This is a genomic window from Paraclostridium bifermentans, assembly GCF_964259345.1.
GTDB lineage: Bacteria > Bacillota > Clostridia > Peptostreptococcales > Peptostreptococcaceae > Paraclostridium > Paraclostridium bifermentans_B.
Map to the genome: position 1 here is coordinate 558,184 of NZ_CAXVJR010000001.1, position 115,343 is coordinate 673,526.

A 115,343-nucleotide genomic window follows, 5' to 3' on the forward strand; every position below is an offset into this window, starting at 1 on the left:
ATATTTATATTTATCATCAATACTATCTATATAATAATTTACTTCATCTAACAAATCACCATATACAATTTTAGCTCCCTCTAACAACAAATCTTCTAATGTTCCCTTTTTATAATTATTAGGAAAGAAGTATTTGTATAAATTGATACCTTCTCCTTTAACTTGAATATAACCATTTAAGAAATCTTTCTTTCTCACTATCATATCTTTCATATTACCTTTAAATTTATCTTCAAAGCTCTCTTTTGCACTCTTTTGATCTGCATCAAATATCGCACATATACTTTTAATTTGTTTTAGTTCAGATTTATTCATATTACTTATATATAAATCTATTTCTTTTATAAGCCTTCCCTCTCCATTTGTAGAAATTACTACAACCATTATATTTTCATTTTTGAAATAAGTTGGAATAGGTATGCACCTATCTATTCGATCTTTTACAAACGGATATGTTCTTGGTATTTTTCTTTTCCATATATTAGGTAATTTGTCTATATTTTTTATTTCTTTAAAATAGTTCATCTCTAAAATTTTAGCTATACAGTTAGCATCATGTATGCCTTCAACAAAAAATAATATATTTTTCATCATCTCACATCCTGACCTAGTATAGTTCTTATATCTTTTAACTTATTTCCTGAAAACCTCATTGTATGAACTTCTTCATCAAAAGATTCTATTCTGTAGCAAGCTAAATTTTCTAAATTATGTTCTATACCTTCAATCATAGCATCTATTGCCTCTAAACTATGTGTAGTACATATTAACTGTACTTTATACTCCATACAAGCTTTTACAAACCAACTAAAAACATCACTTATCATATCTTTATAAATTGCAGTTTCTATTTCATCTATAAGTAAAATACCATTTTTCGCACTAACTATGGCTGATGCTAGTGTTATTACTTTTTTTACTCCATCTCCAAAACTAGATAGTGGCATTAATTTATATTTTTTATGTTGAATATATATAGAATTTGTATTCATATAGTTGTTAGGTAAAACCTCAAATCCTATGATATTTTCATCAAACTTTTGAAGTAATTTAACAACTTTATCTTTATCTCCATCTTTTATAATTTCAACTGTTGAATTTAATAAACTTTCTCTAAAGTGATCATATGGCGTTACATATACTATTTTTATTATATTGTAACTTCCATTAAATCTAAGTTGATTATTTTCTTGAATACATATATCCTTATTTATTAACTCTTCTCCATCTTTTTTAAGACTTACGATTCCCTCAAATAACTTGCTATCAAAACTTCTATTATCTTCATTTAAATTCATTACATCAATTAAATCACCATGTATTTTTAATTCATTTGTACTTTTATTTATTATAGATTTTATATGTATGCTTTTAGATTCATTTTGATTTTTTGGAAACATCTCTAAAAACAATTCAAATTTAGATATATTCTCACTATCTCTTTTAGCTGCATTTATTAGCATATTTCGTATACTATCGGGGTTTTCTAACAGCGCAATTGCTTCTAATAAAGACGTTTTTCCACTGTTATTATCACCAACTATTATATTTATTTTAGATAAATCTTCTAATTTCAAGTCCTTAACTCCCCTAAATGTTACTATATCTAAATAGGTTAAATATCTCATATTATCACTTCTCTCTTTATGTAATTTAATAAATTATATAAAGAGAGAAGTGATAATATAACTTTAATATTTATACAGTTAATCTTTGACAAAGCAAAAAACTCTTAAGATAAAAATTTTTATCTTAAGAGTTTTTTATATTATATAAATAGGTTTAGCCCTGAATCTTCTGCAGCTCCTAAGTAAGCTGCTACTCCGCCTAAATCAACTCCATCTATTAATTCTTCTTTCTTTATTCCCATTAAATCCATACTCATAGAGCAAGCAACTAATTTAACTCCCATATTGATTGCATTGTCTATAAGTGTATCTAAATCATCAACATTATGCTTTTTCATTATTTCATTTATCATTTTAGGTCCCATTCCACCCATGTTCATCTTAGATAGAGGAAGTTTATTTGTATTGCTAGGTAACATCATATCAAACATTTTTTCCATAGTATCTTTTTGTACTTTAACTTTTTCTTTTTTCTTCAATATGTTAAGACCCCAGAATGTGAAAAACATTGTCACTTCTTTTCCCATAGATGCTGCTCCTGTTGCAATTATAAATGATGCTATAGCTTTGTCTAAATCTCCACTAAATACTACCATTGTAGCTCCATCTTTATTTGTATTTTCACCTAAAGAACATGTATCTTTTACATTTTTAGGATTATTACCTTTTTGTATATATGCAACATAAGCCTTTTTATTTTTATCAAAGTTAGCATCAACTAAAGAATTTCCTGTCGTTTCACACCAGGCTTTTATATCTTTGCTAAATGCAACATCACTAGCCTTTACTTCTAAAATTTCACCTTCATTCATTTTAGAAATCTCTTCAAATACCTTTCTTATTGGACCTGGACATTGAAGACCACAAGCATCTAATTCTACATTTGCTTTTATATTTTCTTTCATTATAGCTACCTCTTTATTTAAATTTTGATCAGTTTTAATATTATTTAAACTTTGATTATCTATAGCTTTTTTTGCTCTTTCAACAGACGCATAAGTTTTATATCCACCATCTATATTGAAACATTCAAACCCATGTTGAGTTAAAATTCTACAAGCAATATATCCTCTTAATCCAACTTGGCAAGTTACATATATTTTTTTATCTTTTGGTAACTCATTTAGTCTATTTCTTAAGCTTCCTAGTGGTATATTAATAGAACCTTCTATTTTTCCTGTTGCTAATTCATCAGCTTCTCTTACATCAATCACAATATCTTTCTTTAAAGCTTCTTCTACTTCATAATATTGTATAGTCTTAACATCTCCTTCAATTATGTTAGAAGCATAATATCCTAACATATTTACAGGATCTTTTGCTGAATTATAAGGTGGAGCATAGCAAGTTTCAACATCTTGTAAATCAAATACTGTTAAATTTCCTTTAATGGCTGTAGCTATTACATCAATACGTTTATCTACACCTTCAACTCCAACACCTTGTGCTCCATATATTTTTCCACTAATTTTGTCAAATATCATTTTTAATGCCATAGGGAATGCACCTGGGTAATAACCAGCACTTGAGTTTGGATGTATATGAACAACGCTATAATCTATACCTAATCTTTTTAAAGTTTTTTCATTATTTCCAGTTGTTGCAACTGTGTAATCAAATATCTTAGCTACTGATGAACCTAATGTTCCTCTATATTTAACATTTTTACCACAAATATTATCTGCTACTAATCTTCCTTGTCTATTTGCAGGCCATGCTAAAGGTATCATTGTAGGTTTTTTATTAACAAAATCCTCTATTTCTACTGCATCACCTAATGCATATATATCTTTGTCCGAAGTTTTCATGTACTCATCAACAACAATAGCTCCTCTTTCATTAAGTTTTAGTCCAGCTTCTTTTGCTATTGTCGTTTCAGGTCTAACTCCTATAGATAATATTATTAAATCTGTATCTATATTTTTTCCGCTATTTAATATAACTGACTTTCCATTATTATCAAACTCTTTTACTCCATCACTTAATATTAAATTTATACCTTTGTCTATTAAGTGTTCATGTACAGTGCTTACCATTTCTTCATCAAGTGGAGCCATAACTTGATTACTGGCTTCAACTAAAGTTACATTTACTCCTCTTTCTACTAAATTTTCAGCCATTTCTATTCCTATAAATCCGCCACCTATAACTACTGCATTTTTAGTGCTTTTTTTATCAACATAAGCTTTTATATTATCTGTATCTGGTATATTTCTTAATGTAAATAAGTTTTTACATTCTTGTATTCCTTTTATTGGTGGCTTTATTGGGCTAGCCCCTGGTGATAAAACTAAAATATCATAATTTTCTTCATAAGTTTCATTCGTTCTATGATTTTTAACAGTTACTTTCTTATTTTCTTTATCTATTTTAACTACTTCACTTAAGTTTCTTATATCCATATTAAATCTATTGCTCATAGACTCTACTGTTTGAACTAATAATTTTTCTCTATCATTTATAACTTCTCCTATATAGTATGGAAGTCCACAATTTGCAAAAGATATATATTCACCTTTCTCAAACATTACTATTTCAATATTTTCATCTAATCTTCTAAGTCTAGCTGCAGTTGAAGCTCCACCTGCAACTCCACCTACTATAATAACTTTTTTAGACATAGCCATATCTCCTTTTTAATTTATAATTATTAACTCTTTACCCTTTTAATTGTTAAGATAATAACTTGTTTTTATTCAATTTAATATTATAGTTTTATTATATAGTTCAGTTATATATTATTCTGTGACTTTATCACATAAATATAATTTCCTTAAAACAAAAAAACTTGGAAGATATCTCTTCCAAGTTTTTTATTTATATGTTTAAATTATTTATTTTCATTGTTATAAGATTTATTGTATCCTTGATTATTGTTATTATTAAAGTTTATAGGCTTTCCTGGTATTATAGTAGATACCGCATGCTTATATATAAGGTTTTGTTGTTTATTTTCACCTTCTAGTAATACTATGTAGCTATCAAACCCCTTAACATGACCCTTAACTTGAACTCCATTCATTAAAAATATTGTTACAGGTATTCTTTCTTTTCTTGCATTGTTTAAGAATAAGTCCTGTAAATTTAAAACTGTATTTTTCATTAGCTAATACCCTCCAAAAATGATTTATCATATTTATTATTTATTATATATATTATATTCTATATTACACAAGATTTACCTTTTTTTCAATATAAGTAATTACTTCATTTAAAAGTATTTTTTCATCCTTATATTCATCTAAGTTAAACCATTTTGCACCTTCATATCTTCTAAACCAAGTTAGCTGTCTTTTTGCATATCTTCTTGAATCTCTTTTTATAATTTCGATAGCTTCATCATAAGTATATTCACCATCTAAGTATTTAATTATTTCTTTATATCCTATTCCTTGCATAGAAACTAAATCTTTATTATATCCCATATCTAATAAATTTTTCACTTCATCCTCTAGGCCTTCATTAATCATTATATCTACACGCATATTGATTCTTTCATATAAATGGCTTCTTTCCCTATTTAAAACTACTATTATAGGTTCATATTTTTCATTTAATTTAAGATCATTGCTAAAATCATTCATTTTTTTACCACTTAAACAAACTTCAAGTGCTCTTATAACTCTTTTAGTATTATTTTTATGGATTCTAGCTGCCGCTTCTTCGTCTATTTCCTTTAATTTATTATGCATATAATCTATACCTTTTTCCTCTAACTCGATTCTTAAAGACTCTCTTAATTCATTATCTGCATCTGATTTTGCAAAATCCATATTATATATCAATGAGTTTAAATAAAGACCCGTTCCACCTGTTACTAAAGGAATTTTTCCATTTGTTACAATTTCATCTATATAATTATTAGCTCTTTGCTGAAATTCTGACACTGAAAAGCTAAAATCTGGATTTACTTCATCTATTAAGTAATGTTTTACACCTTGCATTTCTTCATTAGTGATTTTTGCACTACCTATATCCATATACTTATATATTTGCATTGAATCTGCTGAAACTATATCCATATTTAAATTTTTAGCAAGTTGTATTGATAAGTTTGTTTTTCCAACTGCTGTTGGTCCTGTTAATATAACTAAAGGTATTTTTTTCATATTCTCCCCTTCTTTCTTACATAATTCTTTTAAACATCTTTTCTATCTCTGTCTTTGATATTTCTACAAATATCGGTCTACCATGTGGTCATGTAAAAGGGTTTTTACACATCTCAATTTGTTTTAGTAAACTATTTATTTCTTCATCATATATAGTATCATTTGCTTTTATAGCTGACTTACAAGCCATTGATGCAAACTTTTCACCTTTTAATTCATAATTATTTTTTATATCATCTATATGGTCTATTACATCTAAAACAAATTTTTCAGACTCTGGAGTTCCAAATATAGTTGGCACACATCTTATCATTATATGATTTTTACCAAATATCTCTATTTCAAACCCAAATTTCATAAATAAATCTATATTATTCTCAACTTGTAACATATCTGTTGTTGGTAATTCTAATACTATTGGGTCAAGTAACATTTGCATATTTATATTTGCGTTGTAAAATTTATCCATATATTTTTCATATAACACTCTTTCATGTGCAGCATGTTGGTCTAATAAATACATATTAGTTCCTTTTTGTAAAATTATATATGTCTTAAATATAGTACCTATAACAATATAATCTTTTAAAGAAAATTTATGATTTTGATTATCTTCAAATTCAATTTGCTCTGCTTGTTTTTCATAAGATTCATAGCTCTCTTTTATCTTATTATTTGCTTCGGTTCTATCTTCTTTTTTTTCATCTTTATAGGATACTAATTTATCGTCATTATTTATTTCTTTTACTTCTACTTTCTTATCTAATTCTAATAAGTCAGTAAAACTATATACTTTGTTTAAATCTATAGGATCATCTAAAATGCTAACTTCTTCAATTTTATCTTCGACAGCTATGTTATTATCAGATTTACATTCAAATTGTTTTTCTAGTTTTTTTCGATCTTCTAATTCTTCAAATGTATATGTCTGATTCTTATATTCTTTTTCTAAATTTTTTAAAATTCCTTGATTTATACTATCATCTTTAAGCTTATTATTTTTAATTTCTATTGAATTATTAATTATAGGATTTTTATTAGATACTATATCTTTATTATCATATGTTTCATATTTTCCTATTAAGTTAGATCTAATCAATGATTTTCTTATAAAATCTTTAAGTTCTACATATATTTGTTGCTCATTTTCAAACTTTAATTCAAGTTTAGTTGGATGTATATTTACATCTATTTTAGCCGGGTCTATTTCCAAATCTAAAAAACAGACTGCATGTTTGTTTATAGGTATAAGTGATTTATATCCCTCACTTATTGCATCTAATATAATTTTACTTTTTACATATCTCTTATTTATATATATATGCTGTAAATTTTTATTAGCTCTATAAACATTATTGTTGCCTATATATCCATTTATCTTAAAAAATTGACTTTCATGATTTATTTCAATTAAATTTTCAGTTATATCTTTACCATAAATGCTTCTTATAGTATTTATCAGTTTTCCATCTCCCGGTGAGTTTAACATTGTTTTTTTGTTGTTTATATACTTAATACTAACATTTGGATTTCCGATTACTAATTTATTTATCAAGTCACTTATATTTATAGTTTCTGCATGTGTAGATTTTAAAAACTTTTGTCTAACAGGTGTATTAAAAAATAAATCTCTCACCATAATAGTTGTTCCATTATTTGTCCCTACAGGTTCTTTAGATTTAACTTTACCACCCTCAACTATAATTTTAGTTCCAACTGGTTCATCTTTTGGTCTTGTAACCATTTCTATTTTAGAAACAGAAGCTATAGATGCTAATGCTTCTCCTCTAAACCCTAAAGAATATAAATTATATAAATCATCTATTTGATGTATTTTACTAGTCGCATGTCTTAAGAAACTTTTTTCAACTTCACTAGATTCAATCCCGCTTCCATTGTCAGTTATTCTTATAAGCTTCTTTCCACCATCTTCAATCTCTACAATTATTTTTTTACTACCTGCATCTACTGAATTTTCTACTAACTCTTTTACTACAGACGATGGTCTTTCAACAACTTCTCCAGCTTGTAATTGATTTATAGTAACTTCATCTAATATATTAATTCTTGCCATTTTCTCACCTGCCTTAAAAAATATAATTTTAAAACCATAAGTAAAAACTAGGACTATAGTTACCTATAATCCTTAATTTTTTCTATTTAATTTTTTTTGCTTTACTTTGTAAGTTATATAAAGCATTCATAGCATCTAAAGGAGTCATATTTAAAATATCTAAACTTTTTATTTCTTCAGCTAAATCATCGTCATAAACTGAATCAAATGATATTTGAGTTATAGCAACTTCATCTTCTTTAGATCTTTCTTTAAGTTCTTTATTTTCCTTGTTTAATTTGTTTATTTCACTTTTTAATTTTCCAATATTTGTATTATAATCATCATCTTTTTTATATAAATCATTCTTTAATTTTTCATATTCTAGTTTTAAATTTTCATATTTTCTAGAATCTACTCTACTTGTGTACTGATGATTATTTAAATTGTCATCAAAATTATTCTTATTACAACTTGTTAAATCTTGTTGTATATGATTTTTTTCTAAGTCTTTTAATATTTCTTTTGATCTATTTATAACATCTTGTGGAAGCTTTGCTAGCTCAGCAACATATATACCGTAACTTTTATCTGCTCCACCTTCTATAATCTTTCTTAAAAATACAATTCCATCATTGTTTTCTTGAACTGCGACTGAATAATTCTTAACCTCACTGAATTCTTCTTCTAGTTCTACTAATTCATGATAGTGAGTTGCAAATAATGTTTTACATTTAATATGTTCTTGTATATATTCAACTATAGACCAAGCTAAACTAATTCCATCGTAAGTACTAGTTCCACGACCTATCTCGTCTAATATTACTAAACTTTTTTCAGTTGCATTTTTAAGTATCTGAGAAACCTCAGTCATCTCAACCATAAATGTTGATTGCCCTTGAGCTAAATCATCACTTGCTCCGACTCTTGTAAAAATTCTATCTAGTATTGGGATATTTGCATATTCTGCTGGAACGAATGAACCTATATGAGCCATTAGTGCTATTACTGCAGTTTGTCTCATATATGTAGATTTACCAGCCATATTTGGTCCTGTAATTATATTTATAATATTTTCACCTTGGTTTAAATAAGTATCATTAGGAACAAAATTTTCTTCTCCTACTATACTTTCAACAACTGGATGACGTCCATTTTTTATATCTAGTTTATTATCATCATTTATTATAGGCTTTACATAATTGTTTACATATGCAACCGTAGCTAAAGAAACAAATACATCTACATTAGCTATTATCTTTGCTACAGACTGTATTCTGTCTATGTTTTCATATATGTTATTTCTTATATTTACAAATATTTCATACTCTAAATTTTTAATCTTATCTTCTGCATTTAATATTTTATCTTCTATTTCTTTTAATTCACTCGTTATATATCTTTCAGCGTTACTTAGCGTTTGTTTTCTTATATAACTATCATCTATATTTGCAGTTGCTAAATTAGCTTTAGTAATTTCTATATAGTACCCAAAAACTTTATTAAATCCAACTTTTAATGACTTAACACCTGTTTTTTCTTTTTCTCTATTTTCAATTTCTTTTATCATAAATGCTCCATTTTTAGATATATCTCTTAAAGCATTTAATTCATCATTAAATTCAGATTTTATAATATTTCCATCTTTTATAGTTATAGATGGATCTTCTAAAATTGCACTATCTATTAAAGAATAAATATCATTTAAGTCATCCATATCGTCTATGTACTTTTTAAGTATATTTGCACTTGACGAATTTATAGTATCCTTTAGTATAGGTAGTTTTTCTATAGAATTTTTTAAATGTATCATTTCTTTTGGAGTTACTTTTTCAAATGCTATTTTTCCGCATATTCTCTCAATATCATATACATTCTTTAATATATCAATTAAATCTTCTCTTAACATAAAGTCTTCTTTTAATTCTTCTATTACGTTAAGTCTTCTTTCTATTCTGTTTTTATTTACCAAAGGCTCTTCCACATATTTTCTAAGCATTCTTCCACCCATTGCTGTAGATGTCTTGTCTAATACATGAAGTAGAGAACCTTTTTTAGCGTTACCTCTTATAGTTGACGTTAATTCTAGATTATTTCTAGTAAACATATCTAATATCATATACTCTTGAGAGTTGTATACATTTATATTGTTTATATTTGATGTTACTTGTTTTTGTGTATTATATATATAATTTAAAATTATACATAAACTTGAACTTATAAGCCCTTCTTCATCTAATTTTAAATTGTCTAAATAGTCTTTCGTAAAATACTTATTTAATATACTATTATCTAAATAACTTTCATCAAAATTTTCATTTATATAAATATTACTTAAACTAGCTATATTTCTTATTTTTTCTATAGTATTTATATCATTTGATATTATTTCTGTTGGATGTATTTTTGCAATTTCTTCTATTAACTTATCTTCATTTAAGTATGTAGAGCTAACCTCTCCTGTACTTATATCTGTATAAGAAATTCCTATTTTATTATTTTGTGTATACATAGCTAATAAGTAATTGTTTTTCTTATTCTCTAGTAAATTTCCTTCAAGTACAGTACCTGGTGTTATAACTCTTACAACATCTCTTTTTACTATACCTTTAGATGCATTTACATCTTCTACCTGTTCACATATTGCTACTTTGTATCCATTTTCAACTAACTTTGATATATAATTTTGTGATGAATGAAAAGGAATCCCACACATAGGTGCTCTTTCATCCATTCCACATTCTCTTCCTGTTAATGCAATTTCTAATGTTTTTGAAGCCACTATAGCATCTTCAAAGAACATTTCATAAAAATCTCCAAGCCTAAAAAACATTATACAATCTTTATATCTATCTTTAACTTCAAAGTATTGCCTCATCATAGGAGTTAATTTACTTTTATCTATATTCATCATTATTTACCTCCCTTACATTCTACATATTATATCATAATTGCTTCTTTATTTTTATAATACTATTTATTTTTTATTTTTTCCAATTCTATATCACAAATCTATATAATTTTTAATATAATTTATTAGTGACAAATTTAATACTTTAATTTGTTACTCAATACCAAACAATAGGAGAGATTTATATTATGGGATTTTCAAATAAAAATTACGATTATAAACATTTTAATGAATATGATAGAAAGTGTGACGGCTATAAAAAAGATAATTCATGTTGTAAGCCTCCAACTAACTCAGTTAATAAATATAAGCATTATGCAGATATAGATGGAGAAAAACACTGTATTGCTAATAAAAATTATTACGATAATTATTATACTAGATACAACCATTATTATATAACTGACTATAACTATGTAACTGACCATTATTTCGATTATAATATATATCATTACGATACTAAAACTATATATAATGAGTGTCAATATATGGGATGTGAAAATATAATTCATCATTGTAAGAATGACTGTTGTCACATGGATAAGCCTCATCATCCTCATCCTAACTATGGTCATGATTATGACAATATCCCTCCAATGAATAAACATCACGATAATTGTCATGAAAAATGTAATTGTGAAAGATGTTGTAAAAGAAACCTTTACTATTAATAATAGTGTTTATACTACTAAGGGTTAAACTACCCTTAGTAGTACTATTAACTTCTCATATTATATATCTAAAATAAAAACAAACCTACTGTAATAAATTATTACAGTAGGTTTGTTTTTATTTTTCACCTCCATTTATAAGCATAAAGAAGGTAGTTGCATTTTTAGTCGTACTAAATCCAGGATTATTTTTATACTTATCTATAAATTCATTTGCTAATCCAACAAAATCCACATTTCCATTTTCATACAAGTTTACATCAGTTGAACTTTCTTTTACTATTTTAGTATTAACCACTTCTAAGTTAACAACTTCTTTATCCCAATATGATTGGTTTTTATCCATAACATATACATCATCTAATTTCCATTTAGTAAGCGTAAATGGCCCATTATATAATGTAGACTCTTTAGTTGTTCCATATTTGTCAATTTGTTCAGTTACAAATTTTTCATTTTGTGGAAAGAATACTGGGAATGACATTAATCTATCAAAGTAATTAACAGGTCTTACTAATTTTACTTCTAATGTATGCTCATCTAATGCCTTAACCCCTACAGTTTCAGGATCTTTACTCTTACCTGTATTATAATCTTCCGCTCCAATTATATCATACATTATAAATCCATATTGAGATGCAGTTTTAGGGTTTAAAGTTCTTTTCCACGCATATTCAAAGTCATGCGCACTAACTTTGTCTCCATTACTCCACTTAGCATCTTCTCTTAATTCAAATGTCCATGTTTTCTTATCTTCTGAAGCTATCCATTCTTTAGCTATTCCTTCTACTACTTTACCATCGTTATCTACTCTAACAAGTCCTTCCATAACGTTGTTTGCTACACTAAAAGATAAAGAATCTGTAGCTTTACTCATATCTAATGATGGTATATCTGAACTACTTGTTAAGTTTAACTCTTTGTTATCTCCTGCACTAGCCCATTTATATGCATATTTAGCTCCATAAGGTATTATAGTTATTCCTTCAACATAATCTTTTTGTACATATGCACTACTGCTTTGGAATAAAGGCATTATAAAAGCATCTGATAATAATAATTCTTCAGCTTTTTTATAATGATTCCAACTTTCTTCTATAGTAGTCGAATTCTTCCCTTTTTCTATTAATTCATTATATTCTTTCCTATCATACCCACTATTCTTTCCAAATTTTCCATTATTAGTAAATGTTTCTAAAAACGTCAATGGATCTGGATAATCTGCAACCCAAGAACTATATACTAAATCATAATCTCCTTGTGATTCTAATTGTTGCTTTTGTTTAAAAGGAACTTGTTTTAAATCTACAGTTAACCCTTCTAAATTATTTTGTAGTTGATTTTGAAAGAATTCACCAACTCTTTTGCTACTTTCAGCATCCGATGTTAAAACCTCTATAGTTACTGTATCAAATTCCAATTCTTTTTTAGCTTTTTCCCAATAACTTTTTGCTTGTTCCAAATTATATTCATACCCCATATTCCCAGCTATTTCCCTATAGTCTTTTCCTTGTTCATTTATTGCCAATCCCTCTGGTGTATAATGATTAACCGGTAGTGATCCATTATTTAATATGACATTTGTTATTTCTTTTTTATCCACAGCCATTGTTATCGCAGTTCTTGCATTTGAATTTTGAAGAAGTTCTTTTGATTCTATATTGCTGTTTACTTCTTCATTACTACAACCTGTTAGAACAGGTATAGTTACAAAAGTACTCAAAGTTATCAAAGATACCCATTTTTTAATATACATATTCAATCCCTCCATTTTAATATATTTTATTACCAAATATATTTTTAGTTACATATTTTTAAATTGATATACAATTTTTAATAAAACTTACTAATATATTTAAACTTTGAGTATGCTTTATTGAATACTTTTAGAATTTAATTATTTTTATAATATACTATCTTCCCATCTATTATTGTATATAATGTTTGGGTAAATACTTCCATAGGGTTTCCTGTAAATATTGCTATATCCGCATCTTTGCCAACCTCGATACTGCCTAACCTATCATCAACTTTGCAGATTCTTGCTGCATTTATAGTTATAGCCTTTAATCCTTCTTCTACTCCTAACCCTTCTTTAGCTGCGAATCCTGCACATATAGGTAAATATTGTATTGGTATCACAGGATGATCTGTTGTTATCGCAACTTCTATTCCAGCTTGATTTAAAATACTAGCAGTTTTAAAGGTTCTATTTTTTAACTCCACTTTACTTCTACTTGTTAAACTAGGACCTACTATTGCACTAAATCCAGATTTTTTTATGTACTCTTGTATCAAATGACCTTCTGTACAGTGATCTAAGGTCATATCTAAATCAAATTCCTTGGCTATTCTTATAGCAGTTAAAATATCATCAGCTCTATGTGCATGTGCCTTTAATGGTATTTTTTTATTTAATACATCTATAAAGCACTCTTTTTTTAAATCTATATCAAAATATTCTCCTTTTTTAGAAGCTAATTCTTTTTTGTTTTTATAATTTAAGGCATCCATAAGTGCTTCTCTCAAAATTGCAGCAGTTGCCATCCTAGTTGATGGAGATATTTGTTTTGATGAATATACTCTTTTAGGATTTTCTCCAAGTGCAACCTTCATCGCAGCTTCTTTTTTAACAATCATATCATCTATACATTTACCACTAGTTTTCATGAATACAAATTTACCACCACATACATTAGCACTTCCTTGACCTGTCATAACAGATGTAACTCCTGAAGCTATAGCATCTTTAAAAGCTTCATCTAGTGGATTTATAGCATCTATAGCCCTTAAGTGTCCTGTTATAGGTTTAGTAGCTTCATTTATATCATCACCTTCAAATCTTATACCTTCTTCACATAACCCTATATGACAATGAGATTCTATTATGCCTGGTATAACCCACCCTCCATTTGCATCTATAACTTCCATATCCTCTGTCTCGTCTATATGTTCATCAACTCTAACTATTTTGTTTCCTTCTATTAAAACGCATCCTCTATTATAAGTTATATTATTCATAGTTATTACTTTTCCATTTTTTATTAAAATCATTTTATATTCTCCTTTAACTTTATCTTTTATCTATATACAGTCACATTTTAATTCAAAGAAAGCTTTTGGATGTGCACATACCGGGCATATTTCTAAAGCTTTTTTTCCTTGATGTATATGACCACAGTTCATACATCTCCATTTACTATCATCATCTTTTTTAAATATAGTATTTTCTTCTAAATTTTTAATTAACTCTACATATCTTTCTTCATGTTGTTTTTCAATTTTTCCAACAGATTTAAAAAGATAAGCTATATCATAAAATCCTTCTTCCTGAGCTTCTTTTGCAAAATTATAATACATATCAGTCCATTCATAATTTTCACCATCAGCTGATTCTATTAAATTATTTAAAGTAGGCTGTATACCATTATGTAATAGTTTAAACCAAACTTTAGCATGTGCTATTTCATTACTAGCAGTTTCTTCAAAAAACTCAGCTATCTTGTTGTAGCCTTCCTTCTTAGCTTGTTCTGCATAATAACTATACTTAACTGTAGCTTGTGATTCTCCTACAAATGCCGTCAATAAATTTTTTACAGTTTTACTATCTTTTAAATCCATACTTATCCTCCTTGATATAAATAATTACTTATTATCTTTAATATTATTTTTACAATAATATTATTACTAAAAAGAAATCATTTTCCTGTATATGTGATATAATTTATTTGACTTAAATAAATAGGGGGAATTTATATGAAAAATCCAATAGTTACTATAAAAATAAAAGATGGTAAAACCATAAAATTAGAATTATTTCCAAATGAAGCCCCAGAGTCTGTAAAAAACTTTATAAGCCTTATTAATAAAGGTTTTTATAATAATACAGCTTTTTGGAGAGTTGAAAATAAAAAATTAATACAAGGTGGCTGCCCTGAAAATAACGGAACTGGAGTTCTTGGATATAGTATAAAAAGCGAGTGCAAAGCTAATGGTATCAATAACAATCTAAAGTTTACTAGAGGTACCATAGGATATGGTCGATTTGAATATAATACTGAAAGTTGTCACTTTTTTATAGTTACACAAGAAACACCTCAACTTGATGATACATTTGCAGCATTTGGGAGAGTTATAAGTGGTATGGATGAAGTTGATAGAATAAGCAAAGTCAAAACTGAACTTGAAGTATTTTTCCATCGAGCTATCGATAAAGTTTTTATAGAGAGTATAACTGTAAACACTTTTGGAGTTATTTATGATGAGCCATCTAAGTTGCCTGGTTTATCTAAAGAAGAGACATTGGCTAAGTGGAATGCTACTATAGAAGAACGTAAAAAAACTGGATATAAAGTAATTTAAATTATAATTAACAAACTTAAATAGACTAGAGTAATATTAATTACTCTAGTCGCTTTTTATTTACTATTTATATCTTTATTTTTATAGGCTCTATAGCAGTTTAAAAAGTCTCTAGTGTTAAATATATACTTACCACTAATTTGAGTATAGTACGCTCCTGTAGAGTCATATATATCTTTTACTTTTTGTGTAAGATTCTTATGATAATATCTAAGTTCTTTAAATTCTTTTTTAAGTCTATCTGCTGTTAACCAGTTTTTATTTGAAGATATATCTGCAAGTCTTATATTTTCAAATGTTATATTATTTTTTTGCCCATGGACATATAGCTCTGCAATTATTTCCTGTAAATTTTCATTAGTAAGATCATGTTTAAGTTTTATATAACATATCGCTCCCATTCCATCTCTTCCTTTTTCATTTAATTTTTCTTGATGTATAAGAGCATGTAGTGGCTGCCTTTTTATATAAACATAGTTAGTTTCATCTAAAATATACTCTCCCCTTACATATTTTGCAGGCTTATATAATACAAGTATAGGAGTATATTCTCCTCCTATTTCCTCTGTATTATAATCTTTTATATCTTGTAAATCTAATAAGTTGTAATCTTTCGATATAGATCCATATCTTGATTTTTTTAGTAGTGTATACATTCTAGAATTATGACTTTTATATATTATCTCTTCTAGGTAAGATTGATCTAAAATACAATCTTCATTATAAGAATTAGTTGTATAGTGAATCTTTATATCTTCTTTTAGTGAATATATATCTTCTACCCTTACACCAAAATGAGCTGCTAATAATTTAAATTTTTCCTCTAAGTTGTTTATATCTATATCAATATACATTTTAAGCTTTTCTAAATTTTCTTCAGACTTTATAGTAAGTATTAAATTTCCTATTGAATTTATGCTTATACTACTTTTTTCATCAAATAAATATTTATTTATATATACTTTAAGCTTTTTTATATTATCATTTATTCTTATGTAATCATTTATTATAGACGGATTATCTTTTTGCTCTTCTATTAATTCTATTGGGATCTCCACATAATCATCTTCATTCTTGAAGCATAATCTAAATCGATCTTCATTTATTAGTTTCTCTATTGATTTAACATTGCTGTCTATAGTCATTTTTAATTCTCCTTACTATTTAACATACTAATTACTATTATACATAATTTTTTAACTTCGTACATGTTTTTAAAATTATCGCAATATAATTTGTTTATGTAAATATCTAATCATTTACTATTTCTTCTAAAAATGCATTTACTATTTCTGGATCAAATTGAGATCCTGAATATTTAATTAGTTCTTTAATCGCATCTTTTTTGCTAATTTTGTTTTTGTAGCTTCTGTCATTAGTCATAGCATCATATGCATCTACAACACATATAATTCTTGCTAGGTATGGTATCTGATTTTGCTTTAATCCTAGTGGGTATCCACTTCCATCATATCTTTCATGATGTGTTAGTATACCTTGAGCTACCTGTTCAATTTCAGGATTAGATAGTGCAATTCTATAACCTTTTTCTGAATGAGTTTTCATTATATTAAATTCATAATCGTTTAATTTCCCTGGTTTTAATAAAACATTATCAGGTATTCCTATTTTTCCTATATCATGTAACTTAGCTAACAGTATTAATTCACTTAGTTCTTCATTAGATAGACCTAATTTTTTACCTAACCTATTAGCATACTTAACAACCCTATCAGCATGTTCTTGTGTTTGAGGATGTTTTGAAATTAAAGTTTCTTGAAGAGAGTTCATTATAAATCTCCTTGTATCTCTTCCGTGAATTAATTTTTCTCTATATGCCTTGTCTTCCGCTTCCATTAATACCTCATTAATATCTTTAGTACTATCTACTTTAGTCGATGTTCCCAAAGATATGCTTAATGGAATATTTCCTGTTGAGTATTCTTTACAGTTATTTTTTATTCTATTACAAATATTTTGTGCTTCTTCTTTTGTTGTTTTAGGTAATATAATACAAATTTCATCTCCACCCCACCTAAACACAAAGTCTTCTTTTCTACACGAATTTTTAATTACCTTAGATATAGATACAAGTAACTCATCACCTTTTAAATGTCCTATTGTATCATTAACTATTTTAAGTCCATTTACATCTCCCATAATTAAGCTTAATGGTAAATCTTTATTATTAGCTAGTTCTTTTAACTTTTCATCAAAGTAAGCTCTATTATAAAGACCTGTTAGTTTATCCTTATAACTCATTTTCTTAAGTTTTTTTTCAAGTGCAACATTATCTGTAACATTTCTAGATATACCTACTATACTAGATACATCTCCCTTTTTATTAATTATAGGCACTTTTATACTTTCCATATACTTAGTTTTTTCATTGTATTTTATCTTCAGTTTACTACATTCTTTCTTTTTGTTTTTGATAACTTTGTTATCTAATTTTACAATTTCATCTACAATAGAGTTTTTATTTAATAAGTCATCTGCTTTTAACATACTTTTTAACTCTCTATCACTTTTTCCTATGATTTTTTTTCTATCCTGTTTGTAGTATTCATTTGAAAAAGCAACATTACAATCGAGGTACTTCCCATTTATATCTTTATGAAATATGCAATCTGGGATTGTATCTATTATAGTTTGTAATAGTTCTTTTTGTTTTGTAATTTCTTCTTCATATTTTTTTCGTTCAGTCTGGTCTTGTAAAATGCCTATAAAAAATTCTATATTTTCATCCACTTTTATAGGTGCTAAATAACATTCAAGAAAAATATCGTCTTGATATCCAGAAAATAATTTTGCTTTATTTTCTTGCAAAACTTCTTCATAGTTTGATTCATATTCAATCGCAAGGTCTTTTGGGTATAATTCTTGAAGTGTTTTTCCTATAACATCAGCTTTATCTAAATTTAATGAATCTGCATAATATTTATTAACAAATAGAAATCTACCATCTATGCTCCTTAACCACATAGAATATGGTACATTGTCTAATAAAATTTCTAATAACTTATTAATCATAAAGTTCCTCCGTATATATGTTCCTATCGATTATTATTTTACATATATTATTTATTCTTTACAAGATTTAAAGTTTATTATATACTTTTCATTTATTATAATATTATTATAGTTCACAAAAGAATAGAGGTAATTAATTATGATAAAAAATATCAAAAACACTTTAAAAAACTTTACTCCTTACATAAATGGCCATGAAACTATGAAAAAAGCTTCTGTCTTAATACCTATAGTAAGCATAAATAATGTAAATCATATATTGTTTGAAGTTAGGTCTGAAAAATTAAGATCTCAACCAAATGAAATATCATTTCCAGGTGGTGTAATAGAAAAGAATGAAACTCCAGTTGAAGCTTGTATTAGAGAAACTTGTGAAGAGTTAGGAACTAATCCTTCTAATATAGAATTAATAAATGAAATAGATTTATTTATAAGTCCAGCAAATATAATAATCCATCCATTTGTTGGTATTATAAAAGATATAAGTGATTTAAATATAAATTCAGATGAAGTTGATCATACTTTTTTAGTTCCTATATCTTATTTGATTGAAAATGAACCTATTTGTTATAAGAATAAAGTTCAAGTTGTTCCTAATAAAGATTTTCCTTATGATATTATACCTAATAAAAATAATTATAAGTTTAAACCTGGTATTTATGATTCTTTATTTTACATATACAATGATTATGTTATCTGGGGGATTACAGGAAAGATATTAGAAAATTTTCTAAATATCATATCAAAATAAAAAAAAAGGACTCATATGAGTCCTTTTTCTTTCTAAGCATTAGTAGCTTCTTTTTCTTTATTAACTAAATATTCATCTATAGCTTTAGCTGCTTTTCTACCAGCGCCCATTGCAGATATAACTGTTGCAGCACCTGTAACAGCATCTCCACCAGCAAAAACTCCATCTCTAGAAGTTACACCATCATCATCTGCTACTATACATTCCCATTTATTTATATCTAATCCATCTGTTGTAGATGTTATAAGTGGATTTGGAGATGTTCCAAGAGCCATTATAACTGTATCTACATTCATTACGAACTCAGAGTTTTCTATAACCTTAGGTCTTCTTCTTCCTGATTCATCAGCTTCTCCTAGTTCCATTTTTACACATACCATACCTTTAACTTCACCTTTTTCATCTGTTAAAACTTCTACTGGATTAGTTAAAGTATCAAATATTACACCTTCTTCTTTAGCATGGTGTACTTCTTCAAGTCTAGCAGGAAGTTCTGATTCACTTCTTCTATATACTATATGAGTTTCTGCTCCTAATCTAGCTGCTGTTCTAGCAGCATCCATAGCAACATTTCCTCCCCCTATAACAGCTACACTTTTACCAACTCTTACAGGAGTCATATAATCATCTTTATATGCCTTCATTAAGTTTACTCTTGTTAAGAATTCATTTGCTGAGCATACTCCATTTGCATTTTCTCCTGGTATACCCATAAATTTAGGAAGTCCAGCTCCTGATCCTATAAATACAGCTTCAAATCCTTCTTCATTTAATAATTCATCTATAGTTATAGTTCTTCCTATTATAACATTAGTTTCTATTTTAACGCCTAAATTTCTTATATTTTCTATTTCTGGTTTAACAACATCATCTTTTGGTAATCTAAACTCAGGTATTCCATAAGTTAAAACCCCACCTGGTTCATGCATAGCTTCAAATATAGTAACATCATATCCAAGCTTAGCTAAGTCACCTGCACAAGCAAGTCCAGCAGGACCACTACCTATAACAGCAACCTTTTTATTGTTAGGTTCTTCTGTTATAGCTAAATCGAAGTTATGTTCTCTAGCATAGTCTGCAACAAATTTTTCTAGCTTACCGATTGAAACTGCTTCAGATTTTATACCAAGAACACATACACCCTCACATTGACTCTCTTGAGGACAAACTCTACCACAAACTGCAGGAAGTGAACTGTCTTTAGCTATTTCTCTTGCAGCTCCTTCTATATCTCCAGTTTTTAATTTCCCTATAAATCCTGGTATATTTATACTTACAGGACACCCTGATACACATCTTGGTTTTTTACATTCTAAACATCTGCTTGCTTCTTTCATTGCTTCTTCTTTATTATATCCTAAACAAACTTCATCAAAGTTTTTAACTCTAACTTCAGCTTCTTGTTGTCTAACTGGTACTTTAACTTTGCTCATGATTAATTACCTCCACATCCGCATCCGCCGTGATGATGCGTATCCCCTTCTTCTTGTTTTAATGTAGCTCTACCTTCTTCTGTTTTATACATAGTTTGTCTTCTCATAGACTCATCAAAATTAACTAAATGTCCATCAAATTCAGGTCCATCTACACATGCAAATTTAATTTTTCCCCCAACATTAACTCTACATGCACCACACATCCCTGTTCCATCAACCATTATAGGGTTTAAACTTACAGTTGTAGGTATGTTTAACTCTTTTGTTAACATACACATAAACTTCATCATTATCATAGGTCCTATAACTACAGCATGGTCATATTTTTTACCTTGATTTTCAACTAAGTCCTTTAAACAGTCAGTAACTCTACCATTAAATCCATACGTACCATCATCTGTACATACATAAAGGTTTCCAGCAACTTCTCTCATTTCATCTTCTAGTATTAATAAATCTTTTGTTCTAGATCCTACTATTACATCTACATCTATACCTTGGCTTTTAAACCACTTAACTTGTGGATAAACTGGTGCAGCCCCTACTCCACCTGCCACAAATATTATTTTTTTATTTTTTAATTCATTTATATCTTCTTCTACAAACTCACTAGGCATACCTAATGGTCCAACAAAATCAGCTACACAATCACCTTCTTCAAAAGTTTCAAGTTGTTTAGTACTAGCCCCAACAGTTTGGAAAACTATACTTACAGTTCCTTTATCAGTGTCATAGTCAGCTATAGTAAGAGGTACTCTCTCACCTTTTTCATCATTTTTTACAATAACAAATTGACCTGGCTTAGAAGCTTTTGCTACTCTTGGAGCTTCTATGTCCATTAAATAAATGCTATCTGTCAGTTTTCTTTTTTTAACAATCTTACATCCCATAACTCTATCTCCATTCTGCCAAAAAATTTATATTTTAATTTTAAATACATCGTAATCAATAATTGATTCCCCAATTAAATACCAATTTTTATGAATACGATTTCATGTATGTAAAATTAATTAGCTTTTGTATTATTTACATTTATATTATACATAAAAAAACAGCCTTTGTGGCTGTTTTTTGAAAATATTTTCCTATTTTTCTAAAATTCCATTTAGAGAGAATGTTTTAGACTCTATTATCTTAACATTCACAATTTTGCCAATTATATCTTTATCATCAGATACAAAGTTTACTAGCTTGTTTTGTCTAGTTCTTCCAGTAAATTTACTATCATCAGTCTTACTTGTTCCCTCTACTAAAACTTCAACTGTTTTACCCTCATATGAGTGATTTATTTCTTCACATATTTTATTTACTTCTTCTAAAACTCTATTAAATCTTTCATGTTTTATTTCTTCTGGTATTTGGTCTTCCATTTTTGCAGCTGGAGTTCCTTGTCTTTTAGAATATATAAATGTAAATGCAGAATCGTATCTAACTTTTTTAACTACATCTATAGTTTCTAATAAGTCTTCTTCTGTTTCACCTGGGAATCCTATCATTAAATCTGTAGAAAATGCTATATCAGGAACTTCTTTTCTAGCTTTTTCAACTATTTCTAAATAGTATTCTTTAGTATAGTGTCTATTCATTTTCTTAAGTAGTGTTGAACTTCCACATTGTATAGGTAAATGTAAAAATTCGCAAACTTTATCACAATCTCTTATAGCATATATAACTTCATCTGATATATCCTTAGGATGAGATGTCATAAATCTTAATCTCTCTAATCCATCTATATCATTTACCATTCTAAGTAACTTATCAAATGTTATAGGGTTTTCTAATGTTTTTCCGTATGAATCAACATTTTGACCAAGTAGAGTTATCTCTTTAGTTCCATTTGCAACTAATTCTTTAACTTCATTTATTATATCTTCTGGTGTTCTACTTCTTTCTCTTCCTCTTGTATATGGGACTATACAGTAAGTACAGAAGTTATTACATCCATACATTATATTTACAAAAGCTTTCAGTTCAAACTTTCTATTACTTCTTAATCCTTCTACTACTTCTCCATCTACATCCCAAACATCTATTAATGTCTTTTCTGAATCCATAGATGTTGCTAATAGTTCTGGGAATTTATATAAGTTATGTGTACCAAATACTAAGTCAACATGTCTATATTTAGTCTTTATTTCATCAACTACATGACTTTGTTGCATCATACATCCACATACTGCTATTTTTAAGTCAGGATTTTTTCTTTTTAAATGCTTTAATTGTCCTAAGTTTCCATAAACTTTTAACTCTGCATTTTCTCTAACAGCACAAGTATTATATATAACTAAATCACATTCTGCTGCAGTTAAGCCTTGAGTATATCCCATATCATCAAGCATTGCACATAACTTTTCAGAGTCATGCTCGTTCATTTGACATCCAAATGTTTGTATCATGTATCTTGGTTTTCTTCCATGTATTGCATAATATCTATTAGTCGTTTCTGCTATAGCTTCTATAAATCTATCTTGTTCTTGTATTTTCTCTATAGGAACGTGTACTTGTTTTCTTTTAGCCACAGTTAGCCCTCCTTAAATTACTTACTTCATATTTTAATGTCGATTTTTTGAATTTAAAATTAATTATACCAAATTTACGGTCTATTTTAAAGATGCATTTACTGTTGATTGTATATATTTTTTTATAAATACAAATACTAATATATGTCTATTTTAGACTTAATAACAATAAATAATAAAGGATGGAAACTTATGATTGTAGTTTTAATTAGAAGTATAGTTCTTTATATAGCCGTTCTTATAAGTCTTAGGATTATGGGAAAAGGCGAAATAGCTGAAATGAATTCCTTTGATTTAGTTATTACACTTTTGATAGCTGAAGTTGCTGCTATCCCTATGCAAAATAACGAAATTCCTATAATTTATGGTATAGCATCTATTACTGGTTTAGTTTTTATGCAAATTACTATTTCATTTTTAACTTTAAAATTTAAAAGTATTAGATTTTTAGTAAATGGAAATCCTGCTATATTAATAAATAAAGGAAAACTAAATTATAGTGTTTTAAAAGAAGAAAGAATATCTATGGATGAACTCTTGGAGCAATTAAGAATTCAAGGTTATTTTAATTTAAGAGATGTTTATTATGCAATACTTGAAACTGATGGAAATCTAAGTATAGTTCCTACTCCTAGTTATGATAAAATCCCTAAAGAAAATTATAAACATCTTCCTATTCCTTTGATAATAGATGGCAAAATAATAAAACGTAATCTTAATTCAGTAAATCAAAATTCAGATTGGCTTTTATCAATACTAAAAAAACGTAATATAAATTCTATTTCAGAAACATTAATTTGTATCCTAGACGAAAAAGATGATTTCTTTATACAAAAAAAATAATCTTTAGGAGGTGAATATATTGAAGTCCATTGTATTCACTATAATTTGGACCATATCTTTAGTTGTTTTTGGGCTTTATATATCTTTCAAATCTGAAGATTTTGCTGTTAAATACGTAAATGAAGTAAATGAACTTGAAATGTATGTAAAAAGCGAAAATTGGAGTAAGTGTGAAGAATATAGTAAAAAAATAGAACATAATTTTAAAAAAGATTCAAAACAACTTTTTAAGTTTTTAAATCATTGTCATTTAGCTGATATAGAATTAGCATTTAATATATTATCAGATGGAATTTATTTAAAAGATATTTCAACATGCTTAGAACAAATAGATGTTATAAAAATTTCTCTCCATAGATTAATTGAATCCGAAAAAAATAATCTTGATCACATATTATAAAAATAAGAGATGTCTTAAATTTAAGACATCTCTTATTTTTACTATTTACTCATTTCTTTAGATTTTTCTATACAATTATCAATTGCTTTTATAACAGCATTTCTAAACCCTTCTGCTTCTAAAGTTTTAACCGCTTCTATAGTAGTTCCTCCAGGAGAACAAACCATATCTTTTAATTCACCTGGATGTTTTCCTGTTTCAAGTACCATTTTAGCAGAACCCATAACAGCTTGTGCTGCAAATGTATAAGCTTGATTTCTTGGCATTCCAGCAGAAACTGCTGCATCTGCCATAGCTTCTATAAACATAAATACATATGCTGGAGCTGAACCACTAGCTCCAATTACAGCATCTATTAAATATTCATTTACAACTTCTGCTTTTCCAAAAGAGCTAAATATTTCTTTTACCATAGCTAGTTCTTCGTCAGTTATATTTTTATTTTTGCAAAGTGCACTCATACCTTCATTTACAAGCGCAGGTGTGTTTGGCATAGTTCTTATAACTTTTTTATCATTACCTATAACATTTTCAACTGACTCTATAGTTTTACCAGCTGCTATAGTTACTATTATTTTATTATTATCTATTAAATCATTAACACCTTTTAATACTATATCATATACATTTGGCTTAACCGCAACAATTACTATATCACTATTTTTTACAACTTCTTTAGAATCTGTTGTTACATTTATATTGTATTCATTCTTAGCATTTTCAAGCGCTGATTCATTTAAATCTGATGCATATACATTTTTTGATTCTACTAATCCTGATTTAACTATTCCCCCTATCATAGCCTTAGCCATATTCCCTGCACCTATAAATCCTATTCTCTTATTCATATTACAATCTCTCCTTATATGTTATAATTTTATCATTTTGATTATATAAATGAAGCTCCAATCTATAAATTTTACAGATTAGAGCTTTTATTAACTATTTATTAAAAAGTTTGTTCTGTTCTTCCTATTATTTCATCTTGAAGTGCTCTACTTAGGTTATTAAAATGATCACTATATCCTGCAACTCTAACTATTAAATCCTTGTATTCCTCTGGATTTTTTTGAGCTGCCAGTAATACATTTTTGTCAAATACATTAAATTGTATATGATGTCCATCCATATTAAAATATGCTCTAACTAAATTAGCCATATTGTCAAGACCATCTTCTCCTTGAACTACCGCTGGAGCAAACCTTTGATTAAGTAGTGTTCCTCCAGTTTTTAAGTGATCCATCTTAGAACATGATTTTATAACAGATGTAGGTCCATTTGTATCTCCACCTTTTTCAGGAGATATACCTTCTGATAATGGTTTTTGACTTAGTCTACCATTAGCACTTGCACCCATAACTTCTCCAAAATAAACATGACAAGTTGTAGGTAACATATTTATTCTATATTCAGCTCCCATAGGAGACTTTCTACCTGTAACTTCATTATAAAATACATTAAATGTATCTTGCATTAAGTCATCTGCATAATCATCATCATTCCCATATTTAGGCGTTTTGTTAACTACCATATTATATATAGCTTCATGTCCTTTGAAATTATCCTTTAATGCACTTAATAATTCATCCATATTAAATTTATTTTTATCAAATACATTATATTTTATAGCAGTTAAACTATCTGTTATAGTTCCTATGCCAACACCTTGTATATACTTAGTATTATATCTTGCCCCACCTGCATTATAATCTTTTGCATCTTTTATACAATCATCTACTATTACACTCATTAATGGAGCTGGCATGTGTTTTGCATATATTCTTTCTATTACATTGTTTCCTTTAACCTTTATATTAACAAAATGATTTAACTGAGCTTTGAAAGCTTCAAATAATTCACCGTAAGTTTTAAAATCTCTAGGGTCTCCAGTTTCTATACCTAGTTTTTTGTTAGACATAGGATCTATACCATTATTTAAAGTTATTTCAAGTATCTTAGGTAAGTTTAAATATCCAGTAAGGATATATGCTTCCTTTCCATAACATCCAGTCTCAACACATCCACTAGTTCCTCCACATCTAGCATCTTCTATAGTTTTTCCAGCTTCTAATAATTCTTGAATTATAGCCTCTGTATTATAAAATGCTGGTTGACCCCAACCTTTTCTTGAAATTTCACAAGCTCTTTTTAAGAATTTTTGTGGAGTTTTCTTACTTATTTGAACATTTGAACTAGGTTGTAAAAGTTTCATTTCATCCATTACATCTAAAATTATATAACTTACATCATTTACTCCATCTTTACCGTCTTCTGTTATTCCACCTGTATTTATGTTTGCGAAATCAGTGTAAGTACCACTTTCCTTTAATGTAACTCCTACTTTAGGAGGCGCCGGTTGATTATTAAACTTAACCCATAAGCACTCTAGTATTTCTTTTGCTCTATCTCTATTTAATTCCCCATTATCAACATCTTTTTCATAGAAAGGATTTAGATGTTGATCAAATCTACCTGGACTAAATGCATCCCATATATTAAGTTCTGTAGTAACTCCAACATGAACAAACCAATACATCTGTACTGCTTGATGGAAGGTTTGTGGCTTATTTGCAGGAACTACATCACAGTTACTAGCTATTAATAATAAATCTTTTTTCTTATCTTCGTCAGTTTCTTTTTCTGCTAACTCTCTTGCATATTCAGCATAACGTTTTCCAAAAACTATCATAGCATCACAAGCTATAGCCATTCCTTCTAGTTGAGCTTTTTTGTCATATGCATCTTTATCATTTACAAAATCTAATTTAGCTATTTCCTCTTCTATTTCCTTTTTAAAATCCAAAAATCCTTTTTTGTATATGTTTCCACCACCAACTGTATGTCCTGGTGCTCTTTGTTCCATAAATTCAGTAAATATCCCATTTTCATAGCAATCTAGCCACTCTTTTTCCATAGAATTCACTATTTTTTGTCTTACTTGTCTGTTCTTCCAAAATGGTATAATTTCTTCTTCATGAATTTTTTTAACTTCATCACTTACTTTAAAAGATATAATATCTCTTCTGTCCATTATATCTAAATCTTCCATAGTGTGACAACATAACTCCGGATAAGTAGGTGTACTTTGTGGTGAATCTCCCTTTTCTCCAACTATAAGTTCTCCATCATTTATGCAAAGTGTTCTATTTTCCATATAATGCTTAAATGCTAATGCACGAAGTACTGGTATTTCTACACTTCCTTCATATTTTTTATACCCCTCTGTCATAAGCATAGCTCTTTCAATAGTTATAAATGGTTGTGTATCAACACTTTTTTTTCTAAGTTTTTTAGTTCTTTCAAAGCTTCCTCTTAACATAAATTTATCCCCCAATCTTAGTTTCAAAATTATTTGTTATAAATATTTGTTTTATCTCTTCCAACTTTTCATCTGAAGGTCTATTTAAGTTTTGACCTTCATAATCCATATACAGCTTTTTATATTTATGCATACCTATATTATGATATGGCAATAAATTAACTTTTTTAATATTTAATGGTTTAATAAAATCTATAATCTTTTTAACCTCTATATTCTCTTTATCTACATTTACCCCTTCTATTAAAGGTATTCTTATATTTATATTAGCTCCATTTTCACTTAATTTAATGAGATTTTCTAAGATTAAATCATTTGACTTATTAGTAAATAGCTTGTGTTTTTCTTCATCTATTAACTTGATATCATATAAAAACGTATCTACAAAAGGTAATATTGCTTCATAATTTTCAAACCTTGCGTATCCACAAGTATCTATAGCAACACTTATTCCTTTTTCCTTACATAAACTAGCTATAGCTTTTATATACTCAACATCTTGAGTCATTACTTCTCCCCCTGATAAAGTAACACCTCCCCCTGATTCTTCATAAAACATCATATCTTTTACTATTTCTCTCATTAAATCTTTTATTTCATAAGTTTTACCTACTATTTCTCTTGCATTATTTAAACAATAATCTAAACATGTCTCACAAAATTCGCAATTATTTTTGTTTAGACATATATTATTTTCTTCTTTATATATAGCTTTGTGTGGACATTTATCTATGCACACTTCACATTTTGTGCATTTTTCTTCATTGTATAAAACTTCTTTATTATAAGCTTGACTTTCTGGATTATGACACCATATACATTCTAATGGACATCCTTTAAAAAATACAGTTGTTCGTATTCCATCCCCGTCATGTAAACTATATTTTTGGATATTTAGTATTAGTGGTTTTTTCATTTAATCACCTGCAAATATTATTTTAGTTATTATTAAAAGGATTTGGTGTTGCAACAACTAATATTCTCACCATCTTATTTGTGTAATTTGCCCAGTTGTGATTACGTGAAGAATTGTAGTGTATACTATCTCCAGGGTAGAGTTCATGCTGTTCTCCATCTAAAAATAAAGTTAATGTTCCTTCTAATACATATAAAAACTCTTCCCCTTCATGCATATAAGACTGTATATCTTCCTCTGTATTATTAGGAAGTATATCTATAAGTCTTGGCAACATATTTTTCTCTTTTAAATCATTTGATAAATTGTATTGAATACATCCTGATGTGCATATATTAAAAACTTCTTTTTCATAACTTCTTATAATAGGTTTTTTCTTAGTTCTTGGTTTTAAGAAAAAGTATGACAATTCTACTTCAAATACATCTGCTATAGTACCTAAAGTATCTGTTGCTATACTTGTTAAACCCCTTTCTAGTTGAGATAAAAAGCCAATGGATAAATTAGTTTTTTCACTTAAATCTTTTAAAGTCATTTTTCTTTGTGTTCTTAGATGCTTAATTTTAGCTCCTATATGTTCATTCATGTTTAACACCTCTTTCGCAAACCATTTCCTTAATTTAAATATACTACATTGTTATAATTTTGTCTATTTATTTTTATTAGTTCATGAAATTTTTTTAGTAATATCTAACTTGATATAATTTTGATTACTCAAATGTAAATTGGGAATAAATATTTAACAAGAGGTGATTATATGAATGACAATTCGAGACAAGTCAGCTTCAAAGAATCTTTAACAGTGTTTACAATTTTAATATTTAGTTTAATAGTCGGAGTAGCTATTCTAAAAATAGATTTAACCGTTGTGTTGCTTATATCTTTATTTATAGTTATTTCATTTTCAATGATTAAAGGTTATTCTCTAGAATACATAAAATCAGGAATGGCAAATAGTATTACTAGGACTTATGATGCTTTACTTATATTTATATTAATTGGAGCCAATATAGGTATATGGATATTATCCGGTACAATACCTAGTTTGATATATTATGGACTAAATATTTTATCTCCTAATATATTTTTACCTGCAGGATTGTTAATCTGTAGTTTAACATCACTTGCAACAGGTACTTCGTGGGGAACAATTTCTACTGTAGGTATAGCGCTTTTAGGTATTGGTCAAAGTCTAGGGATTCCAGTTCCATTAATAGCTGGTATGATAGTTTCTGGTGCTTTCTTTGGAGATAAAATTTCTCCCATGTCTGATACAACAAATTTAGCAGCTGCGTCTACTAATACCAATTTGTATGATCATATAGGTTCTATGTTATATACAACTATTCCATCATACTTGTTAGCTTTAATAATATATACAATACTAGGTTTAAATTATAAAACTAGCTATATAGACTATACTCAAGTAAATTTGATACAAAATACATTGAGTAATACATTTAATATATCTTTATTTACTTTAATCCCAATAATTATTGTTATAGTACTTAGTATAATGAAAAAACCAGCTTTAATTTCTATGTCTATAGGAATAATTTTCGGAATTTTTGTTGCTGTATTTTTTCAAGATGCATCTTTTAAAGAAGCTTTAACCGTTTTAAACACAGGATATACAATTCCTACTAATGTGGATATAGTAGATAAGCTAATTATTAGAGGTGGTATACAAAGTATGATGTCTACTTTCTCTTTAGCCTTTATAGCTTTATCTCTCGGAGGTATATTAGATGAAGTTGGATATTTAAAAATTTTAGTCGAGAAAATACTTCTAAAAGTTGAAAAGGTTGGTAGTTTAATTGCTATAACTATTTTATCTTGTATTTTAAGTAATACTATAATGGGCGAAGCATATCTTTCAATTATATTAAATGGACGGTTGTATGAATCAAAGTATAAAAGTTTAGGACTCCAAAGTCGTATGTTAAGTAGATCTTTAGAAGAAGGATCTACATTGACTACAGGACTTATTCCTTGGACTACAGCAGGAGCTTTTATCAGCGGTACTCTTGGAGTTTCCACTTTAACTTATGCGCCTTTGGCATTTTTTAATATATTAAATCCATTAATATCAATTTTATTTTCCTATTTAGGAATATTTGTATTAAAATCTAACAAAAAAATAAAAACTATAGGGTAATTACCCTATAGTTTTTATTTTTTTATTATCTTCTTTTTTTATACTGCATACAATAAATCCTATACAGGTTATAACAATTGATAATATATATATAGTTTTAAGTCCAAATACATCTATACCTATACCTACTGGTAATTTTATAACTGCTGAAGAAATACCTATAGCCATAGATGTTATAGTTAAAGCAGTTGCTTGTATTTCACTTGAAAACTTTTCTTTTATATATCCAATATACGCTACTAGCATAATAGAGAACGCAAGTGCTGTTAATGGTGCTGTTAGTATAAACATAGTTGGTGAAGTTGCAAATAAGCAAGTTAACCATCTTATTAAAAATGTTAAAGTCCCTATTTTAAACACTTTTTTGTATCCATACTTTGAAACTAGCTTATTTATTTTAGCCATAAAGAATATTTCAGGTAAAGCTGTAAATATAACTAATATCCCTATATCACCTTGACTTGCTCCTAATTCTATTAAGTATAAACCTTGATAAGCATTTGTAACCTCACTAATACTTATAGTACATATAACTATTGCTAGTAACCATAAATATGATTTATCTTTTATAAGTTCTTTTAAGTCTTTTCTTAATGTTGACCCTTCCATTTTCTCATTGTCATCATACTTCTTAGAACTTAAAAACGGAAGTACCAATAAAGATAATACAAATAGTACAATATATACTAAAAATATTATTCTAGAGTTTGCTGTAACTTTAATAAGTTGTCCTGTTAAGAAACTTACTAAAGCAAATCCAACAGATCCTCCACTTCTTATTATTCCATAGTTTAAATTTTTATGTTTACAGTAATCTGTTGTTATATTATCCGCTAGAGGAGATATTGCATATCTAAATGCCTCAGCTAAAGTGGCTACTACAAGTAGTATTGGGAATAACTTAACACTAGAATACATTCCCATTATAATACAGTTTATAGCTACACATATTCCAAGTATTTTTTTATCTTGTTTAGTTACATCTGTTATAATCCCCCATAAAGGCACTACTAATATACCTATTATAGATGGAATAGATGTTATAATCCCTATTTGCGATACAGATAAATTTAATGATCCTTCTAAGTATGGCACTATATATGGTATAAATGCTCCTAACCCCCCATATATAAGCACATAATATAAATAGTATTTTATCATATGATGCTCCCTTCAATCAGTTAAATACACTCTATTATACCATATTTTCATTTAAATTAAATAAAAAAAGAAAGGATATAATCCTTTCTTTTTTTATCTATTTCATAGACTCATATTCTTTTTCTGTAGCTGGAACTTTTATTTCTCCATTTACTATTTTATCTGATATTATATTTATTTCATCCATAATTTCTTTAGAAACATTTTTACTTGTATTTTCAGATAATCCGATACCATTTTCTTTTATTCCATAAACTAAAGATTGTCCTCCTGTTAGCTTACCTTCCACTAGCATTTTTGCTAAATCATAAGATGCAACATTCATTTTCTTTATAGCTGAACTTATAACAGTTTCTGGAGCTATATAACTTTGATCTATATCAACACCTATTGCTTTTTTATTATTTTCTTTACACGCTTCTATAGATCCTACACCTGTGGCACCTGCTGCTGCAAATACTACATCAGATCCACTTGATATCATTTGATTTGCTATCGCTTTTCCTTTTGCTGCATCAGAGAACGTATTAGCATATTGACTATTAACTTTAACTCCATCTACAGATTCTGCACCTGCTTTAAACCCATAGTGATATTTTTGTATAGCCGGTGATGCTTCTATTCCACCTATAAACCCAACATTTTTAGTTTCAGATACCTGACCTGCTAAATATCCTGCTAAGTAGGCTCCTTCCTGTTCCTTAAATGTTACAGTAGTCACATTACTTGGAACTTTATCATATGTTTCATCTAATATTGCAAATTGTTGGTCTGGGTAATTTTTTGCCATTTCTTCTATTGTATCTTTAAGTTGGAATCCAACTCCAACTATTAAATCTGCTTCTTGATCCACAAATGACTCTACATTAGATACATAATCAGAATCTTGTTGTGATTCTAAATACTTTATATTTACTCCAAAATCTTCTTTTGCTTTTTTTAACCCTTCCCATGTAGATTGATTAAATGATTGGTCATTTATACTACCTTCTCCTAGTACTATAGCTACAGTAGGTTTATCTGACTCAGCTTTTTTATCTGTTGAACAACCCGTTACTAGTGTTAATGTCAATAACGATGACATTGCTATCGCTGCTAATTTTTTAAATTTCATAATACCTCTCCTTTGTTTTTCCCGAACTTTTCATTCTATTTTTTTACATTAGTTCGTTGTCAGGTTTTTTATTATATAAAATTTCCAATTATTTGTCTACTACTTTTATTTAAAATATAATTTTCTTAAATTATTTTTTCTATTTTTTTATATTTTATACCAAAATATAAATTTTACTTTTATATAATAAAAAGGCCTAGCTATGATGTAATCATATCTAAGCCTAAATATTAATTAGATTTGGAATTTAACCAATTCTTACCTTCAACTAATCTTGCAACCATCATTGCACATACAGTATTTCCCGCTGAGTTTAATAAAGTTGCTGGTGCATCTATAACTGTACCTAAAACAGTTATTATAGGTAACATTTCTGGAGAAAATCCAAATACACTAAGTATTAACATTTCCCCTATTACTCCACCACCTGGAATAGCACCTACAACTGCACCTACTAAAAATGATACTACTACTATACTGATTAATGTAGATGGATTCGTTATATCCATACCAAAAATACCCATTAAAAATGTTATTTTTAATACTCCACCTATTACAGATCCATCTTTATGTATATTTGCTCCAAGTGGAACAACAGTTTCTGCTATATCATCTGGAACCCCCATATTTTTAGCTGAAACTAGGTTAACTGGTATACATGCTGCACTTGAGCAAGTTGCTATAGCTGTAACTGTAGGCCCAACTGCATTTTTCCAAAATATCTTTATTCCATCTACTCCACCTGCAAAATATGCATATAAAGTGTAAAATCCAAAATAATATATAACTGTTATACCTAGATATAATAAAAATGCAGTTACATATCCTGAAAGTATTTGTGCTCCAAGTTCTCCTATTATTGATGCAAAGTAACATCCAAGACCAATTGGTGCATAATACATTATTATTTTAATTATATTTCCAATTACTTCTGATCCTTCTTCAACAAACTTTGCTATACCTTTTGCTTTTTCTCCTGCCATTGCAGTTGCAAGTCCAAACAATACAGCAAATACTATAAGTTGTAACATGTTTGACTTTGAAAATAACATATTAAAATCATTTACAGTTATTGTTTTTACTATTTGTTCTAAGAAACTAACTTTTTCAGTCTCAATAATTTCTCCACTTCCTATTATTGAACTGAACATACTTGAGTCTAAACCTTTAGTTGGGTCTAATATTATAGCTCCTATAATACCTATTATTGCTGATATAAATGCTGTTACAAAAAATACTATAACTATATTACCCATTATTTTCCCAAGTCTTTTCATTGTATTCATATTAGCTATAGCTGATGATACACTGAAAAATACAAGTGGAACCAAAGACATAAATAGCAGGTTTAAGAATAGATCACCAAATGGCTTTAATACTGCTGCTTTAGGACCTAAAACCACACCAACTATTCCTCCTAATAATATTGCTCCTAGCAATATCATTGATGACTTATAGTTTTTGAAAAAATTCTTCATTGCATTCTCCTTTTGCATTATTTTTCTTTTTTTGACAATGAATTTCATTATATTATTATTTTTTAACCATGTACATTGTATAAAGTGCTTTTCACATTGCAAAAAATGCTGTAGTATATATAGTGTAATACAATTATATATATTTAATGTATATTAATTGTAAGTATTTAAATTTTATTACTTAGGTATATGAAAGGTTGTTTTTTATGGATATAAAAAAAGAACATATAAATAAAGTTGGTTATTTAGATGATAATTTTAAAATATTTCACATAAAAGATATGAAAGATATAAAATTCGATTATCATCACCATGATTTTAATAAAATTACAATTTTAATTTCTGGTGATGTTGATTATCTAGTAGAAGGAAAATCTTATAAACTAAAGCCTTGGGATATTTTATTTGTAAGTAATACTGAAATCCATAAGCCAATCATAAATCCAAATAAGTATTATGAAAGAATTGTTATTTGGATAAATCCTGATTATATAGAAAAACATAATATTTATGGAGATGATTTGTTTACTTGTTTTAATATATCTAGTCAAAATAAATCGAATTTACTTAGACTGAATTCTACAGATTTAGAAAATATAAAAAATATATTATTTAAAATCAAAGGTGCCGATAAATCAGAAGAGTTTGGACATGTATTACTTAAAAATTCACTATTTATACAGCTATTAGTATTAATTAATAGATTGTATTTAAAAAATGATACCGATACTCAAGATGTTGAATATGATGAAACAATTCAACAAATATTTAACTATATAAATGATAATTTAAATAAAGATTTATCTATAGATACTATAGCTAATACCTTTTTTATGAGTAAATACTATCTTATGCGTAAATTTAAATCTCAAACAGGTAGTTCTTTACATAGTTATATAGTTCAAAAAAGGCTTATTTATGCTAAGTCCCTGATAAAAAAAGGATATCTTATGAGTGATGCTTGTATCGAGTGTGGATTTAAAGATTATTCAAGCTTTGTTAGAGCATTTAAAAAAGCTTACGGAGTTTCACCTAAACATTACTTAGATAGAATTGGAGAATTTGAAAATAATCCATTTGAGATAGAATAGAAAAAATGCTTAAATAAAAATTTAAGCATTTTTTTCTTTTTTATGTAACTTGTATAGTAATATTATAATACATGTACACAATATTAAACTTATTATTTGTAATATGTTTAATATCACTATATGTTTTATATATTCAGTTTCATAATTTACTAATATAAATTTTAAAGAGGTTAGTCCATATAATCCAATAGATGATAGCACCAAGTTTTTAAGTTCTTTATTTTTTCTATATTTATTTCCATAATATACAAATAAAAAACTCCATATAATTAACCTTCCATAATCCATAGCTATACTCCTTAATTAAATATCTTCCATTTACATACAATGTATAATTTTTCATTTTTTATATATGCATCAATTTCTCCATCCATTTTTTCCATTAATCCTTTAGCTATTGCTAATCCTAATCCCGTACTTTTTAAACAGCTTCTAGATTCATCTTTTTTATAAAACCTATTAAATAGTATATTTATATCTTCTTGTTTTAAATTTTCTATGCTATTTACTATTGTAAGTGCTGCTTTACCATATTTTTGATATAATAAAATTTCTTCATTTCCTTTTGAATATTTGATTAAATTAGTAATTAAATTTTCTATAACTCTATTAACTGCATTTTTATTTCCTATTATTATTAAATTTTCTTGTTTGATGTTTATATTCGGTTCTATATTACTCTCTATTAATTTTTCATAGTAAGCAGTTATAACTTCATATAGTATATTATTTAAATTTATATTTTCAAGTTCTAGTTCATATTCAGAGTTTTCTATAACTGATAAAGAAAATAATTCATTTAACATAATTTGTAATGATTTAGCTCTATTTAGAGCAATATCTATATACTCTATTTTTTTATTTTCATCTATATTATTTTTTTTAGCAATTTGTATATATCCTATTATAGAGGTTAAAGGTGTCCTTATATCATGTGCTATATTTGCTATGGCCCCTTTTAATTCTTCTTCTGCTTGCTGCCTCGTAATATCAGATTCTCTATGAATATCTATATGTCTATTTATACTACCTGCTAATCTTTCTATATCTTTATCAATTAATGCTATATCAAGTTTTTTATTAGTGTTTCTGTTGTTATATCTATTTAATTGTCTAGTTATATTTTTTATCTCTCTTTTTATAAGTAACAGGAGGGTAAGTAAAATAATTATTATTATTATACTAATAATTTTAAATACCACTTTTACTCCCCCCCCTTTCACTTATTTTATATCTTGATTTTTAAAAGTTAAACTTCCTATTATTGTACATAAAGTTATTGTTGTAATACAACTTAATATCATATGTTTTACAGTTTCTATACTTGGATTTTGCTCACATATATCCATAAGCATGTATATAGGATTATTTTTATTAAATATAAATAAGTTATTTTCCCCTGCTATAAAAGTAGTTAGCATAATAAAAAACATTCCTATTGCAATAACATTAGATTTACTTTTAGTTATTACAGCTATCACCATAAATATGCTAGCGAATGAAAGCATTACTAAACTTAATAGTAATGCAAATTTAACCATACTTAAAACTATTTGAATATTAAACTCTACTCCAAATCCTTTTAAAATACTACCTACTATAGTTGATCCCCCTAACAATAAAGTTATTAATATTGTAATTCCTATATATATAGTTATAGACTTTGCTATATATATGTTAATTCTATTGTGCCCATAAGATATGCTATCCTTGTTAACTCCTCTTTGGTAATCTTTTGCAACTAAATCACCTACTAAAGATAAGGATATTATCAATACTATAATCATAAGCCCCATTGCAGATTTAAAATATTCAACTCCCATAGGATTTAAATTATCCTTAAATATATTAAAGGTAAAACCGTAATTCCTTTCAGGTGTAAAATTATAAAATAAATGCAGATTAAAATTTGGTGCAACTATAGATAGAATTATAGTTAAAAATATGCAAACACCTATTATTATTAATAAATTCCTATAGTTTTTACCATATCTTAGTTTTAGTAATTCACCTTTTATCAAATTAAACATTAGCTTTACCTCCAATCAAATTCATGAAGTAATCTTCTAAGTTTTCTCCACTACTTACTATCTGTTCTATTACTATTTGATTTTTAGCCAATATGGTTGATACTTTTCCCGGTTCATTTACATAATCATATAGTTTTATATATTGTTCTTCTATAACCTTAAAGTTTTTGGTTTTTAATTTATCTTCAAGAACTACAATACAACCATTTATATCATCAACTTTTATATCTAAGCTTAACCGACATCTTTCATCTAATTCTCTAGATGTAAATTCTTCTATTAGTCGTCCATTTTTTATTACTCCATAAGTAGTTGCTAATTCATTTAACTCCTTAAGAATGTGACTTGATATAAGTATTGTCATATTTTTTTCTTTATTAAGCTTTTTTAATAGTTCTCTAGTTTCTATAATAGCAACTGGGTCTAAGCCATTTGTAGGTTCGTCTAAAATTAAAAATTCAGGATCTCCTATTAATGCTTTAGCTATTCCCAACTTTTGTTTCATTCCAAGTGAAAAGTTTTTTACCTTTTTATCTTCCACATCTTTTAAATTAACTGTATTTAAAACTCTATTTATACAATCTTCTCCTGGTATTCCCTTTTGAGTTCTTATTATATCTAGATTTTGATAAGCTGTCATATCTTCATACAATGCTGGTGTTTCTATAAGGCACCCTATTCTTTTTCTAGCTTCATTAATACCTTTTTCAGTATCCTCCCCAAATAATATTATATTTCCTTTAGTTATTTTAGCTAAGCCTGTTATAAGTCTTATTAAACTAGTTTTTCCTGCTCCATTCTCACCTATAAATCCATAAATCTCTCCTTTTTTTATATTCATGCATACATTATCAACTATATTATTTTTACGGTAGTATTTACATAAATTTATAGTCCTTAAAACATACTCTTCCATACCCTACTCCCTTTCTTAATTATTTACTTTCATTATATACATTATTTTCTAATTAACTATAAAGAAAGTCTTAAGAAAGTCTTAAGTTTAATCAAATAGTTTATATCCTATTCCCCATACAGTTTTTATATAATCACTATTAGCATACTTTGATATTTTATTTCTTAAATTACTTATATGTACACTTATTGTATTATCATCTCCCATATATTCTTCTTTCCAAACACTTTCAAATAAATTAGACTTAGTAAATACTTTTTTAGGATTCGTTACAAATAACTCTAATAGCGAAAACTCTCTACTAGTCAAATTTATACTATTATCATTTATAAACACATCTCTTGTATCTTTATTAATTTTTATTTCATTTACAATTAGTATTTTTTCACTAACTTGTTTTGAACTTAACTTATACCTTCTTAAGTTGCTAGCTATTCTAGCAATTGTTTCATCTATATCAAATGGCTTTGATATAAAATCATCAGCCCCAGATTTCAACATATCTATCTTAGTATTTTTATCATCCTTAGCTGATATTACTATAATCGGCATACTATAATTCTGTCTTATCTTTTCTAATAATTCTTCTCCATTTATACCCGGAATCATTAAATCAAGAAGTATCATATCAAATTCATTTTCTTTTAAATAAATTAAAGCTTCTGTACCAGAATATGCCGATTTTGAATTATATCCGCTTATATCTACCATATCTGATAATAGTTTATTTATATCATTATCATCTTCTACTATTAAAATCTCTATTTTTTTATCCATTTTATCTCCCTATTATAACAAAATAGATGCCATTAATTTAATTTGTATTTAAATTTAAGGCATCTATTCATGTCTACATTTTTATATATTGTCCAATTTCTTTTTCTATAGCTTTTTTGTAAATTTTATTAGCTACTACCATATCAAACAATCCCATTCCTACAGATTTATATAATGTTGTTTTTCCTTCTACACAGTATGTATTGTCTTCAATGAATTCTCCCATATTTACTATTTCTTCTGATTTTAAAATATTATTCTTTATAGGAATATATAAATCTCCACTTTCTTCTTTAGCAAAATCCGTATCCACTATAACCTTGTCAACAACTTCAAATAATGCATCTGGTAATTCCCTCATATCAGGTTTATATGAACCGATTGCAATTATATGTTTTCCTTTTAATAGTTCTTTGTCATTATCTATCACAGGTTCATATGAAGTGGTTGCAGTTATTATAACATCACTATTTTTTACTAATTCAGTTGAGTTATTTAAAACTATTATATCTATATTTTTAAGCTCTTTTTCTAATTGTAATTTTAAGCCTTCTGCCTTTTCTAAAGTTCTATTATATAAATATACTTTATTTATATTTCTAGCTTTACAAGCGTATAATATTTGGTAAAATCCTTGTGCCCCTGTTCCAATAAGCCCTATACTTTTTACATATTTGCTTGTTGTATGTCTAATTCCAACACCTCCAACAGCTCCTGTTCTTATTACTGTAAGCATTTTCCCATCCATCATGCAAACTACTTCACCAGTTTCTATATCATTTACTAGCATTATACCATCTATAACAGGTTTATTTATTTTTGCATTATTTGGAGCAACAGTAAGTATTTTAGTTCCAAAAGCTTCATTTGTAAAGCAAGGCATGTATAAAGCTGTTAAATCACCATTCTCAACTTGAACTCTATCTGGCATGTTAAACATTCTATCATAGTATATTTTATAAGCATCCTCTATTGAATCCATTATTTCATCTAGTGTTATTGATTTTAAAATATCTTCGCTGTTTAAATATATCATAGTAATCCCCTTTCAATATTCATTGATATAATTATATCATTTACAAATTATATAATAAATACTAACACAGCAATAAAAGCCTGTAGAATGTTATTTTATTCCACATGCTTTTATTACTGTGTTTATCATGTTTACTTATTACTTATTATTTATTATATTTACTAATCTCTTTAATTTTTCTTCATCTATTTCTCCAAAAGGATTTTTATCTACTCTTACAGCTGTTCCAAAATGAAAATCTGCATTATTAGTTAAAGCCTTTATTTTTTCTATATTTTCAAAATTTAAGCCTCCACCTAATAATATATTTATATGTCCTGAGTATTTTTTCATTTCATTTATTTTTTCTATATTTTCAGCTATATTACCTTTTCCTGCTGAGGTTAACACATTTGTTATACCTTCATATTTATTTAATATTTTAATAGATTTTATTACATCAGTTTCATCTATAGCCCTATGATAAGTAACATCTAATCCTTTAGCTGCTTCTAGTAATGTTATTAATTGATCTTCTCTAATAATATTATTAGTATCTAACATTCCAAGTACTACTCCATTTGCACCTATTTCTTTAACCTTTTCTATATCTTTAACCATTATTTTTATATCTTCATCACTATATACAAAGCTTTTTGCATGATGTCTAATCATTACATTAACAGGAATTTTCACTTTGTTAACAACTGATTCTATTAGTCCATAACTAGGAGTTAATCCTCCCTCTGTTAAAGCACTTATAAGTTCTATTCTATCTGCACCACATTTTTCTATAGCTATAGCATCTTCTACACTCATTCCTATAATCTCTAACATTTTTCCTCCTTAGCCAATTCATAGATAGCATTTGCAAATATTTTAGTATTTAATATTATATCTTCAATATCCATATACTCATCACTATTATGAGCTATACCCTTTTGCCCAGGAAATGATGGCCCAAATGGAACAATATTTGGCATTACTTTTGCATAAGTTCCACCACTTGTTGTAGTCGGAGTTCCATCTAATCCTGTAACTCTTTCATATGCCATTTGTAAGCTTTTAACCAAGTATGAATCCTTATCAAAATTTACTGGATTAAAGTTCCTCTCAATATTTAATTTTATATTATATTTTAATACCTTTTCAATAGCTTCTGTTATATAGTCTATTTTACAAGTCATAGGGTATCTGACTCCAAACTTCAAAATAATTTTTTTGCCTTCACATTTTAATTCGTAAGGTGTTAAATATAACTTTCCAGTTAACTCATCTTCAAATGATATACCTAACTTTTCACCATAATATTCATTGTAAAAATATTCATTTACAAAAACAAAGAATTCGTTTAATTCTTTATTTTTCATAATATTTTCTTCTAATAAATACTTTATCATATTAGTTATTGCATTTTCACCAACTTGTGGAGCATTAGCTGGAGCTTGTTTACCATAAGAACATATAGTTAAACTGTCTTTATTTACAACAATATTTATCTTATCACTTATACATATCTTATTATTCTCTTTATTAATTTTGTTATCTAAATAATCTATTATATCGCCATGAATATTATCTTTATATATATCTATAAAGCATTTATCAGGAACTATATTCGACCTAAAATCTCCATAAATTTTTATACCATCTACATTTATGATTTTTTGTATATTAAGCTTACCTATTCCTCTTTCTCCATATACAACTGGATACTTACAATCAGGGGTAAATCCCATTATAGGAGGTTTTTCCTTACTTAAATAATATGGTATATCATTAAATCCGGTTTCTTCATTAGTTCCAAATATTATTCTAACTTTCTTTTTAAGTTTTTTATTAGCATCTACTACAGCTTTAAGGCCATATAACGCACTCATTATAGGTCCTTTATTATCTAAAACTCCTCTTCCATAAATTTTTCCGTTATCTATTTCTCCCCCATATGGTTCATATGTCCAACCACTACCTTCAGGTACTACATCTAAATGTCCCAACACACCTATATAGTCCTCTCCTTCTCCTAGCTCTGCATAACCCATATACCCATCTATATTCTTAGTTTTAAATCCTAGTTTTTGTGAAATCTCAAGTGCTTTTTCAAGCGCTTTACCTACACCTTCACCAAAAGGAAAGCCTTCTACAGGCTCTCCTTCTACACTAGGTATTTTTACTATATCTATAATATCATTTAACAAATCTTCACGTAATTTTTCTACTTGATTATTTAAGATATTCATAAAACTACCCCAATTCTTTTTATTCTATAGGTGCTTTAATTCTAGCAGCATATGCAGCTAACCATTCCTCTGATGCTACTTCATGTACACTCTTTCCATTTATTCTATTGCTTACATATACTGTCGGTTCATGATCTTTAGTTGCTACAGAGAAACTGAAGTTAGGTATATTAGTTGCAACACCCCATTCACCTTTATTATTCATAGCAACAAGAGATAAATCTCCAGCTTTCCCTCTTCTTCTTATAAGTTGTTCATCTAATTCATTAACAGCTTTATCACAAGCTTCTTGAGGTGTTAACCCTTCTTTCATAAGTCTTACTATTTCATAAGATATACAACCTTTCATAAGATCTTCACCAAGACCTGTAGCTGTTGCTCCTCCTACTTCACTATCCACATAAAACCCTGATCCTGATAATGGGGAATCTCCTACTCTACCGCTTTTTTTCATAAATAATCCACTTGTAGAAGTAGCTGCACACATTTTTCCATTATCATCTAAAGTTACCATTCCAACTGTATCATGCCCTACATATGGACTTAATCCTTGTTCTACCGTTTCTTTTCTTCTTTTATTGTAATGTTTTTTTGCTCTATCTGTTAACATATTTTTTCTTTCAAACCCATTTTTGTGTGCATATTCTTCTGCACCAGTTCCAACTAAAAAACAATTTACTTTTTCATCACTTAATTTTTTTGCTATAGATATAGGATTTGCAAAATCTCTAATTCCAGCTACAGCTCCTATAGATAAAGTATCTCCATCCATATAAGCCGCATCTAATTCAACTTCACAATTTTCATTCGGAAGTCCACCATATCCCACAGATTTGTAAAAAGGATAGTCTTCTACTCTTTTTATCGCTAATTCTATAGCATCCCCTGCATTCATTCCTTCATTTAGTTTCTCACTGCTCTCAGATATTCCTTCTATCGCCATTCTCCAAGTAGCTATTATTCCCCACATATGTCTTTCCTCCTGATTTTTAATAAAAGCCTTGGTTTCCCAAGGCTTTTTGATTTTTAGAAGCAAACTTCTTCTTTAAATTTAGATACATCTTCATTTTCAGCAAGTTTATTCGCCATTTGGCATATATTTTTTAATGATTCATTAAGTCCTATACCACCTTTTTTAGGTGTTTTTACTATTAACACTTCATTTTTAAATTTATCTAAAATTTCAGTATTTTCAAGAGACATTGCTGCAAATGCTTTTATATCTGTACTATCATTAATACTTTTAGCTAATATAGCTGACATTTTAGCAAAGTTTTCATAATTAAATGCTGGTCCACAAACAACAACATCTGGATTTATTTTCTTTACCATAGCAACCATTTTAGCAGTTACTTCTTCTTCATTGTTTATAAAATATTCATCCCCACAATAAAGACTTGCTACGACTTTAGCACCAATTTCTTTCAAATATGGTTCCATCATAACTCCTGGTCCTAATGGAGTAGTCTTTCCTCCTGGCGGTATATTAGATTTCTCTTTACCACCTGCACCAGCCTGTATTTGATCTAGTATAAGAACTATTTTAGTCAAATTTTTCATCTCCTATATTAAAATTCTAAGTCATCAAATGATAAGTCATCTTCTTCTTCAACATTATTTTCTTCTTCAACTAAGTACTGCTTGTCTAATATTTTTATAAACGGCAGATACATAAAGCATCCAATTATTAATAGTATAAGTTGAAGTACAGATGCTTGCCATCCACTTACTAAGAATCCACTAAATATTACTGGAGTTGTCCAAGGTATTTGAACTCCATTTGTTAATGGTACTAATCCTGAATCCATACAGAAGTATGTTACTATTTGGTTAAACATTGGAACAAACATAAATGGTATTAATAATATTGGATTTAGCATTATCGGTAATCCAAATATTATAGGCTCATTTATTCCAAATATACCTGGTAATAAAGATAGCTTACCTAATTCTTTTATACGTCTACTCTTACATACAAGTAGCATTACTATTAATAGAGAAAGTGTACTTCCTCCTCCTCCAAATGTAGCAAACATATCTTGGAACTGTCCTGTTATTATATTAGGTAATTCTTGTCCTGCTTGGAAAGCTTCTAAGTTTTCAGCAGATAATAACTTTAGTATAGGGTTGTATACTGCTCCAACAACACTTGATCCGTTTATTCCAAAGAACCAGAATAAGTGTAAGAATATGTAAGATATTACCGTAGCTGTTAAAGTATTTCCTAGTTTTAATAATGGCATTTGTAAGAACTGGTATATAAATTCATGTATATTTCCATATGGTGTTAATTCAAATCCAGTTTTTATTAAGAAGAATATTATCATTATTATAGCACTTGGTATTAAAGCGGCAAATGACTTAGCAACAGTAGGAGGAACCCCTTCTGGCATTTTTATAGTCCAGCCTTTATTAACTACCCATTGGAATATAGCAACTGATACGAAAGATGTTATCATACCAACAAACATACCTTTAGATCCCATCCATCCTAGAGGTATACCTTTTACTTCATATACAACTTCCATACCTTCTGGAGTATATGGTATTGTAAAAGGAGTAATTATAAAGAATGCTACTAAAGCAACTGCAGCTGCTTGTATTGCATCAGCTTTAATTTGCTTAGCAAATGAAAACGCTATCCCCATAATTGCAAGAACAGTCATAACATCAAATGTAGCTGCTGTTACATGACCTAATCCACTAGCCCAGTTTTCCCCAAAAAACTTAGCCCAAAACTCATTCCATCCCGGTATTGGGAAATTCGCTATTAGTAAGAAGAACGATCCTACTATTAATAGTGGAGATGATACTAAAAAACCATCTCTTATTGCTACTAGGTACTTATTTTTACCTATTTTCTCTGCCATAGGCATTAGTACCTTTTCTAAAGTTGACATAAACTTATTCATGTTTACCCCCTAATGTAATATGTTATTTTATATAAAAGAAGCTAATTAATAATTATAATTAATTTAAATTAGCTTCTCTGATATCAACTTTGATTGTAACCCTTATATTCCCTTGATTATATAATTTTTTTACTTATTACTTAGCTTGACGAGCTTTTATCATTTTTATAGCTGTCTTTAAAACCTTTTCCCCATTCATAGAACCATAGTCTACACTATTTATGACATCTACTGGTGCTTTTTCATCAAACTTTGATTGTACCTCTTTTAACATAAATTTAACTTGTGGTCCAAGTAATATACAATCTGGATTTCTTTGTTCTACTATTTTATCTATTTCAGCATATGGAAATGCTTCTACTTCTATCGGTAAATTATGTTGATTTGCAACATTTTGCATTTTACTAGCTAATAAACTTGTTGACATCCCCGCACTACAGAATAAATATATCTTTTTTTTCATTTTAATTCCCTCCTAAAAGCCTTATATATATTTTAATTTTTAATTAAAACCTTATTTATTTGTATTTATTTCTTTTCTTAAATCAATAATTTCTTTTACTAGGTTTCTTTCACTTAAACAAGTCATTAAATGATCTTGAGAGTGTATTAAAAGCATACTAATTTCTACATTTTTTCCATCTGCGTCTTTATTGATTAACCCAGTTTGTATTTTCTGAGCTTCTAATATTTCTTCATTTGCTTTTTCCATGTATTCATCACATTTTTTAAAATCATTTTTCTTAGCCCAGTGTAGAGCTTCATAGATATGTGATTTTGCATTTCCAGCATGAATTATAACCTTTAGTATTTTATCTTGATAATTCATAGTTTCACCACCTTACTTAAGGTCTTTTTAAAATATTTGTTAACGTTTTCTTTAACTATATTTTACAACATATTTTAAAAAAAGGAAATAGTAATTTATATTTTTTTAAAAATTTTTACAATTTCTTTTAAATTTATGTTTTACTCTGCTTTTTCCTATGTTTTCAAGGGATATACGACTTATATTTACATTAGGTTTTAGGGTTATATCTATATTATAACTTATTTTATACTTATGTCTTTAATTATTTACTTATGCTTATATATATTTTTGAAATTAGTCTCAATTATTACATAATTTTCATATATGTATATTGATAGGATAAGCCTATTAAATAAAATTTTATGGAGTGTTTGTAATGTATAAAAATTGTAATTCATCTTATTTAAAATCTTGTAAATGTACACCTAAACCTGATTGTTGTGAGTCTTCTTCTAAATGTATTACGCCTTTTACCCCAGTTTTATTTTACTATCCATGTGAAATGGATCTTTATAATAATTTAGTAAATTGCATAGGAAAAACACTTGGATTTAAACTATCTAATAGTGATTGTATATTGAAACTTAAGTTAACTAAAATTACCCCTTGTAGTTTATGTGGTACTACTTCATCGGGAAAAGGACCTATCTATATAAAGTTATCTGCCATAGACTATGTTGACTTTGGAAAAGAGGTATATGTTAATCCACTATGTAATATAGACTTCTCAGAAATACTAACAGTACCTGGACCTAAAGGTGATAAAGGCGATGCTGGTCCTCAAGGTCCTAAAGGTGATAAAGGCGATACCGGTTCTCAAGGTCCTAAAGGTGATAAAGGCGATACTGGTTCTCAAGGTCCTAAAGGTGATAAAGGCGATGCTGGCCCTCAAGGTCCTAAAGGTGATAAAGGCGATGCTGGCCCTCAAGGTCCTAAAGGTGACAAAGGCGATATCGGTGATGTTGCTGAAATACCAAGTAAAGTAAAACCAGTTCCTTATAACCCCGATAAGAAAAAAGTACCTTATTCATCTAAAAAAACACCTTATAACAAATAAAAATAAGAGCGCTTAATTGCGCTCTTATTTTTATATTAACCTAATTTCTTATATATAAACTCATACATATCTACAAACTCTTTAGCTAATTGTAAAAAGTTCATAGTAGTCATTAAGTGATCTTGAGAGTGAACTAATACAACTCCCATTTCTGTTTTTTCTCCACTAGCTTCCGCTTGTATTAATTCCGTTTGGAATCTATGTGCTTTATTTAAAGTTTCACTAGCTTCTTTTAAAAGTTCTCTTGCTTTTTCAAAATTACCTTGTTTAGCTTCTGCTAATGCCTCGTGTGCACTACTTTTTGCATCTCCAGCGTGACCTATTATTCCAAATGATATTTCAAATATTTTCTCGTTCATATTATTTACCTTCACTTTCCCCTATATATTTCTGTAATTAGTAGTTGTTATATTATTATCTTCAAAAAACTTTTTAAGTTCATCTGAAGTTAATATCTCATGTTCCTTAGTTCTTTCTATTGAATATGAAGTAGACTTAGATAAAAATGCATCTACAAATGCTGGATGACTCATAATATCTACAACATCATATTTTTTTATTTCATCTATATTATTTTTAAAATAATCAGCATCTACATTTTTACTGTAAAAGCTACCTATCATAGGAACTATTTTTTCATAACTTAAATCATATTCAAAACCACCCCTTATAGGTAATTTATATTTTTCAAGTATTTTTTCAATAACAGGTTTAAACTCTATCAATGTGTGAACATGATGATGACTATCAAGATGAGTTATTTTTATACCTGCATCTATAGTTTTATCAATTTGTGCACAAAACTCATTATATAATTCATCCAAATCAATCTCATTTGCTTTTTCTTTCGTTATTCTTCTGAAAAAATATCCATTTTCATCTACTAAAGTTTTATGATTATTTAAAACTGGTTTATAACAGCTTAAAGTCATATGAACTCCACATCCAAGCTTTTCATTTTCTTTTAAAAGTTCTACCGCCTGTTCAAATCCTGGCATCCCAGACATTATTGTACATGAGTTCACAACTCCATTTTTATGTGCTGATATTATACCTTGGTTTACACCTTCGCAATATCCAAAATCATCTGCATTTATTATTAATTTAGTCATTAGCTCCCCCTACCTTTAGTTCTTCTATTTTTTCTTTAAACTGTGGCAAATGTCTTTCATGTGCTATTAGCATTTCATTCATAATAGTTTCTGCTAATTCATCACTAGTAACAAGTGGATTTATTGATAATGCCTGTATAGAAGTATCATAGTCTCCTAAAACAGCAGCTTTAGCAGTTAAAATTTCAAATGACTTTATTTGATTTAAAAGACCTACTGTACCTATTGGCATTTCACCTATAGTTATAGGCATCGGCCCTTCTTTAGTTATAACCGAACTTACTTCTACTGCATGGTTATATCCTATATTAGCTATAGCTCCTCTATTTAATGTATTTACAACTTGTATATCTTTTTTATCATTATATATAGAATTTATTAAATTACATGCTGCATCACTATAATAAGCTCCACCTCTTTTTTCTAATTGTGGAGGTTTTATATCTAAATTTTCATCTTTATATAATTTAAATAAATCTTCTTCTAAAGCCTTTACAACCTCTGCTCTAGTTTGCCCTTTTTCAAATTCACTTAGCTCATGTTCTAACATATCTTTAGTTTTATAATAATATCTATGATATGGACATGGTATAGCTCCTAATGATTTTATAAATCTAGGATTAAAAGGTGCTGTTGACTTTATATTTCTCATACTCATTTCTGAGTTTGCAAATTTTTCAATTGCTTCTTCAGTTATATCAGTTCCATTTAAACAAGCTTTAACTCCATATACCATGTGATTAAGCCCTGCAAATGTAACTTCTAAATTTTCTTTAGACACTTCTAGAGCTTCTGCTACCCCTGCTTTTACTCCTATTGGTACATTACATAACCCTATAAATTTTTTGAAATTAGTATGAGTAAATACCATCTCTGTTATTATTCCAGCTGGATTTGTAAAGTTTATTAACCATGCATCTGGACATAACTCTTCTATATCATTTATTATGTCTAATATAACAGGAACTGTTCTTAATGCTTTAAAAAATCCTCCAGGACCATTAGTTTCTTGTCCTATAATTCCATGTGATAATGGTATTCTTTCATCTTTAATTCTAGCATCTAAAAGACCTACTCTTAGTTGTGTAGTTACAAAATCTGCATCTACTAAAGCTTCTCTTCTATTTAAAGTTGTATGTATAGTCATATCTACCCCAGCTTTTTCAACCATTCTTTTAGCAAGGTTACCAACTATTTCTAATTTTTCTTTCCCCTCTTCAATATCTACCAACCACAATTCCTTTACAGGAAGTTCGCTATGTCTTTTTATAAATCCTTCAACAAGCTCTGGAGTATAACTCGATCCCCCACCTATTGTAACTATCTTTAATCCTTTTTCCATATATCCATAGGTGTAAATATACACCTTCCCCCTCTCCCTTAACTCAGGTAAAACGTTTACATACTAAAAATATCATTTTTCGTCATAAAAATCAACATTTATTTCAAATTTTATTTTTAATTTTATTTTATATTTCATTTATGTATTTTTATTACTCTTATAATTTTCCTATAATATATTTCTCTTTATCTATATTATGTTTTTCATATAGTAAATCGGGATTTTTTATAATTTTAGTTTTATTCACTCTAGTTAATTTCTTTAAAAAGCACTCTAATTTCATAGCTTCACTTCTAGTTTTACTTTCCCAATAAATCTCTAAATTTTTAAATCCTTTAGCTCTAGTGTACTTTGAGTTTATCCCATTTTTATGTTCTTTCATTCTTCTATTTATATCACTTGTATATCCTATGTAATAAGTATCATCTTTACATCTTAATATATATGTGTAATACATCTTTACCTCCAAAAAACAAATTAGACAGCTAAAAGCTGTCTAATTTTTAATATTTTACAGAATATAAGTATAATCCTTTAGCCGGTGCAGTATCTGAAGCTACCTTTCTATCTTTTGCTTCTAACATAAGTTTTATATCCTCTGGTGATTTTCGATTAAGCCCGACGTCTATTAGTGCTCCAACTATTATCCTTACCATATTATATAAAAAACCATTACCTTCTACATATATATCGATTATATCTTTGTTTTTGTTAATAGTTATACTATGAATATTTCTAACATTTGATTTTTTCTTAGATTTAGAAGATGCAAAACTTGTAAAATCATGTTCTCCTACTAAATACTTACTAGCTTCTTCCATCAAATCTATATTTAATGGCTTATCTATATATGTTGCATATTTTCTTAAAAACACATTGTGATATTTAGAGTTATCAATTTTATATAAATATACTTTTCTTTTAGCATTATATCTTGAGTGAAATCTATCCTCTACTTCTTTCACGTCTTTTATAACTATGTCTTCCGGTAAATATTTATATAAGTAATCGTTCATCTTTTCTATAGACATTTTAGAATTAGTCTTAAAATTAGCAACTTGATTGTAAGCATGTACACCCATGTCAGTTCTTCCTGATCCTATTATTTCTACAGTTTCATCTACCATTTTGCTAAGTACTGATTCTATCTTTCCCTGTATTGTATTGTCATTATCTTTAAGTCTTTGAAACCCTTTATATCTTGACCCATCGTATTCTATTGTCAACTTTATATTTCTCATTTTATTCCTCTTTCTATACAGATTCTACTAAAATATTTTTTAAAGTGAAGGTAATACAAGTACCTTCTCCTTTTTTACTATTTATTTTCATTTGTCCACCATGCAACTTTACTATTTCATTGCTTATAGCAAGTCCTAATCCACTACCTGCTTTATTATAATTTTCTTGGAAGAATTTATCTAATACTTTTTCTAAGTTATGCTCTTCTATTCCTTCTCCATTATCGATAACCTTTATAATTGTATATTCTACATCCTGATCTACAACAATTTTTACATATCCTTTTGAATCTGTAAATTTAAGAGAATTTTGAACTAAATTTATAAGAACTTGTCTTAGTCTATTTTTATCACCTTGTATCTTGTTTATGTTATCAGTTTCAAATTCACAAGTTAAAGATATATCTTGCTCGCTAGCTTTAACTTTTAGTTGATTTACTACTCCTACAGATAATGATTCAATGTCAACCATATCTATTTGCAGTTTTATTCTATCAGATGATAATCTTGAGAAATCTAAAAGTTCTTCAACTAATTTTATAAGTCTTTCTGTTTCATCTTGTATTATCCCTAATCCTAAGTCTAGTTCTTCTTTTCCTATTCCTTCATAACCTAGGGTCTCACTCCAACCTTTTATTGATGTTAAAGGTGTTCTAAGTTCATGAGATATAGAAGATATAAATTCTTCTTTTAATTTTTCACTTTTATCTATTTCTTGAGCCATATGTTCAAAAGTTTGTGCCAATTCTCCAATTTCATCATCTACAATAGCTCTTGGTTTTAATTTTATATTGTAGTTACCATGAGCTAATTCATTTGCAAATTTTTTTAATTCACTTAGTGGATCAATTAAAGTATATGCAAATTTTAAACTTATCGATATAGCTATTAATAATATGAATATTCCTGCTAATATAAGCCCTAATGTAATTTTAAATACAGTTTTATCTATAGCGTCCAGAGATACTGTATATCTAACAATTCCTTCTATCTGATTATTTAGCATAAGAGGTACAGATACACTCATAACATGTTCACCAGTATCTTTAATTTTATAATCACTAGTTTCTATAACATTTTTTAAAGCTTTATTAACATCTTCATAATAAGCTTTTTCATTGCTTTTAAAGCCGTATTGATCAATTATTATATTTTTATCTTTATCTATTATTTCTACAGCCATTTCTGAATTTGTATTTATATCTTTTTTATCAAAAATATTATTTATTTTTTGTTCAAAACTCCTATCTCCTATGTATCCACCATATATATTCATTGTATTTTTAGCTTGATGCATAAGAGTTTGTTCTATTGAATCATAGTAGTAATTTTTAGCATAAAATATAAATAACCCTTCAAATAATGTTACTGTTATTATAATTATTATAAAATAGTTTTTTATTATCTTCTTTCTAAGTCCTTCAAAGTGTATCACTATTCGTTATCCTTTCTCCAACAGTAACCATATCCCCAAACTGTTTGTATAAACTTAGGTTTTGATGAATCATCTTCTATCTTATTTCTTATTCTTCTTATATTTACATCAACAATCTTAAAATCATATAAATAATTTGTTCCCCATACTTCATCAAGAATTTGATCTCTACTTAAAGATTGTTTTTCATTTGTTATTAAAAACTTAACTATAGAAAATTCAGTCGGTGTTAACTCTATTTCTTCATTGTTTTTAAATAACTTTCTTTTTTCTAAATCTAATATAAAAGGTCCACTTTCTATTACGCTTTGATTTTTGCTATTAGCTTCTCTATTTATTCTTCTTGAAAGTGCACTAACCCTCATAAGTAACTCTTTTATACTAAAAGGTTTAACCATGTAATCATCTGCCCCAGAAATAAACCCTTCTATTTTATCTTCTTCTTGTGATTTTGCAGTAAGCATTATTATACCAACTGAGTCAAAATTATTTCTTATATATTTACATACTTCTATCCCACTCATATCAGGTAACATAACATCTAGTAATGCTATAGATATGTTTTTTTCATTCGATATTTTATCTATTGCTTCTTGTCCAGTTCCAGCTTCTATAACTTCATATCCTTCTCTTTTTAAATTTATACTAACAAAACTTCTTATTCCTATTTCATCTTCTAAAACTAATATTTTTTCATTCATAACAATCCCTCCCTATTAATTTAGTAAATAACTTTAAAGTTTTCTTGTATCGCGTCTTCTGATAAATTTAAAGACTTAAATACTTTTGGATTATTTACAATAAGTATATATGATTCTTTATCATTTTCTAACATTAAAGTTCCATTAATATTAGTATTTGAATTACTATTAGATCTTTTATTTTCATCAATTTTGTTTTTAGCTACTTTATTTATAGTAAATAGTTTTATCGGTTCTGTTTGGTGTATATCGTAGTAAACAAATTCAAAACTATTTTTATCTTTTGGATCTATTTCTACATATAATTTATTTGCTAAATTATTAGGTATGTTTAGTTTAAAATTATTTTCATAATTGTAATATACTTGACTTACAAATACTGGTTTAGACTCTTCTTTTGATTTACCATTCCATACATACCAGCTAATAGTTGCTGATGTTTTTGGATTATACCCCTTAGTATTACTATTGATTACAGGTAATTCAACTATACCATCATTATTCATGTCTTCAACTGGAATATAGTATGGTTTTTTTATCTCCATATTATTTTCGTCAAAGGCTTTATATAATCTATTTTCATCTAAATACAGTATTTGAGTTGTATATGAATCATTTCCTGTAAATGATTTAGTATCTACTACAATACCTTTTTTGTCTTTGCTCACTTTATCAATGCTTATATATGCACTATCTAAACTTTTTACGTCTTTTAATATTGTAAAGTCTTTTAGTTTAATATACTCATCAAAGTAAGTTAAACTAACTGCTAATTCATGTGTATCTGGATTATAACTAGATATAATTAAGTCTAAGTTTCCTTCATTATCTAAATTTCCAACATCAACTTTCATTTCACTAAATCCATTTTTATTATCTATCCAACTTGGATCAAATCTGTATAATCTAGTTACTTTACCATCTTTAAATTCGCATATATCTAAATTAGACTTATTACCATTTTTAGTCACTAGTAAAATTTCTTTTAACCCATCATTATCTAAATCATAAAAGTTGGCATATTCTATACTTTCTCCACTAACTAAATATTCTCCTGAAGTGTATACGCTTTGATTTCCATTATTTAAAACAGAAAATCCAACTTTACTCGTGCCTTCATCTAAATTTTCATTTTTTTGAAACACAACTATTTCATTCACCTTATTATTATCTAAATCAACTTCATTTATTGTTGCAACTTCAGAAGAATTTTTAGGTAATACTATCGTTGAATTTGCACCTAAACTTGCATTTATATCTCCATATAATCTTTCCTCTTTCTCATTATATTGAGGCTTTTTTATTAATTGCTCTGGAGACTCTGTACTAGTACATCCTACATTGAAAAAACTAACGAATAATACTAATACAATCAATCTAAATAACTTCATTTAATTCCCCTCTCTAGTTTCTAGGTAAGCTTTAAACTTTTCTATTTTCTCTAGTTCTTTTGATTCAATTTCTTTAGTTATTCCTCCTCTGCCTAATCGGTCTGCAGTAGAGATTAACGCTATTTCATTATAATCTATATCTTTTACTAAATTTTCATATGAGAAAAAAGGTAAATTTTTATCGTAAAATAATGGTTGCATATGATGTCTAACTAATTTAGATACCTTATATTTAAATTCTTGATTATTTGTTAATTCATCAAGAATTTCTTTACATATTTTTTCTCCTTCTACATCATGATTGTAAGATGTTATTCTACCTTTTCTAATTTTAGTTGTAGTAAGTTTTCCTATATCATGAAGCAATGCTCCCCACATAAAAGCTAGTCCATCTTTTGAGCTTTCTTTAACTTTAGCAGCATTATCTACAACCATTAAAACATGATTTAATACATTTCCTTCTGGATGATATTTTAAATTTTGATCTATATCTTTGAGCTTACATAGTTTTTCTATAAGTTCTATATCATAAGTTTTATTTTTTATAATATTATTTATATATTCAGATGGTTTTTCATCTTTCATTAAATGTTCACTAATTTCTTTAAAAATCAAATCTTTTTCCATTTATGTCACATCCTTAAATTGAATTTTTAAAATAAGAGCTTAAATGATTTAAGCTCTTATTTTAATTTTTTATTCTATTGATTCAGTTGACTCTTCTATAGGATTTTTTAATTGTTCTTCTTCTATTTTTTCTACTTCTTCATTTCTTATAACTTTATTATCTCTATTTTTTTTAGTAGAATTAGATGATTTTTTATTTTTTGGAAATAAGTTTAAATTTAATTTAATACCACTTTTCTTATTTTTATTATTAGAACTTGCTTTCATTCCATATTTCTCTTTTTCTTTCTCTGGAACCAATTCATTCAATACTATTTCTGCTTGTTTATCTTCTTCATCCATAATGCATTCTAATTTTGTATCATTTTTAGGTAATTCTTTTATATTACTTTTACCTTTATTCATTCTTTTTCTTTGTTTAGCTTTACTATTTTTTTTTGATGAGTTCTTCATTTTTATATCACCCCTAAAATTTATTTATTCATTAATATATATATTTTAGAGGGCTTGTAATTATTTGTTATTATTTATATATTTTGGTGGTCTAGGTCCTATATATTGATATATATAAGTCTTTAATCTACCGTTATATAGCTTTCTCTTTTTAGTAGCTTTTTTATTAAATGCATTTTCAAAGTCTTCGTATGAAGTTACCATGTAGTAAGACCATGTTTTAAGCTCTTTAAATGCATACCCTAAATCTTTATATAATTTTTTAACAGTTTGTTTATCTTCAAGTCTTTCTCCATATGGTGGATTTGTTATTATAAATCCAAACTTTTCTTCGCTTTCAAAGTTTTTAGCATTGAATACTTTAAACTCTACATAATCTTCAACTCCAGCAAGTTCTGCATTTTGTCTTGCTATCATTACAGCTTCTTTATCTATGTCATAACCATAAATTTTAAAATCTACATCATCGTTCATTTTACCAAATGCATCTTTTCTTACATCCCACCATATTTTCTTATCCATTGTAGACCACTTTTCAGCTACAAATTCACGATTAAGTCCTGGCGCCATATTAAGTCCTAACATAGCAGCTTCTATAACTATAGTTCCTGAACCACACATAGGGTCAACTAGTGTTCTACCTGGTTGCCATGGTGTTAATTGAACCATAGCTGATGCCATAGTTTCTCTTAGTGGAGCTTTTGTAGAAACCTCTCTATAACCTCTTTTATGAAGCGCCATACCACTAGTATCTATAGCTAATGTTACTATATCTTTATGAATAAATACCTGTATAGGGTATTTTTCTTTTGTTTCGGGTAACATACCATCTTCTTGATAACTTATTTTTAAACTTTCAACTACTGCCTTTTTTACTATTGCTTGTATATCTGAAGTTGAAAATAATTTTGACTTTATTGATGATGCCTTAGATACTGGAAATTCTCCTCCATAAGGAATATATTTCGCCCAATTTATAGCTTTAGTATTTTCAAATAGGTCATTGAATGTTTTAGCTTCAAACTCAGCAACCTTTAAAAGTACTCTCTCTGCTGTTCTTAGCCATATATTAGACATAGCTATTCCTTTTTCATCAGTTTTATAAGTTACTCTTCCGTCTTCTGTTTTTATTATTTCATATCCTAAATTCGTTATTTCATTTTTAAGTATTTTTTCTATTCCAAAAAAACACGGTGTTACTAATGTATAATTTTTCATGCCTTCCTCCTAGTGCTTTATTGAATCATTCATACTTCCCATACGATATCCTAATAAGTCTAGTGTTACATACTTAAATCCTATATCTTTTAGCTTATTATGCGTACTTTTTAGTATTTCCTTATCAAAAAATTTATAAATCTCATTTTCTTCTACTTCTATTCTTGCTAGACAGTCGTGAGCTCTTACTCTAAACTGTTTAAACCCTAAATCTTGTAAATACTCTTCGCTTTTTTCAATCATTCTAAGTTTTTCATTCGTTATAGTTTCTCCATAAGGGATTCTAGTTGCTAGACATGCAAATGCAGGCTTATCAAACGTAGGTACATTTAATACTTTTGATAAACTCCTTATATCATCTTTAGTTAGCAAACTGTCTTTTAGCGGACTTTTTATATTTAATTCTTCTAAAGCCTTCAGTCCTGGTCTATAATCCCCTAAGTCATCTAAGTTTGTTCCATCTAAAATATATTTAATATTATTCTCATTTGCTATATTTTTTATATTTGTAAATATAGCTTTTTTACAGTAATAACATCTTTTTTCATTATTATCTATAAATTCTTTAATATCAAAATTATCAATTTCTATAACTATATGTTTAACACCTAAAGCTTTTGTATATGCTTTAGCTTCTTCTATTTCTCTATTTGAATGCATCATAGCATGTATTGTTACAGCTATACATTTATCTCCTAATGTATCTTTTGCTACCTTTAGTAAAAAAGTACTATCTACTCCACCTGAAAATGCAACTGCTACACTCTCAAGTTCTCTCAATCTACTCTTTAATAGTTCTAGCTTGTTCGAAGTATCCATTACCCCATACCTCCCCCATTTTCTAATACTTTTAATTATATACAATATATAGTTTTTAATCAAATATTTTAGAATATGTGTCGATATTGTAATATTTTGTTTTATTTGAGTTTTTTTTCTGTATGTTATATTATAAATTTGATAGGGGGATGACATTATGAATATAGAATTTAAACATTTGGAAAAATTACTTAACTGTAATACTCATGTTAAACTTAATTTATTAGATAAAGACAATATTTTAGAAATTAAAGCTAATTATAAAGTGATATCTACCTTAGAACTTTCTAATAATAATTTAGAGGATAACGCTAAGCTCATATATGATAAGCTTATAAATTTAGATGGTATTACTCTTTATATCCCAAAAGTTTATATAAAAGATTAAAAATAAAGGGAGTTGTTTAAACGTTTAAGACAACTCCCTTTTGTTTCTTTTTTTATTTAATAATTCTAATATATAAATTTAATAATTTCTTCTATTTTTTTTTCTTAAGGCTTCTTGTTTATAAAGTTCTCGCCTTTCCCTTTTAATTTGTAACTCTTTCTCTCTTCTAATTTCTTTTTCTCTTTTAGACCTAATTGTGTAAGCCCCAATCCCTTTTAACGTTGACATTACTCCTATAGCTATAGATATCTGAGGTAACAATGTAACTATTTTTAAATTAGTAAACAATGTTTCTAGTATACTATTATCTATAAAAGTTGGTACTAAAAAAAATGGAGTCCACGCTGCTAAAATGCTTAATAATATGGAAAAAATCGAATTTTCCTCATCTTCAATAGCTTTAAACGATATATAAAACGATATCATATATATAATAGGTGGTATTATGAAAAACATTATATCATTATTTGTATTATTACCTTTATTTTTTAAATTTATATATACCATTGTATATGTAACTATTTCTATTAAAAATAGTACTGTAATTATAGTTGAAAGAGATCTTACCATAGAACTATTTTGTTTTTCACTCATATTAGCCTCCATATATTAGATTTTAAAAACAATATAGTTAATTAAAACTTTTAATATTATAACTAAAATATTATCATATAATTCTGAAATTTAACATATAAAATATTCTTATTTATATATATTATACTTAACTATTAGTTTTTATTGCTTTTTAATTTGATTGTCTATAATAAAATAAGGAGGTTTAGATAAACTAATCCTCCTTATTTAAAGTTTTATATTCATTTTCATAATCAATATCTTATATTAGCTATTTCACTTCTTTATTACTATAAATTTTCAAACTAATAATCATAGATATAGACACTACAACCATACTTACTACAGTAACTATCATAGGTAATCCAATATTATTTAATTTGTTTATGATATTAATAATAAATTCTTTATCTGTATTTATTGTTTGCATTACTCCTGTTGCTATTGCCATGATTAATAAAAACATTAACATATTTATCACTTTAGCTTTATTCATTCCAAACTTAATAACAACAGGTATTATCATAGATATAGTTACTATTGATGATAATAATCCTATTGTTACTAACATTTCTATTGGTATTTCTATTGGGTTGATTGTATTTATAGTAAAATATATTAATGTCAATATAGCTATAGATGATAATGATATAGTTATGCCTAATATATATCTAGAAATTACATATTCACTTCTCTTTACTGGTAGTGTAGCTATAAGATTATCTATTCCATAAGTATCCTCATACCCCATAACTTGATTCATAAATAAGTATCCACTCATTGCAAATACCATACCAAGAAATGAAGGTGAAACTATAGATACTAAAAGCCAAATTCCAAACACAAGCCCTAAATTTTTAAATCCAGCTGTTAAATTATTTATACTCATTTTCGTTAAATTCATTATATTTACCATAATTAGCACCCCTTTGTATAATACATTAATATATCTTCTAAATTTACATTATCATATACAACTTCATCTCCAAATACTTCATATGCACTTTTTATATTTGATGTTAATCCATTGAATCCAAAGGAATTTTTATTGTATGATATTAGTTCTTTTTTAGTATCACTATCAAGTAATTCACTACTTCCCCTTATAATTTTATGTTTTTCTAATATACTTTCTTTATCTCCTGTAAGGACTATTCTTCCTTCATATATAAAAACAAGATAATCTGCTACTTTATCTAAATCTGATGTTATATGTGTTGAATAAAACACAGTTGCTTCTTCTTTTTCTATATGTTCTTGTAATATGTCTAAAAACTCATTTCTAACTATAGGGTCTAAGTTTGCAGTAGGTTCATCCATTATTATCAGCTTTGGATGATGAGATAGAGCCATTACTAGTTCAAATTTCTTTTGTTGTCCTTTTGATAACTCTTTATAAACCTTTTTTTCATCTAATTTAAATAGATCTACATACCTTTTATATAAATCATCATCCCAATTTTTATAAAAAGCGGCTACTCCTCTTTTTATATTTTTAAGTTTTAATTCTTGTAAATAACCTGAAATATCTCCTACATATCCTATAATTTCCTTTATTGAAATATCATTTATATTACTTTCTTTTCCAAATACCTTGATACTACCACTATCTTTGAATAACATATTCATAATCAACTTTATAGTTGTTGTTTTTCCAGATCCATTAGGTCCTATAAATCCAGTTATATATCCTTTTTCAATATCTAAATTTTCTATTTTCACTTCAAATTCGTTAAACTTTTTACTTAAATCTCTAATTTCTATAGCACTCATAACTCTCCTCCTAAACTTCTTCATATATACTTTTAAAAATTTCTATTCCTTCTTCTAATGTTATACCAGCCGATTTTGCTTGTTTTATTATTACTTCTAACTTATTTTCAATTTCATATAAAGTTATTTCTCTTAATCTATCTTTATTTTGCATAGATACAAATGTACCTTTACCTGTAACAGTTTCTATAAATCCTTCTTTTTCTAACTCTTCATAAGCTCTTTTTATAGTTATAATACTTACTTTTAATTCTTTTGCTAAGTTTCTTATTGATGGCAATCCATCACCTTGTTTTAAAGTTGAATCTAGTATTTGATTTTGTATTTGATTTTTAATCTGTTCATACAAAGGTATTGATGATGTATTGCTTATATTTATATTCATCATTTCACCTCTTTTCTTTGTTTTATTATAACTGTGCATAAAGTGTATATATAATATATATACACTTTATGCACAGTTAGTGTCAACTATTTTTATAAATTTTATTCATTTTCTTAAATATCCACTTTAATGATCATACCTTTTCATTTGAATATTTTTATATTCTTACACAAAAAATGAACTCTAAAAGAGTTCATTTTTTATTATTTATTTAAAAGTTTTTCTTTCCATTCTTCTTCTTTAAATCCAATTAAGACATTTTTACCATCGAAAGCTATAGGTCTTTTTATAAGCATACCATCACTTGCTAGTATTTCTAAAAGTTTATCATCGCTTTCTGTTTTTACTACATCTTTAAGGCCTAGTTCTCTATATTTCACTCCACTTGTATTGAAAAATTTTTTAAGTTCATAGCCACTAATTTTATACATTGTTTCTAATTCTTCTTTACTTGGAGGATTTTTTACTATTTCAATTTCCTCAAAGTCTATATTATTTTCATTAAGCCAAGCCTTGGCTTTTCTAACTGTAGATCATCTAGAATATCCATAAAATTTTAACATGTTTACCACTTTCCTTTACTTGCTTTTTTATATTATTACACATATTTTTTTTATTTTAAACATATTTTATTCATTCCAAGGAACAACTTCAACTTCTCCGTAGCATCTTTCTTTTAATCTATTTGAATATTCGCCTTTATAGTTGATTATATATAAAACTACCAATTCAACATATCTAGTTCCTATTTGAAGTATATTCCACATATCTTCTACATTTAAATTAGCTCTTTTAGTTTTTCTCGTTGGATGAACAATTTTATTTCTAAAATAAGTAAATATATCTATTCCATCATCAAATTTACTTTGTATATAATCATTAAACTCATTTAGCTCTTCTTTTCCATAATATATATTACAAGTTTTAAGCAGCAATCTTATATTATCCGATGCCGTATTTTGTTCAAACTCATTATCATTTAAAACTTTTGCTTTCTCTACAACTACAACATACGATAATGTTTCAAGTGCAATTTGTATAGAAACAACATTATTTTCTATACTTATATTATCAAGTGATTCTATGTACCAATCTATAACATGTTTTAAAGCTGGCCCATAGTAATTATCATGTAATTTTCTACACATCAAATTTATATATTTTTCTATATTATGATGGTTTGCTATAGTATCTGACCAAGTTGGAATATATTTAAATGGTGTTATCATAGATTCTTTCCAAAGCCTAAAATTATTTTTATTTTCTTTATACCCCGTAACTAGGCAAATACCAACATACCTTCCTGCTAAGAAGCTAAGCGTATCCGATATTTCATCCAATAATTTAAATACATATGTAGATTTAAATGGCTTATTATCTTTCCTTCTAATCCTACCTATATGAGTTATTATGCTTCCATTTTTAAATTTAAGTTCCTCATATAATTCTTTTCTATAATCATATCTTTTATCTATAATAATTTCATATCCACTTACTTCAAACTCTATCCTTCCTGCAAATAGTTTTTCACAGTTCTTAATAAGTTTCCCTTGATTTTTATCAAAATTTACAATATGAAAGTCAATATAGTCAACATATCTATTTTTAGATTTTATTATCCCGCTACTTACATATCCATCTATAACATTTTTATTTATACTATTTAAGGTTACATGAATAGGTTGGTACCCATGTAGCTCTAAGTATCCTTCTAAATAATCATTTTTTATTAATTCTAAATCTTCGCTTTTATATCCTAGTATTTTAGCCTCAAAATTTATACTAACTGGAGGGCTGATTTTATAGTAAATTCGACCCTTACATTTATATAGCTTATCTAGGTAAATGCAAAAACTCCCTTCATGAATAACTATATCCTCATCAATACCATAATCAAAGTACTGCGAGGATATAGCTTCCTTTACTACCTTCATTTTTAGCCCACCTTCATTAAAACATAGTTGTCTTAATATTATAACATATATGATAAATAAAAAACATTTATTTAGATTTTAAGTGTTTAATACAAGTTTTAAATTAAAATAAATTATATTAACAGTTTGCTGTACAACTATTTATAAAATTTAGATTCTCTTTTATATGTTCTTTTCTTTTACTTCCAATTATAGCCGAATAAATTCCTTTTGCATTTTTTATAAAATTTAGCTTTTCAGTTAAACTTATGTCATTGTCATCATCTTTGAATTGATTTAATGGTGCGCTTACAGTTACATTAAGACCTAGTTTATTTGCAGCATCTATAGCATTATAATATTCACCATCTATTATTTGATTTTTAAGCTTAGATCCATTTTGATTGTATATGTTGTATGGTAGTTGTATAAATTTCAAATGATGATGCTCTCCCTTAACTTCTTTTGCTATATTTATAATCTTCTCCATTGATATATGCCAATTTGAATCTAAGTTACAAGTAAAAGCTTCCCAGCTAGAAATTCCATAAAATCTTATATTTTCCTTTTCAACTTGTTCTTCATAAAATTCTATTAATATTTTTAATTGTTGATAAAATTTATCTTCTCCAAGCACATACTTTGATATTTCAGGATTATGTATATAATGAATATCTATAGTTTCTATTCCTAAATTATTTTTACTAAGTTCTATTGTTGTTTCATAAAAATATGGTACAAGGGTATGTCTATGCCCATGTACTACATTTACATCCTCAATGTTTAATATTCCTTCTGGAATCAATATTTCTTCTAAATAGTCAATAGGTCTAACATTTATATCACAATCTCCATATATTTGCCCTCCTTTTGTGGCAACGATAACTTCTTCACGTTTTAATATTTGCTTTTTATTTATTAAATCATCTAATACATGCCCTATGTCTTTTTCTGATTTCATTTCCCTATAAGTTACAGAAGTATCTATAAAGTTAATTCCATTTTTTAAACCATACTCTATAGCATCTTTGTATAAATTAGAGTGTTCATCTGAAAAATCTCCTAGATGAGTTCCAATTCCTATACCTATAGTATAAAAATCCCCATTATTTTTTACATATTCTTCAGATATACCTATTTTATTAAAATACTCTCTAGTCTCATTTAAGCTCGCATAACCTTTTATCATTTATACTCCCTCCAAATTATACTTTTCACATTTTAAAATTGAATATAACTTTATGTCTAAAAATTTACCCTTATAAAACTTTTCACTTCGAAGTATACCATCTAACTTCATTCCACTTTTTATCATTACATTCTCTGATGCAACATTACCTGATATGCACCTTGCTTCTACTTTATTTAAGTTCATAGTTTTAAATCCAAAAGTAATAACTTCTTCCAAAGCTTCAGTAGTTACTCCACTATTCCAGTAATCATAGTTTAATAGATATCCAACTTCAGCTTTTTTGTTTTTTTCATCGTATTTAGAAAATCCACACATTCCAATTAGCCTATTGCTATCTCTAAGTGCTATTATCCAAGGTGTAGCTTTATTATTCTTATAGCTATTTATCATAGAATCTAAAATTTTTTCAGCCATTCCTTTTGTAGTATTAAAATCTATAAACATAAATTTAGTCACATTTTCATTTGATAGACATATAAATAAGTCATCAATGTCATTTTTTTCTATCTTTCTTAAAATTAATCTATCCGTATATAAATTAGGTAGGTTTTTAAATAAATCTTTCAATATATCCCTCCCTCATTTTTCCATATACTATAAGTGTACATCAGTTGACTATATTAATGCCATATTTTTTTATTTTTATATAATTTTAGTTCAATATTTACAAATATATTTTATAAATCTTAATCTTCTCATTTTCTTCTATTTCTTTAAACCCAACTGATGTAAACAGTTTTTGTGAGCGTTTATTATATTTATATATTTCAACTTTTATAGATTTAATTTTTATTTTTTTAGCCCTGTCTATTAAAGTTAATATCGCCTTCTTGCCTATACCTCTTCCCCAATAACTTTTATCTCCTATAACTATAGGCATATTATTTTCAGATAAAGCTACATCTCCTATAGTCTTGTATACTCCATTTTCTAAAACTTGAATAAAATATAGTTCTCCTTGAGATTGTAAATAACTATACATTTTATTTATTGCTTCTAAATCATATACTTTATTAATTACGCCCTCTGAATAATACAAAATATCTTTATCTTGATACCAAGGTAGAGCTATATCCCACTCATATTTATCCAATTTCATTAATCTAAGTGATTCACTAATCTCTATAGTTTTTATATTTTTATCCTTTTCATTCCACTCATCTTTTAATAAATCCATGTAAATTACATCTGAAAAATCTCCATATCTACTATCAAAATAAGCTTTTCTTATAACTCCAATTTCTTTAAATCCTAATTTTTTATACATACTTTGAGCTCTAATATTATCTATCATGGTTGTTAATTCTATTTTATTAAGATTTAAATTTTTAAACATAAAATCTATGAAGTGAGTTAATGCATCTTCTCCATAGCCTTTACCTTGTTCATTTTCCTCACATATTTTTACTCCAAATTCAGCTTTTTGATTTCTAGAATCATATGAATTATAATTTATTTCTCCAATAGGAATTAAATTTTCTTTTTTACATATCATAAAGCACTTTTTATCATTTTTACATATACTTCCATTATTAACCTCATTTACAACTTTATTTTTTATAAACTCCTTGCTTTGTAACGTTCCAAATGCAAGACCTGAATGTTCCATCATTTTACCATCATTCCACCACTTATATAAAAATTCTTCATCTCCTAGTTCAAACTGTCTTATAATCACTTTTTTTCCAGTAATCATTCTACTTCTTCTCTCCTCTTTCTCAATTTGTTTTAAAGTGTAATATTTAAATTTCATAAAATTTCTATTATATTAACTATTCTTCAAATAATCTTCATATCCTATATTTATAATGGTTAATATAATAACTATCACCTATCTCAATTTCAACTCCCGAACATTTTTATTTGTTTACACGAAAATATTCATATATTATAATAACTATTGTAGATTTTTATAATTATATATATAATCAGGAGGGTTTTATGGTGAAAATATACAAAGGGAATATAATTTTCACGAAGAATAAAGATAATTTCGAAATAATCGAAAATGGATTTATAGTAGTTGAAAATGGCAAAGTAGTAAATGTGTTTGATTTTTTACCTAGTGAATATTCTAATATAAAAATAGTAGATTATACTAATAAGTTAATAATCCCAGGGATGAATGATTTACATGCTCATGCTCCACAATTTAGAAATATAGGAATGGCTATGAGTAAAGAACTTATTCCGTGGCTTAATGATTATACATTTCCTGAAGAATCTAAATATGCCGATATTGAATATGCAGATAAAATGTATAAAAGATTTATAAAAGAGATTTGGAAAAACGGTACTACTAGAATAGCTGTATTTGCTACAGTCCATAAAGATTCAACAATTAGACTTATGAATTTATTCAATACTTCTGGCATTGGTGCATTTGTGGGAAAAGTTAATATGAATATCAACTGTCCAAAAAGCTTATTAGAAGATACTAATCAATCTGTAGTAGATACTAAAGAAATATTAGATATGAAAATAGAGGAAGACTCTTTAGTAAAACCTATAATTACACCTAGATTTATACCTAGTTGTGATAGTGAATTATTAACTGAACTGGGGAATCTAGCAATTGAGTATAGTGTTCCAACTCAGTCTCACCTTTCTGAAAACTTAGGTGAAATAAACTGGGTAAAAGAACTTCAACCTGAATCTAAATTTTATGGTGATGCTTATAATAGATTTAATCTATTTGGGCAAACAAAAACACTAATGGCTCACTGTGTTTATTCTAATGATGATGAACTTAAACTAATGAGAGATAATAACGTTATGGCCGTTCACTGCCCAACATCCAACCTTAATATAGGTAGCGGAGTTATGCCAATTAGAAAATTCTTAGATGAAAACGTTTCAGTTTCATTAGGATCAGATATTAGCGGTGGCCATGATTTATCCATTTTTAAAGTTATGGTTCATGCTATTCAAGGTTCTAAACTTTGGTGGGTTAACTCAGACAAAGAGCTTGATTTTCTTAAACTTTCAGAGGCATTTTTTATGGCAACTAAAGTTGGAGGTAGTTTCTTCGGTAAAGTTGGTAGCTTTGAAAAAGATTATGAGTTTGATGCTTTAATTATAGATGATAGCGACTTAAATCACGATAATTATAGCTTGATTGAGAGATTAGAAAGGTTTATATATATTGGAGATGATAGACATATACTTCATAGATATGTCCGTGGAAATAGAATAGATGAACCTAATTTTTAAATTTTGGTATATATTTTCTCCTATTAAAACTTACTTTATAGCTAATAATATTATTAAATAGATTTTACTAAATTTATTTATATTATAAAAAAGGAGTTTTAATATGGCTAAATTTACAGGTGTTATTAAATGGTTTGATAACGATAGAGGTTATGGATTTATATCTGCAAATGATGGTAATGATGTTTTCATACATCATTCTAATGTAAAAGAAAATGGACATTGCAAAGATTTACACGAAGGAGAAGAGGTAAGTTTTGATGTTATAGAAGCTCCTAAAGGCCCTTCTGCTGTAAATGTTCATAAAATGTAAACTTTTAATTTAAGAAGCTGTCTATAATTTTTAAGGCAGCTTCTTTTTTTATTATTTAGTTTGTAATTTTACCAGATATATTATCCTTAACATCATTTAGTTTGCCTTTTATATTATCAACTTTATCTTTAGAATCATTTAAAGTTTTATTTATGTCTTCTATTTTATCTGTTGCATTATCTATTTTTTCTTTTATTTCATTTCCTTTTGAATGAGATGCATTAACTTTATTTTCGATGTTATCTAATTTATTACTCACAGTGTCTTTTGTTGATTCTAAATCATTTTTAGCATTGTCTAATTTATTATTTACATTGTTTATTTTTGAGTCAATTCCATTCGTTAATTCACTAGCAGAGTCTAATGCCTCATTCGCATCTTTTAAAGTTGATTTTGTAGAATCTACTTTATCTGAAAATTTATGAGCAAAATTTGTCAGTGAATTTATATATGAATCAGTATCTATTTCATCTAATTTTTCTTTTATTTTATCACTTACATCCAAGTTCATATTAGTTTTTTCAGTTTCTACTTTATCAACTTTTTCTTCTTTTATATCATTATTAGAACATCCTGTAAGAATAATTGTAGATATTAATGCGGTTATTATAATTAATTTCTTTTTCATGTTCCCTCCTGTTTTTTAATTAGAATTCTAACTTTTTTACTGTTTTACTATTTTACTATATTTTTATTGTTTTGTACACATATAAAATAATAAAAATATAGTAAAATTTTTGCAAAATAAATAGTGGGATTGCTTTAAGTAAACAACCCCACTATTTTAAATTAATATATTTTGCCTGGATTTAATATATTTTTATTGTCAAATGCTAATTTAATATTTTTAATTAAATTCATATAAGTTTCACTCTGAGCTTCATGTAAGTATCCTTTTTTTGCATATCCTATACCATGTTCTCCTGATACTTGACCATTCAGTTTTCTAGATTTTTCGTACATTTTTTCAAATGTTTCTGATAGTTTACAATTCCATGCTTCTTTATCTAAATCATCCCTTAACACATATATATGTAAATTTCCATCTCCTGCATGTCCAAAACTCTTTATTCTTATATTTAACTTATCTTGAAGCTCATTTGTAAATCTTATAAATTCAGCAACTTTATCTCTAGGAACAACAACATCACACTCATCCATTTCAGTTGTAGTTGCTTTTATAGCTTCTAAAAAAGCTCCTCTTGCTGACCATATAGATTCATTTCTTTCCTGAGTATCTGATATAAATACATCATAAGCTCCACAATCTAAACAAAGCTTAGCAACTTTATCATATTCTTTTTCTATATCTTCTTTACAATTTCCATCAAACTTTAAAAGTAAATATGCATCTGATGTATTATCGGGAAACTTTTTACCTAAAAATTCTTCTGCTGCAAGAATTACATCTCTTTCCATAAATTCTATAGCAGTTGGTATAGATTTTGATTTTATAATTTTAGGAACAGTTTCTATTGCAGTAGCTAAGTCTTTAAATGGAACAAGTAAGCTGATATCCTTTTTAGGTAGCGGTAATAACTTAAGTATCGCTTTTGTTACTATACCTAAAGTTCCTTCAGATCCTACAATTAAATCTTTTATACTATATCCAGAACTATTTTTAACAACTTTCCCACCTATATTTATAATTTCTCCATTTGGTAAAACTACTTCTAACCCTCTTACATAATCTCTTGTAACACCATACTTAACCGCTCTCATTCCACCTGCATTAGTATTTATATTTCCACCTATAGTAGCACTTTTCTCACCTGGATCTGGTGGATAGAACAAATCTTTTTCACTTACATATTGGCCTATAGTCATAAGTAATACGCCTGGTTCTACAGTTAAAGTTAAGTTCTCTTCATCTAGTTCTAAGATTTTATTCATTTGACTTAAGTTAATCATTATTCCACCATAAATAGCAACTGCCGCTCCAACTAATCCAGTCCCTTGCCCTCTTGGAGTTACAGGTATATTATTTTCATATGCATATTTCATTATTTTAGAAACTTCATCAGTACTATGTACATTAACTAGTACTTCTGGATACTTTTCTATTCCACCTAGTTCATCGTGAGAATAATCTTCATTTATATCATTTCCAACTATTACATTTTCACTTTTACAAACATCTATTAAAAACTTAATATCTTTTTCATCTATTTTTTTATACATTTGATTTTCCCCCATCCTTATTCTAATGTAAGTGCTGCTTCACATAATTTTTCTTCTTCCCCATTAAAGTTTTCTGTCTCTAATTTATCAATAAGTTTAGGTATTACATCATAAATATCTCCTACTATAGCATAATGCGCTGTATCAAATATAGGAGCTTTTTCATCTTTATTTATAGATATTATACAATCAGAACCATTCATCCCTGCTACAAATTGTATAGCTCCTGACACTCCACATGTTATTATTAGTTTTGGTTTTACAGTTCTTCCACTTAAGCCTATTTGTTTTTTAGCATCTATCCATCCTGCTTCAACTAAAGGTCTTGTTCCTGCTACTTGTCCTCCTAATAAATCTGCTAATTTATATAGAATATCCATGTCTTCTTTCTTCTTTATAGCTCTACTTCCAACTACTATAACTTCTGCATCTTCTATTCCTACTTCTTTAGTTTTTTTATTAACTTCTAACACATCTATTTTAGAATTCAACTTATTTTCATCTATATCACATATAGTAACTTTTCCTGTTGGGTTTTCAACTTTTTCTGGTGCTGTAAATATTTTATATCTAACAGTTGCAAACTGTGGTCTATGATTTGGTGTATGTATATGTGCCATTATATTTCCACCAAAAGCAGGTCTTATTTGATCTAAGTCTGTATTTTCTTGTACATCAAGTATTGTACAATCCGCAGTAAGACCTGTTTTAAATCTAGCTGCTAATCTCGGTGCTAAACTTCTACCTAAAGTTGTTCCTCCAAATAATAATATAGTTGGTTTGACTTTGTTTATAAAGTTTTCTACACATGATGTATATGGCTCTATTCTAAAGTTTTCTAAATTTTCATTATCATATACGAATACTTCATCTACTCCATATGAAAGTAATTCACATGTTTTATTTTTTATGTTATTTCCAACAAATACACAGTAAACTGGTTGATTAATTTTCTTTGCCATTTCTTTAGCTTTTCCAATCAATTCAAATGTTACGGGATGTATATCTCCTTCATGGTGATCAACATATACAGCAACACCTTGCCATTCATCTTTATTTATTTTTATAATTTCTTCTTCCTCAAATTCAAATGCGCCTTCTGGTCCTGTTCTAACACATAGTTTACACATCTTACATCCTGCACCAATTTCTAACTTACCATTGTTTAACTCTATAGCCCCAAAAGGACATATGTCTAATACTTTTTTTATATCCTTAATTTTATCTTGATTTATAACTATCTTAGCCACTTTATATTCCCCCTTACACTAACTTTAGTTCTTTTATTTTATTAAATAGTTTATTAGCTACTTCTTCACCATCACCTGTCCATACTTCTTTTTCTATATCTGATGTTGGTGGGAATATTTTTAAAACTTGAGTAGGAGATCCATTAAGCCCATAGTGTTTTTCATCCTTGTCATCAAAATCGTTAAGACTAATCATAGGTATCTCTTTTTCTTTAGTTTTCATCTTTAATTTAAAAGAAGGTAGTCTAGGTTGGAAAATTTCTTTTTCAACAGTTATCAAACAAGGAAATTTAACTTCGCAAACTTCACGAGTATTAGGCATATCTACTTCTACTACTATACTATTTTCCTTTACTTCAATTAGTTTAGTTACATTTGTAACATGTGGTATATTTAAAAATTCAGCTATTTCAGGTCCAACTTGTGCTGTATCTCCATCAGTTGTTTGTTTTCCACAAATTATTAAATCTGTATTTCCACATTTTTTTATTCCTTGAGAAATTGTATATGAAGTTGCCAGAACATCTGCACCTGCAAACTTTCTATCACTAACTAATGTACCTTCATCTGCTCCCATCATAAATGCTTCTTGAATTATTTGTTTTGCTTGAGGTGGACCCATACTTAATACTTTTACTTTAGCACTATTTTCTTTTTTAATTTTTAGAGCTGTTTCTAAAGCATATAAATCATATGGATTCATTTTAGAATCTACTCCATCTCTTTTTAACACCCCTGTTTTTTCATCTACCTCTACCTCTGATGTTCCTGGAACTTGTTTTATACATACTAAGATTTCCATGTAATTTCCCCCTTTACTTTACTATTACTGATACTCCATCAGGTATAACAGCTACTTTAGCATTATTACCTTTTATGTCAAAAGCCATTTTTAGGGCTTCGTCAAAGCTATTTGCATGTTGCATATGCATATTTTTAATCATATTTGGATCACATAAATCTGTAACCATAATTACTGTAAACTTTTCTAGTATTCTTGCTAGTATTTGAAATTCCCATTGATCTGGTATTGTTTTATCTTTTGAAATTTTTCTTACATTTTCTAAAATTTCAGTTGGAGATGATGCATTAGCTACATTATCGTAAAAAGATTTTCCACCATGTCCATCATTACATGCAGATACCATAATTATTACGCCACCTTCTTTACATGTTGCTTCTGCTGCGGTCATTCCTTTTACAGTTTGGTATATATTTTGATCTAATGGATATCCTCCATTTGTGCTTACTACTATATCTGCATCTACAGCATTTACTTTAGATAATTTAGTTACAAATTCACATCCTGATTCGTGAGCTTCTTTTACATCTCCTGCAAAAGCACCTATAACTTTTTTATCTTTATCTATAGCTACATTTAATATAAAAGCTAAGTTCACACTTTTGGCTGCACTTAACATATCATTATGAATTGGATTATTTCTAAGATTTCCTGTTCTTGCATAAGGACTGTCTATAAATTCTGAACAATGGTTATACATTATTGTTTTAGCTGATGCGACTCCTGGAAGTACACTTTTTCTTCCTCCTGAAAATCCTGCAAAGAAATGTGGTTCTATAAATCCTTCAGCTATTAGTAAATCAGTTTCTATTATTTGTTTATTTACAATTAAGTCTCCACCTGATGGAAGAATTCCCACTTTAACCATAGCTTCATCGTCTGTTGCAAAATGCATGATTATTTTTTCATTATCTACTATTTCTTCTCCCATTTTATAAATAAGTTCTTCTCTAGTACTAGGTCTGTGACATCCAGTTGATATTATTATTTTTATATCTATATTTGGATTTGAATTTCTTATTCTTCTTAACATTATAGGTAGAGTTATTCTACTTGGAACAGGTCTTGTATGGTCACTAGTAATGATAACCATATTCTTTTTATTTTTTACTAATTCTTCTAATTTCTTACTTCCTATAGGATTATCCAAAGCATTTTCAACAATTTCACTTTCGCTAAATTCAGTTTTAAAATCATGTGCTTTAGATTGTAAAACTTTAATCATATTTACATCTGGTATATTTATATCCATTCCAGATTTTGAATAAGGTAGCTTTATCTCCATTTCTGTCCCTCCTAATTTTAAATGAATCCCCAAAGATAAACTTTTCATTTCATAAAACGTTTTCTTGAACATTTTAAAACTTAATAACACATAAGTTTTTTAATTATACATCTTATTGGTAATATGGTCTTACCAGTTGTAATTTCATAATAGTAAACTTTCTTACAATTTACAAGTATTGTTTATGTATTAACAAAACGTAAATTTCCAAGTATTTTTTGTGTTTTTTTCATTTCTTAATTTTTAAAATTTCAAAAAAAATATAGATTTCAAATCTATTTGAAATCTATATTTTTTCCATAGTATCTTTAATTAATTCTAAGTGCTCTTTCATATATTTATAAGCATTTTCAACATCTCTAGCAATTATTGAATCACATATTTTTTTATGTTGAGTATTTAACATTTCCTCTTCATGGTAATATTCTAATATTTTATGTCTCGAGTTTACTATAAAATTTTCTAATAAATTTGCTGATATTATATATAAACTTTTAATTAAAAAATTCTTACTCATACATATAATTTTGTAATGAATTTCCTTATCTATATCATCTTTATTGCAAATTTTGTCGTTATCTGTTAATTTTTGTGAAATCATTTTCAATTCATTGAACTCTTCTTCTGTTCCTCTTACCGCTGCTAACTTTACAGCTTCTAATTCTATCATACTTCTCAATTCCATTATATCATTATAATTTCCATTATTTAATGTAAACATCATAGATATAGGTTGTATAAGTGAAGCTTCTATTTTATTACAAATAAAGTTTCCCTCACCTTGCCTACTTTCTATAATTCCCATTGTTTCCAAAACTCTTAAAGCTTCTCTTATAGATGTTCTACTAACTCCCATCTTTTCAGACAGTTCTCTTTCTGACATGAGTTTATCTCCATTTTTTAGTTTTCCAGATAATATCATATCTTGTATTTGTCCTATTACTTGTTGATATATTTTCTTATTAGTTATATTACTAAACAAAAACTCATCCCCTTTGTTTTTAAATATTTAATAGTATTATACTATACTTTTTAATAAATAAGATAAAACTATCAGCCAACCTAATTAGTTTTCTTACTTTTAAAATAGTATTACATACTATTATTAAATTAAGTTTGCTTAAATTAAATAATACCTTCTTTAGTATTTTTCACTATAGAAGGTATTATTTTTACTTATTATTTTGTAAATTCCATTGTAAATATCACAGAATTTTTACCATTTTTTATGTTATATTTAAATCCATGTTCTCTAAGAATTTGGCTCACTATATAAAGTCCCAAGCCACTTCCTCCTGTCTTTCTATTTCTTGATTTTTCAAGTCTATAAAACGGCTTAAATATTTTTTCTTTGTATTTTTCATCAATTGTTATTCCTGTATTTTCAACTTGTAGTATTACATTTTCTTTTTCGTATAGATTTATTATTAAATCAGCTTTTTCTGGAGAATATTTTATTGCATTATTTATAATGTTATTTATAGCTTTTGCTATTCGCTCTTCATTTGCTTTAATATTTATAAATTCTTCTATATTTGTCTTTAGATTTATCTCTTTTTCTTCTATTAAATAAATTTGTCTTTTTATAAGTTTATTTAACAATATAGTTAAATTTATTTCTTTAGTTTCAGATTTTTTCTCTAATATTTCAAATTTTGATACTTGTATCATTTCTTCAACTAGAGTTTTTAATTCTTGAGTTGAATCATATGACTTTCTAAGATAAGTATCTCTATCCTTATACTTTCCTATATTATAAATCATACCTTCAATTTGTCCACTTATAATTGTTATAGGTGTCTTTAGTTCATGTGAGATGGTAGCTATAAACTCTTTTCTCTTTGCTTCTTGCATTCTTTCATTTTCTATTATATTTATAAGCGGTTTAGTTACCCACTTTGAAAATACATATGAAGTTATTATAGATAAAACTATAGCAACTCCTATTATTATAGGCATTAAATCTAATATTACAGTTGTGGCTTCATCTACAGGTTGAAGTGGCATACTAACATCTAAATAATATGGTGTTTGCTGATCTTTAACATATAAAACAACTGTTCTTTTATGATTTTCATATGAGTCGCTTATATTATTTGAATAAGGTAAAAACGACAATTCTTTATTCCCATACTCTACATTTCCATTTTTATCTCTTAATAAAACCCCTACATTTTCATGTTGTGATAGTCTATATAAATCATGTTTTAAATTTTCTAAATTACCTCGTCTTGACTTGGTTGCCAAAACCACAAGTCTATTATCTAATGATTGCACCTTATACCTTTCATAATAAGATGGTAATAAGAAATATAAAATTAAATATATAGTTACTATAAGACCTATAGACAAAGTTGTAATTATTATAAATATCTTTCTATTTATAGCTAAGTTTTCCCATTTATCTTTAATTCTTGTCAAGACTATATCCAATTCCTTTCACTGTTTTTATATAAGGTTGTCCAATTTTTTTTCTTATATTTTTTATATGAGCATCAACTACTCTTGTATCTCCATAATAGTCATATCCCCATACGCTATCTAGTAGATTTTCTCTTGTTACAACTTGCGGATAACTTTCTATTAAAGTTTTTAATATATTAAATTCCTTTAATGTAAGTTCTATAATTTCTCCATCTAATGAAGCTTGATAAGTATCTAAATCTAAACTTAATTTTTCAAATGCCAATACATTTGATTCTGTCTCATTATAAGTTCTTCTAAGCACAGCCTCTACTCTTTTTATTAATAAAGTAAATGAAAATGGCTTTGTTATATAATCATCACACATTAAATCAAACCCTTTTACTTGATCACTTTCTTGATTAAGTGCGGTTAAAAATATTATCGGAACCTCTGAAGATTGTCTTATCATTTTACAAACTCCATATCCATCTAAATTTGGCATCATTACATCTAATATTACTAAGTCAAACTCTTCCTTTTTAAACATTTGTATTCCTTCAAGTCCATCATTTGCCGACTTGACACTATATCCTTCCGAACTTAAAAACTCAACTATAAGTTCTTGTATATTACTGTCATCTTCTATTACTAATATATTTTTATTCTTCATCATATTTCTCCTATTTGTTACCTAAATTTTATCCTTATTATTTATTTTATATTTTTTATATGAATTTATTATGAAATGCCTTTATTATACATCTTATATTGTCAACATTTATGAATTTATTTTAACATATATGAGAAGCTAATATAGACACTTTTTTAGAAAGGACTGAGCTTTTAATTGCAACTTACAAAAGATATTTCATTTTATAAAGCTATACTTAATATATCGTTACCAATAGCTATTCAAAATTTAATAACCTTTGCAATTAGCATGTCAGATACTATCATGCTTGGCAGATTGGGTGAAATTAGTTTATCTGCATCAGCTATAGCTAATAATATTTTTTTTATATTAGCTGTAATAATATTTGCTGTTGGCAGTGCTTCTAGTGTTATAGCATCTCAATATTACGGAAAAAAAGATATAAGTTCCATACATAAAGTTATGTCTATAATGTATAGAATCTGTTTAGTATTAGCAATATTATTTACTTTTATATCTTTTATTTTTTCAAAACAATTATTATCAATTTTTACAAATGATAAATTAGTTATTGAACAAGGTGCTAATTATTTGCGAATAATTTCCTTAGGATATATTTTATATGCTTTAACAAGCTGTACTATAATTATACTTAGATCTGTAAAAACAATAAAAATTTCTTTAATTGTATATAGCATAGGATTAGTTTTCAATATTTTTTTAAATTGGGTTTTAATATTTGGTAATTTAGGTTTTCCAGCACTGGGAGTAACTGGTGCAGCTATTGCTACTAGCTTATCTAGAGTAAGCGAACTTATAGTTATACTTATATTCATGTTTAAATTTGAGAATAAAATAAATTTCAAATTTAAATATTTAAAATCATTAGATAAATTAATACTTAAAGACTTCATTAAAGTATCTACTCCTATAATACTTAATGAGCTATTTTGGTCAGTCGGTTCATCTATGATTTGTATTTTAGTTGCTAGAATGGGTACAAAGATTGTTGCTGCTAATTGTATAAATAATGTTGTAAACCAATTTGCAACATTATTTATGTATGGTTTATCTAGTGCATCTTCTGTCATTATAGGAAATACAATTGGTGAAGGAGATAATAAAAAAGTTATGGAGTATGCTAATACAATTTGTATAGTCAGCGTTCTTATAGGATTACTTGCTGGAATAACAATCTATCTATTAAGACCTATAGCCGTTAACTTATACAATGTTGCAGACTCTACTAAAAATATTGCTCTTGATATTATGATAGCTACAGCAATTATATCTGTATTTAGATCTTTATCAGCTAATATCTTGATGGGTATATTACGTGGTGGTGGTGATAATAAATTTGTATTTTTTGTTGAAATGAGCTTTTTATGGTTTGTAGCAATTCCTTTAGGATTTATCTCTGCATTTGTTTGGAAGTTACCTATTGTTTATGTTTTTTTAATAATTAGAATAGATGAAGTTTTAAAAAGTATAATAGGATTTATTCGTGTACTGCGTGGAAATTGGATAAATAACGTAACTCGTGATTATAAATAGAGTTAATATTATTTTAATATTAACTCTATTTATGTTTTAAAGAAAATGATTCAAATAATTTTATTTGTGCTAAAATTTAACTATAACTTTATAACATCTTAGAAAGGATTGTATATGATTATATTTAATTTAATAATTGAAAGCATATTTAATTTATTTAGCATATTTGGTGTTTTTATAGTATTTGGATTAGCCTTTAACCTATTAGAAATTAAAAATAATAAATTATTATATCTATCTTTTGGTGAAAAAGGTCTTCTTATAACTGGGTTCGTTGGGACCATTGTTCATGAACTAAGTCATCTTATAATGGCTTTGATTTTTAATCACAAAATAATTAAAGTTGAGTTATTTAGACCTTTTAAATACAAAGAAGATGGTGTTTTAGGCTATGTAAATCATACATATAACACTAAAAGTATTTATCAACAAATAGGTAATTTTTTTATTGGAATTGCCCCTATGATATTTGGTACGTTAATTATATGGATACTTTTATTTATTTTTTCTGATTTTAATTTCAACGATCTAATATCTTTTGTTGATATACATGTGTACTTAAAGTATATTCAAGAGTTTAATATTTTTAAAATAATTCAATCTTTAGTTTTTAATACTATAATACTATTAAAAACTATTTTATCATTTGATTTTAAAAGTGTTATTTTAATTTTTTTAATATACTCTATATCATCTCATATGACCCTAAGTATACTTGATTTAAAAGGAAGTTTTAAAGGATTAACTTTTGCATTTTTTATCATAATTTTATTAACTTTAGTTTCAAATATCTTAGGACTTAAATACTTATTTTCTACTTTTGCCATGCTTAAACTAACTATATATACTTCTATATTTCTTAGTTTAGGACTTATTTTTTCACTACTTACACTTTTTATATCTTATATTTTATATATTTTAAAGAAAAAATAGTAGGCTTAAAAAGTCCTACTATTTTTTCTTTAAAATATATTTATAATTTTTATTCTAGAATCCTCGCTCTATAGCTTACAATATGATTAATTAAATAATTTTTTGCTTTTTCTATATCTTTATTTTTTAAAGCATCAATTATCAATCTATGTTCTATTCCACTATCTTCAATATTTTGTTCTATATTAGTATCTAAAATCATAGCAAGCTGTAAATTTAAATACATGTCACTTAAAATTTTTATTCTAAGTTTACTTTTTGATTTTTCCCATATATATTTATGAAACATTATATCTTTTTTACTCATCTCATAAACTTTTTTCTCTATACTTTCTTTTGATCGTGCTACTTCATCCATTTCTTCAGTAATTTTTTCCATCATTATGAAATCATCACCGTTTAATAAATCTTCTTTTATTAAAATTTCTATAATATCACTTTCTAGTAAACACCTTATACTAAATATTTCCTTTATATCTTCTTTTGATTTTACAGCTACATAACTACCTTTTCTTGGAGAGAATTCTACTAGCCCTTGTTGTTGAACTACTTTTATAGCTTCTCTTATAGGCGATCTGCTTATTTGCAAATCCTCAGCTATTTTTCGTTCTATTATTCTATCTCCCGCTTTATATTCTCCTGTAAATATTTTCTCAGTTATATACTCTATTACTACGTTGCTCAAACTTGAATTTAGTTGATAGAAATTATTATCCATAAACTCCCCCCTTTCAAATCATAATAATAATTAATAGCTTATATTGTAATATATTTTATAAATATTTACTTTACATATATACTTTTTATTTCTAAAAATTCAGAGTAACCTTCTGCTCCACCTTCTCTTCCTAATCCTGATTGTTTATATCCTCCAAATGGAGCATCTACATCCCATTCACCTTCATTTACATATACAGTTCCTGTTCTCATTTTTCTAGCAACTTCTCTAGCTCTATCTTCAGGTCCAAATACCGCACCTGCCAATCCATATATACTATCATTAGCTATTTCTATAGCTTTTTCCTCTTTATCATAAGGTATAACAACTAATACCGGTCCAAATACTTCTTCTTGTGCTATTTTCATTTTGTTATTTACATCAGTAAATACTACTGGTTTTACATAATATCCATTTTCACAATCAATTGGTACTTCTCCAAGCAATATTCTAGCACCTTCTTTAACACCTATTTCTATATACTCTTTAACTCTATCAAATTGTTTTTTAGAAGCTAAAGGTCCTATATCAACAGTTTTATCTTCTGGAGTTCCAAACTTGTAATCATCAGTTTGTTTTAATATTATGTCTTCAACTACCTTTAAATCTTCTCTTGGAACTAATAGCCTAGTGTATGCATTACAAGTTTGACCTGCATTTAAATATACTGTATCTAGTGTAGCTTTAACACCTAATTCATAATCTCCATCTTTTAATAATATTGTAGCAGATTTACCTCCTAGTTCTAAAGCTAATTTCTTTATAGTATTAAGTGCAAGTCTTGCAACATCTCTACCTGCTTCTGTTGAACCTGTGAAAGATATCATATCTATATCTTCATGAATAGCTAGCGCATTACCAACTTCTCCACCTCTTCCACAAACTAAATTATATACTCCTTTTGGGTAACCTGCCTTATCTATCATTTCAGTTAATATATATGCTGTTAATGGAGTCATTTGACTTGGTTTTAATACTACACAGTTTCCAGCAAGTAATGCTGGAACAACTTTTTTTACTATTTGCTCTAATGGGAAATTCCATGGAGTTAATCCTCCAACTATACCAACAGGTTCTCTTCTTATTATAGATTTGCTTAATATTTTCTCATACTCAAACTCTTTAGCTATTTTTATATAGTTTTCAGCTTCTAGTATGAATGGATCTACATGAACATCTCTTGATACTTTATATGGAGATCCTAATTCTTTAGTTATAGTTTCTATTAATAATTCTCTATTTTCTTTTAATCCATCTACTACTTTTTGCATTAAATTAACTCTATTTTCTAAATCTTCATATTGCCAAGTTTTTAAAGCTTCTTTAGCACAAGCTACAGCTTTATCAACATCTACCTTGTTTCCTCTAGGAACTTTTGCTATTATTTCTTTATTAGCTGGATTTTCTATTTCTATAAACTCGCCACTATTTCCATCTACCCACTCACCATTTATATATAATTTATAAAAATTCATTTTTATCCCCCTCTATTATTATATATTTTTTTATTTACTTAGATAAGTATGTTATAGCATTTCTTACATGCATCTCTACTCCATTTATAAGTACTTCTTCATCTATATTAAACTTTGGATGATGATGTGGATATCTAGTGTGCTTATGATCACTTCCACTTCCTAAGAAATAAAACACACTAGGTACTATCTTTGAAAACTCTGCAAAATCTTCTCCTGCTATATATGAGTATTCTACAACTTTACTTTCATCTCCTAGTGTCTTTTTAGCACTCTCTCTCGCTAAATCAACCATATATGAATCATTTATTACAGCTGGACTTGGATTTTTATATTCTATTTCATAATTAGTGTTAGAAATTAAGCAAACTCCTTTTATTATTCTTTCAAATAATTCTTTAAGCTTTTTTCTTCCATTTTCTTCATCTTTATATAAAAATCTCATAGTACCTTCTAGTACAGCTTTTTCTGGTATTACATTATTTGCAGTTCCTGCTTCTACTTTTCCAAACATTATAACTGTAGGTTCTCTTGGGTCTAATTCTCTTGATTGTATTTGTTGAACTGATGTTATTATATTGCTTGCTGCTATTATTGGATCTATTGCCACATGTGGAGATCCTGTATGCCCCCCTTTACCATGTATAGTAACTTTAAACTCGTCAAGTGCTGCCATAACTGCACCATTAGATATACCTATTTTTCCACTATCTAGTTGAGACCATATGTGAATTGCTGATGCAGCATCTACACCTTCTAACACACCTTCTTTTATTAAATCTATAGCTGCTGATTCCTCTTCATTTGGTTCAAATAAAAATTTTACAGTTCCATTTATACTTTTTTTATTTTTACTTAGTATTTTAGCTGCCACTAAAAGCATAGCTGTATGTGCGTCATGTCCACATGCATGCATTTTTCCATTTACTTTTGACTTGTATTCTACATCTGTTTCCTCAGTAACTTTTAGTGCATCTATATCCGCTCTTAATAAAATTATTTTTCCATCTTTATTTCCTTCTAATGTAGCTATAACTCCTGTTTTACATATTTTTTCTACTTCCAATCCACAATTTCTTAAATATTTATATACTAGCTCTGATGTTTCAAATTCCTCATATCCAAGCTCTGGATTTTCATGTATTTTTCTTCTTAAATCTATAACTTCATTTTCATAATCTTTTATTATACTTTTTATCTCCATAAACTATAGCCTCCATGAACTAATTAAGTACACTCTCTTCACTCTCTTGTTTACTGGTTATTCTACTTACTATAATACCTGTAATAGTAGCTACAAAGAATGTTATAAATCTAGCACTGACTACTGCTTCAAGTGGTGTAGACATCCATACTATAGTAACTACAGTTCCTGCAATTATAGATGCTACTATACCTTTACCTGTAGATTTTTTATCAAATAATCCTAAGCAAACTGTTGCTGATAATCCACTTCCTATACCTGCACTAAACCAGCTAACTATATAGTATATTAAGTCTTCAGATGTCATCGTTATTATAAGTCCTACTATTCCAGCTCCCAATATAACAAGTCTAGATGTTTTTACGACTTGTTGACTAGTTAAATCTTTTTTAAGTGATTTTACTAAAATATCATCTGTAATTGTTGTTACTAAAACTAAAATTACAGATGCTGATGTTGACATTATAGCGGCTATTATTGCTGCTATTAATATTCCTGCTATATATGGAGGGAATAAATCTTGTATCATTGTCGGAAGTAACATCTCAGGATCACTAAATGCATTAGGACCATATAATCCAATTGCAGTTATTCCTATAAAAAATGCTCCTGCATATGCTGCCGCTATCCATCCTAAAGCTATATTTCTACTAATGTTATATTCTTTTTCAGATTTCATAACAAGTATTCTTCCTGTAAGTTGAGGTTGACCTCCCCAGAAAGTAAAACACCAGTTTAAGTTTGCAAATACTAATAAAAATGCTGCTATACCTTCTTTTCCTCCAACAAAAGAATTCATACCTTCTCCTGCAGCTGCTAATGTTTGACTTAAATCAACTCCTTGATTTTGCAAATTTAAAAACGCTATTATAGGCACAACTACTAATGTAACTACCATAAGTATACTTTGAACAACATCTGCCCATACTACAGACATAAATCCACCTAAAGTTGCATATAGTACAACTATTATAGATATAAGTATTGTTCCATAAAACGGCTCCATCCCAGTTACTGTAAATAAAGCTTTTCCTGCACCTGAAAACTGAGCACTTAAGTAAAACATAAAAAATATTATTATACATAAACAGGCACATTTTCTTATCATATTTGCATCTTTAACAAACTTCATAGATATATAATCAATAAGAGTTGTTGCTTGATATTTTTCATTATCTCTTTTTATAACTTTTCCAAAGAATATCCAAAAACTCATAGTACCTATTGCTGAACCTACAAATAACCATATACTTGAAACCCCTGTTGTATATGCAAACCCTGTTGCACCCATTAATAAGTATACAGATTCACATGCTGCTCTTTCAGAAAAAGCTAATGCCCATCCTGGTATTTTGCCTCCACCTGTTGTAAATTCTTTTCCACTTAACTTCTTTCTGCTAAAATATATTCCTATACCCATCATACCTATACAGTACAATATTAATTCTAAAACTATAATCGGATTCATTATAATCTCCCCTTTAATAGTATTTAATACTATTTTTTAGCTTTTTTATTAAGTTAAGTACATAGGTGTCTTTATTTAAAACTAACGAGCAGTATTTTTACTACTCGTTAACTTATTATTTATTTAGTTAGTAAAGTTCTTTCATAGTTAGTGAAAGTTTCGCATCCATCTTTAGTTACTCTAAATGATTCACTTATCTCAACTCCACAATCATCTAACCATATACCAGGTATCATATGAAATGTCATGTTTTCTCTTAAAACAGTTTTATCTCCTGGTCTTAAGCTAGCTGTATGCTCACCCCAATCTGGTGGGAAGTTAAGACCCATTGAATATCCTATTCTTGAATCTTTTATAAATCCGCTTTTAGCAATTGAGTTAGCCCATACTCTTTCAACTTCTTCACAAGTCATACCAGGCTTTATTTTACCTAATGTTTCATTTACACCTTGTGCAACTACTTTTCCTAAATCTTTAACTTTTTGAGGAACATTTTGACCTAATATCATAGTTCTAGCTAATGGGCAGTGATATCTCTTATAGTTTCCTGCAAGTTCAAGTATTACTGTATCTCCATCCTTATACACTTCATCAGTCCAACTTAAATGTGGAGTTGATGTTCTTTTTCCTGCTGGCATTAATGGTATTATAGATGCATAATCTCCTCCATATTCCTTTGTTCCACTTATTAGTGCTTTATAAACTTCTGCGGCTGCATCACACTGTCTCACGCCTATATCAACATTTTCATAAGCAGCTTTCATTCCAACTTCAACTATTCTTGCAGCCTTTTTTATAAATTCAACTTCATTATCAGATTTAACTATTTTAACCCAGTTTACTAAGTTGTTTCCATCTAAAAATCTTGCATTAGGAAGTGATGCTTCTAATCTTTCTTGACACTTTGCAGTGTAATAATATGCATCCATTTCTGTTGCTATATTTTTCTTATCTAAGCCCTTAGATATTAAAATATCTGCAACATATTCCATAGGATGTTTTGTCATAGAGTGTACATAATCATCTGTGTAATTAAATATATTTTCATTCTCTAGCCAAGTTGTAAGTCTTGCAGAGTTTGAATCTTGACCTCTTCCTATCCAAATTGGTTGTTCTAATTCTGTAGCTACTACTACACATTGATGTACATAAAATGACCACCCATCAAATCCAGTTACATAGTTCATGTTAGCTGGGTCTGTTACTATTAAAACTTCTATTCCCTTTTGTTGCATACTTTCTTTTACTTTCTTTAATCTTTGATGGTATTCTTCAACTGTAAAATTCAACCATCTTTCATTTAAATTACTCATGTACTTATCCCCCTTTTTATATTAGAAACAATAATATAATTTATCAAACTTTATAACAAATTCTTTAACCTCTTTTGAAACTTCACTTACTTCTTTCTTATCTATTATTATATCTTTAAAGAATTTAGCTATTTGCTTCATATCTTCTTCTTTAGCTCCTCTTCTTGTTATCTCTGGAGTCCCTATTCTAACTTGAACACTTTCCCCTGAAAAATCATCAGAACATAGTATAGAAGCTTCTTCTAATAATTTTCCTGGCGCTCTATCTAATGGATACTTATCTATATCAACTAGCATTAAGTGAGTATCTGTAAATCCTCTTTCTTTATCACCTATAACATCAAAGCCTAAATTATATAATTCATTTGCTAATGCTTTTGAGTTTTTAACTATTTGAGTTGCATAAGCTTCTCCATATTCTTTCATTTCTAATATAGATGCTGCAAATGCTGGTAATCTATTTAAATGATGACTTGTTACTAATGATGGAGATAGAGCATTACCTATCTTTTCTATATATTCCTCAACATTTGATACTACAAATCCACCTTGTGGTCCTGGGAAAGATTTATGAGTGCTTCCAAACATTATATCTGCACCATTTTTTATAGGGTTGCTCATTACCTTTCCTGCTATAAGTCCAGTTACATGAGATGCATCATAAGCTACTATTATATTTGACTCTTTTGCAAATGTTTTAAATTCTTTTACTGGTTCTGCAAATATCGTTCCTGATCCACCAAATATAACCATTTTAGGGTTAGTTTTTTTACAAAGTTCTATTAGACCTTCTAAACTTACTTCTCCATTTACAAAAGGCATATATTCTACCTTTATAGTTTCTGCAAACTGACTTATTTGCCTCATAGGTCCAACAAGCCCATGCCCCCAATCTTTTAAAGATACTTCTATTACAGTATCTCCTGGCTCTAATATTCCAAGAACTACAGCCATACCAGCCATGTGACCACTTATTGGCCTTAAATCTACAAATTTACCTCCAAACATATCTAACACTAATTTATGAGTTTCTAATTCAAATTCATTTATATATCTATTCCCACTATACTCTCTTTCTTCTGGCTTTAAAGTTGTATAACACCCATACCTATTACTAAAATCCCCACTTAAATAACTTCTTACAGTTTCACTTGCATAATTTTCTGATGCTATTAAGTTTAAACACTCATTTCTATAAGCTACATGTTCATTTAACTTTTCATTTATATCTTCTAAAGTTTTAAACATTTGTTACCCCCCTTTTTTATTTAGTCGTTTGTCTATTGTCGACCATTTTTATTATTAACATAATTGTAATAACATTTTCCTAGAGCCGCAATATTTTTTTATTTTTTATTTTCTCAATTTTTCGACATTTTTAAAAATAGTAACAACTATGAAATATAGTTGTTACTATTTTTTATACTTTACCTAAATTGTGACAAGCTACAGAATGTTCCCCCCCTATTTTTATCATATATGGATCTTTTTCACTACATATACTACTTCTATACTTACATCTAGTTCTAAATCTACAACCTGATGGGGGATTTAAATGACTTGGTACATCCCCTTCTAATATTTCTTCCACTTCTACTCCTATATTCGGTATACTACTTAAAAGCGCCTTAGTGTATGGATGTTTTGGATTGTTATATATATCTTCACTGCGCCCAATTTCTACAATCTTTCCTAGATACATTACACATACTCTATCTGAAATATGTCTTACCATAGATAAGTCATGTGCTATAAATAAATATGTAATCCCAAGTTCTTCTTGCAAATCTTCTAATAAATTTATAACCTGGGCTTGAACAGAAACATCTAGTGCTGATATTGGTTCATCACAAAATATGAAATCAGGTTTTATAGAAAGTGCTCTTGCTATCCCTATACGCTGTCTTTGTCCTCCACTAAATTCATGTGGGTATCTGCTTACATGTTCTTTACTTAATCCAACCTTTTCAAGTAATTCATATACTATATCTTCCTTTTCTTTTTTACTGTAATTTGTATGTATATCTAAAGGCTCACTTATTATTTCCATTACTGTCATATTTGGATTAAGTGATGCATATGGATCTTGGAATATAGTTTGACTTCTCTTTCTAAATAACTTTAATTCTTTTTCACTTTTTTTCGATATATCTTCTCCATCAAATAAGATTTGTCCATCCGTTATATCGTATAGTCTTATTATCGCCCTTCCTAAAGTAGATTTTCCACATCCACTTTCCCCTACCAATCCAAGGGTTTCACCTTTTTTTATATAAAAGCTAACATCATCTACAGCTTTAACCTCTTTTATACTTTTTTTAATTATTCCATTTTTTTTAATAAAATATTTTTTCAAGTTTTTGACTTCAATTAAATTCATAATGTCCTCCTTGTTTAAAGCCAACAAGATAGTTTATGCGTTTTACTTACCATCTTAGTTTTTGGACTTTCTTTACACATACTCGTTTTATAGTTGCATCTTTCAAAAAATGGACATCCACTTGGAGGGTTCAATAAATTAGGAGGAGTTCCCTCAATCGGTACTAATCTTTTTCTTTTGGAATCTCTTCCTTTTGGAATTGATTTTAGCAGACCTATTGTATATGGGTGTTGTGGATCCTCAAATATATCTCTAACAGTTCCTTCTTCCATTATTTTACCTCCATACATAACTATAACTCTATCACAAGTATTATATACAACTCCTAAATCATGAGTTATAAGCATTACAGAACTTTCAAGGTTTGTATTTAGTTCTTTTAGTAATCTTAATATTTGGGCTTGTATAGTTACGTCTAAGGCTGTCGTTGGTTCATCTGCTATTAAAAGCTTAGGATTTGAACTTACAGCCATCGCTATGCAAGCTCTTTGTCTCATTCCACCACTAAATTCATGAGGATAGTTATCTATTCTAGTTTCTGGTGAAGGAATACCTACCTTTCTCAAAATTTCTATTGTCTTTTCCCTTGCTTGTTTTTTATTAACTCCTTGGTGCCTACATATTATCTCCCCAATTTGTTTTCCTACTGTAATTAAAGGATTTAAAGCCGTCATAGAATCTTGGAATACCATAGATATTTCATTTCCCCTAATCTTTCTCATTTCTTTATCTGATTTTTTAATTAAATCCTCATTATTAAAAATTATTTCACCATCAACTATTTTTCCAGGTTTTTGTATAATTTTCATTATAGATTTAGAAGTTATACTTTTTCCACTACCACTTTCTCCAACAATCCCCAAAATTTCACCTTGGTAAACGTTAAAGCTTATTCCTCTTACAGCTTCAACTTCACCCTCTTGTGTAAAGAAAGAGGTTTTTAAGTTTTTTACATTTAAAATTTCTTTCATATATATCACCTACCTATCATTAGCTTTTGCTTCAAAAACATTTCTTAATGTATCCCCTATTAAATTAAAGCTAAGAACAGTCAATAATATAATCATTCCTGGGAAGAAAGCTAAATATGGAGCATCCATTAAATAACTTTGAGCATCTTTTAGCATACTCCCCCATGACGCATTAGGTTGAGTTATACCAACACCTAAAAAGCTTAGTGATGACTCTAGTAATATTGACGTAGCTATATTTATAGTAGCTGAAACGATTATTGTAGGTAATATACTAGGTATTATATGTCTAATTATTATTTTAAAGCAATTTTCTCCTGAAGCTTTTGCATACAATACATATTCCCTTTCTTTTACAGATAAGGTCTCACCTCTTACAATCCTTGCAATAGACATCCATCCTAAAAAACCTATTATGCATATTAAATTTACAACTGATGCCCCTAAATATGAATTTATAACTAAAATCAAAAAAAATGTAGGTATACACATAAGTATATCTATACATCTCATTATAAAATCATCTATTTTTCCTCCGAAGTATCCACTAATAGCTCCAACTATAGTACCTATTACTGTAGATATTATCATAGACATAAATCCAACCATTAAAGATACTCTTCCTCCATAAAGCGCTCTTGTAAAATAGTCTCTCCCCATATCATCGGTACCAAAAAAGTGCTTAAAATCTGGTCTTAAAAGTCTATTTGCTGGATCGATTTGATTTGGATCATATGTAGACAGAGATGCACACAATGACGCAAATGTAAAAATCATTATTATTATAATAGCTAATATTGATAATTTATTTTGTTTTAAATTTAGTTTTAAATTTTTTAATATTCTATCGTTCATATACTACACCTCCTTTATGATTTAATTCTCGGGTCTATAATTGTATATAAAATATCTGCTATTAAATTTCCAATTATAAGCATTGTTGATGAAATTAAAGTTATTCCCATAACAACTGGATAATCGTATCCAAATATAGCATTTACTCCTAATTGACCCATTCCTGGCCACCCAAATATTGTTTCTGTTATAAATGCTCCTGTGAACATTCCAGGAAGCGACATCCCAAATATTGTTATTACTGGTAATAAAGTATTTTTTAATACATGTTTAAATAATATATCTTTAGTACTTGCTCCATATGCATATTGTGTAAGTACATAATCCTCTTTTAATTGCCCTATAGTACTTGAACGTATATATCTTACATATACAGAGATATTATAAAAACTAAGTACAGTTGCTGGTAGAATTAAATGTTTTAGCATATCACTAGTGGTATCTACTCCTATACTCCTCATACCTACACTTGGTAAAATATTTAATTTCATTGCAAACACATATATTAACATCATTGCAAACCAGAAACTTGGTATAGATATACCTACATATGAAATTACATTTATTACATTATCTAATATGGAATTTTTTTTGTATCCTGCTATAAGTCCTACTGGTATAGATATTATTAGCGATATTATTAGTGCACTTCCTGATAGTAATAGTGTAGGCCCTAATCGTTCTAGTATTAAGTCTAGTACAGGCTTATTGCTAACCATTGAATATCCTAAATTTCCTTGTAAAGTATTTAATAACCATTTAAAATATTGAACTATTATAGGGTCATTAAGACCTAAACTTTCTCTCATTCTTTCTATATCATCTACATTCATTTCTGGTGATATATACGCTTGCAATGGATCACCTGGAGCTAAATGCATAAGAATAAACGATATTATAGTTATAAAAAATAACATAGGAATTATATTAACTAATCTTTTTATAATTTGTTCTTTCATATTTTCACCTCGCTTACTTTAAAATAGAGTTGTTTCAAATTTGAAACAACTCTATTTTTTATAATTTTATTTCTTACTTAATTTAGATAAATCTTGGAACATATATATAGGAACTAATTTAGCCTCGTCTATACCTTTATATTCATTGTTTATCGCAACTATAGATTTAGGATAATCTATAGGATATAATGCAACATCTTCCACAACTATTTTTTGTGCTTTCTTATATAATTCTTCTCTCTTAGCATTATCAGTTTCAACAGATGCTTCTTTAAAAAGCTTATCTACTTCTTCATTTGAATACCCTTGAACATTATTAAATCCATCAGTTACAAATAATGATGAATATGCAGCTGGGTCACTTCCCATAACATATCCATTTAAAGCCATATCAAAAGTTCTACTACTTTTGTCTTTAAATAATTGATTTAAAAATGCACTTCTTTCAAGCGGAACTAATTCAACATTTACACCTATATCTTTTAAATTATTTTGTATTACTAATGAAATAGCTTCAAGTTCTTTAGATCCATTAGTGTATCCTAATCTTAATTTTAAATTTTCATATCCTGCTGATTTTAATAATTCTTTAGATTTTTCTTTATTCTGATCATATTTTTCAACATCTTCTGTAAAGTATTGTGTTGTTGGTGCAAATAATGAATATGCTTTTTTCGCATATTTTTCTCCACCATATGCAGATTTCATTATTTCATCTTTGTTTATCGCATAAGCTATAGCTTGTCTAACTTCTTTTTTTGCTAAAGCTTCATTTTCTTCGCAAAATACTAAATTATCAACCATACCTTCGTCAAAAGTTTTTATTTCTAAACTTTTATTTTTAGAAACCGTATCAACTTGGTTTGCTTTAATATAATCAGCTTGAATCTCTCCATTTTGAAGAGCCATAGTAGCTGAATTTTTATCTTGAATTATTCTATAAGCCACTGTATCTAAATGTGGATTTCCTAAAAAGTAATCTGAATTTTTATCAAGAATTATACTTTCTCCAGATTTTAACTCTTTGAATTTATATGGACCAGAACCTATAGGTGAGTTGTTTTTCTCACTTTTAGCTATGTCTTTTTCTCCTTCAAATATATGTTTTGGTATAGGTCTTAAATCTCCTAAAACACTTTCAAATGATGTAGACACAGAAGGTAGTTTTACCTCAAAGTTTTGATCATCTATTTTTTTTAATTCAGCTTGTTTATCTCCTATTAAAAAGTCACCTCTTTTTGGAGAGTTTTGATTTTTATCCATCATTGTATCATATGTAAATATTATGTCATCTGAAGTTAATGGTTTTCCATCATGCCATTTTAAATTATCTCTTAATTTAACCTTGTAAGTTAAATAGTCCTCTGATACATTAACCTTTTCAGCCAAGTAAAACGTTTCGCCTTCCTTGTCAGTAACATATAGCGGTGAATATATAGCATTCATAAGTGTCATAGATGCTCTATCATTAGCATATAGCGGATTAGTAGTTTGAGGATTAGCCCCAACAACTAATGTTATGGAATTTCCACTAGATGTTGACTTTACATTTTTGTTATCTTCTGTAGCATCTTTCGATGAGCATCCTACTGAAAATAACATCGTACTAATCAACCCTAACGATATTAATTTTGTTGAAATTTTCATTTATTAGTCCCCCTTAGTAATAAAAAATATATTTTATAATCTCAAGCTATATTTTATGAAAATTGTTAAAGTATGTAAAATTGTTAATTTCAATAATATGATACATACATATAGATAAAAACAATTGTTTTAATATTCGTAATAATTTTTCATAGAAATTTAACTAGCTTTTATTTCTTTTTTTATATTTGATTTTTTATTTTTTACTTTTGGATAATCAATAAATAAAGAAATAGTTGCAAATGCTAGTAAAAATATAGGATAGTATAAATATTTTATTACTCCTACAGATGAAACCCCAGCTATACCAACTGCAGTTAAAATTTGAGCTCCATAAGGTATCATACCTTGCCAACATGATGAAAACATATCTAATATACTTGCTAGTTTTCTTGGGTCTAGATTATACTTTTCTCCGACCTCTTTAGCTAAAGGTCCAGCAGTTATTATTGTTATTGTATTGTTTGCCGTACATAAATCTATTATGCTTGCAAGCATTGCTATACCTAGTTTAGCACCAGTTGGACTTTTTATCTTACTTGTAATGAAGTTAAGTACAAAGTCTATTCCTCCATTATGTTTGATTAACCCAATAACTCCACCTACTACTATTACCAAGATACATAATTCTTGCATACCTGCCATGCCTTCAGATATTGCATCTATAAACTGCCACATATCCATAGTACCTGTAAATAACCCTATTAGCCCTGCAAATAAAACTCCTCCTGCTAGTATTAAGAATACATTTGCTCCAGCTAATGCTCCAACTAATACTGCTATATACGGTACAACTTTTATAACTTCATATGAGCCTGATTCAGTTACTGCCCCTGCCCCAGATGTCATTACACATATTATTATAAAACTTACAATTGCTGCTGGTATTACTACAAAAGAGTTCATTTTTACTTTATCTTTCATTTGACACCCTTGTGTACTTGCAGCCGCTATAGTTGTATCAGATATCATAGATAAGCTATCTCCTACCATAGCTCCTCCAACGATTATTGCAACTAATAATTCTAATGATATTCCCGTTTTCTGAGAAATACCAATCGCTATAGGTGTCAGTGCAGAAACTGTTCCAACCGATGTTCCCATTGATGTCGATATAAAACATACTATTAAAAATAATCCTGGTACCAATAAATTTGCTGGTAATATCGCTAAACTTAAGTTTACAGTTGAATCAACGCCTCCCATTGCTTTAGCTACACTCCCAAATGCACCTGCTAATAAAAATATTACTATCATTATTAATATGTTGCTATCTCCTGCACTTTTACAAAATACTTCCATCTTTGTATCTAAAGATTCTTTAGGGTTTATCATAAAAGCTACCACTGCAGCAATTACAAATGCTGTCAATGCTGGCATCTTATAAAAATCTCCAGTTAAAATTCCACTGCCTAAAAACAGGATTAAAAATACTCCAATAGGTAATAGTGCAATTATGCTCCCATTTTTCTTTTTTAAAGAATTGTTTTTTTCATTTTTCATAGTTCTATTAAGCCCCCTTTAAATTTATAACATACATAGCTATTCCCCTTTATCTATTCCATTCTTATTTTAAGAAAAGTCTGCAAATATGTAAAATTGTTAATTTCTATGTATTTATTTGTCAATATAGATAAAAACAATTTTAATAATTTAATTTTATATGTCATATTTTATTTTCAAGAAGATATTGGCATAACTATTAAAGTATAGTTATACCAATATCTTCTTGAATCGTAATTTACTTAAATGTAAAAAATGGCTATATCAGTCTGATATAGCCATTAAAAAAATTTAGAATCTATAATTATTATTTTTTAGGAATGTGCTCTAAATGATTTTACATACTTTACTTTATTTAAAGAGTATGCTAGTAAAACCGCTATACACATACTTATTATTCCTTGAATTAAATTTGATGGTATAGATGCGGCAGAAACTGCTGCACTTCCTTCTAAAACTATTCCTGCAACAAAGTACCCAGATACCATAACTATAGTTCCTATAGCCATAGCAAATATTTCTTTTAAAAGATTACTGTGATTTCTTATAATAATACCTACCACATATCCTTCAAGACCTTTTATAACAAGCGTGAATATCGCCCAGTGTGTATATCCACTTAAGATGTCTGCTAATGCAGATCCAATTCCACCTGCAATCATTCCTGGTATTGGTCCAAATAGTATTGATGAAATAAATATTATACTATCTCCTATATTTACATATCCATTCGTTCCTGGTGTAGGTACTTGGATAGTCATTGTCGCTATACATACTAAAGCTATTAATAATCCATTTAGTACTGTTTGTCTAGTTTTATTATTCATTTTTTTACCTCCCCTATATTCCGATATCTTATATCATTCATTATAGGGAAAGCATTTAAAATACTCAATATCAATTGTACCCATACAATGTATTTTTTAGAAATTTATACCCCAGTAAAAGTATTAATAATATGTCTAACAATTATACCATCACGAGTAAGATGCACACTCTTTATTAATTCTTCGTCACTAGAGTCTGGATTTATAAGGTTAAGATTGTCAATATATCCATTAGGTGTAACCTCTAGCAATACATATCCACCAATTTTAAGAGATTCTTTAGGTTTTTCCCATATTACTATTCCATTCATATCTGTTTTACCTTTTAATTTAACTTCATCTGTAAATTCTATTTCATCATCATTTAAATCAACAACGTAGTCTTCCCATGTAATATCTTCAATAGCTTTATCAAGTTCTCTAGCAAGTATAAAAATAATATCAGAAGGATTATTATCTAAATATCCTCCTATTATCTCTAAATCAACTTTAATATCTTCTGGATCAACAGTTGGTACTGGAGAACCAATTTTAAAGTTAGTTGAAAGAGTTTGCTCGTCAGATTTTGGAAAATCCTTATCAGTGCTCATATATAGGAAATATTGATTATTATAGTTAGGAATTGGAGTGAATGTTGTATGATAATAAGGTTTAAATGTAGTCATACCTGGCTCAAGATATATCTCACCTTCTCCAACAATTGAGGAACCGCCAGTTTGCTCGACTTTAATATAATATTTATTTTTTGAAGTTACACGAGCAGCTATAAGATTTTCAACATTAATTTCAACATCCTCATAAGAATCATATACCGTTTCTACAGAATAAATAAGGTCTATTTCAGGAACCATAGATACAGAAACTATACAGTAAGCTTTAAAATTTCCATCTACAGTTGTAACCACTATAGTTGTAAATCCAGTGGATACACCTTTAACAACACCACTATCAGAAACTATTGCCACAGAACTATCTAAAGATTCGAAAGTAACATCTTTTGTAGTAGCATTATCAGGTTCAACAATTGGAATTATAGTTGTACTCTCACCTATATGAATAGAAGTTGAAATAATATTTAAACTTAACCCAGTAACTGATATTGCTTGAGCATTAGTATCAACTATGATATTTAAAGAAGCAGTAAGAGTTGTTTTATCCACTATGCCTATTAAGGTATATTCAGAAGTAGTCGAATCGATTGGAGTAAATGTAGCCCCAACATCTTCATTGTTATATTTCCAAGTTACAGGCAAAGTCATAATAGAAGAATCACTTAGTTTAACATTTACTGTATCAGGAAGTAAAATAACTTCACCTAAAATAGCATTTATATCAGACTTATCAATAATACTATCAATAGTCAATACATCTACAGTTGCTTTAGCAAAATAAGACTCATCCTCTACACTTTTAGCAGTTATAGTAGCACTACCTTGAAAATTTCCTGTTACAACTCCATTAGAATCAACAGATATAAATTCCTCATTATTAGATTTCCAAGTAATTTCTTGATTGCTAGCATTAAGAGGAAGAACTTGAGCATCTAATTTAAATTTATCATTAAGAAGAAGTCTTAGATGAGATGGCGAAATTAATACACCAGTAACAGGTACATCATCGGCGATATAATCAAGTGTTTCAAAAACAAAAGGCACATTACCAGATAATCTAATCTCTTTAGTAGGAGTAATAAATCCTGCAATATCTTCTCCTTGTATAATCAAACTTCCTGTTGGTTCACAAGAAAAAGTTGCAACTCCATTAATTGTAGGTATAGTTGTTATAACATCTTCTCTTATAAAATTAACATTTACTTCTTCTGGATGATCGTCACTACCTTCCCAATCAATAGTTACTTGAACTGTTACCTTTCCTTTGGAACTACCACCTTTACCTCCTGTAGTTTTAGATGAAAGCCCAATCACACCAGTAACTTGAGATAGTGAATATGTTGCTATAAGTGGATTTGTTGTAGGTGTAGTTTGGTCAAGTTGTATTTTTACAAAATCATTATTTACTTCTAATATAATACCTTTCACATCAGAACCTGTAGTAGTTGAAGAAGTATTAGCAACTAAAAGATTAACACGTTCCCCTATATATTTAGTAAGTAAAGAACTCATAGGATCTTTTTCTTTACCACACCCACCATCCTCTTCGTCCTCTAAAGGAATAAATCCTATAATTGACTTCAAGAAATAGATTCCTTCTTTAGTTGAGTCATCATGCTCCGATTTAAGTTTAAGCTTAAGAATCTTATCATCAACATGTATAAGTTTACCTGTTATATTAGGAGGTTTTGCAGCAGGAGGAGTAGCCCCTGTTATTATCTGGATTTTTTTACCTTTAAATAGCCATAAGGCTTTTTTTATATCAGTATAATCTTCATATAAAATACATTTGTTATTACCGTAAAATCCATAAGGAACTTTATCATTACAATTACAACTGCATTTATCTTGATGTTTATGTCGGCAGTTCATTGTATCACCTCAAAAATAATATATTGTAATAGTAAATAAATATTTATTTACTATTACAATATATTATTTTATTTATATAGAAGTTACAAAATTCTATAAATACTACAAAATATCGGATATAAGTTTCCATATTACACTTATATCCGATATTCATTATAACCTATTTAATTCCTTATTACTTATAAGCTTTAAAGTTTCTAAGTCTTAATGCATTACTTACAACCGATACAGAACTTAAACTCATTGCTGCAGCTGCAATCATCGGATTTAGTAATGGTCCTCCAAATAAGTATAATACTCCTGCTGCTACAGGTATACCTACAGTATTGTATCCAAATGCCCAAAATAAATTTTGTTTTATATTTTTAATAGTTTCATTGCTTAGTTTTATTGCAGTTGGAACATCCATTAAATCACTCTTCATTAAAACTATACTTGCAGATTCTATAGCAACATCTGTTCCATTTCCTATTGCTATACCAATATCAGCTTTTGCTAAAGCTGGAGCATCATTTATTCCATCCCCAACCATAGCAACAAAATTCCCTTTATCTTGAAGTTTTTTAACTTCATTAGCTTTATCTTCAGGCAATACTTCGGCTAAAACTATATCTATACCAACCTGTTTAGCTATTGCATTAGCTGTCTTTTTGTTGTCACCTGTAACCATCGCTACTTGTATTCCCATTTCATGTAATTTTTCTACTGCATTTTTGCTACTTTCTTTTACAATATCAGCAACAGCTATTATTCCTGCTATATTATTATCTATAGCTATATACATAGGTGTTTTTCCTTCACCTGCTAAATTGTCTGATGAAACTTGTAAATCTTCTAATTTTATGTTTCTATCATCCATAAGTTTTTTATTACCAAGTAATACATTTTGTTTGTCTATCGTAACTTCTATACCATGACCTGTTATAGCGTTGAAGTTTTCTACATTTAAGAATTCAATCTTATCACTTTCTCCTCTTTTTACAATAGCTTCTCCTAGTGGATGTTCTGAACCTTTTTCAGCACTTGCTGCTATTTGTAAAAGTTTTTCAATACTTATATCATTTTTAGTTATTATATCTGTTACAACAGGCTTTCCTTCTGTTATAGTACCTGTTTTATCAAATATAATAGTATTTACTTTATGTGCAGATTCTAATGCCTCTCCACCTTTTATTAATATTCCATTTTCTGCACCTTTTCCAGTTCCAACCATTATAGCTGTTGGAGTCGCAAGCCCTAATGCACATGGACATGCTATAACTAATACAGATATAAATATTGTAAGTGAAAATACTCCATCTTTTCCACCTATAAAATACCATGCTAATGCACTAATTACTGCAATTAATAAAACTGCTGGTACAAAATATCCAGATACCGTATCTGCTAATTTTGCTATAGGAGCTTTACTTCCTTGTGCATCTTCAACTAATTTTATTATTTGTGCTAAAGTTGTATCATTACCAACTTTATCTGCTTTGAATCTTATATTACCATTTTTATTTATACTAGCTCCTGTAACTCTATCCCCTATTTTTTTGCTTACTGGCATACTTTCTCCAGTTAACATAGATTCATCAACTGAGGTATGGCCTTCTACTACTATACCATCTACAGGTATTTTACTACCTGGTTTAACTACTATTATATCGCCTTCTTCAACTTCATCTATTGGTATTTCAACTTCTTCATTATTTTTAACTACTATTGCAGTTTTAGGTTGAAGACCCATAAGCTTTTTAATTGCTTCCGATGTTTTTCCTTTAGATCTTGACTCTAAATATTTCCCAAGTAATATTAATGCTATTATTATTCCTGCACTTTCATAATATAGTTGATGATGATGTCCATTCATATGTACTAGTTCGCCACTAGCTAGCTGTATTGTTGTATATATACTATATAAAAGCGCTGCTAAAGTACCTACAGCTACTAATGAATCCATATTAGGGCTTTTTGTAATCATTGCCTTTATACCATTAACATAAAACTTATATCCTGCCCCAACTATAGGTATTACTAGTAATAATTGAATTAAAGCATAATTTAGTGTATTAGACATAGGGTCTATTATACTTGGAACAGGTAATGGTCCAAAAGGAGCTGGCACCATCGGTCCCATAGCTATATAGAATAAAGGTATTGCAAATACCATAGCTATTATAAGTTTAGTTTTTAAAACTTTTAACTCTTTTTCTTTTCTTAATCTATCCTCATCTATGTCTTCATTCTTGCTTTCATCTGCAACTTTATATCCTGCTTTTTCAATTGCAGATTTAATTTGTGAAACTCTAACTTTAGATTTATCATATTCTACTGTAGCTTTATCTGTTGCTATATTTACATTTACACTTTTTATTCCTTCTAATTTTTTAATACTTCTCTCTACTGCTTTTGCACATGATTGACATGTCATTCCTTCTATTTTTATATCTAGCTTTTTTGCTTCGTCAGCAACTTTATATCCTGCTTTTTCAACTGCACCTTTTATTTGTCCACGTTTAACTTTTAATTCATCATATTCTACTGTAGCTCTATCTGTTGCTATATTTACATTTACGCTTTCAATCCCATCTAATTTTTTAATACTTCTTTCTACTGCTTTTGCACATGATTGACATGTCATTCCTTCTATTTTTATATCTAACTTTTTATATTTAACTTCTTTTTGGATTCCATAACCAGCTTTTTCAACTGCTAACTTTATATCATCAAAACTTACTTTGTCTTTATCATATTCAACATCTAGTTTTTCTGTTGCAATGTTAACACTTTGATTTTGAATTCCATCTATTTTCTTAACTGCCCTCTCGACAGCTTTAGCACAAGATGCTCATGTCATACCTGTAACTTTATATGTTTCCTTTTTTATATCCATTGGTTTTCACCATCCTAAATTTATATTACCTTTTATTATGAGGTTTAACACATTTATTCTATACCCCCTATAGGTATATTAAAACATATATATTTTTTTTGCAACTTATTTATTTAATTCAAATTTTTCAAATTTTTTAATTATAGAATAGTATTACAATATAAATGTATTGTTTTCAAATTTCATAAAACTTATGAAAAAATAACCTATTTTGATTATTCTGCCTTAATTTTAATATAAAAAAACATAGAGTTAAATAACTCTATGTTAAATGTAATATTATTTTTATCAACTTTTATTTATTATTCTCAGTTTTTCTTTTTATATTAAAATTTCTATTTGACCAAGTGATTTTTCTTTTCCATCCATACCTACTCGAGTCATTATATATATCTCATGAAAATCTCCTTTTGGCTTAATCTCATTATCTTTTATATATTTCATTATTATTTCATAGTACTTCCCAGCATCCCTATAGGCATCATCAAAATACATAGTTAAATAATCCCCTTCAGGTATAGTTATTATTTTTTCATCTTTAAAATCTATATCTTCACCTAAATTTATCATTACATTTTTATATACTACATTTCCCTCTTTATTTATATCTTCATACGATGTAGTAAATGCAATCTCTGCATTTACATTTTCATAATCTCGTTCAACTTCTAATAAAACTTTTCTAAGGTTTATTTCAAACTCATCGGTATACCTTCCTGTGTAGTTATACTTAATAAATTTTCTTTGATTGTTATATTTTATAAATACTTTATTTATTCCTTTATCTAATGAGGTAGCAATCGTATCTTTCATGTATCCTATTTTCTTTTTTATATTTTCTAACTCTTTTATTTTTTCATCTATTATCATTTTCTGATTATTTAAAATATCTTCTATTGATTCTAGTGAAGTATAGTTATTCGTTACTTCCTTTATTTCTTCTAATGACATCCCCATTGCTTTACACTGTTTAATTAAGTCAATAGTATTAAAATCCTTCATTGAATAATATCTATACCCTGTATTTTCATTTGTATATGAAGGTTTTAATAATTCTACTTTTTCATAATGCCTAAGGGTTTGAACAGATATATTATTCAATTTAGCCATTTGTCCAATCGTCAAATATTTTCCCACAAAATCACCTCTTAACTATATTTTATCATATTAATCTTTTAATTATAATTTCTTTAAAATAAAAATGAACTCTTTAAAAAGAGTCCATTTTATAATCAAAACTTATATATTTGAAGCTTCGTCTAGTACCATATCTAAAGTGTTATTGCTTTCATTAATAACTTTAGCTGTGTATTTTTTAATATTGGCGATTATATACATAACTATGAAGGTTATTGTTTCTGATACTAGTACACTTGCCCATATACCATTTAACCCAAATAATTTTGGTAATACTATTAAACATATAGGTAAAAATACCATTGATCTGAATAAACATATTAAGTTTGAAAACTTTGGAATTTCTATAGCTTGATAATACACTAATGTATCTAAGTTTATACTACCTATTATATATGCTAAACATGCTATTTTTATCCCATGATATCCAAGTTCAGCTATATGTGGATCAGTTGTAAATATTCCAACTATACTAGTTCCAAATACATAACATATTATAGCTGCACTTATACTTACTATAAGAGAACTCTTACAGTTTATACTATAGAACTTTAACATTTTTTCTCCGTCTTTTCTACCAAAGTTATAACTTATAAGCGGTTGAGCTCCAAATGTTAATCCTAATAATACCATGTATATATTAGTAGTTATATAGTTGATTATACTATATGTTGATATACCTATTTCTCCCATGTAATTTGATAAAGCTATGTTATGTAAAAATACTATAACAGAAAAACTAGCTTGTCCAAAGAATGATGGGAATCCTACATTTAAAACCTCTTTCATTGTATCTTTATCTAAAGTAGTATTTCCAAAACTTAAGTATCCTCTTTTCTTTAAGAAGTGAGGAAGTAAAATTGCAACTGTAACTATTTGTCCAAGCCCTGTTGCTATAGCAGCTCCCTTTATACCCATACCTAATGTGAATATAAATACATAGTCAAGAACTACATTTGTTATAGCTCCTGCTATAGTTGAAACCATTGCAAGCTTTGGTCTATTGTCATTTCTAACAAAACTGTTAAGTACTATCCCTACTAGGTTAGGTGTACAAAATATTGCATAGTATCTAAGATAATCTATAGATAACGGTTCTAAATTATCTGTTGCTCCTAACATTCTTACTATTGGCCCTGTAAACACTATACATACTATACTTGTTACTACACTTATAATTAATAATAGCTTAAAAACTTGTCTAAATATATCTACAGCCTTATCTATATCTTCAGCACCTACATTTTTAGATACTAATGCTCCTCCACCTACTGCTAGCATACTTGCTATACCAAATAACACTACAGTAAAAGGAAGTACTATATTTACGGCGGCTAAAGCCGAGTCTCCTACTCCTTGCCCAACAAATATTCCATCTATAACAGTATATAATGACGATATAAACATAGCTAGTGCTGATGGAATAGCATAACTTAAAAATTCTTTAACCATATTATACCTCCTATGATTTTTCCTAAAACAAATTATAAAGTCTATAGTAGGTATAGAGTCAAGATTATTTAATAATATTTTAATTATTTTCGCATTTTCCACCATTTTGTATCATTTTTCGATAAATTTAATATAATATATTAAAATACTATGTGTTTTTAATATATTTTAGAGGAGGCTACAAATTTGTTATCCGAATTTATTATAACAATCTTAGGAAGTAGCGGAGGTGTAGCATCTGCTATTTTATCTATACTAAATAAGTCTGCCAACGATGTCAACGACCCTATTCATAAGTATATATGTAATGCTCACCTACATTTAATAGATATATCTCAAAAAGATTTTTATTATTTTTCAAAATCATTTCCTAACCTTAAAAATAAAATTTCTTTACATCAGTTTGATTTAAATAATTTAGAGTCTTTTAAATCTCACTTACTAAAAACTAACACTAACTTAGTTATTGATGTTTCATGGGCCGATACTATAGATATGTTAAGCTGTTGCAATGAATTAGGCATATACTATATAAATTCTGCACTTGAAAATACTAGCGTAGATGAAAATGAAGATCTCGAAGGATTTACCTTGTCTGAAAGATATATTTTATTTGAGGAAGCTAAAAGCCTATTTGATAATACAAAAGCTATTATTGGAAGTGGAATGAATCCAGGTGTTGTTCAATGGATGGCTATTCATCTAATGAATCAAATTGAAAATAAAAAACCTAAAGCTTGTTATGTTGTAGAGTTTGATAATTCATTTTTTGAAGATAAATCTTTAGCTAAAGAAAATACAGTGTATACAACTTGGTCTCCAGAATGTTTTTTAGATGAAGCAATCTTGAGTTATCCTTTATTTGTAACTCATAATACACCTCTTTTTATGTATAAAGATGTCTATAGTCTAGAGTTTAAGGTTAATTTAGGAGAATTCAAGTTTTATGGATGCTTAATGCCACATGAAGAAATACTTACTCTGGGTGAACTATATGATATGGAATTAGGGTTTATATATAAGGTTAACGATCACACTACAAATTTAATTAGAAATAACCTAGATAATGTTGATATTATTTGGGATAAGCCTATGGAGGTTTTAGATCCTTCATCTAAACCTTTAATTGGTTATGATTTAGTAGGTGTACTTTTAGTATTTGACTCTGAAGAATTGTATATGTATAACGTTTTAAATAACAAAGATATATTTGAAATATACGGAGTTAATGCTACCTACTTTCAAGTTGCCTGTGGCATATATGGGTCTATATGCTCAATAATATTAGATGATATTCCAAATGATATATACTATGTAGACACTTTAATTTTAAATACTAATAGTAATTATGGCAAATACTTGTCTTATTATATGAAAGATTTTGTTTATGGAAAAAACTCTAAATCTGATGGATTATTACTCGATAGAATTAAATATATATAAGGTTGAAATAAGCAAAGTTCACTCTAAACATTAGGGTGAACTTTTATCCTTTTAAAGTTTTATTATTTTTGACTATTATCTTTTAACGTGATCAATGTGTATATAGAGTATAGACCTGCTAACCCCACTAATGTAAATATACTTCTACTAATCATAGAATAAGTTCCTCCAAATAAATAACCAACAAGATCTAGTTCAAACAATCCTATTGATCCCCAGTTTATAGCTCCTATTATAACCAATAATAAAGATATCTGTTTTAATAACATAATTACGCCCTCCTTGTATAAATTTGCTTTATACTATTTTTACCAATTTTTTTTTGAATATTCTATTTTTTATAACATTTATGTAATTTTATTATTAATATTACTATATGTTAATATATATATAAGTATGGTTATAGGGGGTAATTTTTATGTTTATTAAAAATGAAAGTCTAGTTGATAAAGCACGTTCTTCAAAAAAACTGCCAAATTTAATTTGGGCTATTGTTTTAACATTAATATTTTTAAATTTAGGTTCTATCTTAGGTTCGCTTTTATTTATGCCTTTATTACTTTCGCTTGATATTGACCCATTATTTAATCAGTATGAAAACTTAATAATACTATTTGGATCTTTACTTAGCTTTTTAGGAGTATCTCTGTTAGTTTTTTTCAGAGTTACTAAAATAGAGTGTAGATCTCTTTCTTCTATTGGTTTTGCTAAACATAATTGGTTTAAAAAATACATTACAGGATTTTTAATTGGATTAGCTTTAATGAGTTTAGTAGTTTTTATTTTATATGTATTTGGATTTGTATCAATAAATAAAAATCCATCTCAGCCAGTAGGTAAATTTGCCTTAATAAATGTAAGTATAATTTTAGTTGGTTGGATAATCCAGGGTGGTACCGAGGAAGTTTTAACTCGTGGTTGGCTTATGAATGTCTTAAGTGCTAGGTATAATTTAAAACTAGGATTATTTGTTTCATCTGTATTATTTGGAGCTCTTCATTTATTTAACCCTAATGTAAGTTATATAGCAATTTTAAATATAGTATTAGTGGGTTACTTATTTGGATTATACGTAATAAAAACTAATGATCTTTGGGGAGCTTGTGGAATTCATAGTGCTTGGAACTTTGCTCAAGGTAATGTTTTTGGATTTGAAGTCAGTGGCCTAAATGTTTCAATTGGTAGTATATTTGATTTAAACTTAACTGGAAATCCAGCTATATCAGGTGGTGTATTCGGACCAGAAGCCGGACTTTGCGCTACACTTGTTTTAATTTGTGGTATAGTTTTAATTCTTTATCTAGATAAAAAAGACTTTTTTAATAAATTCGCTTAATAATTTTTTATTTACAAATAATAAAATTATAATTTCAACATAGGAGGATATTATGCTTGAAGAAATAATGACTAAATTTATACCCATATTAGTTAATATTTTTGAATTTATGGGTGTTATAGTTATAACAATGGGTGCATTTACTGCATTTTACTACTATCTAAGAAAAGCATTATTTAAAAAGGATTTTGCTTTTAAACATCAATTTGCAACAGCTATGGCAACTGGTCTAGAGTTTAAATTAGCTGCTGAAATACTAAAAACAGTACTTGTTAAAACTCTAGATGAACTAGTTATACTAGGAGCTGTTTTTTTACTTAGAGTTTTAATGACTTTTGTTATTGAATGGGAAATAAAACAGGATAATAGTAGTCAAAATAATAAAAATAGTAATTAGTATTTAAAGAATAAAAATGATGGATTAAAAAGTATGTTAATATATTTTTTAATCCATCATTTTTATATATAATATCTATTTATTGTCTTTTATAAGATTATTTAATTTATTTATCTCTCTTATATAAATTCTTTTATTTATTTGATATGTTATAACACATAATGCTATATATGATAATATAAATTCTATATATCCAATTTCTAATCCAATAACTTTAAGTGCTATATAAAAAATTTGCCCTATTACTCCATATAATAGTAATAATATAGTTTTATAGCTATTATATCCAAACTTATCTATTAATTTAGGATATAATATAGCTCCTGAATATGCAAACATAAAACTAATTCCTGTAATTGCAATTAGCACTATAGAAGTTTGTTTATCTGAAGTTAATATCAATTGTATTATAAAAAGTAGTAAAGCCTGTGAAAGTATCATATAAAATTTTGCACTAGATTCCCTCATTAATTATAAACCTCCTCTATACATTTTTTAAAGTTCTTAAAATAACTTCTATTTACTAACTGCTTATATCCATTTGTTAATCTTACTTGGAATCTCATATTCGAATGATAGTTTATTTCTTCTATATGCTTAATATTTATAATTATACTTTTACTAATTTTAATAAAATGCACCCTATTGTCTAATATATCTTCTAGTTTTTTCATAGACATCCTTATAACTAATAGCTCATTATCTATAGTCGTAAAACATACATCTCTTCCATATATTTCAAAATATATTATATCTTTATCGTTAACTTTTATATCTTTATTTTTTTCTAAATCTTTACCTATTAAGTTTAGGTTATCTTCTTCTATTAACTTCTTTATATACAAAAAATCTTTAGTATTCTCGTCATTAGTTATAACCTCTATATTTGTTTCTTCTATAAATTTATCGAGTATATGATTTATTTTCATTTACAAACTCCTTTTTTGCTTTTCAAAACCTGAACTATTTTATATCCATCACTATAATATCCTTCATATGGATAATAGTTATATTTCATAGGTATCAATGTACATAAAGTTGAAAATAAGCTACACCAGAAAAATGCATTCATTGCATATATAAAAAATATATTATCAATCTTAAATATAGTAATATATGTTGTTATGCAAATTAAAACTGAAACTAAAGGTCCTCCTAAATAAATTAATATATTTTTAAATTTACTATCTGCTATGCTTCCTCTAGAAAATCCATAACTTAAAGCGCCTATGCTTTCATAACCTTTTAAATTTATAGTCAGTCTATTTATAGTGAATTTCATATCTAACTTTCCATTTCCTATAATTACGTTTACTTTTCCTTTTGTAAAAATTAACTGCATAATTGCATGCCCTAATTCATGTAGTATTGTCACTATAGGCATTCCTATTAAGCAAATAATTGCATAGGCAACAAATTTAATAATAGCTTCCATATTGTAACCTCCTATTAACTATTTTTTGTATCTTAATTTAATTATATTAAGATTTTCAATATCCTCTATTAATAAAACAACATCTTGCAAATACAAGTACATTTGTTGCACAAAAAAACTCATCCTTATAGAATGAGCTTCTTATATTATTTAATCATTTCCAATTTTTTACTGATTCTTCATAGTAATTTATTAATTTAGGATGAGATAAGGTATTTGTATCTATTTTATTAATATCAATTTTTTCATCTTCTCCAAAATTAAATATACTATTTATAGAATCTTTATTTAAAAATTTAGTATCAACTTTTACATTTATATTAGATATATCTATATCATCTTTTGAACATAAATTAAATCCCCAGTCTCCAAAAGATGGAACTTGAACATGATACGGGTATACATTAAAATCTTCTGATTTTAGCGTTTTATTTATACTCCAAAATGCATTTTTAGCATAATATGGGCTAGTTGATTGAACTGTCATAACTCCATCTTGTACTAGTACATTTTTACATAATCTATAAAATATATTAGTATATAATTTATTTAGACTATCGTTATTCGGGTCTGGCAAATCTACAATTATTACATTATATACTTCTTTCGTATTTTCTAAAAACTTAAATGCATCTTCATACACTAACTCAACTTTTCTATTTGATAAAGAATTATTATTTATCTCTTTGACTAACTCATTAGTTTTACATATATTAACCATCTCGTCATCAATATCAACTAATGTAATTTTTTTAACATCATTATATTTTAAAAGTTCTCTTACAGCTAACCCATCTCCACCACCAAGTATTAATATATTTTCATGGCTTTTACTTACTGACATAGGTATATGCACTAAAGCTTCATGATATCTATATTCATCTTTTGATGAAAATTGTATATTACCATTTAAATATAGTCTTAAATCATCTTTATGTTTTGTCATAACAATTTTTTGGTATTTAGTTTGTGTCGTCAATACTACTCTATCTCTATATAAAGAATTTTCTATACTTCTTGATATGTTTTCTGAAAAAACTATACCTAAAAACATAATTACAACAGCTATATAAGCTATAGTCTTAAAAATATTGATATTTTTTATGTAATTTGAATAGTTATGTATAATTACTATAGATATAATAATATTTATAGCTCCAACTAAAAAAGATGTTGAAAAATACCCAAGTGTCGGTAGTAAGAATAAAGGAAATGCTAATGATCCAATTAGCCCGCCAATATAATCAAAGCTAAATACATTAGATAATGTAACTCTTAAGTTATCACAGTTTTCCTCTATTATTCTCGTAAGTATAGGTATTTCTAATCCTACCAAAGTCCCAATAAATATTATCTGAATATACATGATAAACTCATTAGAAGCTATATATGCATTAGATAAAAATAATACTAACGATGATATACCTCCTATAATTCCAACAGCTATTTCTACAAATACAAAAAAATCAAATAAGTCTTTTTTTATATATTTTGATATATGAGATCCAAATCCCATTGCACACATATAAAGACCTATAGTTATGGAAAATTGTTTTATACTGTCACCTAGTAAGTACGAACCCACAGCACTTATAAGAAGTTCATAGACTATTGAACAGCCTGAAATTATAAGTGTTGTAAACATCAAAAGCTTATAATTAAATTTTAAATCTTTCACTATTGTATAGCTCCACTAATTAATATAGAAAGTCCTATAAACATTCCTGAAACCATAATTCCTGCTGCTGTATTCCCTTTTCCAATTTCTTCATTTAAATTATATTTTTTGTTAAATAATAACATACCTATATAGCCTAATATACAAAGAGCTATTCCTAATATAAAATATAATACTGTTGATGTTAAATCTTGTAAAAACGTAATATTGCTATTTTGTATAATAGGTGATACTATAACACTTCTTATAAGTATTCCTACTGATATAAATGAAGCTGCACTTATACACCCTACAGCTTTATTACCTTTTTTAATTTCCGTTGGAAAATGACATGGTATAACTAAATCTACAATAAAATTTCCAACTAACATAAATATAAATCCTATTATAGAGTATGTTATTGTTCCTAAAATTCCTAGCATAATTGCCTCCTTAATTTATTATTTTCCACTACTTAACCCTCCGCCTGACGAAGTTCTAGAATTCAAACTTGATTGCTTTATACTTGTTGGAGATAACTTTAGCTGTCTATATTTATCGCTTGAATTTTTGCTTATATTACTTCCTACGTACCCTGCATACGGTGTTACTCTATTTTTATATTTTTTAGAATCATTAATATATCCAAATGTATAGTAAAAATCTCTATAATAAATATTTGATGATGCATAATGTGCATTATATAAATCATGATTACTAGTATAAACATATTCTCTAGGTGAAACCTGAATATATGTCTTATTATCCATTCCTATATACACAATTGCGTACTCATATTTTGTAAGTATAGCTACACTATATTCATCATCTGAACTTTGAACGTCCTCTATTATATCTGCAGCTGCATTTACTATAAACTCAGTTGTTGTATCCATAGACAATACTGTTGTATAAATATCTGCTTTTAATTTACTATCTGCATCTGAAGTTATAGATGTATCGTATATATAGCTTGAATCTGATTGTAAATAATCTCTTATAAAGTTTTTATTAGATAAGTTTAAAGATATTAAAGATATTAAAATTATTGCAACTGGTATTAAAAGTAATAATATATACTTTAGATATGGTACTTTTTTTCTGTTACTAATTAAATTTATATCAGAACTTATTCCTTCACTTTCTATTAAAATTTCAATATCACCTTCATTTATAGGTATACTTTCACTATAACAAATTTCATCTTCCCATGTCTCTATGGAAAATATAACACCCACTTCATTATGTTTAAATTCTTTAAAATTTACACACTCATATAAATCTACATCACCGTCTGAAAAATTTATTACTTTAGCATCCAAGTTATCTAGTAATTCATAACCTTTATTTAATAAAGATCTTTCTCCATCAGGGTAATCTGCTTGTTTAAAAAGTAGTACTTCATCATAATTAATTCCTATACAAAGCCATAATTTTTCTTTTTTAAATTTCAATCCTACAAGTTCATATTCTATAAAAGTTGATTTTTCCTCATCTTCATATACTATATACGAGGAAACTTTATATTTTTGAGAATTTACTTTAACTATATTACCTACTTCTAATTGCCTTAATTCAATATTTTTCATTTAATTCCCCCTATCAACCAAATATGTAAATTTTTACCATAATTAATTATCATTATATCATCATCCCAATTAAATTTGATTAAAATTTGGATACAATAAATAAATTTGTATTTTTAAAAAATATTATTTACACTTATTAAAAAGGGGGATTTTTATGGGAAATAATGAACTTTCAAATATATTAGATGCATCACTTGATGGCATACATATAACAGATAAAAATGGAATTACCTTATTTTATAATAAAGCTTGCGAATATATAGAAGGTATTAATAGAGATACTATTATAGGATATAATATGCAAGAAATGGTTAATAGTGGAATATATTCTTCTTCTGTTGCACTCGAAGTTATAAAAAGTAAAAAAAATATAAAACAAATTCAAAAAGTAAATGACAAACAAGTTTTAGCTCATGGAACACCTATATTTAAAGATGGTATTTTGGATAAAGTAGTAATAACTTCACGTGATATGACTTACATAGAAAACCTTAAAAGAGAATTTACTAAATTAAAAGAAGTAAATAAGTCAATATGTGAAGAATTATTTTCACTAAAAAATCATGATTATCATAATAAGGAATTAATTTGTTCTAGTAATGTTATGAAAGATATATTAAACATATCTAAAAAAATATCAAAAGTTGATTCCACAGTACTTATTTATGGTCAGTCTGGTGTTGGAAAAGGTGTTGTAAGTAAATTCATACACGATAATAGTAATAGATCTGAGAATCCATTTATTAAAATAGATTGTGGATCCATTCCCGAAAGTCTAATTGAATCAGAATTATTCGGATACGAAAAAGGTTCTTTTACTGGAGCCAATAAAGAAGGAAAAATTGGACTAGTTGAGTTAGCTGATAAGGGTACTTTATTTTTAGATGAAATAGGAGAATTATCACTTCCTCTTCAAACTAAACTACTTAGCTTAATCCAAGACAAGGAATTTTATAGAATTGGCGGTAAAAAGAAAATAAGTGTAGATATCAGAATAATAGCTGCAACAAATAAAAACTTAAGCGATATGGTAAAAAACAATACTTTTAGAGAAGATTTATTTTACAGACTTAATGTTGTTCCAATAAATATTTCACCTCTAAAAGAAAGAAAAGAAGATATAATTCCTCTTATAAGTATGTTTTTGAATAAATTTAATAATAAGTACAAAATTAATAAAATAATTTCTAATGAATGCTTAAGCTCACTTATTGATTACCCTTGGCCTGGAAATGTTAGGGAGCTTGAAAATATTATTGAAAGGCTTGTTGTAGTATCTAATGAAGATATTATATATAAAAATGATTTACCTGATGAGATACTTATTCAAAGTTATATGAACACACCGTTTGAATTTAATAATGATTTTTCGCTTAATAAAGCTTTAGATGAGTATGAAAAAAATATATTATTAAGTGTTAAAGAACAATGTTCAAATACTTTAGAAATGGCTCACAAACTAAAAATTGATAGAAGCACTGTAAGAAGAAAATTAAATAAACATAATATTTCAATAGAATTTTAATAGAAAAAATAATGGATTATACAAATATAATCCATTATTTTTTATCTATAATTTTATATACATATTACTAATATGTAATAAAGCTTATTTAATAGCATTAGCTTCTTCTATATTAACTTTACTGTCTTGCGACTTTGTAGCTATTATAGTTGATATCATCATTATACAAAGTCCTAATACTTTTATTATTGAAAATTCTTCTCCAAGCATAGTCCATCCTATGATAGCAGATATTATCAGCTCTGATGAGCATATTACTCCTGCTCTAGATAGCTCTACTCCTTTTTCAATTCCTGTGACATAACATATATATGCTAAAGCTGCAGGAAATAACCCGGTTCCAATCATAGTTATTAAAATATTAAAATTACCTATATGACTTATTATTTCCCATGGTTTTGATATTGGTGTCATAAGTATAGCTCCAAATAAAAAACTATAAATTATCAATCCTACACTAGAACACTCATTTAATGCACATTTACTTATAATCGGCATACATGCATACGTTATAGCTGCCCCTATTCCCAATATTACACCTACTGTGTTTAAATCTCTAAAATTTAATTTTCCACCAGTTACGGCAATTAAAGCTCCTATCAAACATAATATCAATGATATTTTCTTCCTTTTACATATATCTTCTTTATATAATACTTTTGAAAATAAAGCTACAAACAGTGGTGATGTATATAATAAAACAGCAGCTATAGACACCCCTACACTATCAATGGCTTTAAAGTAGAATATATTAAATGCTGTTTGACATATAATCCCACTTAAAATTGCTAAAGCAATTCCTTTCTTGCTTATTTTGAAGTTATTGATATTTTTTACTAAACTATATATAGCTAAAATTGAAAAACCTACAAAAGCTCTAACAAATGCAACTTGTTCTGCTGTGAATCCATTTTTCATAAGATTATTTGAAAATATTCCTACAGTTGCAAATAATCCACCAGCCATTGCAACTAATATATATCCATTTTTCATATGTTCCCCCTGAATTTATAAATTAAAATCCGACCAATCTATTTTAATTATTTAAGGTGAGTATTTAAATTTATTTACTGCCTTGTTTTTTTAAGAGCTAATATAGATATAAATTCAAAACATATGTTAGCTGCCATATATGAAGTTATTTCTCCACTATCATATGCTGGTAATACTTCAACTACATCAAATCCTACAAAGTTTAGCTCTTTTAATTCTCTAACTAACCATAAAGTTTCATAAGATGTAAATCCTGCAACTTCTGGAGTTCCTGTACCCGGTGCATAAGCTGGGTCTACAAAGTCTATATCAAATGTCAAAAACACCTTCTTATTTCCTACTCTTTCCTTTATTTGTCTTACAACTTCTTCAAGTCCCATCTCCCTCATCTTATGTGCTGGTATTAGTTCCAATCCTAATTCCTTAGCTTTTTCATGTTCATCAGGGTCATATAATGAACCTCTCATTCCTATTTGAATAGAACACGATGGATCTATTAATCCTTCTTCTATGGCTCTTCTAAATGGTGTTCCATGATTATACTTTTCCCCAAATACTAAATCATTTATATCAGCATGTGAATCAAAATGTATCATAGCTACTGGCCCATGTTTTTTGGCTATAGCTCTTAACTCTGCTAGAGTTACACTGTGATCACCTCCAAGACCTATAGGTATTATACCTGAATCCACTATAGGTTGAAGTTCTTCTTCTATAGCTCTATAAGTAGGTAGTATGTATCCAGGTGTTACATTTACATCTCCATAATCTGCCCCTTTTAAACTTTCAAGTATATTAACTCCTAATATTACGTTATTAGGCTTCATCATAGCTGATATTGATCTTATTGCTGATGGTCCAAATCTCGATCCACTTCTATATGAACTTGCTGTGTCAAATGGCATTCCAAATACTGCAAAATCTAAATCTTTAGTATCTGTCATTTTTGGTAGCCTCATAAAATTTCCTGTGTTACAAAATCTCGGTGAATTTAAAGCACTTGCTGGTTGATTACTCATAATTTATACCCCCATTATTTGATAATTTATTATTTATCAATTTTATATAGCAATAAACATGCCAATTTAAAATATGAATAATATTCACTTTATTCCTTTAAATTTCAATGCTTTTCTATTTATAAAGCTTATATATCTTATTATGCATATATATCGTACAAGGCATTTTCGCCTCTTATTTATAATAGCAACTCCTTCTTTGTAAGATAATTGCCTTCTTTGTAATAAAAAGGCAATCTTGCCTTTTAAGTCAAGATTGCCTTTTTATTTTAAAGCAAATTCAAACTTGTCATAACTTTATAGTATATAAAGTTACTTATGCTTAAATTTATAATTTGTAATATTAAATGTCCATCTAAATACTCCAATCCAATTAACACAGCGCTAAATTGTTTTTTATTTTCATTTAAATCACCTTTTATTAGTTTTTAATTATTCAATTATATTAGTATATCTGTTAGTATTTTTTGTGTAGCATTACTGTATTTTATATGAATTATTGTTAAAACTAATTAAAATTTATTGTTTAGGTGGTTTTAATATGAATATTAAATATAAATTTTTATTGATTATAACTTTAGTCATTATTTTATTTAACTTTAATTCTACTTATAGCTTAAGTAAGACAGATAGTTATAAATACATGCACGGAATTAATAATTTACTATTAATTGGAGTTGATAATACTAATTTTAATGATAGGTCCCCATGCTATTGTTCTATAATTCTAACTATAAATTCTGTGTCTAAAAATTTAAAACTAACTTCTCTTTGTAAAGATACTTTGGTAGATATACCAGGAATTGGTGTCGGCAGTTTAAGTGATTCTTATTTATATAGTGATGAAAGATTATTATTAAACACAATTGAAAGTAACTTTGATATAAAGATTGATAATTATGTAGTAATTAATAAAACAGCTCTAATTAAAATAATACAATCTATAGGTGATATAAATTTTGATTCTTCATATTTAAATGGGTATGATGTAATTAACTTACTCTCTAAGTATTCTAAGTCTAGTGTTTTTTTACAGGAAGAATTACAAAGAAATATACTCCAAAGTATTTTATATAATTTTTCTAAACTACCTTTTATAAATTATCCTGGTGTTATAGCGTACACTTTTCCCTATGTTAAGCTGAATATAACTCCATACCGAATGCTTAGTCTTGGTTTTACAGCACTTAGCCTTAATAACTATAAAGCTGAGCAGCTTCAATTCCCAGACCCTAGTTATAGTAATTATAAAACTATAAGCTCTAAATCTTACCTTGATTTTGATAAAAATAAATGTATTAGTATATTAAAAAATTTCATATATAAATAAAAATATACTTCTAATATTAGAAGTATATTTTTATAAGTTTTTTCTCAAAAATAAACATGAATCATGATTTGATATACTATCCCATATATTAAATAAATTATCATATAAAAACTTATATGAGTTAACTTTATATAATTTTGAATAAGCTAGTACTATCCCCCACTGATAAGTTCTATATACATTATTTCTTTGTATATAAATCTTAACATTTCTTTTTTTATAATAGTTATATTCTTTTTTTAACATTTTTCTAAGATCTTTTAATATTCTCATAGCATCTTTTTTATTTCCTTTTGTTATGAGGTCCATGCCTTCCTGAGATTTTTTTATGTAATATTCAATATTTAAAATCATCTCAGATTCTAAAACCTTTCTTTTATCAAATTTTAAAACTTTACTTGGCATTGTCATAATGATCACCTCTTATTTAGATAATTCTGCAAATTCAAACAAAACCCTCTTTTTTCGATAAATTTTTCAAATAAA

108 protein-coding genes and 2 pseudogenes (1 of these 110 running past the window's edge) are annotated in these 115,343 nt (G+C 27.6%); 18 read left to right on the top strand and 92 right to left on the bottom strand.

From position 1 onward, the window contains the following. From ACEXNK_RS02860 to mutS, 7 genes and pseudogenes are all read right to left on the bottom strand, one after another. A protein-coding gene (locus ACEXNK_RS02860; RefSeq protein WP_373599733.1) for a DUF3226 domain-containing protein crosses the window boundary here: on the bottom strand, positions 1–591 show its 5' portion. It extends 180 nt beyond the left edge of the window; the window shows 591 of its 771 coding nt (coding positions 1–591); the start codon lies at positions 589–591; its stop codon lies beyond the left edge, outside the window. After that, a complete protein-coding gene (locus ACEXNK_RS02865; protein WP_373599732.1) occupies positions 591–1,628 on the bottom strand; it encodes an AAA family ATPase in 1,038 nt (345 codons plus the stop codon). Before ACEXNK_RS02865 ends, ACEXNK_RS02860 begins: the two co-directional genes overlap by 1 nt. Positions 1,629–1,768: 140 nt before the next feature. Next, positions 1,769–4,249 carry a CoA-disulfide reductase gene (gene cdr, locus ACEXNK_RS02870; RefSeq protein ID WP_373599731.1) on the bottom strand — a complete coding sequence of 827 codons (2,481 nt, stop codon included), beginning with the start codon at positions 4,247–4,249 and terminating at the stop codon, positions 1,769–1,771. 209 nt (positions 4,250–4,458) lie between these two features. Next, entirely contained in the window at positions 4,459–4,731 is a 273-nt protein-coding gene (gene hfq / locus ACEXNK_RS02875; protein ID WP_373599730.1) for an RNA chaperone Hfq, read from the bottom strand. Positions 4,732–4,795: 64 nt separating this feature from the next. Then, entirely contained in the window at positions 4,796–5,737 is a 942-nt protein-coding gene (miaA, locus tag ACEXNK_RS02880; RefSeq protein WP_373599729.1) for a tRNA (adenosine(37)-N6)-dimethylallyltransferase MiaA, read from the bottom strand. 16 nt (positions 5,738–5,753) lie between these two features. Next, positions 5,754–7,811: pseudogene (gene mutL / locus ACEXNK_RS02885) on the bottom strand (DNA mismatch repair endonuclease MutL). Positions 7,812–7,893: 82 nt separating this feature from the next. After that, a complete protein-coding gene (gene mutS, locus ACEXNK_RS02890; protein WP_373599826.1) occupies positions 7,894–10,701 on the bottom strand; it encodes a DNA mismatch repair protein MutS in 2,808 nt (935 codons plus the stop codon). Positions 10,702–10,889: 188 nt separating this feature from the next. Here mutS and ACEXNK_RS02895 point away from each other — a divergent pair, with 188 nt between their 5' ends. Then, the gene (locus tag ACEXNK_RS02895) at positions 10,890–11,372 is read left to right on the top strand and encodes a hypothetical protein (protein ID WP_373599728.1); all 483 of its coding nucleotides are present in this window, start codon (positions 10,890–10,892) and stop codon (positions 11,370–11,372) included. A gap of 118 nt (positions 11,373–11,490) precedes the next feature. Here ACEXNK_RS02895 and ACEXNK_RS02900 read toward each other — a convergent pair whose 3' ends face one another. The 3 genes from ACEXNK_RS02900 to rbr form a co-directional block, all read right to left on the bottom strand. Then, entirely contained in the window at positions 11,491–13,128 is a 1,638-nt protein-coding gene (locus tag ACEXNK_RS02900; RefSeq protein WP_373599727.1) for an ABC transporter substrate-binding protein, read from the bottom strand. Positions 13,129–13,265: 137 nt separating this feature from the next. After that, the gene (locus ACEXNK_RS02905) at positions 13,266–14,426 is read right to left on the bottom strand and encodes an amidohydrolase (RefSeq protein WP_373599726.1); all 1,161 of its coding nucleotides are present in this window, start codon (positions 14,424–14,426) and stop codon (positions 13,266–13,268) included. Between the two features lie 30 nt (positions 14,427–14,456). Further along, the gene (rbr, locus tag ACEXNK_RS02910) at positions 14,457–14,993 is read right to left on the bottom strand and encodes a rubrerythrin (protein WP_373599725.1); all 537 of its coding nucleotides are present in this window, start codon (positions 14,991–14,993) and stop codon (positions 14,457–14,459) included. A 135-nt stretch (positions 14,994–15,128) separates the two neighbouring features. Here rbr and ACEXNK_RS02915 point away from each other — a divergent pair, with 135 nt between their 5' ends. Next, positions 15,129–15,734 carry a peptidylprolyl isomerase gene (locus tag ACEXNK_RS02915; protein WP_373599724.1) on the top strand — a complete coding sequence of 202 codons (606 nt, stop codon included), beginning with the start codon at positions 15,129–15,131 and terminating at the stop codon, positions 15,732–15,734. A 56-nt stretch (positions 15,735–15,790) separates the two neighbouring features. On the opposite strand, the gene ACEXNK_RS02920 is transcribed toward ACEXNK_RS02915, so the two are convergent. Continuing rightward, positions 15,791–16,879, bottom strand: a complete 1,089-nt coding sequence (locus ACEXNK_RS02920) for a hypothetical protein (protein WP_373599723.1) — start codon at positions 16,877–16,879, stop codon at positions 15,791–15,793. Between the two features lie 106 nt (positions 16,880–16,985). Beyond that, the gene (locus ACEXNK_RS02925) at positions 16,986–18,767 is read right to left on the bottom strand and encodes a sensor domain-containing diguanylate cyclase/phosphohydrolase (RefSeq protein WP_373599722.1); all 1,782 of its coding nucleotides are present in this window, start codon (positions 18,765–18,767) and stop codon (positions 16,986–16,988) included. A gap of 139 nt (positions 18,768–18,906) precedes the next feature. Between ACEXNK_RS02925 and ACEXNK_RS02930 the strand changes: the two genes are divergently transcribed. After that, positions 18,907–19,518 carry an NUDIX hydrolase gene (locus tag ACEXNK_RS02930; RefSeq protein ID WP_373599721.1) on the top strand — a complete coding sequence of 204 codons (612 nt, stop codon included), beginning with the start codon at positions 18,907–18,909 and terminating at the stop codon, positions 19,516–19,518. A 32-nt stretch (positions 19,519–19,550) separates the two neighbouring features. On the opposite strand, the gene gltA is transcribed toward ACEXNK_RS02930, so the two are convergent. The 3 genes from gltA to miaB all read right to left on the bottom strand — a co-directional run bounded on the left by gltA (position 19,551) and on the right by miaB (position 23,473). Continuing rightward, positions 19,551–20,951 carry an NADPH-dependent glutamate synthase gene (gene gltA, locus ACEXNK_RS02935; RefSeq protein WP_373599720.1) on the bottom strand — a complete coding sequence of 467 codons (1,401 nt, stop codon included), beginning with the start codon at positions 20,949–20,951 and terminating at the stop codon, positions 19,551–19,553. Between the two features lie 2 nt (positions 20,952–20,953). Beyond that, positions 20,954–21,844 carry a sulfide/dihydroorotate dehydrogenase-like FAD/NAD-binding protein gene (locus tag ACEXNK_RS02940; RefSeq protein ID WP_373599719.1) on the bottom strand — a complete coding sequence of 297 codons (891 nt, stop codon included), beginning with the start codon at positions 21,842–21,844 and terminating at the stop codon, positions 20,954–20,956. A 195-nt stretch (positions 21,845–22,039) separates the two neighbouring features. Continuing rightward, positions 22,040–23,473: a tRNA (N6-isopentenyl adenosine(37)-C2)-methylthiotransferase MiaB gene (miaB, locus tag ACEXNK_RS02945; RefSeq protein ID WP_373599718.1), complete on the bottom strand. Its 1,434-nt coding sequence runs from the start codon at positions 23,471–23,473 to the stop codon at positions 22,040–22,042. 192 nt (positions 23,474–23,665) lie between these two features. On the opposite strand from miaB, the gene ACEXNK_RS02950 reads away from it, so the two are divergent. Continuing rightward, complete coding sequence (locus ACEXNK_RS02950; protein ID WP_373599717.1) at positions 23,666–24,316, top strand: DUF421 domain-containing protein; 651 nt, start codon at positions 23,666–23,668, stop codon at positions 24,314–24,316. Positions 24,317–24,335: 19 nt separating this feature from the next. After that, complete coding sequence (locus tag ACEXNK_RS02955; protein WP_373599716.1) at positions 24,336–24,716, top strand: DUF4363 family protein; 381 nt, start codon at positions 24,336–24,338, stop codon at positions 24,714–24,716. Between the two features lie 41 nt (positions 24,717–24,757). Here the strand turns inward: ACEXNK_RS02955 and proC are convergent, their stop codons facing one another. The 4 genes from proC to ACEXNK_RS02975 form a co-directional block, all read right to left on the bottom strand. Beyond that, positions 24,758–25,564 (bottom strand): pyrroline-5-carboxylate reductase, encoded by an 807-nt coding sequence (proC, locus tag ACEXNK_RS02960; protein ID WP_373599715.1) that lies wholly within the window; start codon positions 25,562–25,564, stop codon positions 24,758–24,760. A gap of 101 nt (positions 25,565–25,665) precedes the next feature. Then, positions 25,666–28,035: a trans-4-hydroxy-L-proline dehydratase gene (gene hypD / locus ACEXNK_RS02965; RefSeq protein ID WP_373599714.1), complete on the bottom strand. Its 2,370-nt coding sequence runs from the start codon at positions 28,033–28,035 to the stop codon at positions 25,666–25,668. 4 nt (positions 28,036–28,039) lie between these two features. After that, positions 28,040–28,951 carry a trans-4-hydroxy-L-proline dehydratase activase gene (locus ACEXNK_RS02970; RefSeq protein WP_373599713.1) on the bottom strand — a complete coding sequence of 304 codons (912 nt, stop codon included), beginning with the start codon at positions 28,949–28,951 and terminating at the stop codon, positions 28,040–28,042. A gap of 22 nt (positions 28,952–28,973) precedes the next feature. Then, entirely contained in the window at positions 28,974–29,537 is a 564-nt protein-coding gene (locus ACEXNK_RS02975) for a helix-turn-helix domain-containing protein (RefSeq protein ID WP_373599712.1), read from the bottom strand. A gap of 171 nt (positions 29,538–29,708) precedes the next feature. Between ACEXNK_RS02975 and nhaC the strand changes: the two genes are divergently transcribed. Next, positions 29,709–31,109 (top strand): Na+/H+ antiporter NhaC, encoded by a 1,401-nt coding sequence (nhaC, locus tag ACEXNK_RS02980; RefSeq protein WP_373599711.1) that lies wholly within the window; start codon positions 29,709–29,711, stop codon positions 31,107–31,109. On the opposite strand, the gene ACEXNK_RS02985 is transcribed toward nhaC, so the two are convergent. The 3 genes from ACEXNK_RS02985 to ACEXNK_RS02995 form a co-directional block, all read right to left on the bottom strand. Then, positions 31,110–32,270: an MFS transporter gene (locus tag ACEXNK_RS02985; RefSeq protein WP_373599710.1), complete on the bottom strand. Its 1,161-nt coding sequence runs from the start codon at positions 32,268–32,270 to the stop codon at positions 31,110–31,112. 97 nt (positions 32,271–32,367) lie between these two features. After that, positions 32,368–33,384, bottom strand: a complete 1,017-nt coding sequence (locus ACEXNK_RS02990) for a BMP family lipoprotein (protein ID WP_373599709.1) — start codon at positions 33,382–33,384, stop codon at positions 32,368–32,370. Positions 33,385–33,614: 230 nt separating this feature from the next. Then, on the bottom strand, positions 33,615–34,862 hold the full coding sequence (locus ACEXNK_RS02995) for a dicarboxylate/amino acid:cation symporter (protein WP_373599708.1): 1,248 nt from the start codon (positions 34,860–34,862) through the stop codon (positions 33,615–33,617). 206 nt (positions 34,863–35,068) lie between these two features. On the opposite strand from ACEXNK_RS02995, the gene ACEXNK_RS03000 reads away from it, so the two are divergent. Further along, positions 35,069–35,953, top strand: a complete 885-nt coding sequence (locus tag ACEXNK_RS03000; protein ID WP_373599707.1) for an AraC family transcriptional regulator — start codon at positions 35,069–35,071, stop codon at positions 35,951–35,953. A gap of 21 nt (positions 35,954–35,974) precedes the next feature. Here the strand turns inward: ACEXNK_RS03000 and ACEXNK_RS03005 are convergent, their stop codons facing one another. The 13 genes from ACEXNK_RS03005 to ACEXNK_RS03065 form a co-directional block, all read right to left on the bottom strand. Then, the gene (locus ACEXNK_RS03005; RefSeq protein ID WP_373599706.1) at positions 35,975–36,241 is read right to left on the bottom strand and encodes a hypothetical protein; all 267 of its coding nucleotides are present in this window, start codon (positions 36,239–36,241) and stop codon (positions 35,975–35,977) included. Positions 36,242–36,252: 11 nt separating this feature from the next. Continuing rightward, complete coding sequence (locus ACEXNK_RS03010; RefSeq protein WP_373599705.1) at positions 36,253–37,155, bottom strand: sensor histidine kinase; 903 nt, start codon at positions 37,153–37,155, stop codon at positions 36,253–36,255. A gap of 21 nt (positions 37,156–37,176) precedes the next feature. Continuing rightward, entirely contained in the window at positions 37,177–37,983 is an 807-nt protein-coding gene (locus ACEXNK_RS03015) for a hypothetical protein (RefSeq protein WP_373599704.1), read from the bottom strand. Next, positions 37,976–38,899, bottom strand: a complete 924-nt coding sequence (locus tag ACEXNK_RS03020) for an ABC transporter ATP-binding protein (protein ID WP_373599703.1) — start codon at positions 38,897–38,899, stop codon at positions 37,976–37,978. Before ACEXNK_RS03020 ends, ACEXNK_RS03015 begins: the two co-directional genes overlap by 8 nt. A gap of 87 nt (positions 38,900–38,986) precedes the next feature. After that, positions 38,987–39,676 carry a response regulator transcription factor gene (locus tag ACEXNK_RS03025; protein WP_373599702.1) on the bottom strand — a complete coding sequence of 230 codons (690 nt, stop codon included), beginning with the start codon at positions 39,674–39,676 and terminating at the stop codon, positions 38,987–38,989. 73 nt (positions 39,677–39,749) lie between these two features. After that, positions 39,750–40,712 (bottom strand): ornithine cyclodeaminase family protein, encoded by a 963-nt coding sequence (locus tag ACEXNK_RS03030; RefSeq protein WP_373599701.1) that lies wholly within the window; start codon positions 40,710–40,712, stop codon positions 39,750–39,752. Between the two features lie 138 nt (positions 40,713–40,850). Next, positions 40,851–41,528 (bottom strand): copper homeostasis protein CutC, encoded by a 678-nt coding sequence (locus tag ACEXNK_RS03035; protein WP_373599700.1) that lies wholly within the window; start codon positions 41,526–41,528, stop codon positions 40,851–40,853. After that, positions 41,522–42,931: a dipeptidase PepV gene (pepV, locus tag ACEXNK_RS03040; protein ID WP_373599699.1), complete on the bottom strand. Its 1,410-nt coding sequence runs from the start codon at positions 42,929–42,931 to the stop codon at positions 41,522–41,524. Before pepV ends, ACEXNK_RS03035 begins: the two co-directional genes overlap by 7 nt. A gap of 19 nt (positions 42,932–42,950) precedes the next feature. After that, entirely contained in the window at positions 42,951–43,901 is a 951-nt protein-coding gene (locus ACEXNK_RS03045) for a N(4)-(beta-N-acetylglucosaminyl)-L-asparaginase (RefSeq protein WP_373599698.1), read from the bottom strand. Positions 43,902–43,957: 56 nt separating this feature from the next. Further along, positions 43,958–44,491, bottom strand: a complete 534-nt coding sequence (locus tag ACEXNK_RS03050; protein ID WP_373599697.1) for a GrdB-related putative oxidoreductase — start codon at positions 44,489–44,491, stop codon at positions 43,958–43,960. An 8-nt stretch (positions 44,492–44,499) separates the two neighbouring features. Further along, a complete protein-coding gene (gene celB / locus ACEXNK_RS03055) occupies positions 44,500–45,843 on the bottom strand; it encodes a PTS cellobiose transporter subunit IIC (RefSeq protein ID WP_373599696.1) in 1,344 nt (447 codons plus the stop codon). Positions 45,844–45,979: 136 nt separating this feature from the next. After that, positions 45,980–46,306 (bottom strand): PTS sugar transporter subunit IIB, encoded by a 327-nt coding sequence (locus tag ACEXNK_RS03060; RefSeq protein WP_373599695.1) that lies wholly within the window; start codon positions 46,304–46,306, stop codon positions 45,980–45,982. A gap of 51 nt (positions 46,307–46,357) precedes the next feature. After that, positions 46,358–46,672: a PTS lactose/cellobiose transporter subunit IIA gene (locus ACEXNK_RS03065; RefSeq protein ID WP_373599694.1), complete on the bottom strand. Its 315-nt coding sequence runs from the start codon at positions 46,670–46,672 to the stop codon at positions 46,358–46,360. Between the two features lie 358 nt (positions 46,673–47,030). Between ACEXNK_RS03065 and ACEXNK_RS03070 the strand changes: the two genes are divergently transcribed. Next, positions 47,031–47,711 (top strand): hypothetical protein, encoded by a 681-nt coding sequence (locus ACEXNK_RS03070; RefSeq protein ID WP_373599693.1) that lies wholly within the window; start codon positions 47,031–47,033, stop codon positions 47,709–47,711. Between the two features lie 35 nt (positions 47,712–47,746). On the opposite strand, the gene ACEXNK_RS03075 is transcribed toward ACEXNK_RS03070, so the two are convergent. The 12 genes from ACEXNK_RS03075 to larE all read right to left on the bottom strand — a co-directional run bounded on the left by ACEXNK_RS03075 (position 47,747) and on the right by larE (position 58,050). Continuing rightward, complete coding sequence (locus tag ACEXNK_RS03075) at positions 47,747–48,070, bottom strand: PTS lactose/cellobiose transporter subunit IIA (protein WP_373599692.1); 324 nt, start codon at positions 48,068–48,070, stop codon at positions 47,747–47,749. 21 nt (positions 48,071–48,091) lie between these two features. Then, the gene (gene chbG / locus ACEXNK_RS03080) at positions 48,092–48,823 is read right to left on the bottom strand and encodes a chitin disaccharide deacetylase (protein ID WP_373599691.1); all 732 of its coding nucleotides are present in this window, start codon (positions 48,821–48,823) and stop codon (positions 48,092–48,094) included. After that, a complete protein-coding gene (locus ACEXNK_RS03085) occupies positions 48,816–50,165 on the bottom strand; it encodes a 6-phospho-beta-glucosidase (RefSeq protein WP_373599690.1) in 1,350 nt (449 codons plus the stop codon). The genes chbG and ACEXNK_RS03085 overlap by 8 nt, the downstream gene beginning before the upstream one ends. Before the next feature lie 157 nt (positions 50,166–50,322). Next, positions 50,323–50,622: a GIY-YIG nuclease family protein gene (locus ACEXNK_RS03090; protein WP_373599689.1), complete on the bottom strand. Its 300-nt coding sequence runs from the start codon at positions 50,620–50,622 to the stop codon at positions 50,323–50,325. 46 nt (positions 50,623–50,668) lie between these two features. Next, a complete protein-coding gene (truA, locus tag ACEXNK_RS03095; RefSeq protein WP_373599688.1) occupies positions 50,669–51,406 on the bottom strand; it encodes a tRNA pseudouridine(38-40) synthase TruA in 738 nt (245 codons plus the stop codon). 13 nt (positions 51,407–51,419) lie between these two features. After that, the gene (locus ACEXNK_RS03100; protein ID WP_373599687.1) at positions 51,420–52,841 is read right to left on the bottom strand and encodes a sensor histidine kinase; all 1,422 of its coding nucleotides are present in this window, start codon (positions 52,839–52,841) and stop codon (positions 51,420–51,422) included. Then, positions 52,841–53,542: a cell wall metabolism DNA-binding response regulator WalR gene (gene walR / locus ACEXNK_RS03105; RefSeq protein ID WP_373599686.1), complete on the bottom strand. Its 702-nt coding sequence runs from the start codon at positions 53,540–53,542 to the stop codon at positions 52,841–52,843. The genes ACEXNK_RS03100 and walR overlap by 1 nt, the downstream gene beginning before the upstream one ends. A gap of 20 nt (positions 53,543–53,562) precedes the next feature. Then, entirely contained in the window at positions 53,563–54,933 is a 1,371-nt protein-coding gene (locus ACEXNK_RS03110) for a hypothetical protein (RefSeq protein ID WP_373599685.1), read from the bottom strand. Further along, positions 54,934–55,560, bottom strand: coding sequence for an HDIG domain-containing metalloprotein (locus ACEXNK_RS03115; RefSeq protein ID WP_373599684.1), 627 nt, complete (start codon positions 55,558–55,560; stop codon positions 54,934–54,936). 69 nt (positions 55,561–55,629) lie between these two features. Beyond that, positions 55,630–56,013 (bottom strand): hypothetical protein, encoded by a 384-nt coding sequence (locus ACEXNK_RS03120; RefSeq protein WP_373599683.1) that lies wholly within the window; start codon positions 56,011–56,013, stop codon positions 55,630–55,632. A gap of 60 nt (positions 56,014–56,073) precedes the next feature. Next, positions 56,074–57,231 carry a THUMP domain-containing class I SAM-dependent RNA methyltransferase gene (locus tag ACEXNK_RS03125; RefSeq protein ID WP_373599682.1) on the bottom strand — a complete coding sequence of 386 codons (1,158 nt, stop codon included), beginning with the start codon at positions 57,229–57,231 and terminating at the stop codon, positions 56,074–56,076. 9 nt (positions 57,232–57,240) lie between these two features. Further along, positions 57,241–58,050 carry an ATP-dependent sacrificial sulfur transferase LarE gene (larE, locus tag ACEXNK_RS03130; protein ID WP_373599681.1) on the bottom strand — a complete coding sequence of 270 codons (810 nt, stop codon included), beginning with the start codon at positions 58,048–58,050 and terminating at the stop codon, positions 57,241–57,243. 157 nt (positions 58,051–58,207) lie between these two features. Between larE and ACEXNK_RS03135 the strand changes: the two genes are divergently transcribed. Then, the gene (locus ACEXNK_RS03135; protein WP_373599680.1) at positions 58,208–58,438 is read left to right on the top strand and encodes a hypothetical protein; all 231 of its coding nucleotides are present in this window, start codon (positions 58,208–58,210) and stop codon (positions 58,436–58,438) included. Between the two features lie 78 nt (positions 58,439–58,516). Here the strand turns inward: ACEXNK_RS03135 and ACEXNK_RS03140 are convergent, their stop codons facing one another. From ACEXNK_RS03140 to ACEXNK_RS03180, 9 genes are all read right to left on the bottom strand, one after another. Beyond that, positions 58,517–59,032: a hypothetical protein gene (locus tag ACEXNK_RS03140; protein WP_373599679.1), complete on the bottom strand. Its 516-nt coding sequence runs from the start codon at positions 59,030–59,032 to the stop codon at positions 58,517–58,519. A 250-nt stretch (positions 59,033–59,282) separates the two neighbouring features. Next, the gene (locus tag ACEXNK_RS03145) at positions 59,283–59,927 is read right to left on the bottom strand and encodes an ABC-2 transporter permease (protein ID WP_373601265.1); all 645 of its coding nucleotides are present in this window, start codon (positions 59,925–59,927) and stop codon (positions 59,283–59,285) included. Positions 59,928–59,929: 2 nt separating this feature from the next. After that, a complete protein-coding gene (locus ACEXNK_RS03150) occupies positions 59,930–60,784 on the bottom strand; it encodes an ABC transporter ATP-binding protein (protein ID WP_373601264.1) in 855 nt (284 codons plus the stop codon). A gap of 10 nt (positions 60,785–60,794) precedes the next feature. Continuing rightward, the gene (locus ACEXNK_RS03155; RefSeq protein WP_373601263.1) at positions 60,795–61,169 is read right to left on the bottom strand and encodes a GntR family transcriptional regulator; all 375 of its coding nucleotides are present in this window, start codon (positions 61,167–61,169) and stop codon (positions 60,795–60,797) included. A 203-nt stretch (positions 61,170–61,372) separates the two neighbouring features. Continuing rightward, entirely contained in the window at positions 61,373–61,732 is a 360-nt protein-coding gene (locus ACEXNK_RS03160; protein ID WP_373601262.1) for an arsenate reductase family protein, read from the bottom strand. A gap of 66 nt (positions 61,733–61,798) precedes the next feature. Then, positions 61,799–63,103, bottom strand: coding sequence for a hypothetical protein (locus tag ACEXNK_RS03165; RefSeq protein ID WP_373601261.1), 1,305 nt, complete (start codon positions 63,101–63,103; stop codon positions 61,799–61,801). Positions 63,104–63,221: 118 nt separating this feature from the next. Beyond that, positions 63,222–64,271, bottom strand: a complete 1,050-nt coding sequence (locus ACEXNK_RS03170) for an aldo/keto reductase (protein ID WP_373601260.1) — start codon at positions 64,269–64,271, stop codon at positions 63,222–63,224. Continuing rightward, positions 64,272–64,841 (bottom strand): GNAT family N-acetyltransferase, encoded by a 570-nt coding sequence (locus ACEXNK_RS03175; RefSeq protein ID WP_373601259.1) that lies wholly within the window; start codon positions 64,839–64,841, stop codon positions 64,272–64,274. It lies immediately after the preceding gene. Positions 64,842–64,938: 97 nt separating this feature from the next. Beyond that, positions 64,939–65,970, bottom strand: a complete 1,032-nt coding sequence (locus ACEXNK_RS03180; protein WP_373601543.1) for a GNAT family N-acetyltransferase — start codon at positions 65,968–65,970, stop codon at positions 64,939–64,941. Between the two features lie 245 nt (positions 65,971–66,215). On the opposite strand from ACEXNK_RS03180, the gene ACEXNK_RS03185 reads away from it, so the two are divergent. Both ACEXNK_RS03185 and ACEXNK_RS03190 read left to right on the top strand, forming a co-directional pair. Further along, complete coding sequence (locus ACEXNK_RS03185; RefSeq protein ID WP_373601257.1) at positions 66,216–67,487, top strand: amidohydrolase family protein; 1,272 nt, start codon at positions 66,216–66,218, stop codon at positions 67,485–67,487. Between the two features lie 103 nt (positions 67,488–67,590). Beyond that, positions 67,591–67,800: a cold-shock protein gene (locus ACEXNK_RS03190; RefSeq protein WP_373601256.1), complete on the top strand. Its 210-nt coding sequence runs from the start codon at positions 67,591–67,593 to the stop codon at positions 67,798–67,800. A 55-nt stretch (positions 67,801–67,855) separates the two neighbouring features. On the opposite strand, the gene ACEXNK_RS03195 is transcribed toward ACEXNK_RS03190, so the two are convergent. From ACEXNK_RS03195 to ACEXNK_RS03230, 8 genes are all read right to left on the bottom strand, one after another. Continuing rightward, the gene (locus ACEXNK_RS03195; RefSeq protein ID WP_373601255.1) at positions 67,856–68,428 is read right to left on the bottom strand and encodes a coiled-coil domain-containing protein; all 573 of its coding nucleotides are present in this window, start codon (positions 68,426–68,428) and stop codon (positions 67,856–67,858) included. Between the two features lie 161 nt (positions 68,429–68,589). Then, entirely contained in the window at positions 68,590–69,981 is a 1,392-nt protein-coding gene (locus ACEXNK_RS03200; protein ID WP_373601254.1) for an FAD-binding oxidoreductase, read from the bottom strand. 17 nt (positions 69,982–69,998) lie between these two features. Next, positions 69,999–71,231 (bottom strand): FAD-binding protein, encoded by a 1,233-nt coding sequence (locus tag ACEXNK_RS03205; RefSeq protein WP_373601253.1) that lies wholly within the window; start codon positions 71,229–71,231, stop codon positions 69,999–70,001. A gap of 13 nt (positions 71,232–71,244) precedes the next feature. Beyond that, complete coding sequence (locus tag ACEXNK_RS03210; RefSeq protein WP_373601252.1) at positions 71,245–72,033, bottom strand: electron transfer flavoprotein subunit beta/FixA family protein; 789 nt, start codon at positions 72,031–72,033, stop codon at positions 71,245–71,247. A gap of 13 nt (positions 72,034–72,046) precedes the next feature. Continuing rightward, positions 72,047–73,318 (bottom strand): nickel-dependent lactate racemase, encoded by a 1,272-nt coding sequence (larA, locus tag ACEXNK_RS03215; protein ID WP_373601251.1) that lies wholly within the window; start codon positions 73,316–73,318, stop codon positions 72,047–72,049. A 286-nt stretch (positions 73,319–73,604) separates the two neighbouring features. Continuing rightward, a complete protein-coding gene (locus tag ACEXNK_RS03220; RefSeq protein WP_373601250.1) occupies positions 73,605–74,300 on the bottom strand; it encodes a FadR/GntR family transcriptional regulator in 696 nt (231 codons plus the stop codon). 197 nt (positions 74,301–74,497) lie between these two features. Continuing rightward, entirely contained in the window at positions 74,498–75,739 is a 1,242-nt protein-coding gene (locus tag ACEXNK_RS03225; protein ID WP_373601249.1) for a sensor histidine kinase, read from the bottom strand. Continuing rightward, positions 75,726–76,394: a response regulator transcription factor gene (locus ACEXNK_RS03230; protein ID WP_373601248.1), complete on the bottom strand. Its 669-nt coding sequence runs from the start codon at positions 76,392–76,394 to the stop codon at positions 75,726–75,728. The genes ACEXNK_RS03225 and ACEXNK_RS03230 overlap by 14 nt, the downstream gene beginning before the upstream one ends. Before the next feature lie 177 nt (positions 76,395–76,571). On the opposite strand from ACEXNK_RS03230, the gene ACEXNK_RS03235 reads away from it, so the two are divergent. After that, a complete protein-coding gene (locus tag ACEXNK_RS03235) occupies positions 76,572–77,930 on the top strand; it encodes an MATE family efflux transporter (protein ID WP_373601247.1) in 1,359 nt (452 codons plus the stop codon). 114 nt (positions 77,931–78,044) lie between these two features. Further along, positions 78,045–78,863 (top strand): hypothetical protein, encoded by an 819-nt coding sequence (locus tag ACEXNK_RS03240; protein WP_373601246.1) that lies wholly within the window; start codon positions 78,045–78,047, stop codon positions 78,861–78,863. A gap of 49 nt (positions 78,864–78,912) precedes the next feature. Here ACEXNK_RS03240 and ACEXNK_RS03245 read toward each other — a convergent pair whose 3' ends face one another. The 18 genes and pseudogenes from ACEXNK_RS03245 to ACEXNK_RS03330 all read right to left on the bottom strand — a co-directional run bounded on the left by ACEXNK_RS03245 (position 78,913) and on the right by ACEXNK_RS03330 (position 102,133). Continuing rightward, complete coding sequence (locus ACEXNK_RS03245) at positions 78,913–79,581, bottom strand: GntR family transcriptional regulator (protein ID WP_373601001.1); 669 nt, start codon at positions 79,579–79,581, stop codon at positions 78,913–78,915. Between the two features lie 65 nt (positions 79,582–79,646). Continuing rightward, complete coding sequence (locus tag ACEXNK_RS03250) at positions 79,647–81,056, bottom strand: aldehyde dehydrogenase family protein (RefSeq protein ID WP_373601002.1); 1,410 nt, start codon at positions 81,054–81,056, stop codon at positions 79,647–79,649. 34 nt (positions 81,057–81,090) lie between these two features. Further along, complete coding sequence (locus ACEXNK_RS03255; RefSeq protein WP_373601003.1) at positions 81,091–82,260, bottom strand: M20 metallopeptidase family protein; 1,170 nt, start codon at positions 82,258–82,260, stop codon at positions 81,091–81,093. A 19-nt stretch (positions 82,261–82,279) separates the two neighbouring features. Further along, positions 82,280–83,728, bottom strand: a complete 1,449-nt coding sequence (locus tag ACEXNK_RS03260) for a sodium/proline symporter (RefSeq protein ID WP_373601004.1) — start codon at positions 83,726–83,728, stop codon at positions 82,280–82,282. A 119-nt stretch (positions 83,729–83,847) separates the two neighbouring features. Further along, the gene (locus ACEXNK_RS03265; RefSeq protein ID WP_373601005.1) at positions 83,848–85,041 is read right to left on the bottom strand and encodes a M24 family metallopeptidase; all 1,194 of its coding nucleotides are present in this window, start codon (positions 85,039–85,041) and stop codon (positions 83,848–83,850) included. Positions 85,042–85,062: 21 nt separating this feature from the next. Continuing rightward, complete coding sequence (gene glyA / locus ACEXNK_RS03270; RefSeq protein WP_373601006.1) at positions 85,063–86,289, bottom strand: serine hydroxymethyltransferase; 1,227 nt, start codon at positions 86,287–86,289, stop codon at positions 85,063–85,065. A 172-nt stretch (positions 86,290–86,461) separates the two neighbouring features. Next, positions 86,462–87,421 carry an ABC transporter ATP-binding protein gene (locus tag ACEXNK_RS03275; protein WP_373601007.1) on the bottom strand — a complete coding sequence of 320 codons (960 nt, stop codon included), beginning with the start codon at positions 87,419–87,421 and terminating at the stop codon, positions 86,462–86,464. A 14-nt stretch (positions 87,422–87,435) separates the two neighbouring features. Next, the gene (locus ACEXNK_RS03280) at positions 87,436–88,392 is read right to left on the bottom strand and encodes an ABC transporter ATP-binding protein (protein WP_373601008.1); all 957 of its coding nucleotides are present in this window, start codon (positions 88,390–88,392) and stop codon (positions 87,436–87,438) included. A 9-nt stretch (positions 88,393–88,401) separates the two neighbouring features. Continuing rightward, on the bottom strand, positions 88,402–89,247 hold the full coding sequence (locus tag ACEXNK_RS03285; protein ID WP_373601009.1) for an ABC transporter permease: 846 nt from the start codon (positions 89,245–89,247) through the stop codon (positions 88,402–88,404). A 14-nt stretch (positions 89,248–89,261) separates the two neighbouring features. Further along, entirely contained in the window at positions 89,262–90,206 is a 945-nt protein-coding gene (locus ACEXNK_RS03290; protein WP_373601010.1) for an ABC transporter permease, read from the bottom strand. A gap of 66 nt (positions 90,207–90,272) precedes the next feature. Further along, a complete protein-coding gene (locus ACEXNK_RS03295) occupies positions 90,273–91,853 on the bottom strand; it encodes an ABC transporter substrate-binding protein (RefSeq protein WP_373601011.1) in 1,581 nt (526 codons plus the stop codon). Positions 91,854–92,012: 159 nt separating this feature from the next. Further along, entirely contained in the window at positions 92,013–93,356 is a 1,344-nt protein-coding gene (locus ACEXNK_RS03300; RefSeq protein WP_373601012.1) for a Na+/H+ antiporter NhaC family protein, read from the bottom strand. A 314-nt stretch (positions 93,357–93,670) separates the two neighbouring features. After that, positions 93,671–94,183: an ECF transporter S component gene (locus tag ACEXNK_RS03305; protein ID WP_373601013.1), complete on the bottom strand. Its 513-nt coding sequence runs from the start codon at positions 94,181–94,183 to the stop codon at positions 93,671–93,673. A gap of 104 nt (positions 94,184–94,287) precedes the next feature. Beyond that, positions 94,288–96,666 carry an Ig-like domain-containing protein gene (locus ACEXNK_RS03310; protein ID WP_373601014.1) on the bottom strand — a complete coding sequence of 793 codons (2,379 nt, stop codon included), beginning with the start codon at positions 96,664–96,666 and terminating at the stop codon, positions 94,288–94,290. 175 nt (positions 96,667–96,841) lie between these two features. Beyond that, positions 96,842–99,340, bottom strand: a complete 2,499-nt coding sequence (locus ACEXNK_RS03315; RefSeq protein ID WP_373601033.1) for a heavy metal translocating P-type ATPase — start codon at positions 99,338–99,340, stop codon at positions 96,842–96,844. Between the two features lie 9 nt (positions 99,341–99,349). Then, a pseudogene (locus tag ACEXNK_RS03320) lies at positions 99,350–99,487 on the bottom strand (cation transporter); the annotation flags it as partial. 378 nt (positions 99,488–99,865) lie between these two features. Beyond that, positions 99,866–100,681: a MerR family transcriptional regulator gene (locus ACEXNK_RS03325; protein WP_373601015.1), complete on the bottom strand. Its 816-nt coding sequence runs from the start codon at positions 100,679–100,681 to the stop codon at positions 99,866–99,868. 102 nt (positions 100,682–100,783) lie between these two features. Continuing rightward, complete coding sequence (locus tag ACEXNK_RS03330) at positions 100,784–102,133, bottom strand: MATE family efflux transporter (RefSeq protein WP_373601016.1); 1,350 nt, start codon at positions 102,131–102,133, stop codon at positions 100,784–100,786. 186 nt (positions 102,134–102,319) lie between these two features. Here ACEXNK_RS03330 and ACEXNK_RS03335 point away from each other — a divergent pair, with 186 nt between their 5' ends. Beyond that, the gene (locus tag ACEXNK_RS03335) at positions 102,320–103,576 is read left to right on the top strand and encodes a hypothetical protein (protein ID WP_373601017.1); all 1,257 of its coding nucleotides are present in this window, start codon (positions 102,320–102,322) and stop codon (positions 103,574–103,576) included. A 62-nt stretch (positions 103,577–103,638) separates the two neighbouring features. Here the strand turns inward: ACEXNK_RS03335 and ACEXNK_RS03340 are convergent, their stop codons facing one another. After that, entirely contained in the window at positions 103,639–103,845 is a 207-nt protein-coding gene (locus ACEXNK_RS03340) for a DUF378 domain-containing protein (protein ID WP_373601018.1), read from the bottom strand. A 149-nt stretch (positions 103,846–103,994) separates the two neighbouring features. Here ACEXNK_RS03340 and ACEXNK_RS03345 point away from each other — a divergent pair, with 149 nt between their 5' ends. Next, positions 103,995–104,912, top strand: a complete 918-nt coding sequence (locus tag ACEXNK_RS03345) for a CPBP family intramembrane glutamic endopeptidase (protein WP_373601019.1) — start codon at positions 103,995–103,997, stop codon at positions 104,910–104,912. Between the two features lie 52 nt (positions 104,913–104,964). Next, positions 104,965–105,309, top strand: a complete 345-nt coding sequence (locus ACEXNK_RS03350) for a DUF1622 domain-containing protein (protein WP_373601020.1) — start codon at positions 104,965–104,967, stop codon at positions 105,307–105,309. A 75-nt stretch (positions 105,310–105,384) separates the two neighbouring features. Here the strand turns inward: ACEXNK_RS03350 and ACEXNK_RS03355 are convergent, their stop codons facing one another. From ACEXNK_RS03355 to ACEXNK_RS03380, 6 genes are all read right to left on the bottom strand, one after another. After that, a complete protein-coding gene (locus tag ACEXNK_RS03355; RefSeq protein WP_373601021.1) occupies positions 105,385–105,777 on the bottom strand; it encodes a hypothetical protein in 393 nt (130 codons plus the stop codon). Then, a complete protein-coding gene (locus tag ACEXNK_RS03360) occupies positions 105,777–106,238 on the bottom strand; it encodes a LytTR family DNA-binding domain-containing protein (RefSeq protein ID WP_373601022.1) in 462 nt (153 codons plus the stop codon). Before ACEXNK_RS03360 ends, ACEXNK_RS03355 begins: the two co-directional genes overlap by 1 nt. Then, the gene (locus ACEXNK_RS03365) at positions 106,235–106,744 is read right to left on the bottom strand and encodes a hypothetical protein (RefSeq protein ID WP_373601023.1); all 510 of its coding nucleotides are present in this window, start codon (positions 106,742–106,744) and stop codon (positions 106,235–106,237) included. Before ACEXNK_RS03365 ends, ACEXNK_RS03360 begins: the two co-directional genes overlap by 4 nt. 154 nt (positions 106,745–106,898) lie before the next feature. Further along, complete coding sequence (locus ACEXNK_RS03370; protein ID WP_373601024.1) at positions 106,899–108,422, bottom strand: polyamine aminopropyltransferase; 1,524 nt, start codon at positions 108,420–108,422, stop codon at positions 106,899–106,901. Then, complete coding sequence (locus ACEXNK_RS03375) at positions 108,422–108,844, bottom strand: DUF350 domain-containing protein (RefSeq protein ID WP_373601025.1); 423 nt, start codon at positions 108,842–108,844, stop codon at positions 108,422–108,424. The genes ACEXNK_RS03370 and ACEXNK_RS03375 overlap by 1 nt, the downstream gene beginning before the upstream one ends. An 18-nt stretch (positions 108,845–108,862) precedes the next feature. Next, entirely contained in the window at positions 108,863–109,990 is a 1,128-nt protein-coding gene (locus ACEXNK_RS03380; RefSeq protein WP_373601026.1) for a hypothetical protein, read from the bottom strand. A 154-nt stretch (positions 109,991–110,144) separates the two neighbouring features. On the opposite strand from ACEXNK_RS03380, the gene ACEXNK_RS03385 reads away from it, so the two are divergent. Beyond that, entirely contained in the window at positions 110,145–111,515 is a 1,371-nt protein-coding gene (locus ACEXNK_RS03385; protein ID WP_373601027.1) for a sigma-54 interaction domain-containing protein, read from the top strand. Positions 111,516–111,599: 84 nt separating this feature from the next. Here the strand turns inward: ACEXNK_RS03385 and ACEXNK_RS03390 are convergent, their stop codons facing one another. Together ACEXNK_RS03390 and speB are read right to left on the bottom strand one after the other, a co-directional pair. Further along, the gene (locus ACEXNK_RS03390) at positions 111,600–112,508 is read right to left on the bottom strand and encodes a DMT family transporter (RefSeq protein ID WP_373601028.1); all 909 of its coding nucleotides are present in this window, start codon (positions 112,506–112,508) and stop codon (positions 111,600–111,602) included. A gap of 74 nt (positions 112,509–112,582) precedes the next feature. Further along, positions 112,583–113,527 (bottom strand): agmatinase, encoded by a 945-nt coding sequence (gene speB, locus ACEXNK_RS03395; RefSeq protein ID WP_373601029.1) that lies wholly within the window; start codon positions 113,525–113,527, stop codon positions 112,583–112,585. Between the two features lie 541 nt (positions 113,528–114,068). Between speB and ACEXNK_RS03400 the strand changes: the two genes are divergently transcribed. Beyond that, complete coding sequence (locus tag ACEXNK_RS03400; RefSeq protein ID WP_373601030.1) at positions 114,069–114,857, top strand: LCP family protein; 789 nt, start codon at positions 114,069–114,071, stop codon at positions 114,855–114,857. A 30-nt stretch (positions 114,858–114,887) separates the two neighbouring features. Here ACEXNK_RS03400 and ACEXNK_RS03405 read toward each other — a convergent pair whose 3' ends face one another. Further along, a complete protein-coding gene (locus ACEXNK_RS03405) occupies positions 114,888–115,268 on the bottom strand; it encodes a hypothetical protein (protein WP_373601031.1) in 381 nt (126 codons plus the stop codon). Positions 115,269–115,343: the final 75 nt, after the last annotated feature.

Coding starts and splice junctions, on each gene's coding strand:
- ACEXNK_RS03265 (WP_373601005.1), bottom strand. CDS start 85,041: ATGAGTAATTTAAATGAAAGATGGTTGAATTTTACAGTTGAAGAATAC.
- ACEXNK_RS03260 (WP_373601004.1), bottom strand. CDS start 83,728: ATGAATCCGATTATAGTTTTAGAATTAATATTGTACTGTATAGGTATG.
- ACEXNK_RS03185 (WP_373601257.1), top strand. CDS start 66,216: ATGGTGAAAATATACAAAGGGAATATAATTTTCACGAAGAATAAAGAT.
- ACEXNK_RS03170 (WP_373601260.1), bottom strand. CDS start 64,271: ATGATAAAAGGTTATGCGAGCTTAAATGAGACTAGAGAGTATTTTAAT.
- ACEXNK_RS03380 (WP_373601026.1), bottom strand. CDS start 109,990: ATGAAAAATATTGAATTAAGGCAATTAGAAGTAGGTAATATAGTTAAA.
- ACEXNK_RS03200 (WP_373601254.1), bottom strand. CDS start 69,981: ATGTATAAAAAAATAGATGAAAAAGATATTAAGTTTTTAATAGATGTT.
- hypD (WP_373599714.1), bottom strand. CDS start 28,035: ATGTTAAGAGGAAGCTTTGAAAGAACTAAAAAACTTAGAAAAAAAAGT.
- ACEXNK_RS02905 (WP_373599726.1), bottom strand. CDS start 14,426: ATGATTTTAATAAAAAATGGAAAAGTAATAACTATGAATAATATAACT.
- ACEXNK_RS03045 (WP_373599698.1), bottom strand. CDS start 43,901: ATGTGGGGAATAATAGCTACTTGGAGAATGGCGATAGAAGGAATATCT.
- hfq (WP_373599730.1), bottom strand. CDS start 4,731: ATGAAAAATACAGTTTTAAATTTACAGGACTTATTCTTAAACAATGCA.
- ACEXNK_RS02895 (WP_373599728.1), top strand. CDS start 10,890: ATGGGATTTTCAAATAAAAATTACGATTATAAACATTTTAATGAATAT.
- ACEXNK_RS03085 (WP_373599690.1), bottom strand. CDS start 50,165: ATGGAAAAAGGATTAAAGATAGTTACAATAGGTGGGGGATCGAGTTAT.
- ACEXNK_RS03030 (WP_373599701.1), bottom strand. CDS start 40,712: ATGATATATTTAAACAGCGAAGATATTTTAAAATCAATAACACTAGAT.
- ACEXNK_RS03125 (WP_373599682.1), bottom strand. CDS start 57,231: ATGAAAAATTATACATTAGTAACACCGTGTTTTTTTGGAATAGAAAAA.
- ACEXNK_RS03365 (WP_373601023.1), bottom strand. CDS start 106,744: ATGGAAGCTATTATTAAATTTGTTGCCTATGCAATTATTTGCTTAATA.
- ACEXNK_RS03345 (WP_373601019.1), top strand. CDS start 103,995: ATGTTTATTAAAAATGAAAGTCTAGTTGATAAAGCACGTTCTTCAAAA.
- ACEXNK_RS03035 (WP_373599700.1), bottom strand. CDS start 41,528: ATGTTAGAGATTATAGGAATGAGTGTAGAAGATGCTATAGCTATAGAA.
- ACEXNK_RS03195 (WP_373601255.1), bottom strand. CDS start 68,428: ATGAAAAAGAAATTAATTATAATAACCGCATTAATATCTACAATTATT.
- larE (WP_373599681.1), bottom strand. CDS start 58,050: ATGGATACTTCGAACAAGCTAGAACTATTAAAGAGTAGATTGAGAGAA.
- ACEXNK_RS02915 (WP_373599724.1), top strand. CDS start 15,129: ATGAAAAATCCAATAGTTACTATAAAAATAAAAGATGGTAAAACCATA.
- ACEXNK_RS03375 (WP_373601025.1), bottom strand. CDS start 108,844: ATGCTAGGAATTTTAGGAACAATAACATACTCTATAATAGGATTTATA.
- ACEXNK_RS03115 (WP_373599684.1), bottom strand. CDS start 55,560: ATGGAAAAAGATTTGATTTTTAAAGAAATTAGTGAACATTTAATGAAA.
- gltA (WP_373599720.1), bottom strand. CDS start 20,951: ATGAGCAAAGTTAAAGTACCAGTTAGACAACAAGAAGCTGAAGTTAGA.
- ACEXNK_RS03305 (WP_373601013.1), bottom strand. CDS start 94,183: ATGAATAATAAAACTAGACAAACAGTACTAAATGGATTATTAATAGCT.
- ACEXNK_RS02865 (WP_373599732.1), bottom strand. CDS start 1,628: ATGAGATATTTAACCTATTTAGATATAGTAACATTTAGGGGAGTTAAG.
- ACEXNK_RS02970 (WP_373599713.1), bottom strand. CDS start 28,951: ATGAAAAAACCACTAATACTAAATATCCAAAAATATAGTTTACATGAC.
- ACEXNK_RS03250 (WP_373601002.1), bottom strand. CDS start 81,056: ATGAATTTTTATAAATTATATATAAATGGTGAGTGGGTAGATGGAAAT.
- ACEXNK_RS03230 (WP_373601248.1), bottom strand. CDS start 76,394: ATGAAGAATAAAAATATATTAGTAATAGAAGATGACAGTAATATACAA.
- ACEXNK_RS03060 (WP_373599695.1), bottom strand. CDS start 46,306: ATGAAAAAAAAGATATATTTATTCTGTAGTGCGGGGATGTCAACAAGT.
- ACEXNK_RS03120 (WP_373599683.1), bottom strand. CDS start 56,013: ATGAAGAACTCATCAAAAAAAAATAGTAAAGCTAAACAAAGAAAAAGA.
- ACEXNK_RS02975 (WP_373599712.1), bottom strand. CDS start 29,537: ATGAATGAACATATAGGAGCTAAAATTAAGCATCTAAGAACACAAAGA.
- ACEXNK_RS03155 (WP_373601263.1), bottom strand. CDS start 61,169: ATGAATATAAATATAAGCAATACATCATCAATACCTTTGTATGAACAG.
- ACEXNK_RS03075 (WP_373599692.1), bottom strand. CDS start 48,070: ATGAACGAGAAAATATTTGAAATATCATTTGGAATAATAGGTCACGCT.
- ACEXNK_RS03255 (WP_373601003.1), bottom strand. CDS start 82,260: ATGGAGATAAAAAGTATAATAAAAGATTATGAAAATGAAGTTATAGAT.
- ACEXNK_RS02900 (WP_373599727.1), bottom strand. CDS start 13,128: ATGTATATTAAAAAATGGGTATCTTTGATAACTTTGAGTACTTTTGTA.
- proC (WP_373599715.1), bottom strand. CDS start 25,564: ATGAATAAGAGAATAGGATTTATAGGTGCAGGGAATATGGCTAAGGCT.
- glyA (WP_373601006.1), bottom strand. CDS start 86,289: ATGTTTAAAACTTTAGAAGATATAAATGAAAAGTTAAATGAACATGTA.
- miaA (WP_373599729.1), bottom strand. CDS start 5,737: ATGAAAAAAATACCTTTAGTTATATTAACAGGACCAACAGCAGTTGGA.
- ACEXNK_RS03385 (WP_373601027.1), top strand. CDS start 110,145: ATGGGAAATAATGAACTTTCAAATATATTAGATGCATCACTTGATGGC.
- ACEXNK_RS03390 (WP_373601028.1), bottom strand. CDS start 112,508: ATGAAAAATGGATATATATTAGTTGCAATGGCTGGTGGATTATTTGCA.
- walR (WP_373599686.1), bottom strand. CDS start 53,542: ATGAATGAAAAAATATTAGTTTTAGAAGATGAAATAGGAATAAGAAGT.
- ACEXNK_RS03005 (WP_373599706.1), bottom strand. CDS start 36,241: ATGGATTATGGAAGGTTAATTATATGGAGTTTTTTATTTGTATATTAT.
- ACEXNK_RS03280 (WP_373601008.1), bottom strand. CDS start 88,392: ATGAAAGAAATTTTAAATGTAAAAAACTTAAAAACCTCTTTCTTTACA.
- nhaC (WP_373599711.1), top strand. CDS start 29,709: ATGAATGACAATTCGAGACAAGTCAGCTTCAAAGAATCTTTAACAGTG.
- ACEXNK_RS03355 (WP_373601021.1), bottom strand. CDS start 105,777: ATGAGGGAATCTAGTGCAAAATTTTATATGATACTTTCACAGGCTTTA.
- larA (WP_373601251.1), bottom strand. CDS start 73,318: ATGGAGATAAAGCTACCTTATTCAAAATCTGGAATGGATATAAATATA.
- speB (WP_373601029.1), bottom strand. CDS start 113,527: ATGAGTAATCAACCAGCAAGTGCTTTAAATTCACCGAGATTTTGTAAC.
- ACEXNK_RS03275 (WP_373601007.1), bottom strand. CDS start 87,421: ATGAATTTAATTGAAGTCAAAAACTTGAAAAAATATTTTATTAAAAAA.
- ACEXNK_RS02930 (WP_373599721.1), top strand. CDS start 18,907: ATGATAAAAAATATCAAAAACACTTTAAAAAACTTTACTCCTTACATA.
- ACEXNK_RS03190 (WP_373601256.1), top strand. CDS start 67,591: ATGGCTAAATTTACAGGTGTTATTAAATGGTTTGATAACGATAGAGGT.
- ACEXNK_RS03000 (WP_373599707.1), top strand. CDS start 35,069: ATGGATATAAAAAAAGAACATATAAATAAAGTTGGTTATTTAGATGAT.
- celB (WP_373599696.1), bottom strand. CDS start 45,843: ATGAATAAGTTTATGTCAACTTTAGAAAAGGTACTAATGCCTATGGCA.
- ACEXNK_RS03350 (WP_373601020.1), top strand. CDS start 104,965: ATGCTTGAAGAAATAATGACTAAATTTATACCCATATTAGTTAATATT.
- ACEXNK_RS03210 (WP_373601252.1), bottom strand. CDS start 72,033: ATGGAAATCTTAGTATGTATAAAACAAGTTCCAGGAACATCAGAGGTA.
- ACEXNK_RS03015 (WP_373599704.1), bottom strand. CDS start 37,983: ATGTTTAATTTGATAAAAGGTGAATTACTAAAACTAAGATATGGTAAA.
- ACEXNK_RS03050 (WP_373599697.1), bottom strand. CDS start 44,491: ATGAAAAATTTGACTAAAATAGTTCTTATACTAGATCAAATACAGGCT.
- mutS (WP_373599826.1), bottom strand. CDS start 10,701: ATGAATATAGATAAAAGTAAATTAACTCCTATGATGAGGCAATACTTT.
- ACEXNK_RS02990 (WP_373599709.1), bottom strand. CDS start 33,384: ATGAAATTTAAAAAATTAGCAGCGATAGCAATGTCATCGTTATTGACA.
- ACEXNK_RS03065 (WP_373599694.1), bottom strand. CDS start 46,672: ATGAATTATCAAGATAAAATACTAAAGGTTATAATTCATGCTGGAAAT.
- chbG (WP_373599691.1), bottom strand. CDS start 48,823: ATGACTAAATTAATAATAAATGCAGATGATTTTGGATATTGCGAAGGT.
- ACEXNK_RS02940 (WP_373599719.1), bottom strand. CDS start 21,844: ATGGGATGTAAGATTGTTAAAAAAAGAAAACTGACAGATAGCATTTAT.
- ACEXNK_RS03245 (WP_373601001.1), bottom strand. CDS start 79,581: ATGGATAATAATTTCTATCAACTAAATTCAAGTTTGAGCAACGTAGTA.
- ACEXNK_RS03405 (WP_373601031.1), bottom strand. CDS start 115,268: ATGACAATGCCAAGTAAAGTTTTAAAATTTGATAAAAGAAAGGTTTTA.
- ACEXNK_RS03310 (WP_373601014.1), bottom strand. CDS start 96,666: ATGAACTGCCGACATAAACATCAAGATAAATGCAGTTGTAATTGTAAT.
- ACEXNK_RS03285 (WP_373601009.1), bottom strand. CDS start 89,247: ATGAACGATAGAATATTAAAAAATTTAAAACTAAATTTAAAACAAAAT.
- ACEXNK_RS03020 (WP_373599703.1), bottom strand. CDS start 38,899: ATGGAAGAGTATGTTTTAAGGACTATAAATTTATGTAAATACTACCGT.
- ACEXNK_RS03360 (WP_373601022.1), bottom strand. CDS start 106,238: ATGAAAATAAATCATATACTCGATAAATTTATAGAAGAAACAAATATA.
- ACEXNK_RS02985 (WP_373599710.1), bottom strand. CDS start 32,270: ATGATAAAATACTATTTATATTATGTGCTTATATATGGGGGGTTAGGA.
- ACEXNK_RS03180 (WP_373601543.1), bottom strand. CDS start 65,970: ATGATTACTGGAAAAAAAGTGATTATAAGACAGTTTGAACTAGGAGAT.
- ACEXNK_RS02995 (WP_373599708.1), bottom strand. CDS start 34,862: ATGAAGAATTTTTTCAAAAACTATAAGTCATCAATGATATTGCTAGGA.
- ACEXNK_RS03025 (WP_373599702.1), bottom strand. CDS start 39,676: ATGGATAAAAAAATAGAGATTTTAATAGTAGAAGATGATAATGATATA.
- ACEXNK_RS03165 (WP_373601261.1), bottom strand. CDS start 63,103: ATGAAGGTAGTAAAGGAAGCTATATCCTCGCAGTACTTTGATTATGGT.
- ACEXNK_RS03110 (WP_373599685.1), bottom strand. CDS start 54,933: ATGAAGTTATTTAGATTGATTGTATTAGTATTATTCGTTAGTTTTTTC.
- ACEXNK_RS03090 (WP_373599689.1), bottom strand. CDS start 50,622: ATGTATTACACATATATATTAAGATGTAAAGATGATACTTATTACATA.
- truA (WP_373599688.1), bottom strand. CDS start 51,406: ATGAGAAATATAAAGTTGACAATAGAATACGATGGGTCAAGATATAAA.
- cdr (WP_373599731.1), bottom strand. CDS start 4,249: ATGTCTAAAAAAGTTATTATAGTAGGTGGAGTTGCAGGTGGAGCTTCA.
- ACEXNK_RS03300 (WP_373601012.1), bottom strand. CDS start 93,356: ATGAAAAATGAAAAAAACAATTCTTTAAAAAAGAAAAATGGGAGCATA.
- ACEXNK_RS03295 (WP_373601011.1), bottom strand. CDS start 91,853: ATGAAAATTTCAACAAAATTAATATCGTTAGGGTTGATTAGTACGATG.
- pepV (WP_373599699.1), bottom strand. CDS start 42,931: ATGAATATCTTAAATAATCAAGTAGAAAAATTACGTGAAGATTTGTTA.
- ACEXNK_RS03145 (WP_373601265.1), bottom strand. CDS start 59,927: ATGGTAAATATAATGAATTTAACGAAAATGAGTATAAATAATTTAACA.
- ACEXNK_RS02950 (WP_373599717.1), top strand. CDS start 23,666: ATGATTGTAGTTTTAATTAGAAGTATAGTTCTTTATATAGCCGTTCTT.
- ACEXNK_RS03290 (WP_373601010.1), bottom strand. CDS start 90,206: ATGAAAGAACAAATTATAAAAAGATTAGTTAATATAATTCCTATGTTA.
- ACEXNK_RS03340 (WP_373601018.1), bottom strand. CDS start 103,845: ATGTTATTAAAACAGATATCTTTATTATTGGTTATAATAGGAGCTATA.
- ACEXNK_RS03330 (WP_373601016.1), bottom strand. CDS start 102,133: ATGGTTAAAGAATTTTTAAGTTATGCTATTCCATCAGCACTAGCTATG.
- ACEXNK_RS03150 (WP_373601264.1), bottom strand. CDS start 60,784: ATGAGTGCTATAGAAATTAGAGATTTAAGTAAAAAGTTTAACGAATTT.
- ACEXNK_RS03135 (WP_373599680.1), top strand. CDS start 58,208: ATGAATATAGAATTTAAACATTTGGAAAAATTACTTAACTGTAATACT.
- ACEXNK_RS03070 (WP_373599693.1), top strand. CDS start 47,031: ATGTATAAAAATTGTAATTCATCTTATTTAAAATCTTGTAAATGTACA.
- ACEXNK_RS03400 (WP_373601030.1), top strand. CDS start 114,069: ATGAATATTAAATATAAATTTTTATTGATTATAACTTTAGTCATTATT.
- rbr (WP_373599725.1), bottom strand. CDS start 14,993: ATGGATTTAAAAGATAGTAAAACTGTAAAAAATTTATTGACGGCATTT.
- ACEXNK_RS03140 (WP_373599679.1), bottom strand. CDS start 59,032: ATGAGTGAAAAACAAAATAGTTCTATGGTAAGATCTCTTTCAACTATA.
- ACEXNK_RS03240 (WP_373601246.1), top strand. CDS start 78,045: ATGATTATATTTAATTTAATAATTGAAAGCATATTTAATTTATTTAGC.
- ACEXNK_RS02925 (WP_373599722.1), bottom strand. CDS start 18,767: ATGATTAATAAGTTATTAGAAATTTTATTAGACAATGTACCATATTCT.
- ACEXNK_RS02920 (WP_373599723.1), bottom strand. CDS start 16,879: ATGACTATAGACAGCAATGTTAAATCAATAGAGAAACTAATAAATGAA.